This window comes from Enterobacter sp. P82, assembly GCF_037053385.1.
GTDB lineage: Bacteria > Pseudomonadota > Gammaproteobacteria > Enterobacterales > Enterobacteriaceae > Enterobacter.
Genome location: NZ_JBALHX010000001.1, coordinates 2,245,535 through 2,360,877, shown reverse-complemented (window position 1 = coordinate 2,360,877; position 115,343 = coordinate 2,245,535). Strand labels below are relative to the sequence as shown.

Genomic DNA, 115,343 nt, shown 5'->3' with positions numbered 1-115,343 from the left:
CGGTGAATTTATCGCTGTTGAACAGACCTTCAGTGCCCCCGGCCAACCCCTCGCCCAGACGCGAGTTACGGGTGTGCTCGTACTGCGCCCAGTTGCTGGTGGTGATGCCGTTATCCCAGCCGCCGTTCCAGGTCACGGCAAAGTTCTGGCGATAGATACGGTTGGTCTCTTTACCGTAGTTCTTCTTCACCAGCGCATTGTCGTTGTTGGTGTTCTGCGTGTCGCCCGCGTAGAGGTTGTTCTGGCGGCTGTAGCCCGCCTCAAACTCCAGAGACTGCATTGGCGCGAAGTCCCAGCGGACCACGCCGTTAATGTCTTTGTTTTCAACCCCTTCGCGGCCTGCTGGCAGGGTATTGGCATAGATGCCGGTACGGTCAGACTGATGGCCCTGGTTAATGTCCCACGCATCGGCCTGGGTTTTGTCAAGGTTACCGTACATGCGGAAGCTGAAGTCGCCGCCCAGCGGTCCGCTCAGGCTGAAGTTAGTTCGCTTGGTTGAACCTTCATCCTTGTGTTCAGGCGCATTCAGATAGGTGTTCCAGGAGCCATGCCACTGGTCGTCGAACTTTTTGGTGATGATGTTTACCACACCGCCCGCCGCACCGTTGCCGTAGCGCGCGGCGGCTGGTCCACGGATCACTTCGATGCGTTCGATCATCTCCGGTGGCACCCAGCCGGTATCCCCGCGTGTATCACGCTCGCCGCGCCAGCCCAGACGGATGGAGTTACGGCTGGTCACCGGTTTGCCGTCAATCAGGATCAGGGTGTTTTCCGGGCCCATGCCACGGATGTCGATCTGACGGTTATTACCGCGCTGGCCGCTGGTGGAGTTCCCGGTCAGGTTAACGCCCGGCATGGTACGGATGATTTCAGCCACGTCGCGTGCGGGCGGGTTTTTACGGATTTCATCGGCGGTAATGGTCGATACACCCGGTGCCTGCAAATTCTGCTCGGCGGCGGTGATCACCATCGTGTCTTCGTGCTGTGCAGAGGCGGTATTGTCGTCTGCCATGGCTGGCAGCGCGACGCCATAAATCCCTAAATTGACCAGCAAGGCCAGAGAGTGAATCTTCTTATTCATTGGGTGTCCCGCTTTTATGGTTACTTATGAACGCGCTTCCCACAGCGCGGGCATTACGCTATTGTAAATGCAAATAGTTATCAATAATATTATCAATAAAATTTGCTCTGAAACAAAAAAGACTGTGAAACATGGGGTTATAAGGGTGACGACGTTAACAACCGGAAGTGAAGCGTGGTGGCAGTCGAAAAAGGGACCTGAATGGGTACGTGAAAAGGGAAACTATCGCGTTACGTTCTGGTGGCGTGATCCGAAAGGTACGCAAAATACATCGACGGTAAAACGCGTCTGGCTCTACATCACCGGCATAACCGACCACCATCAAAATGCTCGCCCGCAATCCCTCGAACGCATTCCCGATACTGATGTCTGGCAGTGGCAGGGGGAGTTCAGCCCCGAGTGGCGGGGGAGCTACTGTTTTATCCCTTCTGATAACGAACACGATTTTGCCGATGCGGTGTTTGAAGATGCACATCCGGATCGTCTGGCGTTACGTGAAGGCTGGCGCAAGCTGCTGCCGCACGCGGTTTCCGACCCGCTGAATCCGCAGAGCTGGCGCGGCGGTCGCGGTCATGCCGTCTCGGCGCTGGAGATGCCGGACGCGCCCGTTCAGCCCGGCTGGGATCATCCCGATACGCCGTATCAGCCGCCAGTCTGCATTGAGTGGAACAGCACACGTCTGGACAACCGCCGCCGCGTGTGGATTTTTACCACCGGGGATGACAGCCCAGAGCGTCCGCTGGCGATATTGCTCGACGGTCAGTTCTGGGCCGAAAGCATGCCGGTGTGGTCTGCGCTGACGTCGCTCACCACCGGGCACAAACTGCCACCTGCGGTCTACGTATTGATCGACGTGATTGATATTGAGCACCGTAGCCGCGAACTGCCCTGCAACCCCGATTTCTGGCTGGCGGTGCAGGAAGAACTGTTCCCTCTTGTAAAAAAACACGCGCCATTTAGTGACCGCGCCGACCGTACTGTGGTGGCGGGACAGAGCTTTGGCGGACTCTCTTCACTTTATGCCGGACTCAACTGGCCGCAGCGCTTTGGCTGCATTCTCAGCCAGTCTGGATCTTACTGGTGGCCGCACCGCGGTGCGCAGCAGGATGGACTGCTCATCGAACAGCTCAGAACCGGCGAAAAAACCGCACATGGGCTGCGTATTGTCCTTGAGGCCGGGCGCAATGAACCGCTTATTTTCCGCGCGAATCAGGCGATCTATGCCGAACTACAGCACACACAGCAACCAGTTATCTGGCGTCAGGTTGATGGTGGCCACGATGCACTTTGCTGGCGCGGTGGGCTGACGCAGGGGCTGATGATCCTCTGGCAGCCGCTTATTCACTCACGGAGTCTGTATGGAATTCAGTAATCCTTTCGATAATCCGCAAGGACAGTTCGCCGTTTTGCTTAACGAGCAGGGGCAATACAGCCTGTGGCCGCAGCAGTGCGCACTGCCCGCTGGCTGGCGTGTGGTATGTGAAGCGCAGTCGCAGGAAGCGTGCCAGCAGTGGCTGGACGAACACTGGCAAACGTTAGAACCGTCTCATTATGCGGGGGAGAACGCATGAACCGTCTTCCTCTCGTCGCCGCCCAGCCGGGGATCTGGATGGCGGAACAGCTGTCCACGTTGCCCAACGCCTGGAGCGTAGCCCACTACACTGAACTGAAAGGCGATATTGACGCGCCGCTGCTTGCCAAAGCCATTCTTGAAGGCATGATGCAGGCCGATACCCTACGTATGCGTTTCGCAGAAGATAACGGTGAAGTGTGGCAGTGGGTGGATGAGTCCATGATGTTGCCGGAACCCACCGTCATTCGCGTCGGCTCACACGATGACGCTGTGGCGCTGATGACAGCCGATCTCAACCAGAACCTGCGTGTAGACAGCGGCCAGCCGCTGGCGTTTCACCAGCTGATTCAGGTTGCTGAAGGCCACTGGTACTGGTATCAGCGTTATCACCACCTGGTGGTGGATGGCTTCAGCTTCCCGGCCATTACCCGGCAGATCGTCGCAATTTATCGCGCATGGAAAAAGGGGGAGCCCACACCGGATTCTCCTTTCACGCCGTTCGCGGAGGTGGTGGAAGAGTATCAGCGCTATCGCGACAGCGAGGCGTATCAGCGTGATGGCGCTTTCTGGGCTGAACAGCGGAAAGCGCTTCCTTCCCCCATTTCGCTCTCTTCCACGCCGCTACCCGGGCGTGCAGCAACCACCGACATTCTGCGTCTGAACATGACCGCTGACAGACGTGCCTTTAGCCAACTGGCACAGGCGGCAGGGCAGGTGCAGCGTACCGATCTGGCGCTGGCACTGGTGGCACTGTGGCTTGGGCGTCTGACGGGACGGCTGGATTACGCCGCCGGGTTTATCTTTATGCGTCGCATGGGTTCCGCCGCGCTGACTGCCACCGGCCCGGTACTCAACGTCCTGCCGCTGGCGGTCAATATCCATCCGCAGGAGAGCCTGCCAGAGCTGGCATTGCGCCTGGCGAATCAGCTGAAAAAAATGCGCCGCCATCAGCGTTACGACGCCGAGCAAATTGTGCGCGACAGTGGTCGTGCCGCAGGCGACGAAGCGCTGTTTGGCCCGGTACTGAACGTCAAAGTTTTCGATTATCAGCTGGATATTGACGGTGTGGAAGCTATCACTCATACGCTGGCCACCGGGCCGGTGAACGATCTGGAGCTGGCACTCTTCCCGGACGAGCAGGGTGGGTTGAGCATTGAGATCCTCGCCAATAAACAGCGCTACGATGAAGCGACACTTACCCGTCACGCGGCGCGCCTGAACGCGATGCTGACGCAGTTTGCCGCCAACCCGGACCTGCGCTGTAGCGAAGTGGAAACCGTTTCGGAGCAGGAGTACGCCCAGCTGGCGCGCATCAATGATACCGGGCTGGCGCTACCGTCCACTACGCTGGCGGATCTGGTGGCGGAGCAGGCAAGCAAAACGCCGGATGCCCCTGCGCTGGCGGACGCGCATATTGAACTGAGCTATCGCCAGATGCGTGAGCAGGTTGTCGCGCTGGCAACGTTACTGCGCGAACGCGGCGTGAAGCCGGGCGACAGCGTGGCGGTGGCCTTACCACGTTCGGTATTTTTGACGCTGGCGCTGCACGGCATTGTGGAAGCGGGGGCTGCCTGGCTGCCACTGGATACCGGTTACCCGGACGATCGTCTGCGGATGATGCTGGAGGATGCGAAGCCATCGCTGCTTATCACCACCAACGAGCAGCTTCCGCGCTTTAGCGATCTGCCGATAACTGCGTTTAGTTACAACACACTATTACCGGCTGCGGAGATTGAACCGCTGCGCCTGGCGAAGCCGGAGCAGACGGCGTACATCATCTTTACCTCTGGCTCCACTGGCCGCCCGAAAGGGGTGATGGTTGGACATACTGCCATCGTAAACCGCCTGAAGTGGATGCAGGATCACTACTCGCTGGACGCCAGCGACGTGGTGGCACAGAAAACGCCGTGCAGCTTTGATGTCTCGGTATGGGAGTTCTGGTGGCCGTTTATTGCCGGGGCGAAACTGGTAATGGCCGAGCCGGAAGCACACCGTGATCCGCAGGCGATGCAGACCTTCTTCGCGCAACACGGTGTGACCACCACCCACTTTGTACCGTCGATGCTGGCGGCATTTGTCGCCTCGCTGACGCCGGAGAACGTCGACTGTTGTCAGTCGCTTAAGCAGGTATTCTGCAGCGGTGAAGCCCTGCCTGCGGCGCTGTGCCGGGAATGGGAACAACTGACCCATGCGCCGCTACATAACCTCTACGGCCCGACTGAAGCGGCTGTGGATGTCAGCTGGTATCCGGCGTATGGCCCTGAACTGGCGGCGGTGGACGGCAACAGCGTGCCAATTGGCTTCCCGGTGTGGAACACGGGGCTGCGCATTCTGGATGCGATGATGCGCCCGGTGCCGTTTGGGGTGGCAGGCGATCTCTATCTCACCGGTATTCAGCTGGCGCAGGGGTATCTGGGTCGTCCTGATCTGACCGCCAGCCGCTTTATCGCTGACCCGTTCGCGCCAGGTGAACGTATGTACCGCACCGGTGACGTCGCCCGCTGGCTGGATAACGGCGCGGTGGAGTATTTAGGCCGCAGCGATGATCAGCTGAAAATTCGCGGGCAGCGTATTGAACTGGGTGAAATTGACCGGGCAATGCTCTCGCTGCCGGACGTGGCTCAGGCTGTGGCGCACGCCTGTGTGTTCAACCAGGCGGCGGCAACGGGTGGGGATGCCCGTCAGCTGGTGGGGTACGTTGTCTCCGAATCCGGTTTGCCGCTGGATCGCGATGCCTTGCTGGAATCGCTTAAAACACAGCTTCCGCCGCATATGGTGCCGGTGGTGCTTCTGCAAATCAGTGCGCTGCCGTTAAGTGCGAACGGCAAGCTTGACCGCAAGGCGCTGCCGCTGCCAGAGCTCACCAGTAAAACTTCCGGCCGCGCGCCGGAGACGGGCACCGAAGTTGCCGTCGCGCAGGCGTTTTCTGCGCTACTGGGTTGCGAGGTGAATGATATCGAAGCCGATTTCTTCGCCCTCGGAGGACACTCGCTGCTGGCGATGCGCCTGGCGGCACAGTTAAGCCGCGCATTCAACCGCAAGGTGACGCCGGGACAGATTATGGTTGCGTCGACGGTGAGCAAGCTTAGCGTGCTGCTGGATTCACAGATGAGTGACGAGCAGGCGCAGCGTCTGGGGTATGAAACCCTTCTGCCGCTGCGTGAAAGCGATGGCCCGACGCTGTTCTGTTTCCACCCCGCGTCCGGCTTTGCCTGGCAGTTCAGCGTGCTGGCACGCTACCTTAGCCCGCGCTGGTCGATAACGGGCATTCAGTCCCCGCGCCCGGATGGGCCGATGCAGCAGTGCGCCGATCTGGATGGTGTGATCGAGCATCATCTGGCGACGCTGCGGGCCCAGCAGCCGCAGGGGCCGTATTACCTGTTCGGCTATTCCCTCGGCGGTACGCTGGCTCAGGGCATTGCCGCCCGACTGCGCGAGCAGGGTGAAGAGGTGGCATTCCTCGGCCTGCTGGATACCTGGCCGCCGGAAACCCAGAACTGGGCGGAGAAAGAGGCCAACGGCCTCGACCAGGAAGTGTTGGCGGAAATTGAGCGCGAGCGTCAGGCGTTTATCGCCGCGCAGCAGGGGCAGGGTTCAAGTGAGCTGTTTAATGCCATTGAAGGCAACTACGCCGATGCCGTGCGGCTGTTAACAACGGCGCACAGTTCACGCTTTGACGGCAAAGCGACGCTGTTTGTTGCCGAGCGCACCAGAACGATGGATCCGCAGGTGGCCTGGGCACCGTGGGTAGGTGAACTGGAGGTGCATAACCAGGATTGCGCCCACGTAGATATCATTTCACCGCAGGCATTTGAGAAGATAGGGCCGGTGTTGAAGGAAATCCTGGGGTAACGACCTGAAGGGGGGAGGGGTTGCTCCCTCTCCCTGTGGGAGAGGGCCGGGGTGAGGGCATCAGACCGCACGCTTACCTAACGGCACCACCAGCGGCGTTCCCGCTACCGGATCGTCAATAATCATGCAGCGCATGCCGTAGATCTGCTCGATCAGCTCCGGCGTCACAATCTCTCCCGGTGCGCCCTGCGCCACAATTTCGCCATCGCGCAGCGCAATCAGGTGCGTGGCGTAGCGGCAGGCCTGATTCAAATCGTGCAGTACCGCCGCCAGGGTGTACCCCCGCGTGCGGTTGAGATCGCTTAGCAATTCGAGCAAATCAATCTGATGGCTGATGTCCAGCCATGTCGTCGGCTCGTCCAGCAGCATGATGGACGTCTCCTGCGCCAGCACCATCGCGATCCACGCGCGCTGGCGCTGCCCGCCAGAGAGGGTATCCACGCTTTGCCGGGCGAGATCGGTAATGCCCGTCGCCTGCATCGCGCGGGTCACCGCCTCGTCATCCTCTTTACGCCAGCGGGTAAACAGCGGTTGATGCGGGTAGCGTCCGCGAGAGACCAGCTCCTGCACCGTGATATCGCCCGGCGTAGTGGCGTTTTGCGCCAGCAGCCCAATGCGCCTGGCCACTTCTTTGCTGGCGAAGTGCTGGATGTGCTCGCCGTCGAGGTACACGCACCCTTCAACTGGCGTCATCAAACGGCTGAGGGTGCGCAGCAGGGTCGATTTTCCGCAGCCGTTCGGGCCGATAATCGCCGTAAAGTGGCCGTCCGGAATGGCAACGGTTAAGTCACGGGCAATGATTTTTTTGCCGTAACCCAGGGTTAAGTTGTCGCCGCGCAAGCGGGAAGCTAAGTCAGTCATTTCTTGCGTGACTCCTGAACTAACAAGACGATGAGGTAAATCCCGCCGAGGCTGACGGTCACGACGCCCACCGGAAGTTGATAAGGCATAAACAGCTGTTGGGCGCAGAGATCGGCGGCCAGCAATAACAATGCGCCACACAGCGCCGCCTGGGTTAAGCCCCAGCGCGCAGTGCCGCTAAGACGCCGGGCAATATGCGGTGCCACCAGGGCGATAAACGAGATTGGCCCGGCAATCGCCGTCGCCGCTGCGGTCAGCAAGACGGCGACCAGCATCAGCATCAGGCGCGAACGTTCAACACTCACACCCAGGGCGCAGGCACTGTCATCGCCCATCTCCAGCAGACGCATGCGGCGCACCAGCAGCAGGGCACCGATAAACATCAGAACAATCAATGGTGCCGCGGGCCAGGTTTTGCCCCATGTCAGGCCATTCAGGGAGCCGGCGTACCACAGTCCCGCAGACAGCGCGGTTTCCAGTGACGCCTGCAACAACAGCCAGGTATTAAACGCCATCAGCATTGCACGCACGCCGATGCCGATGATGATCAGACGAAAGGTGTCGATACCGTTACGCCAGGCCAGCGCCCAGATAATCAGCGAGGTCAGAATACCCCCGGCCATTGCGGTAAAGGTAATGGCCGTCAGGTGCTGACCAAACAGCACCATTGCCACTAATACGCCGCTCCAGGCACCGGTATTGAGGCCCATCACGTCCGGGCTGCCGAGCGGGTTGCGCATCAGTGACTGGAAAATCGCGCCGCTAATGCCGAGTGCAGCACCCACCAGAATGGCCATCGCCACACGCGGCAGGCGCCATTCCGTTACTACCAGCGTGACATTGCGCGGTGCGCTGCCAGTTAGCGCATCAAAGACCTGGCTGAAATCAAGCAATATCGCACCGCTGCGCAGGCTCCAGACTGACAGTATCAGAGTGGTGATAACCAGCAGGGAGAGGCAGGTTAATAATCGACGGGATGGGGCCATCATGCGCCACCTCCGCGTTTACGCCGCACCAGGAAGATCAGCACTGGCGCGCCGATAAAGGCGCTGACTACTGAGACGCGCAGCTCGCCGGGTACCAGCAAACGTCCCAGGATATCGGCAAACAGCAGCAGGGCAGGCGTTGCAAGAAGCGTGACCGGCAGTGACCAGCGGTGATCTGCCCCCACCAGCCAGCGTGACATATGCGGCATCATCAGGCCGATAAAGGCGATCGGGCCGACTACCGCCGTTGCACTGCCGCACAGGACGGTAATGGCAAGAAGACCAATGAGTTGGGTACGTGCAACCCGGTTACCAAGCGCAGTGGCAGTATCGCTGCCCAGGCTCAGGCTATTCAGCGCCCGGCTTAAAAACAGCGCGACGGTGGCAGCGATAATCACCGGGATCACCACCACCTTTAAGGTTTCCAGCGTACGGATATCCAGCGAGCCGGCCTGCCAGAAGCGCAGCTGGTCGTAAACGTCCGGGTTGAGCAGGGCGATGCCGTTGGATAACCCTTCCAGCACTGCGGCGAGCGCGACACCCGCAAGGGTCAGACGTACCGGGCTAAGCTGGCCGCCGCCCTGGCTGCCGGTAAAGGCCACGACCAGCGAGGCCACCAGTGCGCCGCAAAAGGCCATCACCAGCTGTTCAGACGCTGACGTTAACCCGAACATGGCCGCGCCGAGCACAATGGCAAAACTGGCACCGCTGTTAACGCCCAGAATACCGGGGTCGGCCAGCGGGTTACGGGTGAGGGTTTGCATCAGAGCACCCGCAAGGCCCAGCGCGCCACCGGCCAGCAGTCCGGCAAGCGTGCGGGGCAGTCGGGCGTCGAGCACGATGATGCAGTCGGCGCTCTGGCAGGTGCCGGTGAGCGCATCAACGATAACGGACGCGGGCAGCGGCTTAGCGCCGACCAGCAGGCTGAGTGCAATCGCAAGGATCAACAGCAGCAATAAAACGGGCACGGCAATGGCACGTCCCGAAGAAGAGGAAAACGACATAGCAACATCCATGATTTGATAATGATAGTGATTATCGTTATCTATCTTATTTGGCTATGTTAGCATGTGCACCCATTGAATGGGTAGAATTACACTCAAGGCTTTGTCATGAATCAAAAATCCTGGCTGCTCAACCTCAGCCTGCTTAAAACACACCCGGCATACCGGGCAGTTTTTATCGCCCGCTTTATCTCCATTTTATCTCTCGGCCTGCTCGGCGTTGCCGTGCCGGTACAGATCCAGGCCATGACACACTCCAGCTGGCTGGTGGGGTTATCCGTTACCTTAACGGGCGGGGCGATGTTTATTGGCCTGATGGTGGGAGGTGTACTGGCAGACCGCTACGAGCGTAAGAAACTGATCCTGCTGGCGCGCGGTACCTGCGGTGTGGGGTTTATTGGCTTGTGTCTGAACGCCATGCTGCCGGATCCGTCGCTTGTGGCAATTTACGCCCTCGGGTTGTGGGACGGCTTTTTTGCCTCGCTAGGGGTAACGGCACTGCTGGCTGCTACCCCCGCGCTGGTGGGGCGCGAAAACCTGATGCAGGCGGGAGCCATTACCATGCTGACTGTGCGTCTGGGTTCGGTGATTTCGCCGATGGTTGGCGGTCTGCTGCTTGCGACCGGCAACGTGGTGTGGAACTATGGCCTGGCGGCGGCAGGAACTTTCATCACCACGCTGACGCTGTTGCGCCTGCCGCTGCTGCCACCTCCGCCGCAGCCGCGCGAACATCCACTGAAATCTCTGATGGCCGCTATTCGTTTCCTGTTCACCAACCCGCTGATTGGCGGGATTGCGCTGCTCGGCGGCCTGCTGACGATGGCCAGCGCCGCGCGCGTGCTGTACCCGGCACTGGCGGGAGAGTGGCAGATGAGCGCCTCGGAGATTGGCATTCTCTACGCCGCCATTCCGCTTGGTGCGGCGTGTGGCTCGCTGACCAGCGGTAATCTGGCGCAGAGTGTACGCCCGGGGCTGATTATGCTGCTTGCCACGCTGGCCTCGTTTATCGCCATTGGTTTCTTCAGCCTGATGCCGGTGTGGGCGTTGGGCGTGATTTGTCTGGTCATCTTCGGCTGGCTGAGTGCTATCAGTTCGCTGCTGCAATATACCCTGATTCAGACCCAGACACCGGAAGGAATGCTGGGGCGAATTAATGGCCTGTGGACGGCACAGAACGTAACGGGGGATGCAATTGGTGCGGCGATCCTTGGTGGGCTGGGGGCAATGATGACCCCGGTGGCGTCGGCGAGCAGCAGCGGGTTCGTGTTAGCGATTGTGGGTGTGATTCTGTTAATGGTGCTGGTGGAGTTGCGGCGGTTCAGGCAGGAGGTTGTTTTGAACGACGGTGCGGCGTGATGCCCTCACCCCAGCCCTCTCCCACAGGGAGAGGGAGGGGAAAATACTTACTTGAACAACGTATTCAATCTGTCTAATACCAACATCGCGCTGTAATAATCCAGGCGGAACGTCTCCGTTCCCAGCGACCAGACGCGTTTGTTCTCCACCGCAGGCAGATGCGCCAGTAGCGGATTGGCGTAAATCGCGTCGACATCTTTCTGGTCACCGGCAAACACAAACAACCCTTCACCGTTCAGCCCCGTTGCCAGGTTTTCGCCGCCCAACTGGATGATGTCGTGGCGTTTACCCTGGCTTTTTGATGTGTGTAATCCGGCGGGCAATTCAGACAGCGTAAAGCCTAGCTGGTGCAGCAGCTTGCCCTGCGCGGATTCAGCAGTCCACAGGTTGGCGCTGTGCGCGGCGGCGGTGTAGACGATGGCGTTTACCGGTTGCGGCGGCAGCTTCATCTGCTGTTTCACCTGGCTGAGCTGTTTATCGAACGCCGCGATGCGCTCTGCGGCCTGCTTTTCCTGCCCGGTGATGGTGCCCAACTGCGTCAGCAGTTCCTGCCAGCTTTTATCGTCGTAATTGATCACCAGCGTCGGGGCAATGGCGGAGAGCTGGTCGTAGAGCGCTAGCGCAGAATCCCCGCCGGTGGCACCGATCAAAATCAGATCCGGCATTTGCGCGGCGACCGCTTCGGCGCTGGGTTCCCCAATATAAAGACGCGCAACGTTGCGCTGTTTCGCGATATCCCCCCACTGACGTAAAAAGCCCTGTGCATCCGCCACGCGGTTGTTGGGCGTGGTGGCACCGCTGGCAACCACCGGTGCGTCAATCGCCAGCAGGGAACCCGTTAACGTCACGCTGGTGGAGACAATACGCGCCGGTTTGCTCTCCAGGGTATGCACGCCACGACTGTCGGTGACCTGGCGCGGCCAGTCTGCGGCGGTGGCTGAGGTTAGTCCTAAAACAAAAAGTCCTGTTAAAAAAAGGGCATTGCGGCAAACGGCAGGGAATTTCACTGAGCGGCATCCTGTTTTTTTGAAGATAATGCTTCTCATTTTCATGGTTGTAAGAATGGGATGCAAGCGTTTGTCGCACAAGTATTTACCCGATGGTTGACAGCGGAGCGCTGTGGGATTAGGTTAGTCGACGAAAACATAAATGATAATCATTATTGCTTCTTTTATCATTTCAGGAGGATGATATGGATACGTCCCTGGCTGAGGAAGTTCAGCACACCGCGACCACGCTGCAATCAGACAGCTTTTTCTTTATGTCGCCTTACCGCAGCTTTACCACGTCCGGCTGTTTTGCCCGTTTCTCTGAACCTGCCGTCGGTGGTGATGATCTGACTGGCCACTTCCAGCAAAAATTAGCGCAGGCCTTCCAGGATGCAAAAGCCAGCGGTATCGCGCATCCGGTGATGGTGGGGGCTATTCCGTTCGATACCCGCAAACGGTCGTCACTGTTTATTCCGCAACGCTGGCAGACATTTTCCCGTCCTGCACGTCAGCAATCCGCTCGCTATTTTTCCGGCTCGCAGGCGCTGAAGGTGGAGCAACGCACCGAAATTCCCCCGCAGCCTGTTTTTGAAGAGATGGTCGCCCGCGCCGCCGCACTTACTGCTACGCCTCAGGTGAACAAAGTGGTGCTCTCGCGCCTGATTGATATCGCGACCGATAACAACATTGATAGCGGTGCGCTGATGGAGCGTCTTATCGCCCAGAACCCGGCGAGCTTTAACTTCCATGTGCCGCTGGAAGAGGGGGGCGTGCTGCTGGGAGCAAGTCCGGAACTGCTGTTGCGAAAAGAGGGGGCGCATTTTAGCTCGCTCCCGCTGGCAGGCTCTGCGCGTCGTCAGCCCGATGATGTGCTTGACCGCGAGGCGGGCAATAAATTGCTGGCTTCTGAGAAGGATCGCCACGAGCACGACCTGGTCACTCAGGCGATGAAATCTACTCTGGCGCCGCGCAGCCACCATCTCAGCATGCCTGATTCTCCGCAGCTGATCACGACACCCGCGCTGTGGCATCTGGCAACGCCGGTGGAAGGTGACGCGCGAGAAAACGAAAACGCCCTGAGCCTGGCCTGCCTGTTGCACCCGACCCCAGCACTGAGCGGGTTCCCGCATCAGGCGGCAAAAGAACTGATTGCCGAACTGGAGCCGTTCGATCGTGAACTGTTCGGCGGCATCATCGGTTGGTGCGATAGCGAAGGTAACGGTGAGTGGGTGGTGACCATCCGCTGTGCGCGTCTGCATGAGAAGTCTGTTCGCCTGTTTGCCGGGGCGGGCATTGTGTCCGCCTCCTCCCCGGTGGGTGAGTGGCGCGAAACCGGTGTGAAGCTCTCTACCATGCTCAACGTTTTTGGTTTGCATTAAGGAATACTCATGATCATTCCCTTTACCCGATGGCCCGAGGAATTTGCCCGGCGCTACCGAGAAAAAGGCTACTGGCAGGATTTGCCCCTGACCCACATCCTGACGGATCGTGCGGATAGCGACGCGGTGGCGATAATCGACGGCGATCGTCGCATTACCTACCGAGCGTTTAATCAGGCAGTGAACAATCTGGCGTCGGCTTTACAGATGCAGGGACTGCATCGCGGCGAAACGGCACTGGTTCAACTCGGTAACGTGGCCGAATTCTACATCACCTTTTTCGCGCTGCTGCAAATCGGCGTGGCTCCGGTTAACGCGCTCTTTAGCCATCAGCGCAGTGAGCTAAATGCCTATGCCACGCAAATTAAACCCGTCGTATTGATCGCCGATCGCGACCATGCGCTTTTTACGGGCGATGCGTTCCTCAATACCTTTACTGATGAACACCGCTCAGTGCGCGTCGTACTGCTGCGTGGCGATAAAGGGGAACATGTGCTGGAAACGGCGATTGCACGTCCCGCGGACAATTTTATTGCGAACCCGACACCCGCTGATGAAGTGGCCTTCTTCCAGCTCTCCGGCGGCAGCACCGGCACGCCGAAGCTGATCCCGCGCACGCACAACGATTACGACTACAGCATCCGTCGTAGCAACGAGATCTGCGGCATTACCGCTGAAACCCGTTACCTGAACGCGCTGCCTGCGGCACATAACTACGCCATGAGTTCACCGGGATCGTTAGGCGTCTTCACGGCAGGTGGCTGTGTGGTGCTGGCGAATGATCCGAGCGCCACGCTGTGCTTCCCGCTGATTGAACAGCATCAGATTACTGTCACCTCGCTGGTGCCACCGGCGGTCAGTCTCTGGCTACAGGCGATTACCGAAGGAACCGGAAACACTCAACTGAAATCACTCACGCTGTTGCAGGTGGGGGGGGCACGGTTATCCGCTACGCTCGCTGCGCGTATTCCGGCTGAGATTGGTTGCCAGCTTCAGCAGGTGTTTGGCATGGCAGAAGGGCTGGTGAACTACACCGCCCTCGACGATTCCCCGGAACGCATCATCAACACGCAGGGCCGTCCAATGTGTCCGGACGACGAAGTGTGGGTGGCTGATGAGCACGGTCATCCGCTGCCGCGCGGCGAAGTTGGCCGTCTGATGACGCGCGGGCCCTATACCTTCCGCGGCTATTTCAACAGCCCGGAACACAACGCCAGCGCCTTCGACGCCGACGGCTTTTACTGCTCCGGCGATCTGATCGCCATTGACGAACAGGGCTACATCACCGTGCAGGGGCGTGAGAAAGATCAGATCAACCGCGGCGGTGAGAAGATCGCCGCCGAAGAGATCGAAAACCTGCTGCTGCGCCACGAGTCGGTGATCCACGCTGCGCTGGTGAGCATGGAGGACAGCCTGCTTGGCGAAAAGAGCTGTGCGTATCTGGTGGTGAAACAGCCGCTACGCGCGGTCGAAGTGCGCCGCTTCCTGCGCGAGCAGGGCGTCGCAGAATTCAAACTGCCGGACCGCGTGGAGAGCGTTGATGCGCTCCCGTTAACGCCTGTCGGTAAAGTCGATAAGAAACAGTTGCGCCTGTGGCTTGCTGAACGCGCCCGGGGCTGAGGAACAGAGTATGGCTATCCCAAAATTAACCGCCTATGTGCTACCAACCGCCGCAGAGCTGCCAACCAGTAAAGTGAACTGGGCGTTTGAGCCAGATCGTGCCGCGCTGTTGATCCACGATATGCAGGAGTACTTCCTGAACTTCTGGGGCGAAAACAGCGCGATGATGCAGCAGGTGGTAGCGAATATCGCGAAACTTCGCGCGTACTGCAAAGAACATAACATTCCTGTGTATTACACTGCTCAACCAAAAGAGCAGAGCGATGAAGACCGCGCTCTGTTGAACGACATGTGGGGACCCGGGCTGACCCGTTCGCCGGAGCAGCAGCGTATTGTGGCTGAGCTGGCGCCGGACGAAGCGGACACGGTGCTGGTGAAATGGCGTTACAGCGCCTTCCACCGTTCGCCGCTGGAGCAGATGTTGAAAGAAACGGGCCGCAACCAGCTGCTGATCACCGGCGTGTACGCCCACATCGGCTGCATGACCACCGCTACCGATGCCTTTATGCGCGACATCAAGCCGTTCTTTATCGCCGATGCGCTGGCCGATTTCACCCGTGACGAGCACCTGATGTCCCTCAACTACGTAGCAGGGCGTTCCGGCCGCGTGCTTATGACTGACGAATTGCTGCCATCCATTCCGGCCTCCAAAGAGGCACTGCGCGCAATCATTCTGCCGCTGCTGGACGAATCCGATGAACCGATGGATGACGAAAACCTGATCGACTATGGCCTGGATTCAGTGCGCATGATGGCGCTGGCAGCCCGCTGGCGTAAAGTGCACGGCGATATCGACTTCGTGATGCTGGCAAAAAATCCAACCATCGATGCCTGGTGGATGCTGCTTTCCCGCGAGGTGAAGTAATGGCGGGGTTCGATTTTAGCGGCAGAAGCGTCTGGGTGACGGGCGCAGGTAAGGGCATTGGTTATGCAACAGCACTGGCGTTTGTGGATGCCGGGGCTAAGGTCACGGGTTTCGACCTTGCCTTTCCACAAGGCGACTATCCGTTCGCCACTGAAACGCTGGATGTGGCGGATGCCGAACAGGTGGCAGATGTTTGCGGACGTATGCTCGCAACTCTCGACCGCCTTGACGTGCTGGTGAATGCCGCCGGTATTCTGCGCATGGGGGCAACGGATCAGCTCTCACAGGAGGAGTGGCAGCAGACCTTTGCGGTTAACGTCGGCGGGGCGTTTAACCTGTTTCAGCAGACGATGGGGCAGTTTCGTCGCCAGCAGGGCGGGGCAATTGTCACCGTTGCCTCTGATGCTGCGCACACGCCACGCATCGGGATGAGTGCCTATGGTGCCTCGAAAGCCGCACTGAAAAGCCTGGCTCTGACCGTCGGGCTGGAACTGGCGGGTAGCGGCGTGCGCTGTAACCTGGTGTCGCCCGGCTCAACGGATACAGATATGCAGCGCACGCTGTGGAAAAGCGACGATGCAGAGCAACAGCGCATTCGCGGCTTCGGCGAGCAATTTAAGCTTGGCATCCCGCTGGGTAAAATCGCCCGTCCGCAGGAGATTGCCAACACCATTCTGTTCCTGGCATCCGACTACGCCAGCCATATTACCTTGCAGGATATTGTGGTGGACGGCGGTTCCACGTTGGGGGCGTAATGATCTGGAAACGTCATTTATCGCTTGAGGCATTGAATGCCACCAGTCTGAACACCCTGGTGGCGCATCTGGGGATCGTTTATACCCGCCTCGGTGACGACACGCTGGAAGCCGAAATGCCGGTGGATGTGCGCACCCACCAGCCGTTTGGCCTGCTGCATGGGGGGGCCTCGGCCGCGCTGGCGGAAACACTGGGCTCCATGGCCGGTTATCTGATGACCTGTGACGGACAAAACGTGGTGGGAACCGAGTTGAATGCAACGCATCACCGCGCGGTGGCACAAGGTAAGGTACGCGGCGTGTGTCAGCCGCTGCACCTGGGGCGCTCCAGCCAGAGCTGGGAGATTGTGGTGTTCGACGAGCAGGGAAGGCGATGTTGTACCTGTCGGTTAAGTACGATGGTATTGGGCTAAGCCATTCAACTGATAGTGATCGGCTTAACACTGTGATGTAAATGTCTGGTTTGACCACACATAATTGCGTTTCAAAGTTGTTAAATTTTCGTCGTTGTTCTAGAAACAAAATGTAACATCTCACTGTTTCACAACAACGGACAACAACTATGAACAACTCAGGGAAATACCTTATATGGGCAGGGCTCTCCGTTGTGGGAGCTTTTGCCCTGGGCTATATCGCCCTCAATCGGGGGGAACAGATCAATGCGCTCTGGATAGTCGTCGCCTCCGTCTGCATTTATCTGATCGCGTATCGTTTTTATGGCCGCTATATCGCTAAGAATGTCTTAGGCGTTGACGCTACGCGCATGACACCTGCCGTCCGTCATAACGACGGGCTGGATTACGTGCCGACCGACAAAAAAGTGCTGTTCGGACACCATTTTGCGGCGATTGCCGGAGCGGGCCCGCTGGTAGGACCGGTGCTGGCGGCGCAGATGGGCTATCTGCCGGGGATGATCTGGATCCTCGCCGGCGTGGTGCTGGCAGGGGCGGTGCAGGACTTTATGGTGCTGTTCGTCTCCACCCGTCGCGACGGGCGTTCACTGGGTGAACTGGTGAAAGAGGAGATGGGTGCAACCGCTGGGGTGATTGCGCTGGTGGCGACCTTTATGATCATGGTGATCATTCTGGCGGTACTGGCGATGATCGTGGTGAAAGCGTTAACCCACAGCCCGTGGGGGACATATACCGTCGCCTTTACCATTCCACTGGCCATTTTCATGGGGATCTACATTCGTTACCTGCGTCCGGGACGTATTGGTGAAGTGTCGGTGATTGGCCTGGTGTTGCTGGTTTTCGCCATTATTTCCGGCGGCTGGGTGGCAGAAAGCCCAACCTGGGGGCCATTCTTCGACTTTACTGGCGTACAGCTGACCTGGATGTTGGTGGGATACGGCTTTGTGGCGGCAGTGCTGCCAGTCTGGTTGCTACTGGCCCCACGTGACTACCTCTCTACATTCCTGAAAATTGGCACCATCGTTGGGCTGGCTATCGGCATTCTGATTATGCGCCCGACGCTGACCATGCCTGCGCTGACCAAATTTATTGACGGTACTGGTCCGGTCTGGACCGGCAACCTGTTCCCGTTCCTGTTTATTACCATCGCCTGTGGTGCGGTGTCTGGCTTCCATGCGCTGATCGCATCGGGAACCACGCCGAAAATGCTTGCCAATGAAAATCAGGCCTGCCTGATTGGCTACGGTGGCATGTTGATGGAATCCTTTGTCGCCATCATGGCGCTGGTCTCCGCCTGTATTATCGATCCGGGCGTGTACTTCGCGATGAACAGCCCGATGGCGGTATTGGCACCAGCCGGAACCGTTGACGTGGTCGCCTCTGCGGCTCAGGTAGTGAGCGGATGGGGCTTTGCCATCACACCGGATACTCTCACCAGTATTGCTAATGAAGTCGGCGAACAGTCGATTATTTCGCGTGCGGGTGGTGCACCAACGCTGGCAGTGGGTATGGCCTACATTCTGCACGGCGCGCTTGGCGGGTTGATGGACGTGTCGTTCTGGTATCATTTCGCCATTCTGTTTGAAGCGCTGTTTATTCTTACCGCAGTAGATGCCGGTACCCGTGCAGCACGCTTTATGTTGCAGGACCTTCTGGGCGTTATCTCCCCGAACCTGAAACGGACTGATTCGTTACCGGCCAACCTGCTGGCGACGGCGCTGTGCGTGCTGGCGTGGGGCTATTTCCTGCATCAGGGCGTGGTAGATCCGCTGGGCGGGATTAACACCCTGTGGCCGCTGTTCGGCATCGCTAACCAGATGCTGGCAGGCATGGCGCTGATGCTCTGCGCGGTGGTACTGTTCAAGATGAAGCGTCAGCGTTATGCATGGGTGGCGTTGCTGCCAACGGCGTGGCTGCTGATTTGTACCCTGACGGCGGGCTGGCAGAAAGCCTTCAGCCCGGATAACAAAGTGGGCTTCCTGGCCATTGCCAACAAGTTCCAGGCGATGATCGACAGCGGTAAGATCCCGGCGCAGTATACGGAATCACAGCTGTCTCAACTGGTGTTTAACAACCGTCTGGATGCCGGGCTGACCATCTTCTTTATGGTGGTGGTCGTGGTGCTGGCGTTGTATTCTCTCAAAACCGCGCTGGCGGCGCTGAAAGAAGACAAGCCGACGGCGAAAGAGACACCGTATGAACCGATGCCTGAAAACCTGGACGCAATTGTAACCCAGGCGAAAGGGGCACATTAACCTGTAAGCCGGGTGGCGCTAGCGCTTACCCGGCCTACATAACCTGTGAGACCAGAAAGATGTTCGACACCCTCTCTAAAGCAGGTAAATACTTAGGCCAGGCCGCCAAAATGATGATTGGCGTGCCGGACTACGACAACTACGTCGAGCATATGCGCGTCACCCATCCTGACCAGACGCCGATGACCTACGAAGAGTTTTTCCGCGACCGCCAGGATGCCCGCTACGGCGGTAAGGGCGGCGCGAAGTGCTGTTAACCCTCTTTCGGTAAATAGAGGCTGATCTGCTCCTGCTTGCAGCCATAAATTGCCGCGAGTTTTTCGCGGGTGCGTTTTTGCGGACGGGAGTCCAGCGCTTCCAGCTGTGACACGGCAGACTGGCTGATACCGAGTTTCTCTGCCACTTCCTGCTGGGATAACCCGCGCAGGATGCGCCAGGCAGCCTGCAGGCTGACATTCTGCCAGGTCATGATGCTGCACACTTCTCCGGGCAATTCCACGTCATCCAGACTATCGTGTTCGACCTCAATATCCTCTAGATCGTCATCGGTTTCGTCGTCAATTTCTGACATCTGTAAGAGCATACGAAAATATTCGTGATAGGGAATAACGGCGTACTGCGTTTTCCCGTTATCGTCCTTGATTAGCTGTACAGCCATAGGTGGCACTCTCCTCATGCAGGTAAGTCGTTGAAGTTCTGCGCTTGACGGCCAAAACATAACAATGGTTATCGGGATCGTCCCGAAGCGTATAGATGATGCGGTAATCGCCAATACGTAGCCGGAAATGAGCTTCTGTCGCCGATATTTTTTTGATATCGGGCCGGGGAGTTGAACGGTCATCCAGCTCAGTAAGCTTTACCTCAATGCGTCGCTGATACCGCTCGTCAATCTTTGAAAACGCCTTCTTTGCACCATTGGACCAGACAATCTTCATCCGTACCTCCACTGTACGCCCACACAAAATATAAGGAAATAATAAGACTATTAGATAAATTCCGAATTTCTTATGGGGGTACTGTAGAGCGGAGAAATAACGGGAGAAAGCGGCAAAACGCGAATCGTCGACGCTGCTCGAAAAGGCCTCTGCCGGACGACAGAGGCTTGCATCATGTGTGCGATCAGGCGTTCAAACCGCCGTCAACATCCAGCCCTGTGCCGGAGATCTGTCCGGCTGCCGGGCTCGCCAGGAAGGTTACGGCGGCGGCAATGTCCTCCGGTTGACCGTAATGACCAATGGCAATCATCTGTCGCTGGGCTTCAGCCTGTTCACCGTCCTCGGGGTTCATATCGCTGTTTGTCGGGCCAGGATGGACAAGATTAACGGTAATCCCCCGTGGTCCCAGATCGCGGGCCAGTCCTCGGGTGAAAGAGTTGAGGGCGGATTTGGTCATGGCGTAAACGGCGATTCCGGGCATCGCCACGCGGTTAGCGAGACAGCTACCGATATTGATAATGCGCCCGCCGTCAGACATATGCACCAGCGCTTCCTGAGTCGTGAGCACCACGCCACGAATGTTGACGTTAATCATCGCGTCAATATCCGCAATCGTCAGGGCTTCCAGCGGGCCACCGCGCGCAATCCCGGCGTTGTTCACAAGGATATCCAGGCCTCCGAGGGTACGCGCCGCGTGAGTCACGGCCTCCTGAATGGCCTCGGCGCTGGCGCTGTCGGCCTGAACCGCCTCACAGCGCCGCCCAAGCGCTTGTATCTCACTGGCGACGGCATGGGCTTTGTCATAGGATTTTTCATACGTAATAACTACATCGGCACCGGCGCGTGCCAGTGACAGCGCAATCGCACGACCCAATCCACGGCTGGCGCCAGTAACCAGCGCCCTCTTACCTGTTAAATCGATCTGCATGATGACCTCGTTGCGAGAATGGTGAGAATCATCATTAGGTATAGACGGTTCGGGAGATTAACGGCTGAAGGATTCTACTTTCTCAAACGCGGAGCGCAGAACTTCAGGCGTGAGCGTAACCGGCAAATAGTGAATCGACTCCACCGGACGCAGGGTATGAGCAATCACCTTGTCCAGCTCCTCGCGGTTGTGGATATCCACTTCCAGTTCACGCAGCGTGGTTGGCAGATTAAAACGCTGATACGCCGCCACCAGTTGCGCCAGCACGTCATCCTGGCCGAGCAGGGCGCTTTGCACCAGAATCCCGTACGCCACTTTGGTGCCATGGAGATATTTTTCGGTTTGCGGTAACACGGTTAACCCGTTATGTACGGCATGCGCAGCCGCTACACGGGTATAGCGTTCTCCCAGACCACCGACCATCCCACCACCGGCGATAATCGCGTCCACTACGTCCCGAAACGCCTGCGTCTGTTCGCCGCGCTGCTGGTCAGCCAGTGCCTCTTCACTGCTTTCCAGCAGTACGTCACGAATAGCCAGTGCGCCGTTGATCCCAAGACGCACGGTCAGCGGCAGGTTTTCAGGCTGCGGTGCCAGTACGACCGCTTCATACCATTTCGCAAGCGTATCGCCGATGCCCGCCAGCAGGTATTCCGCCGGGGCATTCAGGATGATTTTCGGCTCCACCAGCACCAGAAAATTGGCGTCATCGAAGATTTCGAACTGCAGTGCCTGGCCCGCATCGTTATACCAGACGGAAAGCGGCGTCCATGCGGCACAGGTGGCGGCGATGGTTGGAATGGCAACAACCGGCACACCCAGACGGCGCGCCACGGCTTTGGCGGTATCGAGCAACGCCCCGCCGCCAACGCCAATCACTACGCTGCGGTCATCGCCTGATTCATTCACCAGATGGGTAACATCCCGCTCGCTACAGTGTCCCTTAAACAACAGATGTTTTGCGCCCGCGGCGTTAAAACTCTCTGGAAGGAAAGGGCGTGCCCCTTCTATCGCACGTTCGCCATAAATCCACACCGCGCGGGAAAGCTGCTCTGGGGTAAAGAAATCATTCAGATGCGCAAGGCTGCCGGGGTGTGAGAAGTAGTTCGCCGGGCCGGGCACGACGCGGATATCGGTGTTGCTCATGATGTTGTCCTTTTTAGGGAAGCGCTAACCCGATGTTATGTCTGGACATCCGGATGGCTAATAATATTTTGCTTTATCTTATGCCTTTTCCGTCGTTGTCAGTCAACCGGAGCTGTGAAAAATTCAATAAATCAAAATATTAATGAAGGATTTAACGCGGATGGTTTCCAGTCGCCTTGAGATGCGCGGTATCAGCCTGGCCTTTTCCGGCTTTCAGGCATTGTCGCGTGTGGATTTGACGTTGACCGGTGGATCCGTGCATGCACTGACCGGTGCTAATGGTGCAGGAAAATCGACGCTGATGGCGGTGTTGTGCGGGACGCACGACCACTATGAGGGTGAAATCTGCATTAATAACCAGCCGGTGACAATCCGCGAGCCGCTTGACGCCAAACGGCTGGGCATTCACCTGGTGCAGCAGGAAGTGGACGTGGCGCTGATTCCGGGATTGAGTATTGCCGAGAACATCATGCTCGACCAGCTTGCGCAGCCTGGACACCGATACAACTGGCGGGATATCCGTCAGCAGGCAAAACAGGCGTTGGCGCAGTTGGATGTGGTGCTGGATGTGCGCCGCTCTATCGACAGCTGCACCCTTGCCGAAAAACAGCAAATTTTGCTGGCGCGTGCGCTGTCGCACCACTGCCGTTTTTTGATCCTCGACGAGCCAACCGCCCCGCTGGATACGCACGAAAGTGAGCGTCTTTTTACCGTAGTGAGACGTTTGCAGCAGCAGGGCATTGGCGTGGTGTTTATCTCCCATCGCATTCATGAACTGAAAGCTATCTGCGACACCTTAACGGTGCTGCGGGACGGCAAGCTGATTGAGTCTGGCCCGATGGCGGAGCTCAGCGGCGAAGCGATCGTCGAGAAAATGCTCGGTCACGTGCTGAGCGATATCTACCCGCCTGCGCGGCCTCCACACAGTGAAGAAACCTTGCTGCGTGTTGAAGGACTGCACGATGAAGCGCTGCTGAAAGATATCTCCCTGCACCTGCGCAAAGGCGAAATTCTCGGTATTGCCGGGCTGGCGGGCGCAGGCAAGACCGAACTCTGCAAGGCACTGTTTGGTGCCAGCAAAAGCCGCGTGGCGCGCGGTGAGCTGAATCATGAAACCTGGCAGCCGCGTGACCCGGCAGATTCGGTACTGCGCGGTCTGGCGCTGGTGCCGGAAGAACGACGCAAAGAGGGCATCTTTATTGATGAGCCGGTAAGCATGAATCTGTCGGTGACAGCGGATAACTCTTTTTCGCGCTGGAGCCTGTTTGGCCATCGCCAGGCGTGGCGCTGGGCGGAAGAGGTGATTGCCCGCGTGGGCGTACGAGCGCGCGGGCCGGGGCAGATGTTGCGCCGCTTGTCCGGCGGGAACCAGCAGAAGGTCGCCATCGGCAAGTGGCTGCGCAATGACGCCAGCGTGCTGATATTCGACGAGCCGACCAAAGGCGTGGATGTGAAAGCCAAAACCGATCTGTTCCAGCTCATTGACGGCCTGGCGCGCGAGGGCAAAGGCGTCATTTATGCCTCCGGTGAATTTGCCGAGCTGGTGGGCTTGTGTGACCGCATCTGCGTGCTGTGGGACGGCCGAATTGTGGCGGAAATCACCGGGGCCGAGGCCCGCGAAGAGACACTACTTTATTATTCAACCGGAGGAACGGCGTCGTGAGCAAGGCCCTTTCAGTGAACGCGGCGGCGTCTGGCCGTCAGCAGATTTTCGATTTTCTCTACAAGTGGGGCATGTTGCTGACCGTTGTCGCGCTGGTGGCCGTCTTTGGCCTGGCGTCGGACAGCTTCCTTGATCCAAACAACATCATCAACATTCTGCGCTCGATTGCCATCGTGACGGTGATTGCCATTGGCGTGTCGATTTCGCTGACCGTCGGTGGGTTTGATCTCTCCGTTGGGTCAACTGCGTCGCTGGCGAACGCGCTGGTGATTTCGCTATTCGTCTGGCACGGCTTCGGCACCACCGAGTCGATTCTGATCACCCTTGCGCTCTGTACGCTGGTCGGGCTGTTCAATGCCTTTCTGATCGTCATCCTGCGAATTCCGGACATGCTGGCTACGCTTGCCAGCCTGTTTGTGATTCAGGGGGTAGCGATGACCTACAGCTATGGCGGGTCGATCACTGAGAACATGGTGCTGCCGAGCGGCGATATGGCGGAAGGAACCATTCCGGCGACGTTCAGCCTGCTGGGGCAGGTACCAACCATCGTGATCATTATGCTGGTGGTGACCATTGTGGCCCAGCTTGGCCTCTCGCTTACCACCCACGGACGCCGTATGTATGCCATCGGTGGCAACCCGGAAGCGGCGCGTCTCTCTGGTATTCGCACCACGCGCTACAAGGTGGCAGCCTATGTGATTGCCTCTTTGCTGGCTGGACTCGGCGGCATTTTGCTGGCGTCCCGCATTGGCTCGTCGCAGGTGAATGCGGGCGGCGGCTATCTGATGGATGCAGTGGCGGCCGCGTGGATTGGATTCTCGCTGGCAGGCTCAGGCAAACCGAACGCGCTCGGGACGCTGGTTGGGGCGGTGATCCTCGGCGTGCTGTCGAATGGCCTGGTGATGCTGTCGGTACCGTATTACGCCATGGACATTATAAAAGGGCTGGTGCTCGCCGTGGCGCTGGCGATTACCTACATACAAAAACGCTAACGATTTATAACAACACAACGGGATAACAGAATGAAAAAAATCGCACTCTCTTTGGTGGCATTGGGTTTATTGACTGCACTGCCCGGCTATGCGGCGACGCCGACGCCGGTTCCGGCAGCCATTGCGAACCATGATGGCCCGATCCGCATTGCCGTGATCCGCAACCTCGGCTCAGACGACAACACTACCCAGTTTGTCGCCGGTGCCATTCAGGAAGGGAAAAAACTTGGCTTTAAGGTCAGCACCTTTTTAAGTAACGGTGATGACGCCAAATTCCAGGACTTTGTGAACCAGGCGATTAGCCAGAAATATGACGGGATCATTCTCTCTCAGGGCCGTGACCCGTACGCGACGGCGCTGGTGAAGAAAGCGGTGGATGCCGGGATTAAGGTTTCGGTATTTGATACCGCCGTTAGCGGCGAGATCCCGGGCGTGACCGTCACCCAGCAGGATGATGCCTCCCTGACCAATCTCTCCTTCGGCCAACTGGCGAAAGATTTCAACGGCAAAGCCAACATCGTCAAGCTGTGGGTTGCCGGCTTCCCGCCGATGGAACGCCGTCAGGCCGCGTATAAAGAACTGCAAAAGCAGTACCCGGATATCAAAGAGCTGGAGTCCATCGGCGCAGTGTCTTCTGACGTGCAGGGCGACACGGCCAACAAAGTGGGTGCGATTCTGGCGAAATACCCGAAAGGCAAAATCGACGCCATCTGGGGAACCTGGGATGCGTTCAGCCAGGGCGCATATAAGGCCCTGAAAGAGAATGGCCGCACCGAAATCAAACTCTACAGCATCGACATTTCTAACCAGGATCTCCAGCTGATGCGTGAGCCGGGCAGTCCGTGGAAAGTGAGCGTGGCAGTCGATCCGAAGCTGATTGGTGCCACCAACGTGCGTCTGGTGGCGAACAAGATTGCCGGGGAAGCGACGCCAGCAACCTATGACTTCAAAGCTGCGGCGATCCCGCAGGCGCTGCTGACCGCCCAACCGGGTGCGGTGAACGTGGCGTCTCTGGGGAAAATTATTCCGGGCTGGGGCCAGACCGAAGATTTTATCGCACCGTGGTTTGCGACGCTGGAAGCGAAACATAAATGAGTGTGCTGCCCACGCCTGAATACAGCCGCAATATGCGGCTGATAGGCCATAGCGACCAGGGCGGTCGCCCGGACGGCGTGCAGCTGATGGTGCATCGCGGTTTTGCCTATATTGGCCATATGGTGTCGCAAGGGTTTTCGATTGTGGACGTGCGTGACCCGAAAAATCCAAAAGCCGCAGGCTACGTGCCTGCGCCGCCGGGCACCTGGAACGTTCATTTGCAGGCACATGATGACCTGCTGCTGGTGATTAACGCCCGCGATCTTTTTGCCGATGCCCGTTTCGCCGACGAAAAGGTCTACTACACCCGTCAGGTGGGGGAGACCGTCAGCGATGTTCGGGATAAAGGCTGGAGCGCCGGGCTGCGGATATTTGATATCTCCACGCCGGACACGCCGTGCGAAATCGGTTTTCTGTCACTGAACGGCATCGGCATTCACCGCATCTGGTACGTCGGCGGGCGCTGGGCTTACGTCTCGGCGCTGATCGATGGTTTTACCGATTATATTTTCCTGACCATCGATCTGACCGATCCGCGCAAGCCTGAGGTGGCGGGGCGCTGGTGGCTGCCGGGGATGAACCAGGCCGAAGGCGAGCAGCCGGAGTGGCCGGAAGGCAAACGCTACGCGCTGCACCACGCGATTATCGCCGGGGACACGGCCTACGGCAGCTGGCGTGATGGTGGGCTGACATTGTTGGACGTGAAAGACCGCACCCAGCCGAAGCTGATTAGCCACCGTAACTGGAGCCCACCGTTTGGGGGAGGCACCCACACCGCGCTACCGTTGCCGGACCGCGATCTGCTGGTGGTGCTCGACGAAGCGGTGCTGGATAACCAGGAAGATGGTGAGAAGCTGATCTGGTTGTTTGATATTCGCGAGCCAGCGAACCCTGTGAGTATTTCGACTTTCCCGCAGCCGGATGAGATTGATTATGTGGCGAAAGGGGCGCACTTCGGCCCGCATAATCTGCATGAAAACCGGCCGGGGAGCTTTGTCAGTTCAACGCTGATTTTTGCCACGTACCAGAATGCGGGCGTGCGCGCGTATGACATTTCCAATCCGTATCGCCCGGTGGAAACGGGCGCGCTGGTGCCCGCGGCACCGGAGAGGATGATGGATACGCGGCCAAATCGCCCGCAGGTGATCCAGTCCTGCGATGTGTTTGTGGACGCGCAGGGAATTATCTACAGCACGGATTATAACGGCGGGTTGTCGGTGATTGAGTATCTGGGGTAGGTTTTTGACCCTCTCCCTGTGGGGAGAGGGAGAAACTTAGCTGTACTGACGCACCCTTGCCACCAGTTCTTCCACGCTGTCGATGCGCTCGGCAAGCACAATCAACGCTCTGCCGAGCGTAATGGCGTGGCGCAGGCATTCGTGGCGCATGGCGTCGTCCTGAATGGTGTCGATATCTGCCACGTGGGAAAGCCCGACACTACGGCGAATCAACTCGGTGCCGCAGAACCCGATGGTGTCATGCCAGACCTTTTTGAGGAACGCGGAGGCGTAGCCCGGTGCGCTGAGCGCGGTGTCGCGGGTTTTCTCGTTTGCCAGCGCCTGGAAGCGTTCAGCGAAGGTCGTCCACAGCTCCTGAATATCCGTCAGACGCTGCTCGCGGGCGGCAGCGGCATCGCGAATACCCAGATGCCCAGGCAGGCCGCAGAAGTTCAGCAGCAGGTTGCCGATGGCGGTGCCGACATCAAAGCCAATCGGACCGAAGTAACCGAACTCGGCGTCGATGGCCTTCAGGCTACCGTCTGCCACGAAAATCGAGCCGCTGTGAATATCCCCGTGCAGCAGCGCTTCAGCGTGGGAGAAGAAACGGTGCTTGAGTGAGGCCACCGCGATTTTTAACTGAGCATCGTCACGCAGAGCAGCAACGTCGTTTTCCAGCTCGGCAGGGTAGTTGTTGCGCTCGTGGATCTGGTACGGATCGTTGAAGAACAGATCTTCAGTGATTTCGCACATCTCCGGGTTAATGAACTTCGCCACCTGCGCTTTTTTATCGTGCGGGTGCAGATAAAAATCGCTGGTATGGAACAGGGTGCGTGCCAGGTATTCCCCCAGCTGTTGCGCGGCCTGCGGGTAGTAGCGGTTATTAATCAACTCGCCGCGCCAGATGTTATGGCTGGAGAGATCTTCCATCACCATCACCGCCAGTGCCGGGTCAAAGTGGTGGATTTTCACGGTGTGCTGCGGGCTGTGCTGATAGTGCTCGACGAGGGTTTGCGCTTCAAGACGGGCGCGATCCAGCGTCAGTGGCCAGGATTCGCCAACACAGCGCACGTAAGGTAGTGCCTGCTTGACGATAATGCGGCTTACGCCTGCGGTATCAAATATTTTGAACACCAGATTGAGGTTACCGTCGCCCACTTCCTGCGCTTCCACCAGTGAGGAGGGATCGTCAAGGCCGCCAAACTGCTTTGCATACTCCAGGGCGTCCTGGGCGGTAAAGGTACGGTATTGCGACATTGCTGCTCCTCACGGGTTTGCTAATAAAGACATGTAGACGTCTATACTTCTGGATTTCATCCTGACACAATGTGCTACATCAACGCAACAGAGAATTAACGACATGCAGACATTACAGACGACCAGCCTGCGGGTGGCGGAAAATCAGCTATTTATTCTCGATCAGCAGGCGCTTCCGCAGGAGAAACGCTGGCTGGACGCCTCTACGGTAGAGTTGCTGGTGGGGCATATTCGCGCTCTGCGGGTGCGCGGCGCGCCGCTGATTGGCCTCTCTGCAAGCCTGCTGCTGGCGCTGCTGGCTGAAAACGGCAAAAGTCGAGACGAACTGGCACTGGCACTGGAGACACTGCGCGCCTCCCGCCCGACGGCGGTGAACCTGATGAACAACCTCGACCGCATGAAGCTGGCGCTATGGCAGGAAGATTTTGTTTCGGCGCTGGTGGCGGAAGCACTGCGTCTGATCGACGAAGACAAACAGCTTTGCGATGCTATTGCGAAAGCCGGTAGCGCGTTGGTTAAACCCGGCAGCCGCCTGCTGACCCACTGCAACACCGGCGGGCTGGCAACGGCAGGCGTTGGTACGGCGCTTGGGGTGATTGCCCGTGCCCATCAGGAAGGTAAGATCAGCAACGTCTGGGTGGATGAAACGCGTCCTCTGTTGCAAGGCGGAAGGTTGACCGCATGGGAGCTGGGGGAGCTGGGGGTACCGTATCAGCTGATTACCGATTCCATGGCCGCGAGTCTGATGGCAAAAGGGCTGGTAGACGCCGTATGGGTAGGTGCAGACCGCATTGCCGCTAACGGTGACGTGGCGAACAAAATCGGCACTTACTCGCTGGCGGTGCTGGCGAAATTCCACGGCATTCCGTTCTACGTGGCCGCTCCGCAAACCACGCTCGACTCGGATTGCCCAAACGGCGAAGCTATCCCAATAGAACAACGCGCCGCCAGCGAAGTGACGGGCGTGGCGGGAAGTTTTGGCGCGGTGCAGTGGGCACCGGAAAACGCACGGGTTTATAACCCGGCGTTTGACGTTACGCCTGCATCGCTTATTAGTGGATGGGTGCTGGATACCGGCGTAGTGATGCCAGAGGACGTGGCAAAGGGGAAATTTGCCTGAGCCTGGCTATCCTTTAAGGGTTTCCCCTTAGAGGACAGAATCGTGAAGCTTGATCCTAACACTGACCTAAAACTGGAACGCGTGGTGGATGCACCACGCGACCTGCTGTGGCTCTGCTGGAGCACACCGGAACACATCAAAAATTTCTTTATCCCTGCCCCCCATAAAGTGACCGAATGCGATCTCGACCTGCGCGTGGGCGGACGGTTTAACACCGTTTTTGAGGTAGATGGACAACGGATGGACAACAAGGGCGTCTTTCTGGAGATCGACCCTGGCAGGAAACTGGTCTTCACCGATGGCTACACCGAGGACTGGAAACCGGCCGAAAAACCGTTTATGACAGCAATCCTGCTGCTGGAAGATGCGGGAGAGGGCAAAACCCGTTACACCGCGATTGCCCGCCATCCCACGGCGGAAATCCGTGAACAGCACGAGCAGATGGGCTTCCACGAAGGGTGGGGGATTGTGCTGGATCAGCTGGTGGCGTATGTGAAGGGGCTGAAGGTGTAGTGCTCTTAGACCCCCTCTCCCACTGGGGGGAGGGATCCCCAGTAATTTTTTAACTAAAAGCGAAGAATATTGCTTCAGGAAAATTAATGGCTTACAGCGATGTCCTGGTCCGGCTGTAAATCGCTGAGGCGTTTCCTGCAGGCCGGGGCGAGGCGCAGGGATGCGCCGAGAGGGCGGGCTTTACATGGATGTTTCCTCCGCCCGTCCCCGATAAGCCGGAAGGAATAAGCCTAAGGTACCGCGAAGCGGCGATTGAGCCGCCATGGCACGTTCACGGGTATTGTCGTTACAGAGTAGCAAGGAACGTAAAGTGAACGGAATAACCTCCACTTCTGTATGTTCCCCCTCACCCCAGCCCTCTCCCAACGGGAGAGGGGGTCGTCCGTGCTGGTGTTATTTTGTGGGGATCCCTCAGCCCAACGGGAGAGGGAGAAATGATTACGCGAGTTTCGGATACGCATCCGCGATCGAATCACCGGTAAACTGTGCAATCCATCCCTCCGGGTTATCGAAAATACGGATCGCAGTAAAGTTCGGCTCTGAACCCATATCAAACCAGTGCGGCGTGCCTGCTGGCACGGAAATCAGGTCGTTTTTCTCGCACAGCACCTGATACACCTCATCGCCAATGTGCAGGCAGAACAACCCAGCGCCTTCCACAAAGAAACGCACTTCATCTTCGCCGTGAGTATGTTCATTCAGGAACTTCGCGCGCAGCGCCTCTTTCTGCGGGTTGTCGGCGCGCAGGCTGATCACGTCCCAGCTCTGATAGCCTTTCTCCGCCACCAGCTTGTCGATGGCATGCTGATACGCCTCGATCACGGCTTCCGGTGCAGGGTCGCGGCCTAAATCACGATCCGCAGCCCAGCGTTCAAACCGCACACCTTTAGCGTTGAGCTGTTGGGCGATCTCGGTTGCGTTGGTGCTGTGCCACTGGTGTTGGCTGGCGTCTTTATCAGAATAAATGGTCAATGCGCTCATGAAGGGATCTGCTCCGGATTAATCTCGTCGAACTGGTGAACCTGATGGTGATGGCTTGCGCCGTCATCATCACCACGAATCAGTTGCAGGGTGCGAAAGCCTGCCTGTTCAGCGGCGTCCAGCTCCTGATGAATATCCGACAGGAACAGGATCTGCGACGGGGCAATACCCGTTTGCGTCGCAATGTTCTGATAAGACTGCACGTCGCGCTTGGCACCAATGTGGGTATCAAAATAACCGCTGAACAGATGAGTAATATCACCTTCGTCGCTGTAGCCAAATAACAGTTTCTGCGCAGCAACGGAGCCAGAGGAATAAACATAGAGATCAATGCCTTGCGCTTTCCATTTTTCCAGCGAAGGCAGCACGTCCGGGTAGAGATGGCCGGTAAAGTCACCGTTCACATAGCCGTCGTGCCAGATGATGCCTTGCAGGGCCTTCAGCGCAGTTGATTTGCGGTCTTCATCCATAAAAGCAAACAGGGCGTCGATAAGCTCGCTGGTGCTGGCGTGCGGGCTGCTGATTTCATCACGCAGATTGTCCAGAATTGAGTTGACCGGCTCGGCGTACTGCTGGGCAGTCACGAAGGCCGCCAGCCGTTCACGCGCGTAGGGGAACAAAACATCGTGGACAAAACGGATATCGCTGGTGGTACCTTCAATATCCATCACAATTGCGCGAATCATACTCTCTCCAGTTGTCGTAAACGTATTTCGCATTCAAAAAGGAATTCTAATCCTTCCAGATGACGGCGGGCTTCGGCCACGTCACGTCCCCAGCAGGTTAAGCCATGGCCGCGCAGAAGAAAACCATAATTAAGCGGGTGTTCCTGAGCGTAATGGGCGATTCGCGAGGCGAGGGCGTCAATATCCTGGTCGTTATCAAACACCGGGATAGTGACCGTTTCCAGATGCGAGGTCTGTCCGGTAAGGGATTTTTGCATCTCGAAACCACTGATTTTCAGCTCGGCTTCTTTGACCAGACGGGATAACACCGTGGCGTTGACGGTGTGGACATGCAGCACCGCGTTGGCCTCCGGGAACAGGCGGTAAATCAGCGTATGGAGGCCGGTTTCTGCTGACGGCTTACGGCCCGACGGTGCGCGGTTGGTGGCGATCTCCACCTGCAAAAAATCGTCTGTGGTGAGGCTGCCTTTATCTTTGCCAGACTCACTGAGCCAGCAAAGCTGCGCATCCTGACGCACCGACATATTACCGCCGGTCGCGGGTGCCCAGCCTTTGGCGCCAATCCAGCGGCAGGCATCGACCAGGTGTGTGAGTTGCAGGTTGTCTGTCATTTTCCTTTTGCCCTCCCGGACAGGAATATGGATATGGTTTAGACGTCTAAGCGTCTTGATTGCCAAAGACTAACATCGTGTTATAGTGGCAGCAACATAAGTATTACAAGCAGGCACAATACAATGAGCAACAACGCATTGATTCCGCAGAGTAAACTTCCCAATCTTGGCACCACCATCTTCACGCAGATGAGTGCGCTGGCGCAGCAACATAACGCCATTAATCTTTCGCAAGGGTTCCCGGATTTTGACGGCCCGGCTTATCTGCAGGAACGTCTGGCGTACCATGTTGCACAGGGGGCGAATCAGTATGCGCCGATGACGGGCGTACAGGCGCTGCGGGACGCCATCGCGGACAAGACGGCCGAGCTATATGGCTATAAGCCCGATGCGGCCAGCGACATTACGGTAACCGCCGGGGCGACCGAAGCGCTGTATGCGGCCATTACTGCGCTGGTGCGTAGGGGCGATGAGGTTATCTGCTTTGACCCGAGCTACGACAGCTATGCGCCTGCGGTTGAACTTTCCGGCGGCGTGGTGAAACGTGTGGCGCTTCAGCCACCGTATTTCCGCCCTGACTGGCAGGCGTTCGCCGCGCTGCTGAGCGACAAAACCCGCCTGGTGATCCTGAATACACCGCATAACCCGTCTGCGACGGTGTGGCAGAAAGCTGATTTCGCGGCGCTGTGGCAGGCCATTGGTGACCGTGAAATTTACGTGCTGAGCGATGAAGTTTACGAGCACATCTGTTTTGCAGAAGAAGGTCACGCCAGCGTACTGGCCCATCCGCAGCTTCGCGAGCGGGCGATCGCTGTCTCGTCATTCGGTAAAACTTACCATATGACCGGCTGGAAAGTGGGCTACTGCGTGGCACCGGCAGCCATCAGTGCTGAATTGCGTAAAGTGCACCAGTACCTGACGTTTGCGGTGAACACGCCAGCTCAACTGGCACTGGCGGATATGCTGCGAGCAAAACCAGAGCATTATCGCGATCTGCCCGATTTCTATCGTGAACGTCGGGATCTGTTTGTGAATGCGCTGAGTAAAAGCCGTCTGGAAATTTTACCGTCTGAAGGTACGTACTTCCTGCTGGCAGATTACAGTGCTATTTCGGATCTGGATGATGTGAGTTTCTGCCAGTGGTTGACAAAAGAAGTGGGTGTGGCAGCCATTCCTCTGTCGGTTTTCTGCGCCGATCCCTTCCCGCATAAACTTATCCGCCTTTGCTTCGCAAAGCAGGAATCGACGCTACTGGCGGCTGCAGAGCGCCTGAACACACTCTGATTATTTTACCGTCCAGGCTTCTGAGTAACGGCGGTCTGCAAACAGTTCCAGCAGACCGTTGATTTGTTTGAGACGCAGGACCTCGTCGCTGTCCATACCGAGCTCTTTGCTAATTTTCTCATCATTCCAGCCAAGCTGTGCCAGTTCACGGACGATGTCTGACATGGCATTGATCTGGTGTCGACCACGCGCCCGGTTGTGACGAATGGTTGCGGCCATGCGGTTATTTTTATCCTGTCGGTCCTGGCGCAGGCAGGTGACGGGTAGGTATCCCTTGAGCTGATGCTTTAGCGCCGCCCGTTGGGTGCCGATTTCATGGCGATGAAAACCATCAACGATTTCGTAGTGCTGTGGTTCACTTTCTGTTACCACGATAGGTTGGGTGAATCCATCAAGTTCCAGCGATTGACTGAGCAGCCGCTTTTCAGGAGGTGCAACATTATTGGGGTTGTAATCGTTGGCGGTAATCGCGTCCTGCCTGATCCAGAGGACACAGTCTATAGGTTGCTCGCGAAAAGGGCTGTTTCGATGTATTGCTTCACGAAATGCATTTATCGCGTTAATTCGCTCCTCTTCGGGAAGTGACTGAAGATACGTTTCCATCTCGGTGATTATTCTTTGTCGCATAAAATGCCCCACTCCTTGCGTTTAGCCTTCATTCTGTCGCTGTAGCGTTGATAATATTTGGGCTTATTAGGGCTGAATGACAACGCCCTGCACCAGTAATCGTTATTGAGTAAAACCTTGCAAATACGGCGCCATGAAGGGATGTCTCTGGAGCCGATATCACCGTCCTGCGTATCGGGAATATCGGCCATACCCCTCTTCTGATACCAGTGCAGGTAAATGGCGATTTTATTGCGGTAATGTTCTGCTGTATTTTGCGGCATGCTGTCGAGGAGCAGCATGGCATATTCGCGCCAGCAAAGGTGTTCGGGTTTGAGGATTTTCCTGTGACCATAAAAATGGTTATCGTGACCGGCATAGATCCCTCCGCTGCGCACGCCGCTTACCCGTTCACACATGGCCGCCCAGCGTTCAGGCTCAACAACATGGTAGAGCCACAACCCCTGGCGTTGCTCCGGGCCAAAGGGTTCACAGATGCGCATATAGCGAGGCGGCACCCCAGCCTGGAACATCAGGTCATAGAGCGGGTTATAACAACATCCCGATTCGGCGAACCAGGTCCAGATATCGGCGGTTTTCCAGTCGTAGAGAGGGTAGATATACCAGGCGTGTCCACCCGGTGCGACGCTCGTCCAGGGTTTATCATCTGCAAACCGCTGCTTACGTGCCGAAGCGATAGCCAGAAAACGGTTGTAAGACTCATCGGCGCGAATACCAATCAGCACGGCTGCCGGGCGATTGCATGAATACCAGTCGGAGAAACAGCGGACAAAGGTCTCAAACGTCATTCCAGGCTGGTAGAAAGGAAAATAGTTGGGATCGGTTATCGCATCTTCTGGTGGCTGGCGAACCCAGTGAGTACCGGGTTCCCAGCATTGCCATTCCGGCTGGAATTGTGACAGAGAATTTTGCGTTGTCAGGGGAAGTGCCACCCACCAGAAATGGTCAATAACATCGCTGTACAGTTCCCGGATATGTTCAACATGGGTGATGGTATGGGAAAATTGTGCTTCCCAGTCGATAAAGAGCACATCTATTTTGGTTTTCATCAGACGTGCCTGCCGGGCAACAAGATGCAGCATGACGGTGGAGTCTTTACCCCCTGAAAAAGAGACGCAGGTCCTGGGTAAATGCTCGAGAGTCCATTTTATTCGCTCCCGTGCGGCAGTGAGAACATCCTGGTTCAGAGGGGTCTTATAAATTGACATGGTTATTCTCATCCTGAGTAATAAATACCAGACGTTAGTGTCAAGGCTGGAGAAAGGATTGTATCAGTCAAAAAAATAAATGAATGTAAAAAATAATGCGTTTATTTATATAACGACGGTGTATGTTTTTGAAAGCTTGTGGCTCCGTTTTTTTTGCCGGAGCCACGAAAAGACGTCATGGTAAGGTTATTTCCTCAATGAAACTTGCGAATGCTGAGCTGTTTAACGCAGAGCGATTATACATCATGTAAATATCAACGCCTGGGAATTGGATGTCAGTTTCGATTTTACGTAATTTTAGTGCGGAACCATATTGTTCAAAGGCCGCTGCGGGCGTTAATCCAATGAGGTCGGATGAACTGATCATCGTCAGAAGCGAAATAAAAGAGTCGCTACGAAAGACAATATTTCTTTCCGTTAAAAAGTGTTCGACCTGTTCCTGATAGGCTTTAACGCTGCTCGCATCGCTCAGGTAGGCGGTGAAGTTTTCATTGAGAATCTCTTCGCACGTCGGGTTTTCTCTGATGCGTGGATGATCCTCCCGACAAACCAGAACAAAAGGAAGTTGATAAAACCGACCGCAGGTGATGGAGCGGCTGTTTAAGGGCGTAAACGAAAAAACCAGGTCCGCTTTTCGGTAGGCCAGCAGATCTTCTGCTGAATCCGGAGAAAGAAAAACATCATGCAATTCAACTTCATAGTTATACTTATCCATGAGCAGTTTCATCGGGCCAAGCATGATTTTTGTGCTCAAAACCTGCGGACAGTAGATCACAAAACTCTTCTTTAGCCCACTGCTGTGCATCATGTTAATGGTCTGCTCGAGCTGGTTAAGATTTTGCTCCAGATGTTGATGCAGATTGACGCCGACGGTGGTCGGGGTGATCCCTTTACCGGAACGGATAAAGAGCGGGTCGTTAAGTTGACCTCGCAAACGTTGCAGCGACTGGCTTACCGCGGACGGCGTGATATAGAGCGTCTCGGCCGCTTTACTGATACTCAGATGTTGATAAATACACTCAAAAATAACTAACAGGTTAAGGTCGAATTTTTTAAGGTCGTAGAGGTTTGCCATGTTTCGTCCTGAGGATGCTGTGTTTGCTATGGTTATCACATCACTGATAACTATAGTTTGAAGTTAACCATTTACAATCCTTGTGGCTAACGCTCTTAATTTTAATTTAAACTCATCTTAATATATCACGGCGTCAGATTATTGAAATAGTACTTCAAAAGTGATTAAGGTAATTTTATCTTAAAAATTCAGGTGGCCGTTTTAAATAACAACTGTCATTTATAAATGACGATATTTTTATCACGAAAATAAATGTATAACGCGCCGGAATGATGTTAGGCGTAACCTATTGCAGCCATAGACAGGAATGTCGCTCTTATGGATTGCCCAATACCTGTACGGGTGGTGTAATCAAGCCGCTGTTACTGCCTTGATATAAAGGGTCGTAGAGCGCAACGCAACGCCAGTTTCGGCTGGCACTGAATGTACCCGCGGGGAATTCAGGTATCAGGGCCGCCCGTTGAGGCGGCCTTTTTACTTTTGGCGTTTCCTTTAAAAGGTTCACCTTATTGTCTTGTTTGTGTTGTTAGGTATCGCTGATTGATTTGATAACGCAAACGCATTAGCCCCGATGAGCAAAGTTGGTTACCTTACTTCTCAACGAAAACACGGAGGAAGTACAGATGTCTTTGATTAATACCAAAATTAAACCTTTCAAAAACCAGGCGTTCAAAAACGGCGAATTCATTGAAGTCACTGAGAAAGATACCGAAGGTCGCTGGAGCGTGTTCTTCTTCTATCCGGCTGACTTTACTTTTGTTTGCCCGACCGAACTGGGTGACGTTGCAGACCATTACGACGAACTGCAGAAGCTGGGCGTAGACGTTTACTCTGTGTCCACCGACACTCACTTCACTCATAAAGCATGGCACAGCAGCTCTGAAACCATCGCGAAAATCAAATACGCGATGATCGGCGACCCGACTGGCGCCCTGACCCGTAACTTCGACAACATGCGTGAAGATGAAGGCCTGGCTGACCGTGCGACCTTCGTCGTTGACCCACAGGGTATTATTCAGGCTATCGAAGTTACCGCTGAAGGTATCGGCCGTGATGCTTCTGACCTGCTGCGTAAAGTGAAAGCTGCTCAGTACGTAGCGTCTCACCCAGGTGAAGTGTGCCCGGCGAAATGGAAAGAAGGCGAAGCGACTCTGGCTCCATCCCTGGACCTGGTTGGTAAAATCTAAGTCTTGTCCACCCAATGGGCGCACCCGCGCCCATTTCATTCCAGCACCATGATGCAAGTTGCATTCAGGCCGCCTGTATAAGGCAGCTTGCATGATGACGTTTTAAGAGAGGGAAGAACAATGCTCGACACTAACATGAAAACCCAGCTCAAGGCGTACCTTGAGAAACTGACTAAACCTGTTGAGCTGATTGCCACGCTGGATGACAGCGCGAAATCGGCAGAGATCAAGGAACTGCTGACAGAGATCGCTGAACTGTCACCGAAAGTGATCTTCAAAGAAGATAATGCGCGTGCCGTCCGCAAACCGTCTTTCCTGATTACCAACCCGGGTTCTGACCAGGGGCCGCGCTTTGCCGGTTCTCCGCTGGGGCATGAATTTACGTCGCTGGTGCTGGCACTGCTGTGGACTGGCGGTCATCCGTCAAAAGAAGCGCAGGCGCTGCTGGAACAGATCCGTGATATCGACGGTGATTTTGAGTTTGAAACCTATTATTCACTCTCCTGCCACAACTGCCCTGATGTGGTGCAGGCGCTGAACCTGATGTCGGTTCTGAACCCACGCATCAAACACACGGCGATCGACGGTGGTACGTTCCAGAACGAAATCACCGATCGCAACGTGATGGGGGTTCCGGCTGTATACATGAACGGTAAAGAATTTGGCCAGGGCCGCATGACGCTCACCGAAATCGTTGCCAAAGTGGACACTGGCGCTGAAAAACGTGCGGCGGAAGAGCTGAACAAACGCGAGGCTTACGACGTGCTGATTGTCGGTTCCGGTCCGGCGGGCGCGGCAGCGGCGGTTTACTCTGCCCGTAAAGGGATTCGTACCGGTCTGATGGGCGAGCGCTTTGGTGGTCAGGTACTGGATACGGTGGACATCGAAAACTATATCTCGGTACCGAAAACCGAAGGTCAGAAACTGGCTGGCGCACTAAAGGCGCACGTCAGCGACTATGCCGTAGATGTGATTGACAGCCAGAGCGCCAGCAAACTGGTTCCGGCTGCAGTAGAAGGCGGTTTACACCAGATTGAAACGGCCTCCGGCGCAGTATTGAAAGCACGCAGCATCATCATTGCCACCGGTGCAAAATGGCGCAATATGAACGTCCCGGGAGAAGATCAGTACCGCACCAAAGGCGTGACCTATTGTCCTCACTGCGACGGCCCACTGTTCAAAGGTAAACGCGTGGCGGTGATTGGCGGCGGCAACTCTGGTGTGGAAGCGGCTATTGACCTGGCCGGTATTGTTGAACATGTGACTCTGCTTGAGTTCGCGCCAGAAATGAAAGCGGATCAGGTGCTGCAGGACAAAGTGCGCAGCCTGAAAAACGTCGACATCGTACTGAATGCACAGACCACGGAAGTGAAGGGTGACGGCAGCAAAGTGACCGGACTGGAATACCGTGACCGCGTGAGTGGCGATGTGCATAACGTTCAGCTTTCCGGGATCTTCGTCCAGATTGGTCTGCTGCCGAACACCACCTGGCTGGAAGGTGCGATTGAGCGCAACCGCATGGGTGAAATCATCATTGATGCGAAGTGTGAAACCAGCGTAAAAGGCGTGTTTGCGGCGGGTGACTGTACGACTGTGCCGTACAAACAGATCATCATCGCCACTGGCGAAGGGGCGAAGGCGTCGCTGAGTTCGTTTGACTATCTGATCCGCACCAAAACCGCATAACAAAAGAAAGTAAGACTACACCTGCAAAATCAAGAGGCCACCCAAAGGTGGCCTCTTTTTTTATCTCACCACCATAACCGGAATATGCGTGTGACGGATCACGCTGGAGGCGTTTGATCCCAGTAGATGTGTGGTGATGGAAGGGTTGCGCGAACCAATGACCACCACGTCTGCTTTTAGTTCGCTTGCCAGTTCGTTAACGGCATCGCGCACGCTACCGAACCTGACATGGGTTTTGATGCGTGAAGGATCGATACTGAAATGGCTGGCCATGGTTTGCAGGCGATTTTCAGCTTCGTGCTGAAGATGCTCTTCGAAGCGACGCACATCAGCAGCAAAGCGGTGCAGGCTCAGGCTGGCGGAACCGGGCAATACGTGCAAAAGATGGATAACACCGTCCTTCTGCGCCAGAAACTCCGCATGGCGTACCGCTTTGTCGCTCAGCTCCATCTCAAAAACATCAACCGGCATAATGATTCTCTGATACATACCCGTTTCTCCTTGTTTATAAACGCTAAAACCATTCAAGCACAAAATGATTCCGGTTTCTGATAGCTGTCTGGCACTTTTTCAAGCCATGGAATATTTTACGTTTGAGAAGCAGGAGAAAAACGCGTTACCAGTAGCGCTCAAGATAGAGCACTGCCGTGACGATGATCGCCACAAAAATCAGAAAAATAAGTGTGATAGCCAGTATCTCACTCATGACCGTCCCCACGGCACCAAAACAGATTAAGCGTGGATTAAGGCCTTTTCGCGCGATATAAGCATTTCGGGTGAATTTGCGGAAAGAGGATGCGGCTGCATCCTCTGTGCAAAGCGGTGGGCGCTTGTTCAGAAGGGGTTAACGCAGGTAATCGCCTGCGGCTTCTGGCTGGTAGATCAGTGCCAGCACTTCCAGGTGGGTAGAGGTACCTCCCGGTAACTCCCAGTGGATGGTATCCCCTGTGCGCAGCCCCAACAGTGCGGCCCCCACTGGTGCCAGAACGGAAAGCTGTGTGCTGCTGTCTGTCATCTGTGCAGGGTAAACCAGCGTGCGGGTCAACTCTTCACCGGTAGTCAGATTGCGGAATTTTACCTGGCTGTTCATGGTGACGACGTCATGCGGCATAGACTCTGGCGTGCACATTTGCGCCCGGTCCAGCTCCTCGTTCAGGGCGTCAGCCACCGGAAGTGAGGCGAATTCTGCTTTTTCCAGCAGTCTGTCGATACGTTCTGCGTCGAGTTCATTGATGATAATTGTAGGTCTGGACATTTTTTACTCCATGTCGTTAATACTGCGTGTAACGCAGAAACCAATCCAAAAGAAAACCCTCGCCGTCTGGCAGCGAGGGTTTAACTCTCCCGATGATACTGGCAGAGCGTGCAAGTTTGAAGTGATGAAAGTCACATTCATGGCCCATATGAATTTTCGGCGAAAAACGTGATCCTTCGCAAATTTGCATTATCCTTTTTAAGCGCCCCTTACAGGCGACTATCCGCATTCAGTGTTCCTTAGCAGGAGATCTCATGAGCGATTACGATAAAATTACCTTGAAAGACGGTAGCTATTTGCATTTTAAAGACTGGGGTAGCGGGCAGCCGGTGGTGTTCAGCCACGGCTGGCCACTGACGGCAGATGCCTTTGAAGATCAGATGTTATACCTGGGGTCAAAAGGATTTCGCGTAATTGCGCACGACCGCCGCGGACATGGCCGTTCCGCGCAGCCATGGGACGGCCATAATATGGATCAGTACGCTGATGACCTGGCACAACTGACGGCGCATCTTAACCTGAAAGATGCTGTTCACGTGGGGCATTCCACAGGGGGAGGCGAAGTGGCGCGCTACATTGGTCGTCACGGTACGCAGCGCGTGGCCAAAGCGGTGCTGATTGGCGCCGTAACGCCGATTATGATCAAAACCGATTTCAACCCGAACGGGGTGCCGAAAGAGGTGTTTGATGGTATTCGGGAAGGTGTCGTCAACGATCGGGCGGCATTCTTCTATGAGCTGACCGCCGCGTTTTATGGCTACAACCGCCCGGGCGCGAAAGAGTCCAAAGCGGTGCGTGAAAGTTTTGTTGAGCAGGGGCTTCAGGGGTCAATCAAGGCGCTTTACGACTGTGTGAAAGCGTTTTCGGAAACGGACCTGCGTGAAGATCTGAAAAGGATGACTATTCCGACGCTGGTGATCCACGGTGATGATGACCAGATTGTCCCCATCGAGACCTGTGGTCGGGTAGCGGCGGAGAGCCTGCCAAATGCAGAGCTGAAAGTCTATGCCGGTGGCTCTCACGGTATTTGCACCACGCATAAGCACCAGATCAATGAAGATTTGCTGAAATTTATTCAGTCTTAATTCCTGGCGGATTGCGTTACGCTGAGCGTCCTGAACCAGGGCATTGAGCGAAACGTAATTCGTGTCTGCCCTCCATTGAGAGAGAACTATGTACTTCTACCAACCGTCTCAGGGACACGGCCTGCCGCATGACCCGCTGAACGCCATTATTGGCCCACGTCCGATTGGCTGGATCTCCTCCTGCGACCATGCTGGTCAGTTGAACCTCGCACCCTATAGCTTCTTTAACTGTTTTAACTATCGCCCGCCGATCATCGGGTTTTCCAGCAATGGCTGGAAGGACAGCGTACGTAATATTACTGAAACAAAAGAGTTTGTCTGGAACCTGGCGACGCGCGATTTAGCCGAAGCAATGAATGAAACCTCCGCCACACTTCCTCACGGGGAGGATGAATTTACCTTTGCCGGGTTGACGCCTGCGACCAGCCAGTTGGTGCGCGCGCCACGTGTGGCAGAAAGCCCGGTGAACTTTGAGTGTCGCCTGTCGCAGTGCATTCAGTTGACCGGGGCCGATGGTACGCCGGTAGACACCTGGCTGGTATTGGGAGAGGTGGTCGGTATTCACATTGCCGAAACGCTGCTGGAAGAGGGGATATACCAGACGGCGAAAGCGCAGCCCATCCTGCGTGCGGGTGGGCCGACGGCGTATTATGGCATCAGTGATGAAAACCGGTTTGATATGGTACGACCGGTAGTAAGTCAGTAACCCGCCTTATCAATGACGAATTGTGTTCCGCAGTTACCAGGGTGTGGCTGCGGTGCAAATGATGTCGCAGAAAGTGGGTTATTAATGGTGTCAGCCTTCAGCGAAATCTGCATTTCGGTCAGATAAGCTGGATTACCATTGCAGGTGAGCTTGAATGCTTTGATGTTCTCCTTGCTCCAGCTTTTGGCAACCGCGTTGTCAAAGTCGCTGCGATTAACGGTTTTACCGTAGTTATCTGCCAGGAATTTACCGACTGCGCTGTTTTTTATTTCCTGGTTCATTCGCACCATCGTGCCGAAATAGGCATCGGGATCAAAACCAAAGCAGACGCCATGTTTGGCATATTCGTAACGTTCCAGGCAGGAGTTACCACCGGCACCGGGCATCACGCTATTCAGCCTGGCAGCACCGGAAAGCGACAGTCCGGTCTCGGCGGCAGCGCATTTTCGGCTGGCTTTCGCTTCTGGCATGTTTGGAATAGGGCGCGTGGCGCAGCCAAAACGCATCCAGCGACGTTCATCCACGCCACGCGCGGCAATAGATTTCGGCAAACCAGGCCATAAGCCGTGAACGGTCAGAAAATCGGTTTTATTTTCGCGCTCTTTTTGCAGTCGGCATTCGTCAGGTTCGTTGCGGTTACGCTCGACCATGCTCTGACAAAACCCGGTTTGCCAGGATAGCGCCAGCACGTAGCGATCGAAATCACCATACTGTGTTGCCTTTAGTGGATCGGCCTGTGTGGAGAAGACACAAAGTGCCAGCGCCATTGCGCCAGACGGGATAACGATATCCTTCCTGAACATGTGATTTCCTGATCGAATGAACATGATTAATTTCTGGAAATGATTAAAGCACAAAAAGCGCCCGCAGGCGCTTTCTGGAAATAAGTAATTTAACTTAGGCTGCGCCGGGGACCAGGACTTCCGTGGCGATAATCACGATAATCAGGCCAACAATAACCGGCACGGAGGTGCGTTTTACCACTTCGAATGGCGAGATTTTTGCCATCCCGGCAACGGCAACGACGACGCCGGATACCGGTGAAATGGTACGACCCAGGTTTGACGCCTGCAGCATCGGAATGGAGAGATACGCAGGGTTAATACCGGAAGAGTGTGCCAGTTTCGGGATCATCTCAACGAAGGCGTAGAAAGGCGCATTACCGGAACCCGTGGTCATAGCCGCCAGCATGGTGAGCACGACCAGAACCAGCATCAGGATAATACTGGCGGAGCCGAATGAGGTGGCGATGGAGATCAGGCTCTGGATAAAGCCGATAGTGCTCAGCCCCTGAGCAAAGACGCCTGCTGCAACCAACAGCATGACAACGCCAGCAAACGCATCTGCCATACCGCGATATGCCACTTCCAGGCCAGAGAAGACTTTTTGTGTGTTAAAGCCGCGTACAAATTCCAGCACGGCAGCCAGCAGCATGCAGATGACCAGAATGGTAATGATGTGCAACTGAGGGCCCCATTTACCGTCAAAAATCAATACACCTATAATCGGCGTAAACGGCAGAATGGCGTAAAACGCTGGCGCTGTCGTGGTGATTTCACTCACATCCATCATTTCATGGCTGATGTTTTCTTTCTTATCGAGATAGCGTTGCCAGAAGAAATGCGCGATACCCATTCCCACAATTGCAACTATCGAGATCGGTAGCGTGGTTTTAAAGGCGAAGTCGATAAGCGACATTTCCGCTGCCTTTGCCGCCAGCACGACGTCGCCAGAGGTAGGGGAGAGAATAATAGCTGCAGGAGACGCGCAAATTGCCGCTGCCGCACCACGGCTAATACCGACGTTAACCATCACCGGGAACAGCGTGGCCATTAACAGCACGCCAAGTCCGGTTGCTGACGAAACGGCCAGTGACATCAGGCAGGCGAGGAAATAGGCTGCGACCATCAGCAGATACGGTGAGTTGATATATTGCAGGGGTTTCGAGGCAAGCTTAACGACCATGTCGTTGGCGCCAATATGAGTCATGTAGGCCGCAAAGCCGCACAGCATCATGATCATCATGCCCAGGTCGCCACCACGGCTCATGAGCAATATTTTAATGTATTCAACAATGTCGGTGGCGGTGTAACCCGTGCTGGTTGCGCTGGCTGGTAACACCTGATGGCCCATTATGGCACTGATAATCAGCAGTGTTAAACCACCGACAAATAAAACGCCGGTTGCCGAGTATCCCTTAATGATGTAGCGAGCGACACCAACAATGACGACGACCCCAATAAGGAGTTCGATTAACGTAAGCATGATTTCCCCTGTATCTCTGCTGCCGTGGAGCACAAATAATCAATAAAAAAGAAGGATGAAAATGTGCCGAATTAATGGTCTGTTCTTGCTGATTAAAATCAATAAATAGATGACTAAAGGGCAGAATGACAGTGTTTTGCCACGGCTCATACATTTATATCATGAGGGGCTTGACCCGCTGTAACACCGCCATATGCCCTAACAATGATAATGGAATGTTAATGTTTTGTGTATCCTGATGGGTTTGTGATTCAGAAAATTAAACCCCCTAAAGCCACACGATTGGTAAGCTTATTTGTATTGGCTGGTGGGTTATTTTAAGAATATTCCCACAAGGGTTCGAATAATTAGGAATAATACTGGTGCCGTTAAGCATTGGTTAAACTAATTTATGGTAAACTCTGCTTCGAATACTAAGAATGGTAATTGCATTGTGATCGTACGTAATACATTTTTCTCTCTTTTTCTGTTTATTTTTGGGCAGTTAACGTTCTCCTCTGTTGCACAGGCAGGGGACAACGCAAAAGATAAAGGCTGGTTCTCAACCTTTACGGATAATGTTTCGCAGACCTGGACCACGCCTGAACATTATGATCTCTATGTTCCGGCAATTACCTGGCATGCGCGTTTTGCTTATGACAAAGAGAAGACAGATAAATACAACGAGCGCCCGTGGGGAGCTGGTTTTGGTCAGTCGCGCTGGGATGAAAAGGGTAACTGGCATGGCATCTATTTGATGGCATTTAAAGATTCCTTTAACAAATGGGAACCGATTGGTGGCTATGGCTGGGAGAAAACCTGGCGTCCATTAGCGGACGAGAACTTCCACGTTGGCTTAGGTTATACCGCTGGATTGACTGCCCGTGATAACTGGAACTACATTCCGATTCCGGTGCTTCTGCCCCTGGCCTCCATTGGCTATGGCCCTGCAACGTTCCAGATGACCTACATTCCGGGTACGTATAACAACGGTAACGTTTACTTTGCCTGGATGCGTTTTCAGTTTTAACTGAAAAAACTTTACATTATGGTGAAAAAATGCGCAGTTGTTGATTCGTAAGCGATAAAAATCTGTCTGCGAAAATTAACGCGACTTTAGTCACTTTTTATCAAAGATCCGCTGGACAAAAGGTCCCACAATTGATGTACTGGTAACCGACACAGCATTTGTGTCGTTTTTTAATGTAAAGGTAATTTTGATGTCTAAGATTAAAGGTAACGTTAAGTGGTTTAATGAGTCCAAAGGATTCGGTTTCATTACTCCTGAAGATGGCAGCAAAGACGTGTTCGTACACTTCTCTGCAATCCAGTCTAATGGTTTCAAAACTCTGGCTGAAGGTCAGCGTGTAGAGTTCGAAATCACTAACGGTGCCAAAGGCCCTTCTGCTGCTAACGTAATCGCTCTGTAATTCAGGCGCGTCAGCAAGAATTTCAAAACCCGCTCATTGAGCGGGTTTTTTTCGTTTTGAATCAGCCAAGCAGATACATTTTCAGGAAGCTGGCAACGATCAGCACGCTTAACAACACCATTCCTGCGCTCATCAGACTCTGTTTCATTCTGTCACCCTCGTTCAGCACTGGAGCCAGAGTGACAGAGAAAAATTAAGGCAACATTAATGTTCTGGCGGTTAATGTGCGCTTGCGGAGGAAAATAGCCAAAATGCGATCCCCGTCATCGCAAAGGAGCCGAGCATGTTAATCGCGATATTCACTAATGCCCAGCCGATACGACCTTCCTGAAAGAGAAAAACGACTTCTGCTGAGAATGTCGAAAAGGTGGTTAAACCTCCGCAGAAACCCGTAGTGATCAACACCTTCCACATTGGGTCGATGTGCGTCATTCGGTTAAACCAGGCCAGTCCCATACCAATAATGAAAGCACCAATCAGGTTTGCGGCAAGCGTTCCCATGGGTATAGCCTGATGCAGGGGGTTAAACCGCATACTCAGAAACCATCGCGCAACGCTACCCGTTCCCCCACCAATAAAAACGGCTAAAAGTAGTTGTAACACGCTAAATACCTGCTATTTGATGTGTAAGAGTAGCGAGTTTAACGCTGTTTATGAGTAGGGGACAAATATGTATGTTGCGGTTGGACAGTTTGCGGTCACGCCTGACTGGCATGAAAATGCGAGTCAATGCGTTAACCTGATGATACAGGCCCGGCAGAAAGGAGCGTCTCTGTTGGTTCTCCCGGAGGCACTGCTGGCAAGGGATGATAATGATCCTGATCTGTCGGTGAAATCGGCGCAGCCGCTAAACGGTGGATTTTTACAGCAATTGCTGGCCCAGAGCGCAGGCAACGAGATGACCACCATTTTTACGGTGCATGTTCCCTCAACGCCGGGTCGTGCGGTGAATACGCTCGTGGCTATCCGTAGGGGGGCAATTGTCGCAAGCTATGCCAAACTTCATCTCTATGATGCGTTCAGCATTCAGGAATCACGGCTTGTTGATCCCGGTGGCTGTGTCCCGCCGCTACTGGATATTGACGGGTTTAAGGTTGGGTTGATGACTTGCTACGATTTACGTTTTCCGGAGCTGGCGCTCAATTTGGCGCTACAAGGGGCGGACATTCTGGTATTGCCTGCGGCATGGGTGAAAGGGCCGTTAAAAGAGCATCACTGGGGAACATTGCTTGCGGCGCGCGCACTTGATACCACTTGTTATGTCGTTGCCGCAGGGGAGTGCGGTAATAAAAACATCGGGCAAAGCAGGGTGGTCGATCCGCTGGGGGTGACGATTGCTGCTGCAGCGGAAACCTCTGTGTTGCTGGTCGCGGAGATTAATTTAGAACGGATTGCGCTTGCACGTCAGCAATTACCTGTTCTTCATAACCGCCGGTTTGCGCCACCGCAATTATTGTGATGTTTTTTTCAACAATGCTTGATTCACCTTGTTACAGATTGCTATTGTGTGCACGCGTCAAATGACCGTTAATACAATCAGGTTTTGGCGCTGAATGCAGCCTGTTTTAAGTAAAGAAGGTATCTATGGGTGAGATTAGTATTACCAAACTGCTGGTGGTTGCCGCACTGGTCGTCCTGCTGTTTGGTACCAAGAAGTTACGCACGCTGGGTGGTGACCTGGGGGCTGCCATCAAAGGCTTTAAGAAAGCAATGAACGACGATGATGCGGCAGCTAAGAAAAGCGCTGAGGATGACGTCCCGGCAGACAAGCTTTCTCACAAAGAGTGATAGCAATGCCTGAGGGCTTGCGAAAAAAAACCGGCTCATGAGGCCGGTTTTTTCGTATTACTGTAAATGAATATTACAGAATTATTTAACTTCTTCGCCTTTCGCCTGCATATCGGCATGGTATGAGGAGCGAACAAATGGGCCGCATGCTGCGTGGGTAAAGCCCATCGCCATCGCTTCGGCTTTCATCTCATCAAACTCGTCCGGGCTTACGTAGCGCTGTACCGGAAGGTGGTGGCGGCTTGGCTGCAGATATTGTCCCAACGTCAGCATAGTGACGCCGTGGCGACGCAGATCGCGCATTACCTCAATGATTTCATCATTGGTTTCACCCAGGCCAACCATCAGGCCAGACTTGGTTGGAATATGCGGATGCGCCTCTTTGAAGCGCTCAAGCAGCTTCAGGGACCAGTTATAATCTGCACCTGGACGTACCTGGCGGTAGATACGTGGTACGTTCTCCAGATTGTGGTTAAACACATCTGGCGGCGTCGCGGTCAGGATGTCCAGCGCACGGTCCATACGGCCGCGGAAGTCAGGAACCAGCGTCTCGATTTTGATGTTCGGGCTTTTCTCACGAATGGCAGTAATACAGTCAGCAAAGTGCTGAGCACCCCCATCTCGCAGATCGTCACGGTCAACAGATGTGATGACGACATAACGCAACGCCATATCGGCAATGGTCTGCGCCAGTTTTTGGGGTTCGTTAGCATCGGGTGCGACTGGACGGCCATGAGCAACATCGCAGAACGGGCAGCGGCGGGTACAGATGGCACCCAGAATCATAAACGTCGCGGTGCCGTGATTGAAACATTCAGCAAGGTTCGGACAAGAGGCTTCTTCACAGACGGAGTGAAGACCATTCTTGCGCATTGCCGCTTTGATCCCCTGGATACGCGAAGAGTCGGCCGGAAGTTTGATTTTCATCCATTCCGGTTTTCTTAACAGCGCCTCGCGCTCTGTAGCCACGTTTTTAACCGGGATAAGGGCCATTTTATCGGCATCGCGGTATTTAACACCGCGTTCCATCACAATGGGTTTACTCATAGCGTGCGTGTTCCAGTTGCGAATATCGAAGGAAAGCGTTTCAATTCAAGGGAATGTTGTATTTATCAACTATTTTTGAACGAACGACAGGCAGTATATCATTGAAACGGTCGTTAAAGCAGCCTGCCAGGTCGCCAATTTGTAAAATAGTTGTTGTTTTGTGCCTTTTGCCCTGCCTGTAGCAGGGTCTTGTGCTGGCTAAATCTGTCAGAAGGCCTGACGGATAATGCGGATGACGTTTTCCAGTACCGGGTCGCGCAAACTCAGTTTGTTGTAATGCAGTGAAATCTCGATAGATTCCGCATTGAGTTGACTGAGGGGAATGCTTTCCAGCGGCCAGCATTTTCGCAGCAGGTTGTACAGGCGCGAAGGCATGATACAGAGCATGTCACTGCTGCCAATCAGGGATGCGGTGGTAAACATATTGTAGCTGCTGAAGCTAATCTGACGTTCCGGGAAGATTTCATCAATCCGCTGGCGCAGAGCGTGATTAGACTGCCCTTCGGTCATGAATGATGAATGATCATAGTTGCGCAAGTTTTCAATGGTTAAAGGCTCGCTGAGAGCAGGGTGCTGCTGGCGGCAAACCAGAACCAGGTTATCTGCATAAAGCACATTTTGCCCCAGGGCTCTGGCGTTGAAACTGCCGCTTTCAATAATCAGATCCGTCTGAAACTGGGCAAGCTGAATGTCAGGTTCGTTGAGAGGCACATTGCGTAGCAGGAGCTGCGGAGCATGCTCTTTGACGGTCTGAAAGATTGCAGGCATCACCAGTACACCCACAGAAGGGGAACAGCCGATGGTGATGGTTCTCTGCTTATCGTAGCTCCCGGTTAAATCCAGTGCGCCCAGGATAGACTCCAGCCCCTGGCTGATGTACTCGTGGAGATGTGTGGCGTAAGCCGTCGGTGTTACCCCCTGGCCCTTACGGATAAATAACGGGTCAGGAAATATAGCGCGTAGCTTTTGGATTGACTGACTTATTGCTGATGGCGTGAGATTAAGAATTTTCGCAGCATTAACGATACCCTTATGGACATATACTGCCTCAAAAATAGTCAGTAAATTGAGATCAATATTACGTAAAGTCCGAAAAATTTGCGGCTTGTCTTCGCCACCAGGGTCATTCAGGCGTTTAGCTGGTAAATTAGTAGACTCCACGCTTTTACTCCGTATGCATTCACATTATGAATGATAGTTGAATTTATTTATTATGCCTGTAGAGATTCGTAAAGTGTTGGTTTTGTTTCACTTGTATATCAAAAACAAACAGTTGTGTGATTATCACTCAAGTTACTTAGATCCTGCGTGTTGCGCTTACTGGAGGCTAAATAATATGTAACGGTAATATTCGGGCGCTTCGAAAATATAGAATCTGTAGATTATTGTAAAGCGTAAAAGCGGTAAATAAACACTGGCCCGTCAAATTATCGAGCCATGTTGTATAATATATTAAGCAGGGATATATTCGTGCGGGGGATTGTTAAGTAACGCTAACATGTGCTTCAAAAGCACAGGACGAATATTTTCTGGCGCAGCCGTGTCGACCCACTGGCGCATTTGTGTCATTTCCATACCAGCGTAGCCACAGGGGTTTATGCGCTGGAAAGGCGTAAGATCCATATTAATATTCAGCGCCAGACCGTGAAATGAACAACCTTTTCGAATACGCAGCCCCAGAGAGCAGATCTTCATTTCGCCGACATAGACACCAGGTGCATCGGCGCGCGGGTGAGCGTCAATGTCATATTCCGCCAGCGTGTTGACGACAGTTTGTTCCAGTAAGGTAACCAGTTCACGCACACCCAGTTTTCTGCGCTTCAGATTAAGCAGGACGTACATCACCTGTTGCCCGGGTCCGTGGTAAGTCACCTGCCCGCCGCGGTCGCTCTGAATAACCGGGATATCACCCGTCATTAATAAATGTTCCGCTTTTCCCACCTGGCCCTGTGTAAAGACTGGCAGGTGTTCGACCAGCCAGATCTCATCAGGGGTTGTATCATCACGTGAATCCGTGAAGTCATGCATAGCCTGGGAGACAGGCTCATAAGGTTGCAGCCCGAGGTGACGGACCAGAATTTTATCCTGATACAAAACGGCGTCTCCGAAGACGAAGGACATAAGATGAGGGGGAGTATATCACAGCGGGGAGAGGGGTTACCCGGCAAACCGGGTAACCGCAAAGGGACTACAGCACCATACGAACAATTTCGATATTGCCGAGTTCTTCGTACAGCGTCTCAACCTGCTCAATGTGAGTCGCAGTGATGGTAATAGAAACCGAGTGGTAGTTGCCCTTGCTGCTTGGTTTTACTGACGGAGAGTAGTCACCGGGCGCATGGCGCTGTACCACTTCAACCACCTGATCAACCAGCTCAGGTTTCGCCAGACCCATTACTTTGTAGGTAAACGGGGTAGGGAATTCAAGCAGTTCGTTAAGTTTGGTTTTCATGTCAGCTCCGGCGTAACGTCAAAAAGAATAACTCCCACGTCAGGTGGGAGTTATCAGGATACTTAGTATATGGGGATCAAAATCACACTTTCAAGTGTTCAATTTTTAACCAAACCAGTGATGGAACATCAATTTAATGTAATCAATGATTTTGCCGAAGAAATTGCCTTCAGGAATTTCTTGCAGAACAACCAGTGGACGCTGATCGATAGTCTTGCCATCCAGCTGGAAGTTGATCGTGCCCACCACCTGGTTTTTCTGCAGTGGGGCATGCAGTTCGGTGCTGTTCAGCACATAGCTGGCTTTCAGATCTTTCATTCGACCGCGTGGAATGGTCAGGTACAGGTCTTTATCAACGCCGAGGGAGGCACGGTCGTTATCGCCAAACCAGACAGGTTCAGAAGCAAACTCTTTACCTGCTTTCAGTGGGTTTACGGTTTCGAAGAAACGGAAGCCCCAGGTCAGCAGTTTTTTGCTTTCTGTTTCACGGCCTTTAAAGGTGCGACCGCCCATCACGGCGGAGATCAGGCGCATCTGGCCTTCTGTCGCAGAGGCCACCAGGTTGTAACCGGCTTTGTCGGTGTGACCGGTTTTGATGCCGTCAACGTTCAGGCTGTTATCCCACAGCAAACCGTTACGGTTGGTCTGACGAATACCGTTGAAGGTGAACTCTTTCTCTTTATAGATGGAGTACTCATTAGGTACGTCGCGGATCAGTGCCTGGCCAATCAGCGCCATATCACGTGCGGAGCTGTACTGGCCATCGGCATCCAGGCCATGCACGGTCTGGAAATGGCTGTTTTTCAGACCCAGCGCGGTAACATAGCTGTTCATCAGACCTACGAAGGCATCCTGACTACCGGCGGCGAAATCGGCCATGGCTACGCAGGCATCGTTACCAGACTGCAGGTTGATACCACGGATCAACTGAGAAACAGGAACCTGCATACCTGGTTTCAGGAACATCAGCGAGGAACCTTTGAAAACAGGGTTCCCGGTTGCCCACGCATCGTTACCGATGGTGACCAGGTCTGATTCTTTGAATTTACCTGCTTTCATCGCCTGGCCGATAACGTAGCTGGTCATCATTTTGGTCAGGCTAGCCGGGTCACGGCGAGCATCGGCGTTCTGTTCCGCCAGCACTTTGCCAGAGTTGTAGTCGATCAGGATGTAGGATTCAGCATCAATTTGCGGAACGCCAGGGATCATGGTCTTGATATTCAGGTCATCGGCGTGAGCTGCAGAGAGTGCAGTAGCGCAAAGGGCCGTGGTCAGCGCCATGCGCTGCACAAAACGAGCGGAAAAAGTGGTCTTCATGGTCAGAACTACGACATCCGTGATGGAATTAAAAAAAGTGCCCTACTATAGCAAATGCTATTCAGGCAGGCATCCGACTTTAAGCATGAGTTTGTGAATGTGTTTTACACTAACTGACAATTCGGATACCGCCGGTTCATTATTTCGCAACAGCGATAAATGACTGAAGTTGAGCTTCATTCTGCAGACGCTGCTGCAAGGACGCTGCCTGCGATTTGCTGGCAAACGGCCCCATTTGAATACGCCAGACCGCGCCATTCTGCTCAACGCGTCCTGGTACGCCAAACTGCTGGCTCAGACGCTGCTGATACTGTTTGGCTCGGGCCTGATCGCTCACTGCACCTACCTGAACCACATAACTGCCACTGGCCGCTGCTGGAGCAGCAACTGGCGCACTTTGCGTCACGGCTGGGGCTGTTACAGGAGCTGGCTGTGTAGCCGGAGCGGTAACAGGAGCGGGTGCTGGTGTAGGTTCACTGCCTTCCAGCACGCCTGCAGCTAAGGTCGTTGGTGCGCCAAGGAAGCCGCTACTCTTTACCGGTGCGCCGGTCGAGTCATCGCTTTGCAGGGTATCATTGCTGATGGCGCGGATCTCCCCACCTGGCTGAGCAGGCTCTGCCGGTGAAGATACGCTCCCCATTCCACCGTCCAGATTCGGGCGGTCAGGAAGGGCATAAGTCTGCTTTGCCACCGTGGTACATGCTGTACCTGGGCCGGACAGCGAACCATCCTGCGCCACAATAATCGGATCAATACGGACTTTGGTATTGTTTGAAGTGTTCAGGCGGTCAGCGGATGCGCGGGACAGAGAGATCACCCGGTCATTACCGTACGGGCCGCGATCGTTAATTTTCACGACGATCATTCGCCCATTCGCCAGGTTCGTTATACGCGCATAACTTGGGATCGGCAGCGTCGGGTGCGCAGCCGTAAGCTGCATTGGGTCGAAAGCTTCGCCCGATGCGGTCAGGTTACTACCGGGTTCAGCATCATAAATGGCGGCAAAACCTGCCTGGCTGAAACGAGAAGGATCCTGAACAATTTTGTAGCTTTTGCCGTCGCGCTCGTAATCCTGATTCGCGCTGGCATTTAGCGGTTCATAAACGGGATCGGCACCGCTGATTTCAACGATCGGGCCATTACAAACCGCAGGCTGCGGTGGCGCGACGGTTGCCTGTTGCTGACCATCATCACTTGTGCAGGCCGCAAGTAAACTTGCCGCGATGCAGATCCCCAGCCACTGCTTACGCATTCCGAACCCCTTATTTTTATACGCTTTTTGACAACATTTTTCTGTGGGTATGGATCGACATCACGATACCAAACCCGGCCATCAACACGATCAGTGCCGAGCCTCCGTAACTCACCAGCGGCAGCGGTACGCCTACTACTGGCAGAATACCACTCACCATACCAATATTTACGAAGACATAAACGAATAAAATCAACATTAACCCGCCAGCCATGACGCGACCAAAGGTGGTTTGCGCCCGAGCGGCAATCCACAATCCGCGCATGATTAGCAGCACGTAGAGTGCCAGCAATATTAAGATGCCTACCAGCCCCAGCTCTTCCGCCAGTACCGCAAAGATAAAGTCAGTGTGGCGTTCCGGTAAAAATTCTAGCTGAGACTGAGTACCGTGTAGCCAGCCTTTACCGCGCAGACCACCAGAGCCAATTGCAATCTTGGACTGAATAATATGATAGCCCGCACCCAGCGGATCGGTTTCTGGATCGAGCAACATCATTACGCGCTGGCGCTGGTAATCATGCATCAGGAAGAACCAGAGAATAGGAATGAAAGCCGCAACCAGTACCACTGCGATACCAATCAGACGCCAGCTTAAGCCAGACAGGAAGAGAACAAACAGGCCGGAGAGGGCGATTAAGATTGAGGTGCCAAGGTCAGGCTGCGCGGCAACCAGCAGTGTCGGCAGGAAAATCAGCACCAGCGCGATGGCGGTATTTTTTAGCGACGGTGGGCAGACGTCACGGTTGATAAAACGTGCCACCATCAATGGAACGGCAATTTTGGCAATTTCAGAAGGCTGGAAGCGAACCACACCAAGATCCAGCCAGCGCTGTGCCCCTTTAGAGATAGCGCCGAAGGCGTCAACCGCAACCAGCAACACAATACAGAATATATACAGATACGGCGCCCAGCCTTCATAGACGCGCGGCGGGATCTGCGCCATGACCACCATAATGACCAGACCCATCGCGATCTGGCCGATTTTGCGCTCCATCATGCCGATGTCCTGGCCACTGGCACTCCAGATAACCAGGGCGCTGTAAACCAGCAGAGCCAGCAGGATCAGCAGCATGGCTGGGTCGATGTGGATTTTATCCCACAGCGATTTCTTATTTGGATTATCCGTCATGATTATTGATCCTCCGCCGCAGCGGCGGCCGGGTTTTCAGCCGGCAGTTCGGTGTTGTTATCACCCAGCATAATGTGGTCAAGGATCTGGCGCATGATGGTCCCTACTGCAGGCCCGGCACCGCCGTTCTCCAGAATCATCGCCACCGCCACCTGCGGGTTATCATAAGGGGCAAATGCCGTCATCAGTTTATGGTCACGCAGTCGTTCGGCAATGCGGTGCGCGTTATAGGTTTCATTGGCTTTCAGACCAAACACCTGTGCAGTACCTGATTTCGCGGCCACTTTATACGGCGTACCAGCGAAATACTTATGCGCGGTACCGTTCGGGCGGTTTGCTACGCCGTACATACCGTCTTTAGCGATTTCCCAGAAGCCGGAATGAATATCCCCCACAGGCGCTTCATGCGGCTGGTTCCAGGGTACTTTTTTACCGTCTTCAACCGTACTCAGTAGCAGGTGTGGAACTTTCACGACACCGTCATTGATGAGGATCATCATGGCTTTGTTCATCTGAAGCGGTGTTGCTGTCCAGTAACCCTGTCCGATACCCACCGGAATGGTATCGCCCTGGTACCATGGTTTTTTAAAGCGTTTCAGCTTCCATTCACGCGTTGGCATATTACCGGAACGTTCTTCTGCAAGGTCAACACCGGTGTAGTGCCCGTAACCGAATTTGCTCATCCACTCTGAAAGGCGGTCGATCCCCATGTCATACGCCACCTGATAGAAGAAGGTATCCGCAGATTCCTCCAGCGATTTGGTGACGTTCAGATGACCATGGCCCCATTTTTTCCAGTCACGGTAACGTTTTTCAGAACCAGGCAACTGCCACCAGCCTGGGTCGAACAGGCTGGTATTACGATTGATAACACCGGCACTCAATGCAGAAACCGCCACGTACGGTTTAACCGTTGACGCTGGCGGGTAAACACCCTGTGTCGCGCGGTTCACCAGCGGCGTATTAGGGTCATTCAGCAGACCGGAATAGTCCTTACTGGAGATGCCGTCGACAAACAGGTTCGGGTCATAACTTGGCATTGAAACCATTGCCAGGATGCCACCGGTACGCGGATCGGTGACCACAACGGCTGCACGGCTGCCTGCCAGAAGGGTTTCAATATACTGCTGAAGTTTAAGATCGAGCGTCAGATAGACATCATGTCCTGCCTGAGGCGGCACTTCTTTAAGCTGGCGAATAACGCGGCCACGGTTATTAACCTCAACCTCTTCATAGCCAGTCTGTCCGTGCAGAACATCTTCGTAATAACGTTCAATCCCCAGCTTACCGATATCGTGCGTCGCGGCGTAGTTCGCCAGTTTGCCGTCTTTATCGAGACGATCGACGTCTTTATCGTTAATTTTGGAAACGTAGCCAATAACATGCGTCAGCGCAGAGCCATAAGGGTAGTAGCGACGCTTATAACCCTTCACTTCCACGCCGGGGAAACGGTACTGGTTTACCGCAAAGCGGGCAACCTGGACTTCCGTCAGATTGGTTTTTACCGGAATGGAGGTGAAACGGTGAGAGCGGGCACGTTCTTTTTTGAAAGCGGCGATATCGTCATCGTTAAGATCGACAACGCTTCTTAGCGCTTCCAGCGTATCCTGAACATTATCGACCTTTTCCGGCATCATCTCTATTTGATAGATGGTGCGGTTTAATGCCAGCGGGGTGCCATTACGGTCGTAAATGATGCCGCGGCTGGGTGCGATCGGCACCAGCTTAATGCGGTTTTCGTTTGAACGCGTCTGGTAATCGGTAAAGCGGACAATTTGCAGATTATAAAGGTTGGCGATCAGCACGCCGGTAAGCAGCAAAATCCCCGTAAAGGCGACCAGCGCCCGGCGCACAAACAGCGCGGACTCAGCCGTATAGTCGCGAAAAGAATTCTGTAGTTTCATCCGCTGCTTAATCTACCCTGGTCAAGTCACTATTCGCGGTGATAGGGGTGGTTGGTCGTAATGCTCCACGCGCGATACAGGCTTTCTGCCACCAGTACCCGAACGAGCGGATGGGGAAGCGTCAGCGCGGAGAGAGACCAACTTTGTTCTGCTGCCGCTTTGCAGGCAGGGGATAACCCTTCAGGCCCGCCAATCAACAGACTGACGTCACGGCCATCCTGCTTCCAGCGCTCCAGTTCGTGCGCCAGCTGCGGCGTATCCCAGGGTTTTCCTGGAATATCGAGGGTGACGATGCGGTTTTTGCCTGCGGCAGCCAGCATCAGTTCGCCCTCTTTATCAAGAATACGTTTGATATCGGCGTTCTTGCCGCGCTTTCCGGCGGGGATTTCCACCAGTTCGAACGGCATGTCTTTTGGGAAACGACGCAGATACTCAGTAAAACCGGTTTGTACCCAGTCCGGCATTTTGGTGCCGACGGCGACCAGTTGCAACTTCACGCATTAACCCCAGAGTTTTTCCAGCTCATACAGGCGACGGCTCTCTTCCTGCATGACATGGACAATCACATCGCCGAGGTCGACAACCACCCAGTCAGCTGTCGCTTCACCTTCAACACCAAGCGGCAACAGCCCTGCTGCACGTGATTCCTGAACCACGTGATCGGCAATCGAAACAACATGACGCGTAGAAGTACCGGTGCAGATAATCATGCAGTCAGTAATACTGGATTTACCCTTAACGTCGATAGCGATGATGTCCTGACCTTTCAGGTCATCAATTTTGTCAATAACAAAATCCTGGAGTGCTTTACCCTGCAAGTTTTCCCCCTGGGGTGAACGAGATTGTATAACTATGAATTCGTGGCCAGACAGTATACCTGAACTAGCGCCTGTGTCGGGACAAATGTCTCCGGCCGGGCTTTTGAAGGCGGGTATCATCCCACCCTCCGCCTGAGATTGCATCGCCATTTTTGTAAAACAATTTCTGTAAAGCAATGATCGGCGGGAAAGTCTGGCAGCGGAGGATAACAGTATGGCTTACTCTGTCAAGGCAGGATAATCAATAAGCCACTTTTTATGGCCCCGGGTCAGGCATCTGCACTTTTCTGATACAACCCATGTGCATGAATATACGCCAGCACCGATGCGGGCAGCAGATCGTCACACGCTAAACCGTGTTGCAAACGCTCGCGAATGAGAGTCGCAGAGATATCGAACCATGGTGTTTCTGCCAGATAAATTTTCCCGGCAGGCTGATTGTGGAGATCTTCAACATTATCGGTGAGATGGTCTTCCAGCCATTGCTGATACTGCTCTTCGCGCATCGTCAGCGGATAACCCGGACGGCGGCAGACAAGCAGGTGGCTGTTCTCCAGAATGGTTTCATACTGATGCCATGTGGGAAGATTTAGCAGTGAATCCTGGCCAATAATGAAGGCCAGCGGCTTGTCAGGGCCTTGTTCAGTCCGCCACTCCAGCAGCGTCTGTGACGTCCAGGAGGGAGTATCGCGACGTAGCTCCCGTTCATCAAGTTTGAAAAGCGGTTTATCCGCAATGGCCAGGGCCAGCATCTCTTTGCGTTGCTCGCTGGTCGCCTCAGGCTGGGGACGGTGTGGCGGAACATTATTGGGCATAATGGTGACGCGCTGAAGCCCGATCAGATTCGCCAGAATTTCGACTGGCTTCAGATGCCCGTAATGTACCGGGTCGAAGGTGCCACCATACAGGGCCTGTAAAGAATGCATGCTATCCATCAATAAATACGTCTGCGAGCGCCTTGTGGCAGAGCAGCAGAGAAAGGCTTTCCAGCTCTGCCCAGACCGACTGGCCGTAATCTTGTTTTAACGTAAGCTCTGCGCGCATCAACAACTGCACGGCCTGACGAAGCTGCTCATGGCTCAGGCGGTTGATTGCCTCAGTGGTCAAAGCCCTGCGATTTTGCCATACGCGATGTTTATCAAACAGCGATCTTAACGGAGTATTGGCCGACTGACGCTTGAGGGTAATCAACAGAAGCAATTCGCGCTGCAGCGTGCGCAGCAAAATGACGGGTTCGCTGCCTTCAAGCCGTAGTTGCTGTAAAATATGTAGGGCGCGTTTGCTCTTAGCCGACAGCAAGGCATCCACCCAATGGAATGGCGTAAAGTGCGCCGCATCGTTAACGGCCTGCTCTACGCGTGGCAAAGTCAGTTTGCCGTCTGGCCACAGCAAGGAGAGCCTGTCCAGTGCCTGTGCCAGAGCCAGCAGGTTCCCTTCATAGCAGTAGCAAAGCAATTGATTCGCTGCGTCATCCAACTGAAGGTTATGCTGTTTTGCGCGCGCGGCGACCCACTTTGGCAGATGTGCCTGTTCAGGCGTCTGGCAGCTGACCAGTACTGCGTGAGTCGCCAGTTGGGTAACCCATGCAGCGTTTTCTTGCGCTTTGGTAAGCTTGTTGCCACGTACAATTAGCAGCAGATCGCTATGCAACAGGCTAACCAGCGTAGCCAACTGTTCATTGATCGCCGCGTTTGGGCCATTTTCCGGAAGCAGGATCTGGATCGTCTGGCGCGACGCGAACAGGCTCATCGCCTGACATAGGGAGAAGATAGCATTCCAGTCGGTACTGTTATCCACCTGGAACGTGTGATGTTCATCAAAGCCCTGAGTCGCTGCCACATGGCGAACGGCATCAAGACTTTCCTGAAGTAAAAGCGGATCGTTTCCGAGCAGCAGATACGCCGCGCGCAGCCCTTCATTGAGCTGCGCGCGGAGTTGTTCAGGATACAACCTGATCATCAGTTACCCATCGACGTTGAAACTGTCGGCGCGTCTGCATCAGGTTTTTCGATGATGTCAGAGCCTTGTTTGTTCGACGCGGCAATACTTGGCAGTTTACGGATCAACTGTTCCGCTGCCTTGTCATACATTTCGTTGATGATAATCTGCTGTTCAGCATCTTTTGCCAGCGCCGTCTGCGGGTTATCAAAGAAAGAACGATAGACTTTCGTGCTGATCGGGTAGATGTCTTTACCCGGGATCAGAACTGCTGCGCTGACCGTCAGCACCATCTGATATTCAGCAGTACGACCATCCTGGAAGATAGAGGCTGTATCTTTCGACAATCCACTTCCTGTAACACGCAGAGACGGTACATCCTGGCGAAGTGTTCCTTTTTCAACAAGCTCAACGCCATTCAGACGTAGCTGATTACGGATCGCCCGGCTGAGTGGCCCATTCGGATCCGAGGAGTCGAAAATCATCGTTTTCATCTGAGCAGGCACCGCCGTGGTATTGCGCAGGTGCCAGCCACAGCCAGCGGTGACAAGCACCGCCAGAGATAAGAGTATTGTTGCCAGTTGTCGCACGTTTCCTCCCGCGCTTAGCCAACGACCAGATTCAGCAATTTACCCGGTACGTAGATCACTTTACGTACGGTAACGCCCTCAAGATATTTTGCGACCAGAGGTTCCTGGCCCGCGCGCTCGCGAACCTGTTCTTCGGTTGCATCGACCGCCACAGTAATTTTACCGCGGACTTTGCCGTTTACCTGGACGACGACCAGCGTGGTGTTTTCCACCATCGCGGCTTCGTCGGCCTGCGGCCACGGCGCATTGTCGATATCGCCTTCGCCTTTCAGTTCCTGCCACAGAGTAAAGCTGACATGCGGAGTGAACGGGTTCAGCATGCGAACGACGGCCAGCAATGCTTCACGCATTAAGGCACGATCCTGCTCGCCGTCCTGCGGGGCTTTCGCCAGCTTGTTCATCAGTTCCATAATAGCCGCGATTGCGGTATTGAAGGTCTGACGACGACCAATATCATCGGTCACTTTCGCAATCGTTTTATGAACATCACGACGCAGCGCCTGCTGATCTTCAGTCAGTGCAGCGGCGTTCAGTGCCGGAGCATCGCCCTGTGCGGTGTGTTCGTAAACCAGTTTCCAGACGCGTTTCAGGAAGCGGTTTGCACCTTCCACACCCGATTCCTGCCACTCCAGGGTCATGTCTGCCGGAGAAGCAAACATCATGAACAGACGCACGGTATCCGCGCCGTAACGTTCAACCATCACCTGTGGGTCGATGCCGTTGTTTTTGGATTTAGACATCTTGCTCATGCCGGTATAGACCAGTTCATGACCTTCGGCGTCTTTCGCCTTCACAATGCGGCCTTTCTCGTCACGCTCAACGATAGCATCAACCGGAGAAACCCAGTTACGCTCGCCGTTTGCACCCACGTAGTAGAAGGCATCAGCCAGTACCATACCCTGACACAGCAGCTGTTTTGCTGGTTCGTCAGAGTTCACCATGCCGGCATCACGCATCAGTTTGTGGAAGAAGCGGAAGTAGAGCAGGTGCATGATGGCATGTTCGATACCACCGATGTAAATGTCTACTGGCAGCCAGTAGTTAGCTGCATCAGAGTCCAGCATACCCTCTTTATACTGCGGGCAGGTGTAGCGCGCATAGTACCAGGAGGACTCCATAAAGGTGTCAAAGGTGTCGGTTTCACGCAGCGCAGGCTGGCCGTTGACGGTGGTTTTTGCCCACTCAGGATCGGCTTTGATCGGGCTGGTGATGCCGTCCATGACCACGTCTTCCGGCAGGATCACCGGGAGCTGATCTTCTGGCGTTGGCATCACGGTGCCATCTTCCAGCGTCACCATCGGGATTGGCGCACCCCAGTAACGCTGACGGGACACGCCCCAGTCGCGCAGACGGAAGTTAACTTTACGCTCGCCCACGCCCAGAGAGGCCAGTTTGTCTGCAATGGCATTAAAACCGTCTTCGAAGCTCAGACCGCTAAATTCACCGGAGTTGAACAGGGTGCCTTTTTCAGTCAGCGCTTGCGCGGACAGGTCTGGTTCAGAACCATCGGCGGCCAGGATAACGGCTTTAATCGGCAGGCTGTATTTGGTAGCAAACTCGTAGTCGCGCTGATCGTGGCCTGGAACAGCCATCACTGCACCGGTACCGTACTCCATCAGAACGAAGTTCGCGGCCCAAACAGGGATCGCTTCGCCTGTCAGTGGATGCTTAGCATAGAAGCCAGTCGCGACACCTTTTTTCTCCATCGTCGCCATGTCGGCTTCGGCCACTTTGGTGTTGCGGCACTCGTCGATGAAGGCGGCCAGTTCCGGATTGTTCTCCGCCGCTTTCTGCGCCAGAGGGTGACCCGCAGCCACGGCCAGGTAAGTCGCGCCCATGAAGGTGTCTGGACGGGTGGTGTAGACGGTCAGGGTCTGGTCGTAGTTCTCAACGTTGAAGGTGATCTCCACGCCTTCAGAACGGCCGATCCAGTTGCGCTGCATGGTTTTAACGGTATCTGGCCAGTGATCCAGCGTATCCAGATCGTTCAGCAATTCGTCGGCATAGGCCGTGATTTTGATAAACCACTGTGGGATCTCTTTACGCTCAACTTTGGTATCACAACGCCAGCAGCAGCCATCAATAACCTGTTCGTTCGCGAGGACAGTCTGGTCATTTGGACACCAGTTAACAGCAGAGGTCTTCTTATACACCAGGCCTTTTTTGTACAGCTCGGTGAAGAATTTCTGTTCCCAGCGATAGTATTCCGGGGTGCAGGTTGCCAGCTCGCGGCTCCAGTCATAACCAAAGCCCAGCATTTTAAGCTGGTTTTTCATGTACGCGATATTGTCATACGTCCACGGGGCAGGTGCGGTGTTGTTTTTTACCGCAGCGCCTTCAGCAGGCAGACCGAACGCATCCCAGCCGATTGGCTGCAGAACGTTTTTGCCCAGCATACGCTGGTAGCGGGCGATCACATCACCAATGGTGTAGTTACGCACGTGGCCCATGTGTAGTCGACCAGAAGGATAGGGAAGCATCGACAGGCAGTAATACTTCTCTTTGCTCTCGTCTTCGGTTACTTCAAAGGTGCGCTTCTCGTCCCAGTGTTGCTGGACTTTCGATTCTATCTCTTCCGGGCGGTATTGCTCTTGCATGGCAGCCAGTGGTCCTGTTTTCAATACAGCTACAAATGTAGCCAATGGATGTGATATTTCAGATCCGCATAGCATAGCCCAAACGTCCGCGTCAAAACAGCCTTTCGCACAAATGCACATTGCAGGAATTTACCGGGTCTGTGCTTTACCTGACAAAGCGGCGACGAAATAAGGTCTATTATTAGAAATAGTTACTTACCCGGGAGGCAAAATGATGAACAAGGTTGCTCAATTTTACCGCGAACTGGTGGCGACACTGACGGAACGGCTGCGTAACGGCGAGCGCGATATTGACGCGCTGGTGGAGCAGGCGCGTGCCCGCGTGACGCAAACGGGTGAGTTAACGCGTACCGAAGTGGAAGAGGTAACCCGCGCGGTACGCCGTGACCTGGAAGAATTCGCGCGCAGCTACCAGGAGAGCCAGGATGAGGTCACTGACAGCGTGTTCATGCGGGTAATTAAAGAGAGCCTGTGGCAGGAACTGGTGGATATCACCGATAAAACACAGCTGGAGTGGCGCGAGGTGTTTCAGGATTTGAACCATCATGGTGTGTATCACAGTGGTGAAGTGGTTGGTCTGGGGAATCTGGTCTGCGAGAAATGTCATCACCATATCGCGGTGTATACGCCGGAAGTGCTGCCGTTATGTCCGAAATGTGGGCACGATCAGTTTCAGCGTCGGCCGTTTGAGCCATAAATAAAAGCAAAACGGCAACTATGTTGCCGTTTTTAGTGTTTGCACCCTCTCCCTGTGGGAGAGGGCCGGGGTGAGGGCATCAGGCCGCAGAATAGTAAGCCAGCCTCTCCGCCAGCAAATCCACAAACGCCTGCCGATCGATATCCACCATCACCGTGGTATTCGGCGCATTTCCCGTCAGTGAGTAGTAATCCACTACCGTCATCCCCTGGGTATATTTCCCCTGCGTCTCCACGCCGACCCAGCGTTCCACTGTGGTAAACATCTCCGGCTTCAGTAGCCAGGCAATGGTGCATGGATCATGCAGGGGCGCACCGTGGAAGCCCCACTTCTCGGCTTTGTGATATTCCATAAAGAAGTCGAGCAGTTCGGCCACGGTTGTCGCGACCGTATTGCCCACCGAGCGAAAACGCTCAATATCGTCCGCCATAATCTGCGCGCGATGGGTAACGTCCAGTCCCGCCATCACAACCGGCAAGCCGGACTGGAAGACAATCTCAGCGGCTTCCGGGTCGACAAAGATGTTGAACTCCGCCGCAGGCGTCCAGTTACCCAGCCCCATTGCGCCACCCATTATCACGATACGGGAAATTTTACTGTGCAGCTCCGGATGACTGTTAAGCAGCAACGCAACGTTGGTTTGCGGTCCGGTTGCCACCAGCGTTACCGGCTCGGCACTTTCACGCAGCACCTTCGCCATCAGCTCCACGGCAGTGCAGTGTTGCGGTGCGAAACCCGGCTCCGGCAGTGTTGGACCGTCCAGCCCGCTTTCACCGTGAACGTTGTCGGCAATGATCAGCTCGCGCATCAGAGGCTTCACAGCCCCGCCGGCGACAGGAATATCGCTGCGTTTAAGCAGTGTCAACATGCGCAGGACGTTACGCAGGGTTTTATCGGGTGTCTGGTTTCCGGCAGAAGAGGTTACGGCTTTGACATCCAGCTCAGGGGAGGCAAGTGCAAGGACGAGAGCGATCGCGTCATCATGACCCGGATCGCAATCGAGAATGATGGGGTGTGCCATAGCGTTCTCCATTTATAGCGTTATTTTGTGACAAGGTTAACGCTGTAATGTGACGCCGGCGAGAAGATGTGGGCAAAAGCGTGAAGCAGTGCGCAATCCGTAGATTGCGCACTGAGAGTATTAGTGCAGGATTTTCGCGAGGAAATCTTTCGCACGTTCTGATTTCGGGTTAGCGAAGAACTCTTCTTTCGGTGAGTCTTCCACGATCTTCCCTTCGTCCATAAAGATCACGCGGTTTGCCACTTTGCGGGCAAAGCCCATTTCGTGAGTCACCACCATCATGGTCATCCCTTCGTGTGCCAGTTCGACCATGACGTCCAGCACTTCGTTGATCATCTCTGGATCGAGCGCCGACGTTGGCTCATCAAACAGCATTGCCACCGGATCCATGCACAGCGCGCGGGCGATCGCCACACGCTGCTGTTGGCCACCCGAAAGTTGTGCCGGGAATTTATCGGCATGCGCAGAGAGCCCAACGCGTTCCAGGAGTTTCAGCCCTTTCTCGCGCGACGCTTTTTTATCGCGCTTAAGCACTTTTACCTGCGCCAGCGTCAGGTTCTCAATAATGGAGAGGTGAGGGAACAGCTCAAAATGCTGGAACACCATGCCAACGTGAGAGCGGAGCTGGGCGAGATTGGTTTTTTTGTCATTGACTTTAGTGCCGTTGACGACGATCTCACCCTGCTGCACCGGCTCCAGTCCGTTGACGGTTTTGATCAGCGTGGATTTACCGGAACCTGACGGTCCGCACACTACCACCACATCGCCTTTTTTCACTTCGGTGGAGCAGTCGGTCAGCACCTGAAAGTGCCCATACCATTTAGAAACATTTTTCAGGGAAATCATTATACCGTCCTTTTCTTCAGCCAACTGACCAACAGCGACGCACTTAAACTAATCACAAAATAGACCGCACCCGCGAAGAGCACCATTTCTACCTGCGTACCATCACGCTCACCGATGGTGGAGGCGGTACGGAAGAAGTCTGCCAGGCTGAGTACATATACCAGAGAGGTATCCTGGAACAGCACGATGCCCTGAGTCAGCAGGAGTGGAACCATGGCGCGAAACGCCTGCGGCAGAATGATGAGTTGCATGGACTGCCAGTGTGTCATCCCCAGCGCAAGTGCGGCACTGGATTGCCCACGAGAAATACTCTGGATACCCGCACGGATAATCTCTGAATAGTAAGCGGCCTCAAACATGGAGAACGCCACCATCGCGGAGATCAGGCGGATATCGGTTTTCGGTGACAGTCCCAGTACGTTTTGCAGGAAGCCGGGAACAATCAGGTAAAACCACAGCAGCACCATCACTAGCGGAATGGAACGGAAAACGTTAACGTAGGCCGTTGCGAACCAGGCGAGCGGCTTAAAGCTCGACAAGCGCATGACCGCCAGCAGGGTACCCCAGACAATACCGATGATGATGGCGATAACGGTGATTTTTAAGGTAATCACCAGGCCATCAAGCAGGTATGGCATGGATGGAACAATGGAACTCCAGTCAAATTCGTACATTATTTGCCCCCCAGATTACCCGGCAGGCGGATTTTGCGTTCAACCAGGTTCATCACCAGCATGATGAAAGCGTTAATCAGAACATAGGCGAGTGTGATCGCGGTGAAGGATTCCCACGCATGAGCGGAGTAATCCAGCAACTTACCCGCCTGCGCAGCCATATCCACCAGGCCGATGGTCGAGGCGATGGCCGAGTTTTTCACCAGGTTCATCATCTCAGAGGTCATCGGTGGAACGATAACGCGGTAGGCGTTGGGCAGCAGCACATAACGGTAAGTTTGTGGCAGTGTTAATCCCATCGCCAGGCCTGCATTTTTTTGTCCACGCGGCAATGACTGAATGGCGGCTCGCACCTGCTCGCACACGCGGGCAGCGGTAAACAGCCCCAGACAGAGCATTGAGGAGACAAAGAACTGAACGTTAGGATCCAGTTCCGACTTGAACCACGTACCAATATTTTCCGGCAGCAGTTCCGGAATCACCAGATACCAGGTAAAGAACTGCACAATCAGCGGAACGTTACGGAACAGTTCCACATACAAAGTGCCGAGGGTTGAAAGAAAACGGTTAGGGACGGTACGCAAAATACCGAACAGTGAGCCAACAAGAAACGCGATAATCCATGCCGTTATGGATAAAGCCACAGTGACCTGAAAGCCGCTCCATAACCAGCCAAGATAGGTGGTGTTGCCGAACGGGGCTTGTTGCAGAAATATGCCCCAGTTCCAGTCTATTGACATAATAAACTCCAGAAAAAAAAGGGTAGCAGCGCTACCCTCGAAGATTGGTGAGAAGCTTATTTTTCGCGCTGAGTGGGGAACGACCACTCAACGTATAGTCTGTCCATGCTTCCCGACAATCGAGAGGGCAGGATATCCCGCCCCTGTTGTTCTAATTAGTTAAGAGCCTTGTCATTTGGTGATTTGAACAGCGCTTTCATGTCGTCAGACAGTTCAAAGTTCATGTTCAGGTTTTTTGGTGGAATTGGGTTCTTGAACCACTTATCGAACCATTTTTCCGCTTCGCCGGAGGTTTGTGCCTGGGCGATGGTGTCGTCGATCAGTTTTTTGAACTCAGCATCGTCTTTACGCAGCATGCAGCCATAAGCTTCTTTTGACTGTGCAGTACCGACGATTTCCCAGTTGTCCGGTTTCTTCGCTTTCGCGCGTTCGCCCGCCAGCAGGGCGTCATCCATCATAAACGCGACAGCACGGCCACTTTCCAGGGTACGGAAGGAGTCGCCATGGTCTTTCGCGCTGATGATGCGCATATCCATTTTCTTCTCATCATTCAGTTTGTGCAGCAGCACTTCTGAGGTGGTACCGGAGGTGACAACGACCGCTTTGCCTTTCAGATCAGCAAAATCTTTAATCTCGCCGCCTTTTTTGGTCAGCAGACGGGTACCTACCACGAAGATGGTGTCAGAGAAAGCAGCCTGTTTCTGACGCTCAAGGTTGTTGGTGGTGGAGCCACACTCAAAATCGAAGGTGCCGTTTTGCAGCAGTGGAATACGGTTTTGTGAAGTGATTGGGATCAGCTTCACCTGCAGGTCAGGTTTGTTCAACTTTTTCTTCACGGCTTCAACGATGGCGTTGGAGTAATCCTGTGAATAACCCACGACTTTTTGCGTGTTGTCGTAGTAAGAGAACGGAACAGAAGATTCACGGTGGCCGACCACGATCACGCCGTTTTTGGCAATCTTGTCGAGAGTGCTTCCGGCAGCCGGAGCGTCTTCAGCGTGAACCACGCCTGCAGACATCCCCATAACCAGCATTGCTGTGGCCAGTTTACGTAATTGCATACCCAACTCCTTTTTTATCAGCGCCAGTGACGCATTGATACCCATTGTGATGTTGTTATATCTCGCGCTATGCGAGTGCAGTGTTATGCAAGCTTGTTAACATTTAGTCTGGCTTAATGTAAAGATTTTGCTGCGTTATTGTTTATTTTTGCGAAGCGCGCCGCACCATTCAGAGGCAAAAATCTCTCGTTGCACCGTTTCGGTGCTACCGATGATCTACGCTGGTGCGACCAGGTTGCACGTTAAGCCAAACTGCGTTTACTTGAATAAACAAAGCAATAGGCGTGCCAGAATTGGAGTCTGGAGGGAAGTGTCGGGTGGTGGCTAGAGCATGGAAAAGTAGGCCGGGTAAGCGTCAGCGCCACCCGGCAACAGAAGGTAAGGTTATTTACGACGCTGACGGAGACTCATCAGCACTGCGCCAAAACCAAACAGCGCGGTCAGGATCCACAGTGACCAGTTGCCGGTACGAGCGTACGGCGTCAGGCCCGTAGTTGGCGTGACTTTGGTGGTCAGTACTTCACGGGTAAACTGCGGGATCATGGCCTGAATTTCACCCTGTGGGCCAATTACGGCGGTGATGCCGTTGTTGGTGCTACGCAGCAGTGGACGCGCCAGCTCCAGGGAACGCATCCGCGCCATCTGGAAGTGTTGCCATGGGCCAATAGACTTACCAAACCACGCATCATTGGAGATGGTCAGAAGGAAGTCCGTGTCCGGGCGGAAGTTATCGCGTACCTGCTCGCCGAGGATAATTTCGTAGCAAATGGCTGCGGTCAGGGCAAAACCGTGCGCATGCAGCTGTGGCTGAACGTATGGACCACGGCTGAAAGAGGACATCGGCAGGTCAAAGAACGGTGCCAGCGGGCGCAGAATGGACTCCAGCGGGACAAATTCACCAAACGGAACCAGGTGATTCTTGTTGTACCGGTCAGTGGAGTTGTAGCTGTATTCGCTATCTTTGCCGAGGGTAATGATGGTGTTATAGGTGTCATAACGGTTCTGCTGATTCAGACGCGCATCAACAATACCGGTAATCAGCGTGCTGCCGCGCGCGAGCAGCAGGTCGTTCATCATGTTCAGGAACGGCTGCTGGTTTATTTCCAGGTCCGGGATCGCAGATTCCGGCCAGATAATCAGCTGTGATTTGCCCATGACCTCTTCGGTCGCGTTGGCGTAGATCTTCAGCGTATTCAGAAGCTGCTTTTCATCCCACTTCATGGCCTGTGGGATATCACCCTGCACCATGGAAACTTGCGTAGCGCGTTCTGGCTCCAGGGTATACCACTGGATATAGCGCAGCGGGAAGGGCAGTGCGAACAGTACCAGCGCCACAACCAGCGGCTTCCAGCAGCGCTTGACCAGCGCCAGTACCAGCAGGCCGCTGACAACCATCAGCAGGAAGTTAATCGCCTCAACGCCCATCACCGGTGCCAGGCCTTTCAGCGGTCCGTCAATCTGGCTGTAGCCGAACTGCAACCATGGGAAACCGGTCAATACCCAGCCACGCAGGAACTCGGTAATTTGCCAGACAACCGGCGCCGCAATAGCGACGCGCAGCCAGGTTGTTTGTGGCCACAGACGAGAAAGAATGCCGGCGAACAGACCGGTATAGAGCGAGAGATAGGCCGCGAGCAGGACGACCAGGAAGACGTTCACCGGCCCTGGCATACCGCCAAACTGAGCAATGCTGACGTAGACCCAGTTGATACCGGAACCAAACAGCCCCAGTCCCCAGAAGTAGCCAATCGCAGCGGCCTGCACCGGACGACGGTTCAGGGTCAGCCCCTGTAGCCCCATCAGGGAGAGTATGGCGGCGGGCCAGATATCGTAAGGAGAAAAAGCCAGCGTACCGCTGGCTCCGAGTAACAGCGCCAGCAGCAAACGGACGCGCTGGCGTTCAAGCAGTGGGGCAAATGCCATTTACATTAATCTTCCAGTTTTGGCACCGGTGAGTCATCCGGCGTTCTGACATGAACCTGTATAATACGTCGGCTGTCGGCCATCGCTACCTTGAACTGGTAACCGTCGATGTCAACGGTCTCACCGCGCGCCGGGAGGTGGCCAAAGGCCTGCATCACCAGACCGCCAATGGTATCGACCTCTTCATCGCTGAAGTGGGTGCCGAAGGCGTCGTTAAAGTCTTCAATCGAGGCCAGCGCACGCACAGTCCAGGTGTGGCGGCTCAGTTGACGGAAGTCGATATCTTCTTCTTCGTCATACTCATCTTCGATTTCTCCCACGATCAGCTCAAGAATATCTTCGATCGTGACAAGACCCGACACACCGCCAAATTCATCAATAACAATCGCCATGTGGTAACGCTGAGAGCGAAACTCTTTCAGCATCCGATCCACACGTTTACTTTCCGGCACAACCACGGCCTGACGTAACACTTTTTCCATGCTGAAAGCGTCAGAATCGCTGCGCATAAACGGCAGCAGATCTTTCGCCATCAAAATCCCTTCGATGTGATCTTTGTCTTCGCTGATGACCGGGAAACGTGAGTGAGCGGATTCGATAATCACATCGAGGCACTCGTCCAGTGTCTGGTTACGTTTCAGGGTGATCATTTGCGAACGGGGGATCATGATATCGCGGACGCGCTGGTCTGCGATGTCCATGACCCCTTCGAGCATTTCGCGCGTATCTTCATCGATAAGGTCGTTTTGCCCGGAATCACGAATCAGCTCCAGCAGTTCATCACGGTTTTTCGGTTCGCCGTGGAAAAGCTGGTTCAGAATGAGGGAGAAAAATCCCTTTTTACCGTTTGTCGTGTCGCTACTGTGTGAATTGTCGTCGCTCATGGCGTTTGTTAAGGGTTCTCTTGTTAGTTCAACGTTTACCGCCACGCGATTTCCTTTCGTGGCGGCATGTTAGTCAGTGGGGTGACTGACTATTCTTTCTCGGCAATGTACGGATCCTCATAGCCCAGAGCAAGCATTATCTCTGTCTCGAGGGACTCCATCTCTTCTGCTTCGTCATCTTCTATATGATCGTAGCCGAGCAGATGCAGGCTGCCATGTACCACCATATGCGCCCAGTGGGCTTCAAGGGGTTTTTGCTGCTCTTTGGCTTCCTGCTCAACCACCTGGCGGCAGATGATCAGATCGCCCAGCAGCGGCATCTCAATGCCCGGTGGGGCTTCGAACGGGAAAGAGAGCACGTTGGTCGGCTTATCTTTCCCACGATAGGTCAGGTTAAGCTCATGGCTTTCGGCTTCATCCACCAGGCGAATCGTGACTTCTGATTCTTCCTGAAACTGGGGGATAACGGCATCCAGCCATTTCTGAAACTGCGCCTCTTCTGGCATGCCGGAGTTATCTTCACAGGCCAGCTGTAAATCGAGGATCACCTGACTCATTTCTGTTCTTGCTCCTGCGCTTCGCGCTTACGTTCTGCTGCCAGTTCGGCCTTACGCTTCTGATCGGCTTCTTCCCAGGTCTCGTAGGCGTTAACAATACGCGCGACAACTGGGTGGCGTACGACGTCTTCGCTGTGGAAGAAGTTAAAGCTGATTTCTTCGACCTCAGCCAGCACCTCAATGGCGTGACGCAGGCCAGATTTGGTACTGCGCGGCAGGTCGATCTGCGTGACGTCACCGGTAATGACCGCTTTCGAGTTAAAGCCGATACGCGTCAGGAACATCTTCATCTGTTCGATGGTGGTGTTCTGACTTTCATCGAGAATGATAAACGCATCGTTCAGTGTACGGCCGCGCATATAAGCGAGCGGAGCAACTTCGATAACGTTACGCTCAATAAGTTTCTCAACTTTTTCAAAACCGAGCATTTCGAACAGCGCATCGTATAAAGGGCGCAGGTATGGGTCGACTTTCTGGCTCAGATCGCCTGGCAGGAAGCCCAGTTTCTCGCCCGCTTCAACCGCAGGGCGGGTCAGCAGAATACGGCGGATCTCCTGACGCTCCAGCGCATCCACTGCCGCGGCGACCGCCAGATAAGTTTTACCGGTACCGGCCGGTCCTACACCGAAGGTGATGTCATGGTCGAGGATATTCGCGATGTACTGCGCCTGATTTGGCGTACGCGGCTTAATCACGCCACGTTTGGTTTTGATGTTAATTGCCTTGCCGTAGTCAGGCACACTTTCCGCGCTCTGCTCAAGCACTCGCGCTTCTTTAATGGCGAGGTGGATCTGTTCTGGTTCGATATCCTGAATTTCGCCGCGCATTGGGGAGGTATCCACATACAGGCTACGCAGAATATCTGCTGCGGCGTTGACGCAGATAGGGCGTCCGGTCAGTTTGAAATGATTATCGCGACGATTGATTTCGATACCCAGACGTCGCTCCAGTTGTTTGATGTTGTCATCAAACGGCCCGCACAGGCTCAGCAGGCGAGCGTTGTCTGCTGGCTCAAGGCTAATTTCACGCGTGTCTATATTCAAACCGTTCCTCTTTGAGTGTTTAGTAGGGCTGGCATCATAAAACTGTCATTACCGAAATTATTCACGCCACAGAATAAAGGCGCAAGCATTGCGATGGATATTGGGGGCGAAGAGGGGAATTACAAGGCCTGCCAGAAAGGCAGGCCTGGACGCATTACGGCTGATAGATACCCACGCCAGAATCGTTTTCTTTTCGGGTTCGGGAAATGACGGATTCCGGAGATTCTGCAATGCGCAGACCCATTTCATCCTCGGTACGTACCACCTTCGCTCGCAGCGAGTTGGTCAGCACTTCCACAATCTCGACGTCCACGAACTTACCGATCATATCCGGGGTGCCTTCGAAGTTCACCACGCGGTTATTTTCGGTACGACCGGAGAGTTCCATAATGCTCTTGCGGGAGGTGCCTTCAACCAGAATACGCTGGACAGTACCAAGCATACGACGACTCCAGGCATTGGCCTGCTGGTTGATACGCTCCTGCAGAATATACAGACGCTGCTTTTTCTCTTCTTCCGGCACATCGTCAACCATATCTGCCGCAGGGGTTCCTGGACGTGCAGAGAAGATGAAGCTGTAGCTAACGTCAAAATTCACGTCGCCGATGAGCTTCATGGTGCGCTCAAAGTCATCGGCAGTTTCGCCAGGGAAACCGACGATAAAGTCCGAGCTAATCTGGATATCAGGACGGGCTTCACGCAGTTTACGGATGGTGGATTTGTACTCCAGTACCGTATGTGGGCGCCCCATCAGGTTCAGCACGCGGTCAGAACCACACTGAATCGGCAGGTGCAGGAAGCTCACCAGTTCCGGCGTGTCGCGATAAACATCAATGATGTCATCGGTAAATTCCATCGGATGGCTGGTGGTGAAGCGAATGCGGTCGATACCGTCAATCGCGGCCACCAGACGCAGCAGCTCGGCAAAGCTGCCGGTGCTGCCGTCATAGTTCTCACCGCGCCAGGCGTTAACGTTTTGACCCAGCAGGTTCACTTCGCGTACGCCCTGCGCGGCAAGCTGCGCGATTTCAAACAGAATGTCATCCGCCGGACGGCTGACCTCTTCACCGCGCGTGTAAGGCACCACGCAGTAAGTACAGTATTTGTTGCAGCCTTCCATGATAGAGACAAAAGCGGTCGGGCCATCAGCGCGCGGCTCTGGCAGACGGTCAAATTTTTCAATCTCCGGGAAGCTGACGTCAACAACCGGGCTACGATTGCCGCGAACCTGATTGATCATCTCAGGCAGGCGGTGCAGGGTCTGAGGGCCAAAGACAATATCCACATACGGGGCTCTCTGGCGGATCAGTTTCCCTTCCTGCGACGCAACACAACCGCCAACACCTATGATCAGGTCCGGATTTTTTCGTTTGAGAAGTTTCCAGCGACCTAACACATGAAAGACTTTTTCCTGCGCTTTTTCACGAATAGAACAGGTGTTTAGCAGCAGCACATCGGCTTCTTTCGCATTTTCAGTCAGCTGGTATCCGTGGGTTGTATCCAGCAGATCGGCCATCTTGGATGAATCGTATTCGTTCATCTGACAGCCCCAGGTTTTTATATGGAGTTTTTTAGTCATCGACTTGCTCAGCTCAGGATTGCAAGCCGCGTATTGTAATGCTTTGGTGCGGTTGTGACCAGTATGAAGGTTGTCAACCTCCTGACCCCAAAAATCCGGTAAACTTAAGGGATTCTGCAATAAGGAAAATTGACCATGACACTCCAACAAACCGAAATCGCCGTAGTCGGCGGCGGTATGGTCGGCGGCGCACTGGCGCTGGGGCTGGCGCAGCAGGGATTTGAGGTGACGGTTATCGAGCAGGCTGCTCCTGCTACGTTTGACCCGACGGCAAAGCCGGATGTGCGTATTTCCGCGATCAGTGCCGCCTCAGTTGATCTACTGCGCGGGCTGGGCGTTTGGGACGCGGTGCTGACGATGCGTGCTCACCCTTACAGCCGCCTCGAAACGTGGGAGTGGGAAAATGCCCACGTCGCGTTTGATGCCGCTGAACTCAAACTGCCCCGTCTGGGCTATATGGTGGAAAACAACGTCCTCCAGCGGGCGCTCTGGCAGGCGCTGGAGACACACCCGAAGGTGACGTTGCGTGTCCCATCGTCACTCAAAGCCCTGCATCGTTATGACAACGGATATCGCCTGACGCTGGATAATGATAATGAATTAGCCGTGAAGCTGGTGGTGGGCGCTGATGGCGCCAATTCTCAGGTCAGAGAGATGGCGGGGATTGGGGTTCATGCCTGGCAGTATCAACAGTCTTGTATGTTGATTACTGTTCAGTGTGAGAATGCGCCAGGAGAGAGCACCTGGCAGCACTTTACACCGAATGGTCCACACGCGTTTTTGCCATTGTTCGATAACTGGGCATCGCTGGTGTGGTACGACAAACCGGCGCGTATTCGTCAGTTGCAGGGGCTTTCGATGGCGCAACTGCAAGACGAAATTATGCGCCACTTCCCGAGCCGGCTGGGATATGTGACGCCGGTTGCGGCAGGAGCATTCCCGCTGACTCGTCGACACGCGTTGCAATACGCCCGCGAAGGGCTGGCTCTGGTAGGAGATGCGGCACATACCATTCACCCGCTGGCAGGGCAGGGGGTAAACCTGGGGTATCGTGATGTTGATGCATTACTGGATGTGCTGGGTAGTGCTCGCGGGCATGCGGAGGACTGGTCAAGCCATCAGGTACTTAAGCGTTACCAGACGCGGCGTATGGCGGATAACTTCATCATGCAGTCAGGGATGGATCTGTTCTATGCCGGGTTCAGCAATGACGTAGGGCCGGTGCGTATTCTGCGTAATATTGGATTGATGGCGGCTGAACGTGCCGGAGGTCTGAAGCGTCAGGCGTTGAAATACGCCCTCGGACTCTAAACTTTATTCCCTCTCCCCATGGGAGAGGGTCAGGGTGAGGGCATCAGGCCGCACAATAGCAACAAAAACAAAAAAGCCCGCAGAGCGGGCTTTTTTGTTACTAAGTGGCTGGGGTGCAGGGATTCGAACCCCGGAATGCTGGTATCAGAAACCAGAGCCTTACCGCTTGGCGACACCCCAATTGCGTTAAACAGTGTTTAACGACTTTTTAAATTGGCTGGGGTACGAGGATTCGAACCTCGGAATGCCGGAATCAGAATCCGGTGCCTTACCGCTTGGCGATACCCCAACAATTTGTCTTGATTACCGAAAAATCGACAATCTAAATTTGGTGGCTACGACGGGATTCGAACCTGTGACCCCATCATTATGAGTGATGTGCTCTAACCAACTGAGCTACGTAGCCAGTACTGCAATCTTCGATGGCTGGGGTACCTGGATTCGAACCAGGGAATGCCGGTATCAAAAACCGGTGCCTTACCGCTTGGCGATACCCCAATAACCGCGGAGAACCGCAAAATCGAAGAAATATGGCTGGGGTACCTGGATTCGAACCAGGGAATGCCGGTATCAAAAACCGGTGCCTTACCGCTTGGCGATACCCCATCCGTGCAACGCTTACCTGGGAATGGTGCGGGAGGCGAGACTTGAACTCGCACACCTTGCGGCGCCAGAACCTAAATCTGGTGCGTCTACCAATTTCGCCACTCCCGCAAAAAAGATGGTGGCTACGACGGGATTCGAACCTGTGACCCCATCATTATGAGTGATGTGCTCTAACCAACTGAGCTACGTAGCCATCTTTTTTCGCGTTACCTTATCGGCGTTGCGGGGCGCATTATGCGTATAGACCCTTGCAGCGTCAACACCTTTTTCAACGAAAATGGCCGGAATGTGACTGTTTGGTTAGGTTGCGAACAGCGTGACCGAATATTCGGCAATTATTGGTTATTAATCGTTTTTGTCCAGTTTAATACAATGCAAAAAAAACAGGCCCCGGAGGGCCTGTTAGTCATTCAGACGATCATTTATATGCTGACTGGTGAACGCCTACAGCACGTCCTGATGGATCGTTCATTGCCTTGAAAGATTCATCCCATTCAATTGCTTTTGCTGAAGAGCAGGCGACGGACGGGCCACCCGGCACACACTCGGCCGCGCTTGGAACCGGGAAGAGTTCTTCAAAGATCTCACGGTACAGGTACGCCTCTTTAGACCCCGGCGTGTTGTACGGGAAGCGGAAGCTCGCTGTTTCCAGTTGTTGGTCGGAAATCTGTTTTGCCGCCACCTCTTTCAGGGTGTCAATCCAACTGTAACCTACACCGTCAGAGAACTGCTCTTTCTGACGCCATGCCACGCTTGCCGGCAGGTAGGATTCAAAACATTCGCGCAGGATATGTTTTTCCATTTTGCCGTTGCCGCACATCTTGTCCTGCGGGTTGATACGCATCGCGACGTCGAGGAATTTCTTATCCAGGAACGGAACACGCGCTTCAACACCCCAGGCCGACATCGCTTTGTTGGCACGCGCACAGTCAAACATATGCAGCGCCTGAAGTTTGCGCACTGTCTCTTCATGCAACTCTTTGGCATTCGGCGCTTTGTGGAAATACAGGTAGCCACCGAATACTTCGTCAGAACCTTCGCCAGACAGCACCATCTTAATGCCCATCGCTTTGATCTTACGGGACATCAGATACATAGGCGTAGAGGCGCGGATAGTCGTCACATCATAAGTTTCGATGTGGTAGATAACATCGCGGATCGCATCCAGACCTTCCTGCACGGTGAAATGAATTTCGTGGTGCACGGTACCAAGATGGTTTGCCACTTCCTGTGCGGCTTTCAGATCCGGCGCGCCTTCCAGGCCCACGGCAAAGGAGTGCAGCTGTGGCCACCAGGCTTCAGAGCGTTCCTGATCTTCCACGCGACGGGCGGCAAATTTCTTGGTGATCGCGGAGATCACGGAGGAATCCAGACCGCCGGAGAGCAGCACGCCGTACGGCACGTCTGACATCAGGTGGCTTTTAACGGAGTCTTCCAGCGCCTGACGCAGCTCGGCTTTGTCCGTGACGTTGTCTTTTACCGCATCATAGTCGAACCAATCGCGCTGATAATACTGACGGATCTCGCCGTCTTTGCTCCACAGGTAGCTACCTGCAGGGAACTCTTTAATGGTGCGGCAAACCGGTACCAGGGCTTTCATTTCAGAGGCAACATAGAAGTTGCCGTGTTCATCGTGACCCATATACAGCGGGATAATGCCGATGTGGTCACGGCCGATCAGGTAGGCGTCTTTTTCGCTGTCGTACAGTGCGAAGGCAAACATGCCCTGCAGGTCGTCCAGGAACTCCGGGCCTTTCTCCTGATACAGCGCGAGGATCACTTCACAGTCAGAACCGGTCTGGAACGCGTAGCGGTCGCCGTACTCGGCACGCAGTGCCTGATGGTTGTAGATTTCACCGTTGACAGCTAGCGCGTGCGTTTTTTTCTCGTTATACAGCGGCTGAGCACCAGCGTTGACGTCTACGATCGACAGACGTTCGTGAGCCAGAATAGCTTTATCGCTGGCGTAAACGCCGGACCAGTCCGGGCCGCGATGGCGCATCAGGCGGGACAATTCGAGTGCTTTTTTACGCAGTTCGCCCGCGTCAGTTTTAATATCCAGTACGCCAAAAATAGAACACATAACCTTCTCCGTTAACCCTGTTGCATTGTGATGTTGCTTGCTTATGAAAATGCCGCAAAGGGACAGGGTGCGCAAGCGTTTTACGGGCGAAAACGGAAATAGTGCAATGGTAATTGCTGAATAGTGAAAAACGAGTATGTCACGCATGCTTTTATTGATGATTATCCAATAAAACATGGTTTTTGTTAGATGGGTTTTTATTTGGCTGGGCTGAAAATGAAAAAACCACGCCCTGAGGCGTGGTCTGGCATCAGATAATGTCAATTTCATCAACGGAGGGGTAAATCCAGCTCGGCCGGAACGGCATTGAATCAATGTCATCAAGCTGAGAGACGCCAGAGAGTACCAGAATAGTTTCAAGACCTGCCTGGAAACCGGCCAGAATATCGGTGCGGAGGTTGTCGCCGACAATGACGGTTTCTTCAGAGTGAGCCTGCATTTTGTTCAGTGCGGCACGGATGATCCACGGGCTAGGTTTCCCGACTACAAACGGCTGACGACCAGAGATTTTCTCGATACCGGCGCAGAGCGCACCACATGCCGGATAAAAGCCACGGCCGTGCGTATCCGGGTTGGTGGCGATAAAGCGCGCGCCGCTGGCGACAAAGTATGCCGCTTTATGCATCATCTCCCAGTTAAAGGAGCGCGTTTCACCCACGATCACAAAGTCCGGGTTCACATCGGTGATGGTAAAACCGGCTTTGTACAGTTCATGGATCAGCGCACCTTCACCCACCACGTAGGCTTTTTTCCCTTCCTGACGTTTCAGAAAATCAGCCGTTGCCATCGCCGAGGTATAAAACACGCTGTCCGGCACGTCGACACCGGCTGTGGCAAAACGGTTCGCCAGATCCTGACCGGTCTGAGAAGGGTAGTTCGTGAGAAGAACCAGAGGCATTCCTTTGTCGATGATGCGGTGAAGAAACTCCGCAGCACCCGGCACAGCAACGTTGTCGTGCATCAGCACGCCGTCGATATCACAAATTACATTCTTAATGGTCATGGACAGTCCGACATCAAAAAAAGAAGGCGTTACTATAAGGTTCGATCAACTTTCCAGCAAATGCTGCAACAGAATGCCGTTGAGCATCGCACGTTTTACCAGTGCGAATGCACCAATCGCTGAACGATGGTCAAGCTTTGAACGAACAACCGGGAGATTCTGGCGGAATGCTTTCAGCGCCTGGGTATTAATACAGCCTTCAATGGCGGGCAGCAGTACCTTTTCCGCTTCAACAATTTCACCGGCGATCACCACTTTTTGCGGGTTAAACAGGTTAATCGCGATAGCAATGGTTTTGCCCAGGTGGCGTCCAACTTGCTCGATCACCTCACAGGCCAGCGCGTCGCCTTTATTGGCTGCTTTACAGATGGTTCCTATCTTGCAATCGCCCAGTGTGACGCGGCTTTGATAACCCTGTTCAAGCAAATGGCGAACACGCTGCTCAATGGCCGTATTGGCGGCAATGGTCTCAAGACAACCAAAGTTTCCGCAGTGGCAACGTTCGCCAAGCGGCTCGACCTGAATATGGCCGATCTCGCCGACGTTACCGTTGCGACCAATAAAAATACGCCCGTTAGAGATAATGCCTGCACCTGTACCGCGGTGAACGCGCACCAGAATAGAGTCTTCGCAGTCCTGACTGGCACCAAAATAGTGCTCTGCCAGCGCCAGAGAGCGAATGTCATGGCCTACAAAACAGGTCACTTTAAAGCGCTTTTCCAGCGCATCGACCAGCCCCCAGTTTTCAACCTGGATGTGCGGCATATAGCGGATCACGCCGCTTTCAGGGTCGACCAGACCAGGCAGAATCACGGAGATGGCGATGAGTTCACGGATTTTACGCTGACAGCTTTCAATAAACTGCGCGATGGTATTCAGCAGCGCGTGTTCCAGGGTCTCCTGAGTGCGTTCAGGAAGGGGGTAGTGCTCTTCCGCAATGGCTTTGCTACTCAGATCGTAGAGCGTTAGCGTGGTGTCATGACGGCCAAGGCGGACGCCAATGGCCTGAAAATTACGGGTTTCGGTAATAATAGAGATAGCGCGGCGGCCTCCGGTGGAGGCCTGTTGATCGACTTCTTTGATCAAACCGCGCTCGATGAGTTGGCGGGTAATTTTTGTCACGCTGGCGGGAGCAAGCTGGCTTTGTTCGGCTATTTGAATTCGCGAGATTGGCCCGTGCTGGTCAATCAGACGATAAACCGCCGCACTGTTAAGTTGTTTAACGAGATCGACATTACCTATTTGAGCTTGTCCGCCTGGTGTCATACTTTTACTTACTCAGTGACGACCTCGTTACCATTAACGATGGTCTTAATAATTTTATAATCGTGTGTGAATGCCGTCAGGTTTGCAACCATACCTGGTGCAATTCCGCCAAGCTGTTTATCAACGCCCATTGCGCGCGCCGGATAAAGCGTTGCCATACGCAGCACTTCATCGAGGGCAATACCGCAATACTCAACCAGGTTGCGTACCCCTTCAATCATGGTCAGGGCAGAACCACTCAGCGTGCCGTTCTCATCCACACACAGTCCATTGCGGTAGTATATTGTTTTACCGGCAAAAATGAACTGCTCAATATTTGCACCTGCTGGCGCGGTGGCATCGGTGACCAGACAAAGCTTGTCACCTTTCAGCCGCTTGGCATTACGAATGTTGGTGTAATCGACATGTAAGCCGTCAGCAATAATACCGCAGTAGACGTCTGGCTCATCCAGAATCGCTCCGACCAGACCCGGTTCACGACCGGTTATATACGGCATTGCGTTGTAGAGGTGCGTGGCGAAGGTAATGCCCGCGCGGAAACCGGCTTTCGCTTCTTTCAGCGTCGCGTTTGAGTGACCCGCTGAAACGATAATCCCGGCGGCAGCCAGTTTGCTGATGACATTCGTACCTGTCATTTCAGGCGCCAGCGTCACTTTGGTGATCACATCGGCGTTAGCACACATGTAATCAACCAGCTCCGCATCAGGTTTGCGCACGTAATTCGGGTTATGCGTCCCTTTTTTGACCATATTCAGCCATGGCCCTTCAAGGTGCAGACCCAGCGCCTGATTCGGGTGTTTTGCCAGGTATTCACGCATCACGCGGATGCCCTGTTTCATAAGGTCATCACTGCTGGTGATGAGCGTTGGCAGATAGCTGGTGCAGCCCGATTTCTCGTTGGCCTTTTGCATGATCTCCAGCGTTTCTACCGTCACCGCATCCGCGGTGTCATTGAATTGCACACCGCCGCAGCCGTTGAGCTGTACGTCGATGAAACCGGGGGAGATTACTGCTCCATTGAGTGAGCGCTGTTCAATCTCCGGCGGCAGTTCTGCCAGCGGGCAAACACGTTCAATCAGGCCATTAGCGATAACAATCGCATGGTCATCCAGAATATCATGGCCGGTATAAATCCGACCGTGGGTTAAAGCGTACATAACGACCCCCGGTTAAAAAAAGCGGCCGCCTCTTGATGAAGAGGCGGTTATTCAATTACAGACCTTTGATGTTCTCTGCTTCTAATTCGTTGAAGTATTTCAGCGTTTTCACTTTCAGCTCCATCGTGGACGGTTCGTCACAAACGATGACTGATTTCGGATGCAGCTGCAGGCAGCTGATGGTCCACATGTGGTTAACGTTGCCTTCAACGGCAGCCTGGAGCGCCTGCGCTTTCACGCTGCCCAGGACCAGAATCATCACTTCTTCGGCATCCAGCAGGGTACCTACACCTACGGTAAGGGCGTATTTTGGAACCTGGTTAACGTCACCGTCAAAGAAGCGGGAGTTTGCCACGCGCGTGTCATGGGTCAGCGTTTTAATACGGGTACGGGAAGCCAGAGAAGACGCCGGTTCGTTAAACGCGATATGACCATCGTTACCTACACCACCCATAAACAGGTGGATTTTACCGTAGGAACGGATTTTTTCTTCATACTGACGACATTCTGCGTCAATATCAGGCGCGTTTCCATTCAGCAGGTTAATATTTTCAGATGGAATATCAACGTGATCAAAGAAATTGCGGTGCATAAAGCTATGGTAGCTTTCCGGGTGATCCTTCGGTAAGCCAACATATTCGTCCATATTGAAGGTCACAACATGTTTAAAGCTAACCTGGCCTGCTTTATGCATCTCAACCAGTGCCTTATACGCGGTCAGCGGTGTGCCACCTGTTGGAAGACCAAGAACGAAAGGACGATCAGCAGTAGGTTTAAATGCGTTAATACGGTTAACGATATGGCGAGCGGCCCATTTACCAACTTGTTCAGCAGTAGCCAGGGGAATCAGTCTCATTGTTCACCTCAAGAGTTAAAGTAGAAGAGTGGGCGGATGGCTATCGGAACCTGAATTAAGCGTAACCTGGAATCTTTCAGGCCGGATCAATCCGTCTTGATTTTTTGAATGATAAAATAAGTTTTCGCAGTTAGCCAGCATAAGGGAGGGTTGATAACGATATTTGGTGACAAAAATCACAAAAAATACGTGTTTAATTTGCGATACGAATTAATTTTTCACACACTCACAATGCCAGTGAATCATCAACTGTATTTATAGTTCGTGACACAATAAAAAACAGAGCTGAGAACATGCCTTAAACGGGGTCTCATAGGGGGAAGAAAGTGAGTATTCTAGGTTATTTACAAAAGGTTGGTCGCGCACTTATGGTGCCGGTCGCCACGCTGCCTGCCGCAGCCATCCTGATGGGTGTCGGCTACTGGATCGACCCCAACGGCTGGGGTAATACCAGCGCGCTGGCGGCGTTCTTTATCAAGTCAGGTTCCGCCATTATCGACAACATGTCCGTGTTGTTCGCGATTGGTGTGGCTTACGGTATGTCCAAAGACAAAGACGGTGCTGCTGCGCTGACCGGTTTTGTCGGTTTCCTCGTGTTAACCACTCTCTGCTCACCAGCAGCGGTGGCCATGATCCAAAAAATTCCGGCGGACCAGGTTCCGGCGGCATTCGGTAAGATCAGCAACCAGTTTGTCGGTATCCTTGTGGGTATCATCTCCGCTGAACTGTATAACCGCTTCAGCAGCGTAGAGCTGCCAAAAGCACTCTCCTTCTTTAGCGGTCGCCGTTTGGTTCCCATCCTGACCTCGTTTGTGATGATCGTTGTTGCGTTCATCATGATGTACGTCTGGCCGATGATCTTCGACGGTCTGGTGAACTTCGGTGAGCACATTCAGAAGCTGGGTTCCGTCGGTGCGGGCGTATACGCGTTCTTCAACCGTCTGCTGATCCCGGTCGGTCTGCACCACGCGCTGAACTCCGTATTCTGGTTCGATGTTGCCGGTATTAACGATATTCCTAACTTCCTGGGTGGCGCACAGTCCATCGAAGCAGGTAAAGCGGTTGTCGGTATCACCGGTCGTTACCAGGCGGGCTTCTTCCCAATCATGATGTTCGGCCTGCCAGGTGCAGCGCTGGCTATCTACCACTGCGCACGTCCAGAGAACAAAGCGAAAGTTCTGGGTATCATGATGGCGGGTGCATTTGCAGCTTTCTTCACCGGTATCACTGAACCGCTGGAATTCTCCTTCATGTTCGTGGCACCTGTGCTGTATGTGATCCACGCCGTGCTGACGGGTATCTCTGTGTTCATTGCTGCCAGCATGCACTGGATTGCGGGCTTCGGCTTCAGCGCTGGTCTGGTGGATATGGTGCTGTCGTCCCGTAACCCACTGGCGACCCACTGGTGGATGCTGATCCCGCAAGGTCTGGTGTTCTTCGCGATCTACTACATGGTGTTCCGTTTCACTATCACCAAATTCAACCTGATGACCCCGGGTCGTGAGCTGGCTGTTGCCGGTAGCGAAGCGGATGGTCAGGACGTGAATGTGAGTGCGGACAAAGACCAGGATGTTGCAGGTCTGGCGCGTCAGTACATCGCCGCTGTCGGTGGTTCTGACAACCTGACCGGTATCGACGCATGTATCACCCGTCTGCGTCTGAACGTAAAAGACTCTTCTCTGGTGAACGACGCGCTGGCTAAACGCCTGGGGGCATCCGGTGTTATCCGTCTGAACAAAACCAGCGTGCAGATTATCGTTGGGTTCGTAGCGGAAAAAATTGCCAATGCCATGAAAACGACAGGTCCGGTAGCCGCAGTGGAAGCGTCTGCAGCTCCAGCCGCTGCTCCAGCTGCCGCAAAACCGCAGGCAGTACCAAATGCTAAAACGGTTGCCGCACTGGTTTCTCCAGTGACGGGTGACGTGGTTGCCATTGAGCAGGTACCTGACGAAGCCTTCGCCAGCAAAGCGGTCGGTGACGGTGTCGCGGTAAAACCAACGGAAAAGACCGTGGTGTCACCAGCAGCCGGTACCATCGTAAAAATCTTCAATACCAACCATGCGTTCTGCCTCGAAACCGAGAATGGTGCTGAGATCGTTGTCCACATGGGTATTGATACCGTTGCGCTGAACGGCCAGGGCTTTACTCGCCTGGTGGAAGAGGGTGCTGAAGTGGTCGCAGGGCAGCCAATCCTGGAAATGGATCTGGACTTCCTGAACGCCAACGCGCGCTCAATGATTAGTCCGGTCGTTTGCAGCAACATTGATGACTTTAGTGGCCTGGTCATTCAGGCGAAAGGTCAGGTGGTTGCGGGTCAAACGCCACTGTATGAGATTAAAGGCAAGTAATCGCTCCTGAGTAGAGTCATGCCTTAAGCGGCGGGGGATATCCCTCGCTGCTTTTTTTTGCAGCAAATGCCCCCATTATTTTCTTCAGAGCCGTTTTAAGGGTTGTCACTACGTCCGGCTTATAAGATCATATGCCGTTATACGTTGTTTACGCTTTGAGGAATCCACGATGAGTGAGGCAGAAGCCCGCCCGAGTAACTTTATTCGTCAGATCATCGATGAAGATCTGGCCAGTGGTAAGCACACCACAATTCATACGCGTTTCCCGCCGGAGCCAAACGGTTACCTGCATATTGGTCACGCGAAATCTATCTGCCTGAACTTTGGCATTGCCCAGGACTACCAGGGGCAGTGCAACCTGCGTTTCGATGACACCAACCCAGTAAAAGAAGACATCGAATACGTTGAGTCCATCAAGAACGACGTGCAATGGCTGGGCTTTAACTGGTCTGGCGACATCTGCTACTCCTCTGACTATTTTGATCAGCTGTATGCCTATGCGGTAGAGCTGATTAACAAAGGTCTGGCGTACGTCGACGAGCTGTCTGCCGATGAGATCCGTGAATACCGCGGCTCGCTGACTGCGCCGGGCAAAAACAGCCCGTACCGCGATCGCGGCGTGGAAGAGAACCTGGCGCTGTTTGAAAAAATGCGTGCCGGTGGTTTCGAAGAAGGCAAAGCCTGTCTGCGTGCCAAAATTGACATGGCATCTCCGTTCATCGTGATGCGTGACCCGGTGCTGTACCGTATTAAATTTGCGGAACACCACCAGACCGGTAACAAGTGGTGCATCTACCCGATGTACGACTTCACCCACTGCATCAGCGATGCGCTGGAAGGCATTACTCACTCTCTGTGTACGCTGGAGTTCCAGGACAACCGTCGTCTGTACGACTGGGTACTGGATAACATCACTATCCCTGTGCATCCACGTCAGTACGAGTTCTCTCGTCTGAATCTGGAATACACCGTGATGTCCAAGCGTAAGCTGAACCTGCTGGTGACCGACAAGCACGTTGAAGGCTGGGACGATCCGCGTATGCCGACCATCTCTGGTCTGCGTCGTCGTGGTTACACCGCCGCTTCTATTCGTGAGTTCTGCAAACGCATCGGTGTGACTAAGCAGGATAACACCATTGAAATGGCGTCTCTGGAATCCTGCATTCGTGAAGATCTCAACGAAAACGCGCCGCGCGCAATGGCAGTAATCGACCCAGTGAAACTGGTTATCGAAAACTACCCGCAGGGTGAAAGCGAGCTGGTGTCCATGCCTAACCATCCGAATAAACCGGAAATGGGTAGCCGTGACGTACCGTTCAGCGCTGAAATCTGGATCGATCGTGCTGACTTCCGCGAAGAAGCGAACAAGCAGTACAAGCGTCTGGTATTGGGTAAAGAGGTGCGTCTGCGTAATGCTTACGTCATCAAGGCTGAGCGCGTAGAGAAAGATGCTGAAGGCAATATCACCACCATCTTCTGTTCTTATGATGCTGAAACCTTGAGCAAAGATCCGGCTGATGGCCGCAAAGTGAAAGGCGTTATCCATTGGGTAAGCGCTGCACACGCGCTGCCTGTTGAAATTCGCCTGTACGATCGTCTGTTCAGTGTCCCTAACCCTGGTGCTGCCGAAGACTTCCTGGCGACGATCAACCCGGAATCTCTGGTGATTAAACAGGGTTATGCCGAGCCGTCTTTAAAAACGGCCGAAGCGGGTAAAGCGTTCCAGTTCGAACGCGAAGGTTACTTCTGCCTGGATAGCCGTTACAGCACGGCGGAAAAACCGGTATTTAACCGTACCGTTGGTCTGCGTGACACCTGGGCTAAGATCGGCGAATAATATCGTTGTTCTGGTCAATGAGAAACAAGCGCCGCGATAAGCGGCGTTTTTTTATTTAACGATCAGGCCATTAACGCGCAGCTCAAATAAGGTATGTGCGAAATTCAGGTCAATGAGGTGCTACTTATTTTACTCAAAAAAAGTTTCAATATTTACGAAGAGCCTTAAGGACAAAAAATACACAGAATAAACGGGCAGCGCACCCTCAAAATACGCGTTATTCCCTGTAAATCCTCGCATTGGCACAGATGTTACAAATCACTACCAATTATGTGCACTTCGTCATAATCCTGACTTTTGCTCGCTGAAAAGCATTGATAATTCGCGTCGCGAAAAATAACCTAAAGGCGGTAGTTAATTCGAGGGTATTTCTAACTACCCCTGACCATTAGGTCTTTTATATTTTTCGCCGTTTAAGGCGTTTTAATTCGTCAAAGAGGAATAATCTATGCGTACGTTCAGTGGCAAACGTAGTGCGCTGGCGCTGGCTATTGCCGGTGTGACAGCAATGTCGGGCCTGGTGATTGCACCAGAGGCGAAGGCAGCAGGTTTTATTGATGATTCAACCCTCACGGGGGGGATTTACTACTGGCAGCGTGAACGTGACCGTAAAGACGTCACTGAAGACAAATACAAAACCAACCTTTCTCACTCCACCTGGAACGCCAATCTGGATTTCCAGTCTGGTTATGCTGCCGATATGTTCGGTCTGGATATTGCTGCATTCACGGCAATTGAAATGGCAGAAAACGGCGACAGCGCCCATCCGAACGAAATCGCATTCTCCTCCAGTAATAAAGCCTATAAAGAAGACTGGTCCGGAGATAAAAGCGGTATCAGCCTGTATAAGGCAGCAGCGAAATTCAAATACGGCCCGGTATGGGCGCGCGGTGGTTATATTCAGCCAACCGGTCAGACATTGTTAGCACCACACTGGAGCTTTATGCCGGGTACTTACCAGGGAGCGGAAGCGGGTGCCAACTTTGATTACGGTGATGCCGGTGCGTTGAGCTTCTCCTATATGTGGACCAACGAGTACAAAGCACCATGGCACATTGAAATGGACAAGTTCTACCAGAACGATAAGAAAACCAAAGTAGATTATCTCCATTCACTGGGTGCTAAATACGACTTTAAAAACGACCTGGTACTTGAGGCGGCATTTGGCCAGGCTCAAGGTTACATCGATCAGTACTTTGCCAAGGCCAGCTATAAATTTGATATCGCGGGTAGCCCGCTGAGCACCAGCTACCAGTTCTACGGTACGCGTGACAAAGTCAGTAATGGTGGCGTCAATGATATCTATGACGGTACCGCGTGGTTGCAGGCTCTCACCTTCGGCTACAAAGTCGGACAGGTTGATTTGCGTCTGGAAGGGACATGGGTGAAAGCGGAAGGGCAGCAGGGGTACTTCCTGCAGCGTATGACCCCAACCTATGCATCGTCTAACGGTCGTCTTGATATCTGGTGGGATAACCGCTCTGACTTCAACGCCGACGGCGAAAAAGCGGTGTTCTTCGGTGCGATGTATGATCTGAAAAACTGGAACCTGCCAGGCTGGGCGGTGGGTGCATCTTACGCTTATGCCTGGGATGCAAAACCTGCAGATATGGCTACACCTGACGCTTACTACGATCCAAACTATCGCCTGAAAGAGTCTTCTTACAGCCTGGATGCTATCTACACCCTGCAGGATGGCCGCGCGAAAGGCACGATGTTCAAACTGCACTTCACCCAGTACGACAACCACTCTGACATTCCGAGCTACGCAGGCGGTTACGGCAACATCTTCCAGGATGAGCGTGACGTGAAATTCATGGTTGTCGCTCCATTCACCATCTTCTAATGGAGACTGAACATGATGAAAAATATCTTAATCGTCGCGTTTCTGGCTGCTGGGCTGGTGGGGTGTGCGCAGGAGCAGGCACCGAAAGAGGACTCGCGTCTTAAAGAGGCGTATAGCGCCTGCATCAACACGGCGGAAGGTTCACCAGAGAAGATCGAAGCCTGTCAGAGCGTGCTGAATGTGCTGAAGAAAGAGAAGGCACATGAGCAGTTCGCCACACAGGAAAACGTTCGCGTGATGGATTACCAGGCCTGTATTCAGGCACGTAAAACCGGAAACGATCAGGAAGTGGCGAAGCGTTGCGACCAGATCTGGAAAGAGATTCGCAGTAACAACAGCAAATAATTCTCTGTCATCATGCCCGGTAGCACAACGCTACCGGGCTTTTTTGCGTCAAATAACAGGCAAAAAAAAAGCCAACCTCGCGGCTGGCTCAGAGTATGAAAGCTTGAGTTATTTAGCGTCGTGCGCGTGATCGTCTTCGCGGCAATCACCTTCAGCGCAGTGACCATACAGGTACAGGCTGTGGTTGGTCAGGCGGATGCCATGACGAGCCGCGATTTCACGCTGGCGCGCTTCGATGGAGTCATCGCTAAATTCAATGACCTTGCCACAGTCGAGGCAGATCAGGTGATCGTGGTGCTGTTGCTGGGTCAGTTCGAATACAGATTTACCGCCTTCGAAATTATGACGGGTAACAATGCCCGCGTCATCAAACTGGTTCAGCACGCGATAAACGGTAGCGAGCCCAATTTCTTCACCCATGTCAATAAGACGTTTATAAAGGTCTTCCGCACTGACATGGTGATTGTCTGGACCCTGAAGCACTTCAAGGATTTTTAACCGAGGAAGCGTAACTTTCAGGCCAGCCTTCTTTAATGCGGTATTGTTGTCAGTCATGCGGAATCTGTCCTGTTGCTAAACGATTCACTTCTGTAGGAAGTGACAGAAAATGCACCTTGGATAATGCGTCTCATTATAGAACTGCCATGTCTAAATGAAAACAGCAAGTCTCAGGCAAAATATGCTTATAAAAATGGGGTATCACCAACAAACTTGCTCAATGGAAACCACATTTTTCAGGGAGACATTGTACAGGTCTGGGCGAAAAAGTTAAAAGATTGTAGCAATTAATTTAATCGGTTTGACCTGGGGCGTGGCGCAACCGCAGTTGCGCCACGATAAAAATCAGGCGTTCAGAATATCATCCAGGTGCAGTTCTTCACGGATCTGCTTAACCCACTTCTCAACACGCTCTGCGGTCAGTTCAGGCTGGCGGTCTTCGTCGATGGCCAGACCCACGAAATGATCGTCATCAGCCAGGCCTTTAGAGGCTTCGAAGTGGTAACCTGCCGTTGGCCAGTGGCCGACGATAACCGCGCCATTTGGCTCAATGATGTCGCGGATGGTACCCAGCGCATCACAGAAATATTCTGCGTAGTCTTCCTGATCGCCACAGCCAAAAAGGGCAACCAGCTTGCCGTTGAAATCAACTTCTTCCAGCGTCGGGAAGAAGTCATCCCAGTCACACTGGGCTTCACCGTAGTACCAGGTTGGAATACCCAGCAGCAGAATGTCATAGCCTTCGAGATCTTCTTTGCTGCTCTTGGCGATGTCATGCACATCAGCAACGTCTTTACCGAGCTGTTTTTGAATGTTTTTTGCGATATTTTCGGTATTGCCGGTATCACTGCCGAAGAAAATGCCGATGATTGCCATGAGTAAAATAACCTCTTGAAACTTAATAGTATGGTGGCGCAATTCGGCCACGGATAAGGGCAATAATAGCAGAACTGGCAACCCTGCGGAAACAGCTATCGCGCAGGACTGCACTCTGTGCTACATGAAAAGGGCGATAAAGGGGATTTTCAGACTTATGCCTGGCTGCGTAACGTCTCAAGTTGAGCGATCAACATCTCTTCAATGAGTTCGCTGCGGCTGATATTTCGCGCGTCAGCCAGCTCGTTAAGCGCATCGACGGCGTCGGCGTTGAGCTTCAGTTCGACACGCTTAAGCCCACGATTTTTATCGCGTTTAAGCTGATTGCGTTTATTGATACGCAGCTGTTCATCGCGCGAAAGCGGATTCGTTTTCGGTCGTCCCGGGCGACGCTCATTCGCGAACAGATCTAGTGTCGTACGGTCCGTTTGTTCTTTGGCCATGATTCTGAGACTTCGGGGGAAACAAGCCGCCCTGCTAATGCCCGGGCGATAAGCGCGCCATCATACATCACCAAAAACTGCACGCCAACGACTGGAAGCCTGCAGCCTTCCAGTCGCTCTCTTTTTAATCAATTTGCAGTATCAGCAAGATAGCGGCGAATGGCGCGCAATACGGCGTCAGGTTTTTCCGCGTGAACCCAGTGTCCGGCCCCGGCGATAACATGAGCACGAGCCTGCGGGAATTGCGCCAGCAATGCGTCGCGGTAAGCGTCGGTGACGTAAGGCGAGTCGCCGCCACGAATAAAGAGGGTAGGGTGTGGCCAGGCAGGTACCGTTTCCCAGCCTACGATATTGTTGTACTGCTCCCAGAGCACTGGCACGTTAAAACGCCATTGTCCGTCAACAAATGACTTCAGCAGGAACTGCACGACACCTTCTTCATCAAGATGCTCACGCATGACGGCAGCCGCTTGTTGACGCGTCGTGGCACCAGCCTCTGTTACCGCGTTGATCGCCGCGAAAATTTCGTCATGGCGGCGAACGTCGTAATCCACCGGAGCAACATCGATCACCATCAGACCCTGAATTCTCTCAGGTGCCAGCGCCGTCAGGGCCATCACCGCTTTACCGCCCATTGAATGCCCGATGAGGGTGACCTTTTGCAGGTTGTTGGCATCCAGCGTATCCAGCAGGTCCTGCGCCATTGCTGCGTAGGTCATCTCTTCTGAGCGCCCTGAAAGACCGTGATTGCGCATGTCGACTTGCAAAATGTCGTGATCGCTAACCAGATCGCGCGCCAGCACGCCCAGGTTATCCAGGCTGCCAAAAAGTCCGTGAACCAGTACGATGGGAGAATTATTGTTCGGCGATTGTGCAGTTTGCGCTCGGGTATTCAATTTCATGGCAAAGTTCTTTTTTTACGTATGTCAGGTTAGGGTATCATGTTGACCATTCTGCCGCCCGGCTGCAAGGTTCCAGTTTAATCTGACTTTTGCCGCCAACCTGGTTTGACGCTATCCGCTGTTGGGATTTGACCTTATAATCCCAATGACTTGTATTCAGATAAGATATCGCACTGGATTAAGATGAAAACAATCGAAGTTGATGACGAACTCTATCAGTATATTGCCAGCCAGACGCGGCATATCGGGGAGAGTGCGTCCGACATTTTACGGCGCATGCTTAAAATTTCCGCCGTTTCACAGCCTGTCACCCCAGTAACCAAAGATGTCGTGTCTCAGCCGAGCGTTGTTGCACAAGCAAAACCTGCCGTGACACCGGCAAAAGATAAAGTGCGGGCGATGCGCGAGCTGCTGCTGTCCGATGAATATGCGGAGCAAAAAAAGGCGGTTAACCGCTTTATGCTGGTGCTGTCTACACTCTACTCACTGGATAACAAAGCGTTTGCTGAAGCGACCGAGTCGCTGCACGGTCGTACTCGCGTCTATTTCGCGGGTGACGAGCAGACGCTGCTGCAAAATGGCAATCAAACCAAACCCAAACATGTCCCTGGCACTCCGTACTGGGTGATCACCAATACCAATACGGGCCGCAAGTGCAGCATGATTGAACACATCATGCAGTCTATGCAGTTCCCGGCGGAATTGATTGAAAAGGTTTGCGGTACAATTTAACCCTTGCATCAGAAGGACCCGGTAATGGCAAATCACAGCCGTGCAGGCCAACCTGCACAACAAAGCGATTTGATTAATGTCGCTCAGCTGACCGCGCAGTATTACGTTCTGAAGCCGGTTGTGGGCAATGCAGAACACGCCGTGAAGTTTGGTACATCTGGTCACCGCGGTAGCGCGGCGCGCCATAGCTTTAATGAACCGCACATTCTGGTCATTGCTCAGGCCATTGCGGAAGAGCGCGCCAAAAATGGCGTTACCGGTCCATGCTATGTGGGAAAAGATACCCATGCTTTGTCTGAGCCGGCATTCATTTCTGTTCTGGAAGTGCTGGCCGCAAACGGCGTTGATGTGATTATTCAGGAGAATAACGGATTCACGCCAACGCCTGCGGTGTCTAATGCCATTCTTGTGCACAACAAGAAAGGGGGCGCGCTGGCTGACGGGATCGTTATCACGCCATCCCATAACCCGCCGGAAGACGGTGGTATCAAATACAACCCGCCTAATGGCGGCCCGGCTGATACTAACGTCACCAAAGTGGTGGAAGATCGTGCTAACGCCCTGTTAGCCGATGGCCTGAAAGGTGTGAAGCGTATTTCTCTGGATGCTGCGATGGCATCTGGTCATGTGAAAGAGCAGGATCTGGTTCAGCCGTTTATTGAAGGGCTGGCGGATATCGTCGACATGGCGGCGATTCAGAAAGCCGGTCTGAAGCTGGGTGTGGATCCGCTCGGTGGCTCCGGTATTGAATACTGGAAACGCATTGCTGAGCATTACAAGCTGGATCTGACCATCGTGAACGATCACGTCGATCAGACCTTCCGCTTCATGCACCTGGATAAAGACGGCGCAATCCGTATGGACTGCTCCTCTGAATGTGCGATGGCGGGCCTGCTGGCGCTGCGCGACAAATTCGATCTGGCATTTGCCAACGACCCGGATTACGACCGTCATGGTATCGTCACCCCGGCAGGGCTGATGAACCCGAACCATTACCTGGCGGTGGCGATTAACTACCTGTTCCAGCACCGTCCGCAGTGGGGCAAAGAGGTTGCTGTGGGTAAAACGCTGGTCTCCTCTGCGATGATCGACCGCGTGGTCGACGCGCTGGGCCGCAAGCTGGTGGAAGTGCCTGTTGGTTTCAAATGGTTTGTTGACGGTCTGCATGACGGCAGCTTCGGCTTTGGCGGTGAAGAGAGCGCCGGGGCATCTTTCCTGCGTTTCGACGGCACGCCATGGTCAACCGATAAAGACGGCATCATTATGTGCCTGCTGGCGGCGGAAATTACCGCTGTCACCGGTAAAAACCCGCAGGAACACTACAATGAGCTGGCTGCACGCTTTGGTGCACCAAGCTATAACCGTATTCAGGCATCGGCGACTTCAGCTCAGAAAGCCGCCCTGTCCAAACTCTCTCCGGAGATGGTCAGTGCGAGCACGCTGGCTGGCGACCCGATCACTGCACGCCTGACGGCTGCACCGGGTAATGGAGCCTCTATTGGCGGCCTGAAAGTGATGACTGAAAACGGCTGGTTCGCCGCGCGTCCATCCGGCACCGAAGATGCGTACAAGATCTATTGCGAAAGCTTCCTCGGCGCTGAACATCGTCAGCAGATTGAGAAAGAAGCGGTAGAGATTGTCAGTGAAGTGTTGAAAAACGCGTAAGAATGAAAAAGGGAGCCGAATGGCTCCCTTTTTTTTAGCTGTGCTTATTCTTTAACTCGAACCGTGGTGACACCAGACCGTACAGCGTCCAGCCCATAAAGGTGACCATTGCGCCGTAAAGCATCGCTTCCTGGCCGGATGAGTAGAGCGCATAGAAGCTGTAGATTGCCCCAATCAGCGCCACGATATTGGCCGCCCGCGCTTTGCGTGGGTCCACCTTCGCCACCTTCTGAATAATCACCAGCGCCGCCATCGACAGAATATACGGAATGATGTTCGTCACGACCGCCAGGTTAACCAGCACGTTGAACTGGCTGTTCAGCGACGGACTGATGGTCATCAGCGATAATCCACTCTGGAAGATCACAATCGCCAGCATGCCCTGCACTGGTGCATCCGCTTTGGTGACGCGGGAGAAGATTTTCGGGAAATACCCTTCGTCAGCCGAGGATTTAAAGACCTGAGCGATGGTGAACTGCCAGCCGAGGAGTGAACCGCAGCAGGACATCACCATCAGGCCCATGATCACTTTCCCGACTTCCGGGGTGAACATCTGCGCAAAGGCCAGACCAAACGGCGCCGTAGAGTTAGCCAGATCCATGTTTGGCACAATCCCGGCAATCACGTTAGTCGAGACGATATAGATCACCGCCGCGCCCAGCGTTCCGCCGAGGACCGCAATCGGGACGTTCTTCTCAGGGTTCTCAACCACTTCCGCATTCGCACAGGCAGATTCCAGACCGAGGAAGGCCCAAAGTGTCATGGCAATGGAAGACCCCACTGCGGTAAAGAACGGTACATGGTGAGGGTTCCAGGAATTAGCATACAGCGTTGGGCTAAACCAGAACCAGCCAATGATGCACAGGCCAACAACCGGGATAATCACGCCCCAGACGGTGATGCTGCTGAGTTGTCCGGTGATACGCGCGCCGCCAAAGTTAGCCACGGTGCAGATCCACAGCACACCGATGGTCGCCAGCCCAATTTGTACCGGGCTCAGCGTGGCACCAAACAGCTCCGTACCGTAACCCACGGCGGAAATGGCAATCGCCACGTTAGCGATCAGCAATGACACACCATAGGTATAGTTGGCCATAAAGTTGCCTGACTTACCAAAGGCGTATTCTGCATAGCCCCCCATCCCGCCTGACTTGCGGCTGAACATCCCGCATTTGGCAAAGGCCCATGCCAGTGCCATTGACCCTACAGCGGTCACCAGCCAGGAGATAATCGAAATGGTTCCCACTTCTGCAAGCTTGGTCGGCAGCATGATGATCCCTGACCCCATCATGTTCACCATGGTGAGGATGGTCAGCTGCACCACGCCCATTTTGTTGGATTTACTCATAATTTCTCTCCTTTCAGCAGTGCAGGCTGAGCGGTGGGTTGTTTGATGACGTTGCAACGAACCTCTTTGCGACCTTCACACTCCTCGACATACACGCCCTGCAGTTCCGGTGCGAAGCCCGGCAGAAGGTTGATGCCTTCTTCCAGTGCGGCAAAGTAGCGCAGTACGGAGCCGCCCCAGACTTCCCCTGGGACAACACACAACACTCCTGGTGGATAAGGGAGTGCGCCTTCGGCGGCGATGCGACCTTCCGCGTCGCGCAGGGACACCAGTTCAACTTCACCGCGCAGATAGGCGTAGTTCGCGTCTTGTGGGTTCATCATCACGCGTGGGAAGTGAGATTTGCGGAACATCTCTTTTTGCAGCTGTTTCACGTTGTGACGGGCATACAGGTCATGCATCTCCTGGCAAATCTGGCGCAGGGTGTAATCTGCGTAACGCTCAGGATGTTGTTTGTAAAGAGAAGGCAGGACGTCTTTCAGCGGAACATCGCTCTCGAGCAGTTTTTCGAAGCGCACCAGCTGTGCCACCAGTTGCTGTAGCTTGCCCATATCCTCTGCTGGGGTGAGCAGGAACAGGATCGAGTTGAGGTCGCATTTCTCCGGCACAATGCCGTTTTCACGCAGGAAGTTGGCAAGGATTGTGGCAGGTACCCCGAAATCCTCATACTCGCCGGTACGCGCGTTAATGCCTGGCGTGGTCAGCAGCAGTTTGCACGGGTCGATAAAATATTGATGTTCGGCGTAACCCTCAAAAGCATGCCAGTTCTCACCGGGAACAAAATGGAAGAAGCGCAGATCGGTAGCGATTTCCGCCGTCTCCCAGCTTTCCCACGGACGACCATCCACCATATCTGGCACGAATGGACGCAGATACTGGCAATTCTGCAGGATCAGCTTGCGCGCTTCGATACCGGTGACCACGCAGTCCATCCACATGTTGCGGCCACTCTGACCTTCATGCATGCGGGCGTTGATATCCAGTGCGGCAAACAGCGGATAGAACGGGCTGGTGGAGGCGTGCATCATAAAGGCATTATTCAGACGCTTGTGGGGCACATAGCGCTGTTGACCTTTGATGTGGCTGTCTTTCTTGTGGATCTGCGAGGTTTGCGAGAAACCAGCCTGTTGTTTATGCACGGACTGGGTCACCAGAATGCCCGGGTCGTTTTCGTTCAGTTCCAGCAGCAGTGGAGAGCAGTCGGCCATCATCGGAATAAACTGCTCGTAACCTACCCAGGCCGAGTCAAACAGGATGTAGTCACACAGAGGCCCAATCTTATCCACCACCTGGCGAGCGTTATAAATGGTGCCATCGTAAGTACCTAGCTGGATCACCGCCAGGCGGAACGGACGTGCATCACGCGCTCTGCCTGGTGCGACTTCTGATACCAGCTCGCGCAGATAACTCTCTTCAAAGCAGTGGGCGTCAATACCCCCGATAAAGCCGTACGGGTTACGCGCGGTTTCCAGATAGACCGGTGTTGCACCTGCCTGGAGGAGCGCACCGTGATGGTTCGACTTATGGTTATTACGGTCGAACAGGACCAGGTCGCCAGGGGTGAGCAGGGCGTTAAGCACCACTTTGTTGGATGATGACGTTCCATTCAGCACGAAGTAGGTCTTATCGGCATTAAAGACTTTCGCCGCATGTTGCTGCGCAATGCACGGCGCACCTTCATGAATCAGCAGATCGCCCATCGCCACGTCGGCGTTGCACAGATCGGAACGGAAGAGCGTCTCGCCAAAGAAATCGACAAACTGATTACCGGCAGGATGGCGGCGGAAGAACTGCCCACCCTGATGCCCCGGGCAGTCAAATGCACTGTTGCCCTGTTTCACGTAGTCGACCAGGGCGCGGAAAAACGGTGGGCGCAACTGGGTTTCATACTTTTGGGCCGCCGCTTCCAGTTGACGTCCATAATAGTCGTTGCTGGTGTCTGAATGTTCGAAAACGCCGTGAATGCGCGATAAATAGTCTGCCGGGATGATCTCTTCTTTGTGCGTTGCGACAAAAACAGGAATGCCAAACCCGGTGGCTTCTATTTCTTCCAGGATGCCGCTGGAAATATCACTGACCGCCAGAACAATAGCGGCAACATCAATATAATCAGAGGCTCTGACATCCACGAGTTCACGCTGGGTGGTAAAGCAATCCGGGCATGCACGGCTGGCTGCGATTTTTAAACTTTTCATTTTTCTCTCTTTATTTTAGGTAATAGAAGTCCCTCGATTCCCTGTAAAAAAGAAATCGATAATTTTCCGGAAAAAAAGCAAAGAGTGACCGCTGATTAAAATCAGTGAATTGCTTTTTGATGATTGAAATTCAGTCCGCCCGGTTGCAGATGAGTCTGAATTAAGATGAATAAGCGCACGGGTTCACAGACAATTGCCTGTAAATAAACGATTTTCAGGATAACCTGTAAGCGGGTGCGCCAGAAGTCGAAGGACTACCGGGCATTAAAGAGATGAAAGTCAAAGCAGTTTCGGTGGGCAAACATCATGATATGTGTTGTCCGCCTTATATGGGGCATTAAGCGATTATTGTTTTCCATGTTTCATTTTCCTTTCAGTAATTGAAAGCATGGTCATTTTATCCAGGAAAGGGCTATGAACTGTGAAGAAGATCACCATTAACCGATCAAATCAGAAATAAATATTCGTTTTTGATGAATATCGCAGATCAAAATGCTGATTTGTTGGTTATGCGTTAATGGGTTGTGTTATTAATGTTTTGAATGAGCAAAAATAAGACAGAAAAATAACCATTGGGTTATTTTTCGAATATTTAATAAGTGAGCTTAGTTTTATTTATAAATAAAATGAATAGTTATTCAAAGCATAAACCGATAACCGATACCGGTTTCAGTTAATAAATGACGAGGGCGAGCGGGGTCGACTTCGAGTTTCTGACGAAGGTGTCCCATATATATGCGTAAATAGTGACTATGCTCCACGGCATTTGGCCCCCATACCTGGCTCAGTAGCTGGCGTTGGGTGAGCACCTTCCCGTGGTTATTGAGCAACACGGCAAGCAGTCGAAATTCTATTGGGGTGAGATGGATCTCCTCCTCACCACGCACAATGCGCCGGGCGGCAAGGTCAACCTGGATATCACCAAACGTGTACGTGGGATCGGCGGGCGTGGTGGCGCTGTGACGACGCAGCGCCACGCGAAGGCGAGCCTGTAGCTCGCCAATGCCGAAAGGTTTAATAAGGTAGTCATCTGCTCCGGCGTCCAGCGCCGCGATTTTATCCGTCTCTTCAGTACGTGCTGAAAGCACGAGAATCGGCATCTGGCTCCACTGGCGGACTTCACGGATAAAATCAATACCGTCACCATCCGGCAGACCAAGGTCGAGGATCACCAGGTCCGGCTTGCGGGTGGCGGCTTCAATTAAACCCCGTTGGAGCGTACCCGCATCATGAACGCGCAAGCCATCTCCTTCCAGCGCAGCACGCAGAAACCGGCTAATGGCGATCTCATCTTCAACAATCAGAACGTTGATCACAAATCCTCTGGTAATTCATTAAGTTCTGGTGGGGTTTCAAGAGGAAGTGTAACACAAAAACGCGCCCCCCCATCCGGACGGTTTTCTGCGGAAATGGTCCCGCCATGGACATCAATAATCGCCTGGCAAATGGCCAGACCCAGCCCAACGCCCGGAATGGCCGACTCCTTATTGCCACGCGCGAATTTTTCGAAAATGGCCAGTTCTTGTCCGGCAGGAATACCTGGCCCGGTATCCCAGACTTCAAGGCGAAGCATCTGATCTTCCACCGTCGCATCGACCCCAATCTGGGCGTTGGATCCCGCATACTTACCGGCATTTTCCAGCAGGTTGATCAGCACCCGTTCAAACAGCGGACCATCAACGTGAATTAAGGTAAGCGGTTCGGGCATGTTCAATGCAATATGGCGCCCGCCAAGGCCTGGCTCCAGCATTTTCAGCGCACTGCCAACTACCTCTTCGAGCGTGAGCCACTCTTTTTTGAGGTTAAATCCGCCTGACTGAATACGCGCCATATCAAGCAGATTATTCACCAGACGCGTGGTATTCAGTACATGCTGACGGATCTCACTGGCCTGAAGGGCATGTTTAGACCCTTCTGCCGCCAAATCCAGAGTCAGGATTTCTGACTGACCAAACAGGACGGTGAGTGGGGTCCGGAGATCGTGAGAGAGCGCCGCAAGCAATGAGTTACGAATACTCTCACGCTCGCTTGCCAGACGAGCCTGTTCTTCGCTGGCAGTCAGCGCCAGCCGTTCCAGTGCGCTGGCAACCAGCAGCGTAAAGGTTTCCAGCAGTCGTTGCTGCTCTGGGATCATCAGTTGACGCAGATTTGACGGCTCAACGATAACCAGCCCCTGGTTTTTATCGGCACTGCGCAGCGGCAAAATTTGATAAGGCACGCCGGGGAGGGTGTCTGTCCCCGCGCCTGCAGGTAACCCCTTGTCAAAGCTCCAGCGCGCGATGGCTTCATCCCAGGGGGTCATGCCTGAGGCCGACGTCAGTGGGCGCAGCTTGCCGTGCTCGTCCGGGAGTAAAATCAGGTTGCTGGCATGAAACGTCGAGCGAATAAACTGCTCGCTGGTCTGCACGATATCCAGCGGCGTGCGGCCCACCGCCAGCGATTTCGACATCTCATAGAGATGACGCGTGCGTTGTTCGCGATAACGGGCAATACGCGCCTGATAGCGTACACCCGCCGTCAGATTACCGATCACCAGCCCGACAGTAAGCATCACGGCAAAGGTCAGGATGTACTGCACATCCGACACAGCAAGCGTTCCCTTGGGGGCAATAAAGAACAGATCAAAGCTGATGACATTAATCACTGTCGCCAGTACTGACGGCCAGCGTCCGTAGAAGAGCGCAACCACCACCACGCCGAGCAGATAAATCATCACCAGGTTAGCGGCGTCGAAGGCAATCAGCCACTGGCTGGCAATCACGGTAATCAGGGCGCAAAGCATCACGGCGACAAAGCAACCGCGAAGCTGAATTCGCCATTTATCAGTAAAGGTTCGGCTGTCAGGCGCGCGGTTGGGTAACGGTGTAGGTTTGTCATCCAGCGCCACGACCACCAGATCAAGATCGGGTGCACGGCGGGCCAGTTTGTCGGCAAAAGATTCGCGGCTAAACCAGCGACGATGCTGGCGACGGCCAATCACGATTTTCCCCAGGTTGTGCTCACGCGCGTAGCGCAGAATAGCTTTATCTTCCTGAGGATCGGATAGGGTCGCTGTTTCCGCGCCCAGCTCCTGGGCCAGGCGCAGCGAACTCAGAATTGCCCGGCGCTGGTTTTCAGGTAGCGCGTGAAGCTGTGGCGTTTCGACATACACGGCATGCCAGACACTGCCAAATTTAGCCGCAAGGCGAGCGGCGGTGCGGACAAGTTTTTCATTGCCGCTGCCGTGACCAATACACAGGAGGATGGCATCCCGCGTATGCCAGACGCGTTCCTGGCCTTGCAGATCACGCCAGGCACGCATCTGATCGTCAACACGGTCAGCGGTTCGGCGTAAAGCCAGTTCGCGCAGGGCAATCAGGTTGCCTTTGCGGAAGAAATGTTCGATAGCGCGCTCGGCCTGGCCGGCGATATAGACTTTGCCTTCGTGCAGGCGCTGGCGCAAATCATCAGGCGGAAGGTCGACCAGCACCACCTCGTCCGCGGAATCGAAGAAAGGATCAGGCACGGTCTCACGTACCTGAATACCGGTCACGCCACTGACCACGTCGTTCAGACTTTCGAGGTGCTGAACATTTACCGTCGTGAACACATCGATACCGGCTTCAAGTAACTCTTCAACATCCTGCCAGCGTTTCGGATGGCGTGAGCCTGGCGCATTGCTGTGCGCCAGCTCGTCCATCAGGATAAGCGCGGGACGACGGGCGAGGGCGGCATCGAGATCGAATTCGGTGACTAACCGACCACGGTGGCTAATGCGTCGGGGCGGCTGGGTAGCCAGCCCCTTCAGCAGTGAGGCTGTCTCCTTGCGTCCGTGGGTTTCCACCACGCCGATCAGAATATCGAGCCCCTGCGCCCGAAGCCGCTGGGCTTCCGTCAGCATGGCGAAAGTTTTCCCGACGCCCGCACAGGCGCCGAAGAAGATTTTCAATTTGCCACGATGGGCTTCAGCCGTTTGTTCTAGCAGCCTGTCCGGATCCGGGCGCATGGGCTCGTCGGTCATTTAGTTTTTCCTTAGCGCGTCCAGCGCCAGATTCAGCTCAACAATATTTACCACAGGCATGCCGATGAAACTGACCAGTGGTTTCTGCGTGTGCTCAGCAACCAGCTGGCTGACCTGCTCGACGGTCAACTGACGGGCAGCGGCGACGCGCGGGATCTGCCATGCCACCGCTGCTGGCGTCAGGCTGTAGTCCAGCCCGCTGGCAGAGGCCGTCACCAGTTCCACGGGCACCTCGCGGTTGGCCTGCGGATTAGCGCTGCGCAGGGCTGCCACGCGTTCAGCGACGGCTTTGTCCAGCTCCGGGTTGCTGCCTGCCAGGTTGCTGCCGCCGGAAGCCATCGGATTATACGGGCTTTCAGCAGTGGCGGAAGGGCGTCCCTGGAAGTAACGGGCATCCGTAAAGTTCTGTCCAATCAGGCGCGAACCGCGGTTTTCACCGTTTTGCATAATCAGTGAGCCATTGGCCTGATCCTTAAACCACCACTGGCCCAGCGCGGTGGTCACCAGCGGATACAGCCCGCCAGTAATCAGAGACAGCAGAATAAACAGAAGTATAGCGGGGCGTAACATCGTCATTTGATTCACCTTTTAAACCAGGCCGAACAGCGTCAACAGCAAGTCGATAACCTTGATGCCGATGAAGGGCACCACCAGTCCGCCCAGGCCGTAAATCCACAGGTTGCGGCGCAGCATGGCGGCCGCAGTGAGCGGCTTATAACTCACGCCTTTCAGCGCCAGCGGGATCAGGAAGACAATAATCAAGGCGTTAAAGATCACTGCGCTCAGAATGGCCGAAGCCGGAGAGTGCAGGTGCATCACATTCAGCGCATTCAGTTGTGGATAGGTCGCAGCAAATGCAGCCGGAATAATGGCGAAATACTTTGCCACGTCATTGGCGATACTAAACGTGGTCAGCGAACCGCGCGTCATTAGCATCTGTTTGCCGATGTGCACCACTTCAATCAGCTTGGTCGGGTTAGAGTCGAGATCGACCATGTTGCCCGCCTCTTTTGCCGCCTGGGTACCGGAGTTCATCGCCACTGCCACGTCGGCCTGCGCCAGGGCAGGGGCATCGTTGGTACCGTCCCCGGTCATCGCCACCAGACGACCTTCCGCCTGGTACTGGCGGATTAATGCCAGTTTGGCTTCCGGTGTAGCTTCGGAAAGAAAATCATCGACGCCCGCTTCGGCGGCAATCGCCGCGGCAGTAAGACGGTTGTCCCCGGTGATCATTACCGTTTTGATCCCCATTTTACGCAACTGGGCAAAACGCTCTTTGATGCCGCCTTTGACGATGTCCTTCAGGGCAATCACCCCCAGAACATGTGATCCCTCAGCCACCACCAGCGGTGTGGCACCCTGACGGGCAACGCTCTCAACCAGGTTGTCTACTTCCGGTGGGAAATGACCGTTGTTGGCTTCAATGTGGCGACGAATCGCATCAACGGAGCCTTTACGGATCATGCGATCCTGAATGTTAATCCCACTCATGCGGGTTTGCGCCGTGAAGGGCACGAAAGTGGCATGCAGGCTCTGAACGTCGCGCTGGCGCAGGTTAAAGCGCTGCTTGGCGAGAATCACGATACTGCGGCCTTCCGGCGTTTCATCGGCAAGGGAAGAGAGTTGCGCGGCATCTGCCAGCGTTTTTTCATCCACGCCTGGGGCGGGTAAAAACTCTGATGCCTGGCGGTTGCCGAGGGTAATGGTCCCGGTTTTATCCAGCAGCAACACATCCACGTCACCAGCGGCTTCAACGGCACGTCCACTGGTAGCGATGACGTTGGCACCAAGCATACGGCTCATACCTGCCACACCAATAGCCGACAACAGGCCGCCAATCGTGGTTGGGATCAAGCAGACCAGCAGCGCCACCAGAACGGTAATGGTCACCGCAGTGCCACCGTAGGCGGAGAACGGCCACAGCGTCGCGGTTGCCAACAGGAAGACGATCGTCAAGGCCACGAGCAGAATGGTCAGTGCGATTTCGTTAGGTGTTTTACGACGCTGCGCGCCTTCCACCATGGCGATCATCCGGTCGAGGAATGTTTCCCCTGGGTTAACGCTACACTGGATCACCAGCCAGTCGGAGAGAATGCGCGTCCCGCCCGTCACTGAGGCGAAATCACCGCCGGACTCACGGATAACCGGCGCGGATTCACCGGTGATGGCGCTTTCATCCACCGATGCGCCGCCTTCAATCACTTCACCGTCACAAGGGATAATGTCGCCGGCTTCCACCAGTACCACATCACCCTTGCGCAGTTCATCCGCCGGAACGTGATCCATCTGCGCACCGTATTTCGGTTCACGCAACTTGCGCGCGAAGGCGGTCTTTTTTACCCCTTTCAGGCTGTTGGCCTGAGCTTTACTCCGGCCTTCCGCCAGTGCTTCTGCAAAGTTGGCAAACAGCACGGTAAACCACAGCCACAGGCTGATGGCGCCGGTAAACATCGCATTTCCCTGCATGTGGCCCGTTCCCATGGCAATCGCCAGGGCGGTGGTCAGAACACTGCCTGCCCAGACAATAAACATCACCGGGTTGTGCCACTGGACGCGCGGACTCAACTTTTTCACCGCATCCATAAGCGCCTGGCGAACTAATGACGGTTCGAGCAGGGCCAGTTGTTTACGACTCATGACAATTTCTCCGCAAAATCAGCGTAAAGAGAGGAATTCCGCGACCGGGCCTAACGCGAGGGCGGGGATAAAGGTCAGGGCGCCGACCAGCAACACGGTGCCTGTCAACAGGCCGATAAACAGCGCGCCGTGGGTCGGTAATGTGCCAGTGGTGGTCGGTTGAATTTTTTTACTCACCAGCGATCCGGCAATGGCCATGACCGGCACAATGACGCCAAAGCGACCAAAGAACATGCAGAACGCCAGCAGGCAGTTCCAGAAAGGCGAGTTGGCGCTCAAGCCGGCAAAGGCGCTACCGTTGTTGTTAGCTGCAGAGGAGACGGCATACAGCACTTCGCTAAAACCGTGAATACCTGGATTAAAGATGCCGCTGCGTCCGGCTTCGGTCATCAGCGCCAGCGCCGCGCTGAGCAGCACGAGAGCAGGGGTGACCAGAATCGCCAGCGCAGTTAATTTCATCTCGCGAACGTCGATTTTTTTACCGAGATATTCCGGGGTTCGTCCAATCATCAGACCGGCAATAAACACCGCCAGCAGCACAAACAGCAGCATGCCGTAAAGACCTGAGCCCACGCCACCAAACACCACTTCGCCAATCTGCATCAGCCACATTGGGATCATGCCACCCAGTGCTGTAAAGGAGTCATGCATAGCATTTACCGCCCCGCAGGATGCCGCCGTGGTGACGACGGCATACAAGCTACTGGCGAGAATGCCAAAGCGGCTCTCTTTACCTTCCATGTTGATCGCGCTATCAGCACCCAGTGAGAGGAAATGCGGATTACCCTGCCATTCTGCCCACATGACCAGCGCAACACAGACCACGAAGATCAGCGACATGGTCCACAGCAGCGTACGTCCCTGACGGCGATCATTGACCACATCACCAAAGGCAAAGCAGAGTGCGGCAGGGATCAGGAAAATCGCCAGTATCTGCACAAAATTGGTCAGGGCGGTTGGGTTTTCAAACGGATGAGACGAGTTGGCGTTAAAGAAGCCGCCACCGTTAGTGCCGAGCATCTTGATGGCTTCCTGCGATGCTACCGGCCCCATCGGCAGGAGCTGTTTTGCACCTTCCAGTGAGGTATAAGGCGCGTAAGGCAGCACGTTTTGCAGGGTGCCTTGCTGAATAAAGAACAGCGCGATCAGCAGAGCAATCGGCAGCAGGATCCACAGCGTGATGCGCGTCAGGTCTACCCAGGCGTTACCCAGCGTACTGATTTTTTGACGTGCAAAGGCACGCGTCAGCGCGAAGATAACGGCGATACCTGTGGCCGCCGAGAGGAAGTTCTGCACGGTTAAACCGACCATCTGGCTGAAATAGCTGAGCGTGGTTTCACCGGCGTAGGATTGCCAGTTGGTATTGGTGACAAAGCTGACTGCCGTGTTCAGCGCAAGATGCCAGGACAGGCCCGGTAATTGTTGCGGATTGAACGGCAGGATACCCTGCAACATCAGCATGGCAAAAAGGGCAATAAGGCCAACGATATTCAGCAGCAGAATGGCTGTCAGATATTGACGCCAGTTCATTTCCTGATCACGTACTCCCAGTACACGCCAGATCCCTTTTTCAACGCTTCCCGTGCCCGGTAAAGGTACGTTGTTGATCAGCCGTGCCAGTCCTGTTCCCAGTGGCCTTGCCAGAACGAACAATACCACTAAGAAGCTGGCAATAAGCAAAAACGCCTGAGCAGCCATCAGAATGCCTCCGCATTAATCAGGGCATAAACCAGATAACCCAATAACAGGAACACCAGCACGATGCCGGCAATAAGACCTGCACTCACAATCCACCTCCGGGTGACTTTTGTTGTTGTGTTAACGGTAGGATGTCTGGCGCAAAGATTTCGCAAAAATGGGGAGGGCGGGTGTAAAAAAAGTATAAAAATGGCAAAGCCCACAATTTAACCATTGATAAGTAAACTGTTAACTTTTTTGTAACTCAATTACGGCGTGAGTGTAAATTTTCACTAAACGGACAAAAATAAGTGGTCGGATGAGTAGTAAAATTACAAACAAAGCGATATTATTTTATACAGGTCACAGATTTTGAATTTTCCGGATGACGTTTCCGGCCAACTATAGGGGAGAAAAATATGGATCTTTATAAAGAGTTTCCGGCTCATATCGTTTTCATGCGTCGCACTTTCGCCGTAGTGGCTGGTGTGCTGGCTCTGCCGGTGATGCTGTTCTGGAAAGATCGCGCACGTTTTTACAGCTATCTGCACCGCGTCTGGGCGAAAACCAGCGAGAAGCCGGTGTGGATGGACCAGGCCGAGAAAGCGACCTGCGATTTCTACTGATACAAAGATTACACACAGCAATAAAAAAACCGCCAACAGAAATGTGGCGGTTTTTTTGTCCCTCGGGATTCGCGGTCCGTTGGGTGGTTTTCAAGCTCTCGTCAGAGGCTTACAAGAATATCTCAGGTCCTTATGTAATCAAACTGCAACTCCCTAAATATATTCTTAGAAATCACTTCCATGGGTTACGTTTTACGCCACGGCCAACTAGTATGCAGCGTCCCTTTCCGCCATCTCGCACATGGGCACCGGTCCCGGGAAAGGCGTCACCACAACCGTAAGTCAGGCTTTCGTCAGAGCTTGTGTCCACCGACTTATCACCGGTGGTGAACGGTGGAGCGGTTAGCTGCAGGGACCGCATAATGAAACGCTATATATGCATCGCGTTCATTGTCGCCAGCGTACTCGTTGTAAAAAGTGATGAACCGGATGCGTTTGTTGCTTTAACCACGATAGCGCAGGACAAGTAGCGTTAAGGCCGCCCCGGGCGGCCTTTTTTATTTCATCGCGTCTACACTTCATGGCAAAGTACACAAAAGCCTGCACCATTTTCTCTTTGGTGGCATGGCCTTACGGACATAATGGATATTTGCCTGGAGTTTTATGCCCACCCATCTGATTTGGTTCCGTGCAGATCTGCGCGTACATGACAACACCGCGCTCGCTGCGGCTTGTCGTTCTCAGGATGCCAGCGTGTTGGCGCTGTTTATCGCTACGCCTGAACAGTGGCAGCTGCACGATATGGCACCGCGACACGCAGCTTATCTCAAATCGCATCTGAACGATCTGCAATGTTCGCTTGCCGAAAAAGGCATTCCCCTGATTTATAGAGAGGTGAGTGACTTTGCCGCACAACTTCAGACGGTACAGGAGATCTGTCAGCAGAACGAAGTCACACATCTTTTTTATAACTATCAGTACGAACTGAACGAACGCCAGCGAGATCGCCAGCTGGAGTCAATCCTGAAGGATGTTCAGTGCCAGGGATTTGATGACAGCGTGATGCTGGCACCGGGCAGCGTCATGACCGGTGGTCATGAAATGTATAAAGTGTTTACGCCCTTTAAAAATGCCTTTATTAAACGTCTTAAAGAGGCACTGCCGGAGTGTGTGGCCGCTCCTGCAGTCCGGGGCGACGTAATAGCGGATCTGCCTGAGCTGACATTTAACTATCCCCAGCAGGCGTTCAATGCACTTCTGTTCCCCGAAAACGAGAAATTTGCTATCGCGAAACTGCGTCAGTTTTGCAAACAGGGCGCGGGCGAATATGACACGCGCAGGGATTTTCCCGCTATTGAAGGAACCAGCCGTTTATCGGCCTGTTTAGCGCTGGGTGTCCTTTCTCCGCGCCAGTGTTTGCACCGCCTTCTGGCCGAACAACCTCAGGCGCTGGACGGAGGCGCGGGCTCAGTCTGGCTTAACGAACTTATCTGGCGCGAATTCTATCGCCATTTGATGACGTATCACCCTGATTTATGTAAGCATCGGCCATTCATTCCCTGGACCGATAACGTAAAATGGCAGCATAGCGAGACGCTTTTACAGGCCTGGCAGAAGGGAGAAACGGGCTACCCAATTGTTGATGCCGCGATGCGCCAACTGAATGAAACCGGGTGGATGCACAACCGTCTGCGGATGATCACCGCCAGCTTCCTGGTGAAAGATCTGCTTATCGACTGGCGTATCGGGGAGCGCTATTTTATCTCTCAGTTGATCGATGGCGATCTGGCGGCGAACAACGGTGGCTGGCAGTGGGCGGCCTCGACCGGCACCGATGCGGCTCCCTATTTCCGGATTTTTAATCCGACCACCCAGGGGCAAAAATTTGATGCTGAAGGTGCGTTTATTCGCGCCTGGGTACCTGAACTGAAGGATGTTCCCGCCAAAGCGATTCACGAACCGTGGGTCTGGGCGGATAAACAGCGCGTTACGCTGGATTATCCTCGTCCGATTGTTGACCATAAACAGGCGCGCGTCGCCACGCTGGCGGCGTACGAAGCCGCCCGTAAAGCTTAAGAGAGTCATGATGAAAAATAGCGAACTGGAAAGCCTGATTAACGAAAAACTGAACAGTGCCTCCTTCAGCGATTATGGTCCGAATGGGCTTCAGGTTGAAGGACGTGAAACGGTACAGAAAATTATCACCGGTGTGACGGCAAGCCAGGCGCTGCTGGATGAAGCTGTCCGTCAGAACGCAGACGCGGTGATTGTCCATCACGGTTATTTCTGGAAAAACGAATCGCCGATTATTCGCGGAATGAAGCGCAACCGCCTGAAAACGCTGCTGGCAAATGACATCAACCTGTATGGCTATCACCTGCCACTGGATGCACACCCGGAACTGGGAAACAACGTCCAGCTCGCACAGCTTCTGGGAATTACCGTTATGGGTGAGATTGAACCTCTGGTGCCGTGGGGCGAACTGGCGATGCCGGTTCCGGGTCTGGAGCTGGCCTCCTGGATTGAAGCGCGTCTGGGGCGTAGCCCATTGTGGTGCGGTGATACCGGACCGGATCTGGTTAAACGTGTTGCCTGGTGTACCGGTGGCGGACAGGGCTTTATCGACAGCGCTGCCCGCTTCGGCGTCGATGCGTTCATCACCGGCGAAGTCTCAGAGCAGACGGTTCACTCTGCTCGTGAGCAGGGTCTGCACTTTTACGCGGCAGGCCACCATGCCACTGAGCGCGGTGGCATTCGTGCCCTCAGTGAATGGTTGACGGAAAATACCGAGCTGGATGTGACCTTTATTGATATCCCCAACCCGGCCTGATGAGAGGTGATTAAGTGCAGCGAGCGCGTTGTTATCTTCTGGGGGAAACCGCAGTCGTACTGGAGCTTGAACCCCCGATCACGCTAGCCACACAAAAGCGTATCTGGCGGCTGACGCAGCGTCTGGCCGAGATCCCTGAAGTGGTGGAAACCATTCCAGGTATGAATAACATCACCGTGGTACTGCGTAATCCGCATACGCTGGCCCTCGATGCCATCGAACGTTTGCAGCGCTGGTGGGAAGAGAGTGAGGCGCTGGAGCCTGACTCCAGAACGATTGAGATCCCGGTCGTTTATGGTGGTTCGCAGGGGCCCGATCTCTCTGTGGTGGCTGAGCACTGCGGCTTAACGGAAAAGCAGGTCGTTGAGCTGCACGCCTCCGTTGATTACGTTGTCTGGTTTTTAGGATTCCAACCGGGTTTTCCGTATCTGGGAGGACTTTCTTCCAGGCTGTATACGCCGCGTCGCGCCGAGCCTCGCCTGAGTGTGCCAGCAGGTACTGTTGCGATTGGCGGTGAGCAGACCGGCATTTATCCACTGGCATCACCGGGTGGCTGGCAGCTTATTGGACACACGTCCACGCCGTTATTTGAACCCGGGCAGGAATCGCCGGTTCTCTTGCGTCCAGGCGATACCCTTCGCTTTATCCCGCAGAAGGAGGGGGTATGTTAACGCTTATTCGCGCCGGGCTTTACACCTTCGTTCAGGATGCAGGCCGCTTTGGTTTGCGCCAGTCTGGCGTGAGCTATTGTGGTGCGCTGGACAAGCCTGCACTGGAGATTGCTAACGTGCTGGTGGGCAACCCCGGCAATACGGCTGCACTTGAAATTACGCTCGGTCAATGTGTCATTGAGTTTGCTCAGGAGACATGGTTTGCCTTAACCGGAGCGGGGTGTGACGCCACTCTGGATGGCAAAGCCGTCTGGACGGGCTGGAGACTGCGGGCGAAAGCCGGGCAGCGTTTGACGCTTAAACGACCTCTGCACGGCGTCCGGAGCTATCTTGCGGTCGCGGGCGGCATTGATGTACCGGAGGTCATGGGGTCTTCCAGTACCGATCAGAAAGCGGGTATCGGTGGGCACGAAGGACGTTTGTTGCGCGACGGAGATCGTCTTGCGATTAAACCTTCAGCCCGCCATTTCTCCACGGCGCTTGGCGTAAAACAGCTGTTGTGGGGAAATCAAATCCGCGCGTTGCCCGGACCGGAATATCAGGAGTTTGATGAGGTTTCTCAGGAGTCTTTCTGGCGTTCACCGTGGAAAATAAGTCCGCAAAGTAACCGCATGGGTTATCGTCTTCAGGGGCAGCCACTGACCCGTACCACCGACCGGGAATTGCTTTCCCACGGTTTATTGCCTGGTGTCATTCAGGTACCGGGTAACGGTCAACCTATCGTACTGATGAACGATGCGCAGACAACGGGCGGATACCCGCGAATTGCCTGCATTATTGAAGCCGATCGCTACCATCTGGCACAAATCCCTCTCGGGCAGCCGATTCATTTTGTGCAATGTTCGCTGGAGGAAGCGCTAAAAGCGCGACAGGATCAGCAGCGTTATCTGGAACAACTGGCGTGGAGGCTTGATGGCAAAGATTGATTTAAACGCCGATCTGGGCGAGGGCGGGAGTGCCGACGCAGAGCTGATGACACTGGTCTCTTCGGTCAATATTGCCTGCGGTTTTCACGCGGGCGATGCGCAAACCATGCTGGTGAGCGTGCGTCGTGCCATTAAAAATGGCGTGGCGATTGGCGCTCACCCGAGCTTCCCTGACCGGGAGAACTTTGGTCGCACCGCGATGAGCCTGCCGCCTGAGACGGTGTACGCTCAGGTGCTCTACCAGATTGGCGCGCTGGAGGCGATGGTTCGCGCCGAGAAGGGCGCGCTGCGCCACGTAAAACCGCACGGCATGCTCTATAACCAGGCGGCAAAAGATCCGGCTCTGGCAGATGCTATTGCCCGTGCGGTAAGAGACTGCAATCCACAGCTTATTCTGGTGGGACTGGCGGGTAGTGAGCTTATTCGTGCCGGGCAGCGGCTGGGGTTAACCACTCGCCAGGAAGTGTTTGCTGACCGGGGTTATCAGCCTGATGGTAGCCTGGTTCCCCGCTCGCAATCGGGAGCGCTTATCACCGACGAAGCGCAGGCGTTAGCGCAGACGCTGGATATGGTGCGTCTGGGACAGGTCACAGCGGTTGATGGCACCTTAGCAAAGGTGCAGGCAGAAACGGTTTGTTTACACGGTGATGGTGAGCATGCGCTGCAGTTTGCGCGCTGTTTGCGTGCAGCATTTGCAGAGCAGGGGATTCTCGTCAGCGCCTGACAAACACGATAAGGACAGAAAAATTGCAAAAGGCCCGGTAAGCGCTAGCGCCACCGGGCTTGTCTTTTAGCGCTTCAGATCAGACTTAAAATCACGCTGCTCGTAGCCGGTATACAGCTGACGAGGACGGGCGATTTTCATGCCTTCGCTGTGCATTTCGTTCCAGTGCGCAATCCAGCCTACGGTACGTGCCATAGCGAAGATTACGGTGAACATGGAAGACGGAATGCCCATCGCTTTCAGAATAATGCCAGAGTAGAAATCGACGTTCGGGTAGAGTTTCTTCTCGATGAAGTACGGGTCGTTCAGCGCGATGTGTTCCAGCTCCATCGCCACTTCCAGCAGATCATCTTTGGTGCCCAGCTCTTTCAGCACTTCGTGGCAGGTCTCACGCATCACGGTGGCGCGTGGGTCGTAGTTTTTGTAAACACGGTGACCAAAGCCCATCAGGCGGAAGGAGTCATTCTTGTCTTTCGCGCGACGCACGAATTCAGGAATGTGTTCAACAGAGCTGATTTCTTCCAGCATCTTCAGTGCCGCTTCGTTCGCGCCGCCGTGTGCCGGTCCCCACAGGGAGGCAATGCCCGCAGCGATACAGGCGAACGGATTCGCGCCTGAAGAGCCTGCGGTACGTACGGTGGAGGTAGAGGCGTTCTGTTCGTGGTCAGCGTGCAGGATCAGAATACGGTCCATTGCGCGTTCCAGAACCGGGTTCACTTCGTACTCTTCGCACGGCGTGGAGAACATCATGCGCAGGAAGTTGCCGGCATAGGAGAGGTCGTTACGTGGATACACAAACGGCTGACCGATGGAGTATTTGTAGCACATCGCTGCCATGGTTGGCATTTTGGACAGCAGACGGAACGCCGCGATATCACGGTGGCGTGGGTTATTCACGTCCAGAGAATCGTGGTAAAACGCCGCCAGCGCACCGGTAATCCCGCACATCACCGCCATCGGGTGAGAGTCACGACGGAAAGCATGGAACAGACGAGTAATCTGCTCATGGATCATGGTGTGACGGGTCACGGTGGTTTTGAATTCATCGTATTGTGCCTGCGTCGGTTTTTCGCCGTTGAGCAGGATGTAGCACACTTCCAGGTAGTTGGATTCAGTGGCTAATTGATCGATGGGGAAGCCGCGATGGAGCAGGATACCTTCGTCACCGTCAATGTAGGTGATTTTGGATTCGCAAGATGCGGTAGAGGTGAATCCAGGGTCAAAGGTGAAAACTCCTTTAGAACCCAGCGTACGGATATCAATAACATCCTGACCGAGCGTGCCTTTTAGCACATCCAGTTCAATAGCAGTGTCACCATTTAGGGTGAGCGTTGCCTTCGTATCAGCCATTTACGGTCTCCTTAGCGCCTTATGCTTAAGACTGCGCTTTACCGGATTTGCTTTCAGCTGTTAATCACCGTTACCAGATTGTTATTTGGCTTACCGCTCAGCTCACGAGGACAAACCAGGGTACAGAGCTATGGCGCCTTGCAGGTAAACGAATGAAATATCAGTGAAACAACAGCAAATCAGCGTTTTTGCAGTCCGAATTATTCAAACCTGTATATCACTAATAACTGTCCTGATAACTTCGGTCAATACCATCACACTGTTACATAACTATTTGTCAGGTGAAAGAGAGACCTCATAACTTTTGCGCATTATATGCCTTTTCTGCTGACGTTTGTAACAATATTGTTTAACATTTGTCAAATCAGATGATTAAAATTTAAAAAGATGTTGTTATCGTGACCCTGATCACTGTTCCAGAGAAAACCCGACAAACTGTATGTAGGTTAATTGTAATGATTTTGTGAACGGCCTATACTGCCGCCAGGTCTCCGGAACACCCTGCAATCCCGAGCCACCCAGCGTTGTAACGTGTCGTTTAAGCATCTGGAAGCAATGTTTTGCATGACGCGCAGTTATAGAAAAGGAACGCTGCTTGACCCGCATCGCAGTCCGGAGGAAGGAAACAATAAGAACAGCATGTGGGCGTTATTCATGATAAGAAATGTGAAAAAACAAAGACCTGTCAATCTGGATCTCAAAACGATCCGGTTCCCTGTAACAGCAATAGCGTCCATTTTGCACCGTGTTTCTGGTGTGATTACGTTTGTGGCGGTCGGTATTCTGCTGTGGCTACTGGGCACCAGCCTCTCTTCCCCTGAAGGATTCCTCCAGGCCTCTGCCATCATGAACAGTTTCTTCGTGAAATTTATCATGTGGGGCATTCTGACCGCGCTGGCGTACCACGTTGTGGTGGGTGTTCGCCATATGCTGATGGACTTTGGCTATCTGGAAGAAACGTTCGAAGCCGGGAAACGCTCCGCTAACATTTCATTTGTGATTACAGTCGTGCTTTCACTTCTCGCAGGAGTTCTCGTATGGTAAGCAACGCCTCCGCATTAGGACGCAACGGCGTACATGACTTCATTCTGGTCCGTGCTACCGCCATCGTTCTCACCCTTTACATCATCTATATGATCGGTTTCTTCGCGACCAGCGGCACGCTGACGTGGGAAATCTGGAGTGGGTTCTTCGGATCTGCCTTCACCAAAGTGTTCACCCTGCTGGCGCTGTTCTCCATCCTTATTCATGCCTGGATTGGCATGTGGCAGGTGTTGACCGATTACGTTAAACCACTGGCTATTCGCCTTCCTCTGCAGCTGGCAATCGTCGTTGCTCTGGTGGTTTACGTTATTTATGGATTCGTTGTGGTGTGGGGTGTGTAATGAAACTGCCAGTCAGAGAATTTGATGCTGTCGTGATTGGTGCGGGTGGCGCAGGTATGCGTGCCGCACTGCAAATTTCCCAGAGCGGCCAGACCTGTGCGCTGCTCTCAAAAGTATTCCCAACCCGTTCCCACACTGTGTCTGCACAGGGCGGTATCACCGTTGCGCTGGGTAATTCCCATGAAGATAACTGGGAATGGCACATGTACGACACGGTCAAAGGTTCCGACTACATCGGCGACCAGGATGCCATCGAATATATGTGTAAGACTGGCCCGGAAGCGATTCTGGAGCTGGACCATATGGGTCTGCCGTTCTCCCGTCTGGAAAATGGCACCATCTATCAGCGTCCGTTTGGCGGCCAGTCGAAAAACTTCGGCGGCGAGCAGGCGGCACGTACTGCGGCGGCGGCTGACCGTACCGGCCATGCGCTGCTGCACACCCTGTACCAGCAGAACCTGAAAAACCACACCACCATCTTCTCCGAGTGGTACGCGCTGGATCTGGTGAAAAACGCCGATGGCGCAATTGTGGGTTGTACCGCGCTGTGCATCGAAACCGGTGAAGTGGTCTACTTCAAAGCACGTGCAACCGTGCTGGCAACCGGCGGTGCAGGCCGTATCTATCAGTCCACCACTAACGCCCACATCAACACCGGTGACGGCGTCGGTATGGCTATCCGCGCGGGCGTGCCGGTGCAGGATATGGAAATGTGGCAGTTCCACCCAACCGGTATCGCCGGTGCGGGCGTTCTGGTAACAGAAGGCTGCCGTGGTGAAGGTGGTTATCTGCTGAACAAACACGGCGAGCGCTTCATGGAACGTTATGCCCCGAATGCGAAAGACCTGGCGGGTCGTGACGTGGTGGCGCGCTCCATCATGATCGAAATCCGTGAAGGCCGCGGCTGTGACGGCCCATGGGGTCCACACGCCAAGCTGAAACTCGACCATCTGGGTAAAGAAGTACTGGAGTCCCGTCTGCCAGGCATCCTGGAACTGTCCCGTACCTTCGCTCACGTTGACCCTGTAAAAGAGCCAATTCCGGTAATCCCAACCTGCCACTATATGATGGGCGGTATTCCGACCAAAGTGACCGGTCAGGCGCTGACCGTGAACGAGCAGGGCGAAGACGTGGTCATCCCTGGCCTGTTCGCGGTAGGCGAAATCGCCTGCGTATCCGTACACGGTGCCAACCGTCTGGGCGGCAACTCCCTGCTGGACCTGGTGGTGTTTGGTCGTGCGGTGGGTCTGCATCTGCAGGAATCCATTGCCGAGCAGGGCGCGCTGCGTGACGCGACCGATGACGAAATTGATGCCTCTCTTGAGCGCCTCAACCGCTGGAACGGCAACCGTAACGGCGAAGATCCGGTGGAAATCCGTAAAGCGCTTCAGGAATGTATGCAGCACAACTTCTCGGTATTCCGTGAAGGTGACGCGATGGCCAAAGGTCTTGAGCAGCTGAAAGCGATCCGCGAGCGTCTGAA

At 54.0% G+C, this 115,343-nt stretch carries 108 protein-coding genes and 7 tRNA genes (2 of these 115 running past the window's edge); 43 read left to right on the top strand and 72 right to left on the bottom strand.

Features of this window, described 5'->3' with window-relative positions; genetic code table 11:
* Window positions 1-1,081: the 5' portion of a TonB-dependent siderophore receptor gene (locus tag WB237_RS11310; protein WP_336213023.1), read on the bottom strand. The gene continues 1,160 nt to the left of window position 1, outside the view; only the first 1,081 of its 2,241 coding nucleotides appear in the window; its start codon is at window positions 1,079-1,081; the stop codon falls past the left edge of the window.
* 145 nt (window positions 1,082-1,226) lie between these two features.
* Between WB237_RS11310 and fes the strand changes: the two genes are divergently transcribed.
* The 3 genes from fes to entF are packed head-to-tail and all read left to right on the top strand — an operon-like array spanning window position 1,227 to window position 6,506.
* Window positions 1,227-2,453 (top strand): enterochelin esterase, encoded by a 1,227-nt coding sequence (gene fes / locus WB237_RS11305; RefSeq protein WP_336213021.1) that lies wholly within the window; start codon window positions 1,227-1,229, stop codon window positions 2,451-2,453.
* Window positions 2,440-2,652 carry an MbtH family protein gene (locus WB237_RS11300; protein WP_129996492.1) on the top strand — a complete coding sequence of 71 codons (213 nt, stop codon included), beginning with the start codon at window positions 2,440-2,442 and terminating at the stop codon, window positions 2,650-2,652. Before fes ends, WB237_RS11300 begins: the two co-directional genes overlap by 14 nt.
* Window positions 2,649-6,506, top strand: coding sequence for an enterobactin non-ribosomal peptide synthetase EntF (gene entF / locus WB237_RS11295; RefSeq protein ID WP_336213018.1), 3,858 nt, complete (start codon window positions 2,649-2,651; stop codon window positions 6,504-6,506). Before WB237_RS11300 ends, entF begins: the two co-directional genes overlap by 4 nt.
* A 60-nt stretch (window positions 6,507-6,566) precedes the next feature.
* On the opposite strand, the gene fepC is transcribed toward entF, so the two are convergent.
* From fepC to fepD, 3 genes are read right to left on the bottom strand one after another with little or no spacing between them, the layout of a single operon-like run.
* Window positions 6,567-7,367, bottom strand: a complete 801-nt coding sequence (fepC, locus tag WB237_RS11290) for an iron-enterobactin ABC transporter ATP-binding protein (RefSeq protein WP_336213016.1) — start codon at window positions 7,365-7,367, stop codon at window positions 6,567-6,569.
* Window positions 7,364-8,356, bottom strand: coding sequence for an iron-enterobactin ABC transporter permease (gene fepG / locus WB237_RS11285; RefSeq protein ID WP_336213014.1), 993 nt, complete (start codon window positions 8,354-8,356; stop codon window positions 7,364-7,366). Before fepG ends, fepC begins: the two co-directional genes overlap by 4 nt.
* Window positions 8,353-9,357, bottom strand: a complete 1,005-nt coding sequence (gene fepD, locus WB237_RS11280; RefSeq protein ID WP_336213012.1) for a Fe(3+)-siderophore ABC transporter permease — start codon at window positions 9,355-9,357, stop codon at window positions 8,353-8,355. The genes fepG and fepD overlap by 4 nt, the downstream gene beginning before the upstream one ends.
* Window positions 9,358-9,465: 108 nt before the next feature.
* Between fepD and entS the strand changes: the two genes are divergently transcribed.
* On the top strand, window positions 9,466-10,713 hold the full coding sequence (gene entS / locus WB237_RS11275) for an enterobactin transporter EntS (RefSeq protein WP_336213009.1): 1,248 nt from the start codon (window positions 9,466-9,468) through the stop codon (window positions 10,711-10,713).
* A 47-nt stretch (window positions 10,714-10,760) separates the two neighbouring features.
* Here entS and fepB read toward each other — a convergent pair whose 3' ends face one another.
* Window positions 10,761-11,720 (bottom strand): Fe2+-enterobactin ABC transporter substrate-binding protein, encoded by a 960-nt coding sequence (gene fepB / locus WB237_RS11270; protein ID WP_336213008.1) that lies wholly within the window; start codon window positions 11,718-11,720, stop codon window positions 10,761-10,763.
* A gap of 185 nt (window positions 11,721-11,905) precedes the next feature.
* Here fepB and entC point away from each other — a divergent pair, with 185 nt between their 5' ends.
* From entC to WB237_RS11235, 7 genes are all read left to right on the top strand, one after another.
* On the top strand, window positions 11,906-13,081 hold the full coding sequence (gene entC / locus WB237_RS11265; RefSeq protein WP_336213006.1) for an isochorismate synthase EntC: 1,176 nt from the start codon (window positions 11,906-11,908) through the stop codon (window positions 13,079-13,081).
* Between the two features lie 12 nt (window positions 13,082-13,093).
* Window positions 13,094-14,701, top strand: a complete 1,608-nt coding sequence (gene entE, locus WB237_RS11260) for a (2,3-dihydroxybenzoyl)adenylate synthase EntE (protein WP_336213565.1) — start codon at window positions 13,094-13,096, stop codon at window positions 14,699-14,701.
* A gap of 10 nt (window positions 14,702-14,711) precedes the next feature.
* Window positions 14,712-15,566, top strand: coding sequence for an isochorismatase (locus WB237_RS11255; protein WP_336213004.1), 855 nt, complete (start codon window positions 14,712-14,714; stop codon window positions 15,564-15,566).
* Entirely contained in the window at window positions 15,566-16,321 is a 756-nt protein-coding gene (gene entA, locus WB237_RS11250) for a 2,3-dihydro-2,3-dihydroxybenzoate dehydrogenase EntA (protein WP_336213002.1), read from the top strand. Before WB237_RS11255 ends, entA begins: the two co-directional genes overlap by 1 nt.
* Window positions 16,321-16,734: a proofreading thioesterase EntH gene (gene entH, locus WB237_RS11245; protein WP_336213000.1), complete on the top strand. Its 414-nt coding sequence runs from the start codon at window positions 16,321-16,323 to the stop codon at window positions 16,732-16,734. The genes entA and entH overlap by 1 nt, the downstream gene beginning before the upstream one ends.
* 149 nt (window positions 16,735-16,883) lie before the next feature.
* Window positions 16,884-18,989 (top strand): pyruvate/proton symporter CstA, encoded by a 2,106-nt coding sequence (cstA, locus tag WB237_RS11240; RefSeq protein ID WP_336212998.1) that lies wholly within the window; start codon window positions 16,884-16,886, stop codon window positions 18,987-18,989.
* A gap of 59 nt (window positions 18,990-19,048) precedes the next feature.
* Window positions 19,049-19,246: a YbdD/YjiX family protein gene (locus WB237_RS11235; RefSeq protein ID WP_006177086.1), complete on the top strand. Its 198-nt coding sequence runs from the start codon at window positions 19,049-19,051 to the stop codon at window positions 19,244-19,246.
* Here WB237_RS11235 and WB237_RS11230 read toward each other — a convergent pair.
* The 4 genes from WB237_RS11230 to WB237_RS11215 all read right to left on the bottom strand — a co-directional run bounded on the left by WB237_RS11230 (window position 19,243) and on the right by WB237_RS11215 (window position 21,998).
* On the bottom strand, window positions 19,243-19,647 hold the full coding sequence (locus WB237_RS11230) for a helix-turn-helix domain-containing protein (RefSeq protein ID WP_045909615.1): 405 nt from the start codon (window positions 19,645-19,647) through the stop codon (window positions 19,243-19,245). The genes WB237_RS11235 and WB237_RS11230 overlap by 4 nt on opposite strands.
* On the bottom strand, window positions 19,619-19,924 hold the full coding sequence (locus WB237_RS11225; RefSeq protein ID WP_336212992.1) for a type II toxin-antitoxin system RelE family toxin: 306 nt from the start codon (window positions 19,922-19,924) through the stop codon (window positions 19,619-19,621). Before WB237_RS11225 ends, WB237_RS11230 begins: the two co-directional genes overlap by 29 nt.
* A 184-nt stretch (window positions 19,925-20,108) precedes the next feature.
* Entirely contained in the window at window positions 20,109-20,852 is a 744-nt protein-coding gene (locus WB237_RS11220) for an SDR family NAD(P)-dependent oxidoreductase (protein WP_049008033.1), read from the bottom strand.
* 57 nt (window positions 20,853-20,909) lie between these two features.
* Window positions 20,910-21,998 carry an oxidoreductase gene (locus WB237_RS11215; protein WP_336212989.1) on the bottom strand — a complete coding sequence of 363 codons (1,089 nt, stop codon included), beginning with the start codon at window positions 21,996-21,998 and terminating at the stop codon, window positions 20,910-20,912.
* Window positions 21,999-22,158: 160 nt separating this feature from the next.
* On the opposite strand from WB237_RS11215, the gene WB237_RS11210 reads away from it, so the two are divergent.
* From WB237_RS11210 to WB237_RS11195, 4 genes are read left to right on the top strand one after another with little or no spacing between them, the layout of a single operon-like run.
* Complete coding sequence (locus tag WB237_RS11210) at window positions 22,159-23,661, top strand: sugar ABC transporter ATP-binding protein (protein WP_336212988.1); 1,503 nt, start codon at window positions 22,159-22,161, stop codon at window positions 23,659-23,661.
* Entirely contained in the window at window positions 23,658-24,653 is a 996-nt protein-coding gene (locus tag WB237_RS11205; RefSeq protein ID WP_129996477.1) for an ABC transporter permease, read from the top strand. The genes WB237_RS11210 and WB237_RS11205 overlap by 4 nt, the downstream gene beginning before the upstream one ends.
* Before the next feature lie 30 nt (window positions 24,654-24,683).
* Window positions 24,684-25,748 (top strand): sugar ABC transporter substrate-binding protein, encoded by a 1,065-nt coding sequence (locus WB237_RS11200; protein ID WP_336212985.1) that lies wholly within the window; start codon window positions 24,684-24,686, stop codon window positions 25,746-25,748.
* Window positions 25,745-26,986, top strand: a complete 1,242-nt coding sequence (locus WB237_RS11195; protein WP_336212983.1) for an LVIVD repeat-containing protein — start codon at window positions 25,745-25,747, stop codon at window positions 26,984-26,986. The genes WB237_RS11200 and WB237_RS11195 overlap by 4 nt, the downstream gene beginning before the upstream one ends.
* A 36-nt stretch (window positions 26,987-27,022) precedes the next feature.
* Here WB237_RS11195 and mtnK read toward each other — a convergent pair whose 3' ends face one another.
* Entirely contained in the window at window positions 27,023-28,222 is a 1,200-nt protein-coding gene (gene mtnK, locus WB237_RS11190) for an S-methyl-5-thioribose kinase (protein ID WP_336212980.1), read from the bottom strand.
* Window positions 28,223-28,325: 103 nt separating this feature from the next.
* Between mtnK and mtnA the strand changes: the two genes are divergently transcribed.
* Together mtnA and WB237_RS11180 are read left to right on the top strand one after the other, a co-directional pair.
* Window positions 28,326-29,342 (top strand): S-methyl-5-thioribose-1-phosphate isomerase, encoded by a 1,017-nt coding sequence (gene mtnA, locus WB237_RS11185; protein ID WP_336212978.1) that lies wholly within the window; start codon window positions 28,326-28,328, stop codon window positions 29,340-29,342.
* A 42-nt stretch (window positions 29,343-29,384) separates the two neighbouring features.
* A complete protein-coding gene (locus WB237_RS11180) occupies window positions 29,385-29,855 on the top strand; it encodes an SRPBCC family protein (RefSeq protein WP_336212976.1) in 471 nt (156 codons plus the stop codon).
* A 438-nt stretch (window positions 29,856-30,293) separates the two neighbouring features.
* Here WB237_RS11180 and WB237_RS11175 read toward each other — a convergent pair whose 3' ends face one another.
* Genes WB237_RS11175 through WB237_RS11165 form a run of 3 tightly spaced genes read right to left on the bottom strand, consistent with a single transcriptional unit; the run spans window position 30,294 to window position 32,133 of the window.
* A complete protein-coding gene (locus WB237_RS11175; protein ID WP_336212974.1) occupies window positions 30,294-30,836 on the bottom strand; it encodes a 1,2-dihydroxy-3-keto-5-methylthiopentene dioxygenase in 543 nt (180 codons plus the stop codon).
* Window positions 30,833-31,522: an acireductone synthase gene (mtnC, locus tag WB237_RS11170; protein WP_336212971.1), complete on the bottom strand. Its 690-nt coding sequence runs from the start codon at window positions 31,520-31,522 to the stop codon at window positions 30,833-30,835. Before mtnC ends, WB237_RS11175 begins: the two co-directional genes overlap by 4 nt.
* Window positions 31,519-32,133, bottom strand: coding sequence for a methylthioribulose 1-phosphate dehydratase (locus tag WB237_RS11165; protein ID WP_336212968.1), 615 nt, complete (start codon window positions 32,131-32,133; stop codon window positions 31,519-31,521). The genes mtnC and WB237_RS11165 overlap by 4 nt, the downstream gene beginning before the upstream one ends.
* A 123-nt stretch (window positions 32,134-32,256) precedes the next feature.
* On the opposite strand from WB237_RS11165, the gene WB237_RS11160 reads away from it, so the two are divergent.
* Window positions 32,257-33,417, top strand: a complete 1,161-nt coding sequence (locus tag WB237_RS11160; protein ID WP_336212966.1) for a pyridoxal phosphate-dependent aminotransferase — start codon at window positions 32,257-32,259, stop codon at window positions 33,415-33,417.
* Here the strand turns inward: WB237_RS11160 and WB237_RS11155 are convergent, their stop codons facing one another.
* The 3 genes from WB237_RS11155 to citR form a co-directional block, all read right to left on the bottom strand.
* The gene (locus WB237_RS11155; protein ID WP_336212963.1) at window positions 33,418-34,044 is read right to left on the bottom strand and encodes an IbrB-like domain-containing protein; all 627 of its coding nucleotides are present in this window, start codon (window positions 34,042-34,044) and stop codon (window positions 33,418-33,420) included.
* Window positions 34,029-35,252 carry a phosphoadenosine phosphosulfate reductase gene (locus tag WB237_RS11150; protein WP_336212961.1) on the bottom strand — a complete coding sequence of 408 codons (1,224 nt, stop codon included), beginning with the start codon at window positions 35,250-35,252 and terminating at the stop codon, window positions 34,029-34,031. Before WB237_RS11150 ends, WB237_RS11155 begins: the two co-directional genes overlap by 16 nt.
* Window positions 35,253-35,427: 175 nt before the next feature.
* Window positions 35,428-36,327, bottom strand: coding sequence for a DNA-binding transcriptional repressor CitR (citR, locus tag WB237_RS11145; RefSeq protein WP_336212959.1), 900 nt, complete (start codon window positions 36,325-36,327; stop codon window positions 35,428-35,430).
* Window positions 36,328-36,950: 623 nt separating this feature from the next.
* Here citR and ahpC point away from each other — a divergent pair.
* Window positions 36,951-37,514, top strand: coding sequence for an alkyl hydroperoxide reductase subunit C (gene ahpC / locus WB237_RS11140; RefSeq protein WP_008501015.1), 564 nt, complete (start codon window positions 36,951-36,953; stop codon window positions 37,512-37,514).
* A 120-nt stretch (window positions 37,515-37,634) separates the two neighbouring features.
* Window positions 37,635-39,200, top strand: a complete 1,566-nt coding sequence (ahpF, locus tag WB237_RS11135; protein WP_336212956.1) for an alkyl hydroperoxide reductase subunit F — start codon at window positions 37,635-37,637, stop codon at window positions 39,198-39,200.
* Between the two features lie 60 nt (window positions 39,201-39,260).
* Here the strand turns inward: ahpF and uspG are convergent, their stop codons facing one another.
* The 3 genes from uspG to rnk all read right to left on the bottom strand — a co-directional run bounded on the left by uspG (window position 39,261) and on the right by rnk (window position 40,455).
* A complete protein-coding gene (gene uspG / locus WB237_RS11130) occupies window positions 39,261-39,689 on the bottom strand; it encodes a universal stress protein UspG (protein WP_028019488.1) in 429 nt (142 codons plus the stop codon).
* A 127-nt stretch (window positions 39,690-39,816) separates the two neighbouring features.
* Window positions 39,817-39,906 (bottom strand): small membrane protein YldA, encoded by a 90-nt coding sequence (gene yldA / locus WB237_RS11125; RefSeq protein WP_272910382.1) that lies wholly within the window; start codon window positions 39,904-39,906, stop codon window positions 39,817-39,819.
* 138 nt (window positions 39,907-40,044) lie between these two features.
* Complete coding sequence (gene rnk, locus WB237_RS11120) at window positions 40,045-40,455, bottom strand: nucleoside diphosphate kinase regulator (protein WP_028019487.1); 411 nt, start codon at window positions 40,453-40,455, stop codon at window positions 40,045-40,047.
* Between the two features lie 254 nt (window positions 40,456-40,709).
* On the opposite strand from rnk, the gene WB237_RS11115 reads away from it, so the two are divergent.
* Both WB237_RS11115 and WB237_RS11110 read left to right on the top strand, forming a co-directional pair.
* On the top strand, window positions 40,710-41,540 hold the full coding sequence (locus WB237_RS11115; RefSeq protein WP_336212951.1) for an alpha/beta fold hydrolase: 831 nt from the start codon (window positions 40,710-40,712) through the stop codon (window positions 41,538-41,540).
* A gap of 88 nt (window positions 41,541-41,628) precedes the next feature.
* A complete protein-coding gene (locus WB237_RS11110; protein WP_336212950.1) occupies window positions 41,629-42,246 on the top strand; it encodes a flavin reductase family protein in 618 nt (205 codons plus the stop codon).
* Here the strand turns inward: WB237_RS11110 and rna are convergent.
* Together rna and dcuC are read right to left on the bottom strand one after the other, a co-directional pair.
* Entirely contained in the window at window positions 42,240-43,049 is an 810-nt protein-coding gene (gene rna / locus WB237_RS11105) for a ribonuclease I (protein WP_336212948.1), read from the bottom strand. The genes WB237_RS11110 and rna overlap by 7 nt on opposite strands.
* A 94-nt stretch (window positions 43,050-43,143) precedes the next feature.
* A complete protein-coding gene (dcuC, locus tag WB237_RS11100; protein ID WP_129996460.1) occupies window positions 43,144-44,511 on the bottom strand; it encodes an anaerobic C4-dicarboxylate transporter DcuC in 1,368 nt (455 codons plus the stop codon).
* A gap of 391 nt (window positions 44,512-44,902) precedes the next feature.
* Between dcuC and pagP the strand changes: the two genes are divergently transcribed.
* Both pagP and cspE read left to right on the top strand, forming a co-directional pair.
* On the top strand, window positions 44,903-45,520 hold the full coding sequence (pagP, locus tag WB237_RS11095) for a lipid IV(A) palmitoyltransferase PagP (protein WP_442892497.1): 618 nt from the start codon (window positions 44,903-44,905) through the stop codon (window positions 45,518-45,520).
* A gap of 190 nt (window positions 45,521-45,710) precedes the next feature.
* A complete protein-coding gene (cspE, locus tag WB237_RS11090; protein WP_002439184.1) occupies window positions 45,711-45,920 on the top strand; it encodes a transcription antiterminator/RNA stability regulator CspE in 210 nt (69 codons plus the stop codon).
* A 219-nt stretch (window positions 45,921-46,139) separates the two neighbouring features.
* Here cspE and crcB read toward each other — a convergent pair whose 3' ends face one another.
* The gene (gene crcB / locus WB237_RS11085) at window positions 46,140-46,523 is read right to left on the bottom strand and encodes a fluoride efflux transporter CrcB (RefSeq protein WP_114980134.1); all 384 of its coding nucleotides are present in this window, start codon (window positions 46,521-46,523) and stop codon (window positions 46,140-46,142) included.
* Window positions 46,524-46,590: 67 nt separating this feature from the next.
* On the opposite strand from crcB, the gene WB237_RS11080 reads away from it, so the two are divergent.
* Both WB237_RS11080 and tatE read left to right on the top strand, forming a co-directional pair.
* Entirely contained in the window at window positions 46,591-47,379 is a 789-nt protein-coding gene (locus WB237_RS11080; RefSeq protein ID WP_336212944.1) for a deaminated glutathione amidase, read from the top strand.
* A gap of 125 nt (window positions 47,380-47,504) precedes the next feature.
* Window positions 47,505-47,708, top strand: coding sequence for a twin-arginine translocase subunit TatE (gene tatE, locus WB237_RS11075; RefSeq protein ID WP_023310742.1), 204 nt, complete (start codon window positions 47,505-47,507; stop codon window positions 47,706-47,708).
* Window positions 47,709-47,789: 81 nt separating this feature from the next.
* On the opposite strand, the gene lipA is transcribed toward tatE, so the two are convergent.
* The 14 genes from lipA to leuS form a co-directional block, all read right to left on the bottom strand.
* Complete coding sequence (gene lipA / locus WB237_RS11070; protein WP_028019480.1) at window positions 47,790-48,755, bottom strand: lipoyl synthase; 966 nt, start codon at window positions 48,753-48,755, stop codon at window positions 47,790-47,792.
* Window positions 48,756-48,962: 207 nt separating this feature from the next.
* Window positions 48,963-49,916 carry a YbeF family transcriptional regulator gene (locus WB237_RS11065; protein WP_236920001.1) on the bottom strand — a complete coding sequence of 318 codons (954 nt, stop codon included), beginning with the start codon at window positions 49,914-49,916 and terminating at the stop codon, window positions 48,963-48,965.
* A 291-nt stretch (window positions 49,917-50,207) separates the two neighbouring features.
* Window positions 50,208-50,849 (bottom strand): lipoyl(octanoyl) transferase LipB, encoded by a 642-nt coding sequence (lipB, locus tag WB237_RS11060; RefSeq protein WP_336212940.1) that lies wholly within the window; start codon window positions 50,847-50,849, stop codon window positions 50,208-50,210.
* Window positions 50,850-50,943: 94 nt separating this feature from the next.
* Window positions 50,944-51,207 (bottom strand): DUF493 family protein YbeD, encoded by a 264-nt coding sequence (ybeD, locus tag WB237_RS11055; protein WP_003858718.1) that lies wholly within the window; start codon window positions 51,205-51,207, stop codon window positions 50,944-50,946.
* A 105-nt stretch (window positions 51,208-51,312) separates the two neighbouring features.
* Window positions 51,313-52,524 (bottom strand): D-alanyl-D-alanine carboxypeptidase DacA, encoded by a 1,212-nt coding sequence (dacA, locus tag WB237_RS11050; RefSeq protein ID WP_028019477.1) that lies wholly within the window; start codon window positions 52,522-52,524, stop codon window positions 51,313-51,315.
* Between the two features lie 139 nt (window positions 52,525-52,663).
* A complete protein-coding gene (gene rlpA, locus WB237_RS11045; RefSeq protein ID WP_336212938.1) occupies window positions 52,664-53,776 on the bottom strand; it encodes an endolytic peptidoglycan transglycosylase RlpA in 1,113 nt (370 codons plus the stop codon).
* Window positions 53,777-53,792: 16 nt separating this feature from the next.
* Window positions 53,793-54,905 (bottom strand): peptidoglycan glycosyltransferase MrdB, encoded by a 1,113-nt coding sequence (gene mrdB, locus WB237_RS11040; RefSeq protein ID WP_014169118.1) that lies wholly within the window; start codon window positions 54,903-54,905, stop codon window positions 53,793-53,795.
* Between the two features lie 2 nt (window positions 54,906-54,907).
* A complete protein-coding gene (mrdA, locus tag WB237_RS11035; RefSeq protein ID WP_049007948.1) occupies window positions 54,908-56,809 on the bottom strand; it encodes a peptidoglycan DD-transpeptidase MrdA in 1,902 nt (633 codons plus the stop codon).
* A 29-nt stretch (window positions 56,810-56,838) separates the two neighbouring features.
* Window positions 56,839-57,306, bottom strand: a complete 468-nt coding sequence (gene rlmH, locus WB237_RS11030) for a 23S rRNA (pseudouridine(1915)-N(3))-methyltransferase RlmH (protein WP_003858701.1) — start codon at window positions 57,304-57,306, stop codon at window positions 56,839-56,841.
* A gap of 3 nt (window positions 57,307-57,309) precedes the next feature.
* Window positions 57,310-57,627, bottom strand: a complete 318-nt coding sequence (rsfS, locus tag WB237_RS11025) for a ribosome silencing factor (RefSeq protein ID WP_003858696.1) — start codon at window positions 57,625-57,627, stop codon at window positions 57,310-57,312.
* A gap of 269 nt (window positions 57,628-57,896) precedes the next feature.
* Window positions 57,897-58,562, bottom strand: a complete 666-nt coding sequence (gene nadD, locus WB237_RS11020; RefSeq protein WP_336212933.1) for a nicotinate-nucleotide adenylyltransferase — start codon at window positions 58,560-58,562, stop codon at window positions 57,897-57,899.
* On the bottom strand, window positions 58,555-59,586 hold the full coding sequence (gene holA / locus WB237_RS11015; protein WP_114980141.1) for a DNA polymerase III subunit delta: 1,032 nt from the start codon (window positions 59,584-59,586) through the stop codon (window positions 58,555-58,557). The genes nadD and holA overlap by 8 nt, the downstream gene beginning before the upstream one ends.
* Window positions 59,586-60,155 (bottom strand): LPS assembly lipoprotein LptE, encoded by a 570-nt coding sequence (gene lptE / locus WB237_RS11010; protein WP_336212930.1) that lies wholly within the window; start codon window positions 60,153-60,155, stop codon window positions 59,586-59,588. Before lptE ends, holA begins: the two co-directional genes overlap by 1 nt.
* A gap of 14 nt (window positions 60,156-60,169) precedes the next feature.
* On the bottom strand, window positions 60,170-62,752 hold the full coding sequence (gene leuS / locus WB237_RS11005) for a leucine--tRNA ligase (RefSeq protein WP_336212928.1): 2,583 nt from the start codon (window positions 62,750-62,752) through the stop codon (window positions 60,170-60,172).
* Window positions 62,753-62,966: 214 nt separating this feature from the next.
* Between leuS and WB237_RS11000 the strand changes: the two genes are divergently transcribed.
* Window positions 62,967-63,449 carry a zinc ribbon-containing protein gene (locus WB237_RS11000; RefSeq protein WP_028019469.1) on the top strand — a complete coding sequence of 161 codons (483 nt, stop codon included), beginning with the start codon at window positions 62,967-62,969 and terminating at the stop codon, window positions 63,447-63,449.
* 79 nt (window positions 63,450-63,528) lie between these two features.
* On the opposite strand, the gene rihA is transcribed toward WB237_RS11000, so the two are convergent.
* The 10 genes from rihA to miaB form a co-directional block, all read right to left on the bottom strand.
* Window positions 63,529-64,470 carry a pyrimidine-specific ribonucleoside hydrolase RihA gene (gene rihA, locus WB237_RS10995; RefSeq protein WP_336212926.1) on the bottom strand — a complete coding sequence of 314 codons (942 nt, stop codon included), beginning with the start codon at window positions 64,468-64,470 and terminating at the stop codon, window positions 63,529-63,531.
* 120 nt (window positions 64,471-64,590) lie between these two features.
* A complete protein-coding gene (locus tag WB237_RS10990) occupies window positions 64,591-65,316 on the bottom strand; it encodes an amino acid ABC transporter ATP-binding protein (RefSeq protein ID WP_014883001.1) in 726 nt (241 codons plus the stop codon).
* On the bottom strand, window positions 65,316-65,990 hold the full coding sequence (gene gltK / locus WB237_RS10985) for a glutamate/aspartate ABC transporter permease GltK (protein WP_014883002.1): 675 nt from the start codon (window positions 65,988-65,990) through the stop codon (window positions 65,316-65,318). Before gltK ends, WB237_RS10990 begins: the two co-directional genes overlap by 1 nt.
* Entirely contained in the window at window positions 65,990-66,730 is a 741-nt protein-coding gene (locus WB237_RS10980) for an amino acid ABC transporter permease (protein ID WP_316943542.1), read from the bottom strand. Before WB237_RS10980 ends, gltK begins: the two co-directional genes overlap by 1 nt.
* Before the next feature lie 155 nt (window positions 66,731-66,885).
* Window positions 66,886-67,791, bottom strand: coding sequence for an amino acid ABC transporter substrate-binding protein (locus WB237_RS10975; protein ID WP_014069338.1), 906 nt, complete (start codon window positions 67,789-67,791; stop codon window positions 66,886-66,888).
* A gap of 384 nt (window positions 67,792-68,175) precedes the next feature.
* Window positions 68,176-69,714 carry an apolipoprotein N-acyltransferase gene (gene lnt / locus WB237_RS10970; RefSeq protein WP_336212924.1) on the bottom strand — a complete coding sequence of 513 codons (1,539 nt, stop codon included), beginning with the start codon at window positions 69,712-69,714 and terminating at the stop codon, window positions 68,176-68,178.
* A gap of 5 nt (window positions 69,715-69,719) precedes the next feature.
* Window positions 69,720-70,598 (bottom strand): CNNM family magnesium/cobalt transport protein CorC, encoded by an 879-nt coding sequence (gene corC / locus WB237_RS10965; protein ID WP_028019465.1) that lies wholly within the window; start codon window positions 70,596-70,598, stop codon window positions 69,720-69,722.
* A gap of 89 nt (window positions 70,599-70,687) precedes the next feature.
* Entirely contained in the window at window positions 70,688-71,155 is a 468-nt protein-coding gene (ybeY, locus tag WB237_RS10960; protein ID WP_003858677.1) for an rRNA maturation RNase YbeY, read from the bottom strand.
* Complete coding sequence (locus tag WB237_RS10955; RefSeq protein WP_336212923.1) at window positions 71,152-72,198, bottom strand: PhoH family protein; 1,047 nt, start codon at window positions 72,196-72,198, stop codon at window positions 71,152-71,154. Before WB237_RS10955 ends, ybeY begins: the two co-directional genes overlap by 4 nt.
* A gap of 154 nt (window positions 72,199-72,352) precedes the next feature.
* Window positions 72,353-73,777: a tRNA (N6-isopentenyl adenosine(37)-C2)-methylthiotransferase MiaB gene (miaB, locus tag WB237_RS10950; RefSeq protein WP_049007961.1), complete on the bottom strand. Its 1,425-nt coding sequence runs from the start codon at window positions 73,775-73,777 to the stop codon at window positions 72,353-72,355.
* 135 nt (window positions 73,778-73,912) lie between these two features.
* Between miaB and ubiF the strand changes: the two genes are divergently transcribed.
* Entirely contained in the window at window positions 73,913-75,088 is a 1,176-nt protein-coding gene (gene ubiF, locus WB237_RS10945) for a 3-demethoxyubiquinol 3-hydroxylase (RefSeq protein ID WP_336212921.1), read from the top strand.
* A 105-nt stretch (window positions 75,089-75,193) separates the two neighbouring features.
* Here the strand turns inward: ubiF and WB237_RS10940 are convergent.
* From WB237_RS10940 to nagB, 12 genes are all read right to left on the bottom strand, one after another.
* Window positions 75,194-75,268, bottom strand: a tRNA-Gln gene (locus tag WB237_RS10940).
* 34 nt (window positions 75,269-75,302) lie between these two features.
* Window positions 75,303-75,377 (bottom strand) — tRNA-Gln (locus WB237_RS10935).
* Between the two features lie 40 nt (window positions 75,378-75,417).
* Window positions 75,418-75,494 (bottom strand) — tRNA-Met (locus tag WB237_RS10930).
* 17 nt (window positions 75,495-75,511) lie between these two features.
* Window positions 75,512-75,586 (bottom strand) — tRNA-Gln (locus WB237_RS10925).
* 33 nt (window positions 75,587-75,619) lie between these two features.
* Window positions 75,620-75,694 (bottom strand) — tRNA-Gln (locus tag WB237_RS10920).
* A 23-nt stretch (window positions 75,695-75,717) separates the two neighbouring features.
* Window positions 75,718-75,802, bottom strand: a tRNA-Leu gene (locus WB237_RS10915).
* Window positions 75,803-75,810: 8 nt separating this feature from the next.
* A tRNA-Met gene (locus WB237_RS10910) sits at window positions 75,811-75,887 on the bottom strand.
* A gap of 225 nt (window positions 75,888-76,112) precedes the next feature.
* The gene (asnB, locus tag WB237_RS10905; RefSeq protein ID WP_336212919.1) at window positions 76,113-77,777 is read right to left on the bottom strand and encodes an asparagine synthase B; all 1,665 of its coding nucleotides are present in this window, start codon (window positions 77,775-77,777) and stop codon (window positions 76,113-76,115) included.
* Between the two features lie 250 nt (window positions 77,778-78,027).
* Window positions 78,028-78,780, bottom strand: coding sequence for a ribonucleotide monophosphatase NagD (gene nagD / locus WB237_RS10900; RefSeq protein ID WP_023310763.1), 753 nt, complete (start codon window positions 78,778-78,780; stop codon window positions 78,028-78,030).
* Between the two features lie 45 nt (window positions 78,781-78,825).
* Window positions 78,826-80,046: a DNA-binding transcriptional regulator NagC gene (gene nagC, locus WB237_RS10895; RefSeq protein ID WP_336212917.1), complete on the bottom strand. Its 1,221-nt coding sequence runs from the start codon at window positions 80,044-80,046 to the stop codon at window positions 78,826-78,828.
* An 8-nt stretch (window positions 80,047-80,054) separates the two neighbouring features.
* Window positions 80,055-81,203 (bottom strand): N-acetylglucosamine-6-phosphate deacetylase, encoded by a 1,149-nt coding sequence (gene nagA / locus WB237_RS10890; RefSeq protein ID WP_336212915.1) that lies wholly within the window; start codon window positions 81,201-81,203, stop codon window positions 80,055-80,057.
* Window positions 81,204-81,258: 55 nt separating this feature from the next.
* Window positions 81,259-82,059, bottom strand: coding sequence for a glucosamine-6-phosphate deaminase (gene nagB, locus WB237_RS10885; RefSeq protein WP_336212914.1), 801 nt, complete (start codon window positions 82,057-82,059; stop codon window positions 81,259-81,261).
* 326 nt (window positions 82,060-82,385) lie between these two features.
* Here nagB and nagE point away from each other — a divergent pair, with 326 nt between their 5' ends.
* The 4 genes from nagE (at window position 82,386) to chiQ (ending at window position 88,435) form a co-directional block, all read left to right on the top strand.
* Window positions 82,386-84,407: an N-acetylglucosamine-specific PTS transporter subunit IIBC gene (gene nagE / locus WB237_RS10880; RefSeq protein WP_336212913.1), complete on the top strand. Its 2,022-nt coding sequence runs from the start codon at window positions 82,386-82,388 to the stop codon at window positions 84,405-84,407.
* Between the two features lie 169 nt (window positions 84,408-84,576).
* Window positions 84,577-86,244 carry a glutamine--tRNA ligase gene (gene glnS / locus WB237_RS10875; protein WP_336212912.1) on the top strand — a complete coding sequence of 556 codons (1,668 nt, stop codon included), beginning with the start codon at window positions 84,577-84,579 and terminating at the stop codon, window positions 86,242-86,244.
* Between the two features lie 448 nt (window positions 86,245-86,692).
* Window positions 86,693-88,090 (top strand): chitoporin ChiP, encoded by a 1,398-nt coding sequence (gene chiP, locus WB237_RS10865; RefSeq protein ID WP_336212911.1) that lies wholly within the window; start codon window positions 86,693-86,695, stop codon window positions 88,088-88,090.
* A 15-nt stretch (window positions 88,091-88,105) separates the two neighbouring features.
* The gene (gene chiQ / locus WB237_RS10860; RefSeq protein ID WP_336213560.1) at window positions 88,106-88,435 is read left to right on the top strand and encodes a ChiQ/YbfN family lipoprotein; all 330 of its coding nucleotides are present in this window, start codon (window positions 88,106-88,108) and stop codon (window positions 88,433-88,435) included.
* A gap of 108 nt (window positions 88,436-88,543) precedes the next feature.
* On the opposite strand, the gene fur is transcribed toward chiQ, so the two are convergent.
* From fur to ybfF, 4 genes are all read right to left on the bottom strand, one after another.
* A complete protein-coding gene (gene fur, locus WB237_RS10855; RefSeq protein WP_014169146.1) occupies window positions 88,544-88,990 on the bottom strand; it encodes a ferric iron uptake transcriptional regulator in 447 nt (148 codons plus the stop codon).
* Window positions 88,991-89,278: 288 nt separating this feature from the next.
* A complete protein-coding gene (gene fldA / locus WB237_RS10850; RefSeq protein ID WP_008501067.1) occupies window positions 89,279-89,809 on the bottom strand; it encodes a flavodoxin FldA in 531 nt (176 codons plus the stop codon).
* A 155-nt stretch (window positions 89,810-89,964) separates the two neighbouring features.
* Window positions 89,965-90,252: a LexA regulated protein gene (ybfE, locus tag WB237_RS10845; protein ID WP_023334913.1), complete on the bottom strand. Its 288-nt coding sequence runs from the start codon at window positions 90,250-90,252 to the stop codon at window positions 89,965-89,967.
* A 128-nt stretch (window positions 90,253-90,380) separates the two neighbouring features.
* Window positions 90,381-91,154, bottom strand: a complete 774-nt coding sequence (gene ybfF, locus WB237_RS10840; protein ID WP_336212909.1) for an esterase — start codon at window positions 91,152-91,154, stop codon at window positions 90,381-90,383.
* Window positions 91,155-91,337: 183 nt separating this feature from the next.
* On the opposite strand from ybfF, the gene seqA reads away from it, so the two are divergent.
* Complete coding sequence (seqA, locus tag WB237_RS10835) at window positions 91,338-91,886, top strand: replication initiation negative regulator SeqA (RefSeq protein WP_129996441.1); 549 nt, start codon at window positions 91,338-91,340, stop codon at window positions 91,884-91,886.
* Window positions 91,887-91,910: 24 nt separating this feature from the next.
* Window positions 91,911-93,551, top strand: coding sequence for a phosphoglucomutase (alpha-D-glucose-1,6-bisphosphate-dependent) (gene pgm, locus WB237_RS10830; RefSeq protein ID WP_336212908.1), 1,641 nt, complete (start codon window positions 91,911-91,913; stop codon window positions 93,549-93,551).
* A 34-nt stretch (window positions 93,552-93,585) separates the two neighbouring features.
* Here the strand turns inward: pgm and potE are convergent, their stop codons facing one another.
* The 9 genes from potE to kdpF form a co-directional block, all read right to left on the bottom strand.
* Window positions 93,586-94,899 (bottom strand): putrescine-ornithine antiporter, encoded by a 1,314-nt coding sequence (gene potE, locus WB237_RS10825; protein WP_014831099.1) that lies wholly within the window; start codon window positions 94,897-94,899, stop codon window positions 93,586-93,588.
* Entirely contained in the window at window positions 94,896-97,094 is a 2,199-nt protein-coding gene (speF, locus tag WB237_RS10820) for an ornithine decarboxylase SpeF (protein WP_336212907.1), read from the bottom strand. Before speF ends, potE begins: the two co-directional genes overlap by 4 nt.
* Window positions 97,095-97,348: 254 nt before the next feature.
* The gene (speFL, locus tag WB237_RS10815; protein WP_003858645.1) at window positions 97,349-97,453 is read right to left on the bottom strand and encodes a leader peptide SpeFL; all 105 of its coding nucleotides are present in this window, start codon (window positions 97,451-97,453) and stop codon (window positions 97,349-97,351) included.
* 279 nt (window positions 97,454-97,732) lie between these two features.
* Complete coding sequence (kdpE, locus tag WB237_RS10810; protein WP_028019450.1) at window positions 97,733-98,410, bottom strand: two-component system response regulator KdpE; 678 nt, start codon at window positions 98,408-98,410, stop codon at window positions 97,733-97,735.
* A complete protein-coding gene (gene kdpD / locus WB237_RS10805) occupies window positions 98,407-101,094 on the bottom strand; it encodes a two-component system sensor histidine kinase KdpD (protein ID WP_336212906.1) in 2,688 nt (895 codons plus the stop codon). The genes kdpE and kdpD overlap by 4 nt, the downstream gene beginning before the upstream one ends.
* On the bottom strand, window positions 101,095-101,670 hold the full coding sequence (gene kdpC, locus WB237_RS10800) for a potassium-transporting ATPase subunit KdpC (RefSeq protein ID WP_336212905.1): 576 nt from the start codon (window positions 101,668-101,670) through the stop codon (window positions 101,095-101,097). It abuts the gene before it with no gap.
* A gap of 12 nt (window positions 101,671-101,682) precedes the next feature.
* Window positions 101,683-103,731, bottom strand: a complete 2,049-nt coding sequence (kdpB, locus tag WB237_RS10795) for a potassium-transporting ATPase subunit KdpB (protein WP_336212904.1) — start codon at window positions 103,729-103,731, stop codon at window positions 101,683-101,685.
* Between the two features lie 18 nt (window positions 103,732-103,749).
* Entirely contained in the window at window positions 103,750-105,429 is a 1,680-nt protein-coding gene (kdpA, locus tag WB237_RS10790; RefSeq protein ID WP_316943526.1) for a potassium-transporting ATPase subunit KdpA, read from the bottom strand.
* Window positions 105,429-105,518, bottom strand: a complete 90-nt coding sequence (gene kdpF, locus WB237_RS10785; protein WP_014069365.1) for a K(+)-transporting ATPase subunit F — start codon at window positions 105,516-105,518, stop codon at window positions 105,429-105,431. The genes kdpA and kdpF overlap by 1 nt, the downstream gene beginning before the upstream one ends.
* A gap of 309 nt (window positions 105,519-105,827) precedes the next feature.
* On the opposite strand from kdpF, the gene WB237_RS10780 reads away from it, so the two are divergent.
* From WB237_RS10780 to pxpA, 6 genes are all read left to right on the top strand, one after another.
* Entirely contained in the window at window positions 105,828-106,034 is a 207-nt protein-coding gene (locus tag WB237_RS10780; protein WP_028019445.1) for a YbfA family protein, read from the top strand.
* 603 nt (window positions 106,035-106,637) lie between these two features.
* Entirely contained in the window at window positions 106,638-108,050 is a 1,413-nt protein-coding gene (phrB, locus tag WB237_RS10775) for a deoxyribodipyrimidine photo-lyase (RefSeq protein ID WP_336212903.1), read from the top strand.
* A 10-nt stretch (window positions 108,051-108,060) separates the two neighbouring features.
* Window positions 108,061-108,804, top strand: coding sequence for a type 2 GTP cyclohydrolase I (locus WB237_RS10770; RefSeq protein WP_336213558.1), 744 nt, complete (start codon window positions 108,061-108,063; stop codon window positions 108,802-108,804).
* Between the two features lie 14 nt (window positions 108,805-108,818).
* Window positions 108,819-109,475, top strand: a complete 657-nt coding sequence (pxpB, locus tag WB237_RS10765) for a 5-oxoprolinase subunit PxpB (protein WP_336212901.1) — start codon at window positions 108,819-108,821, stop codon at window positions 109,473-109,475.
* Window positions 109,469-110,401, top strand: a complete 933-nt coding sequence (pxpC, locus tag WB237_RS10760) for a 5-oxoprolinase subunit PxpC (protein ID WP_336212899.1) — start codon at window positions 109,469-109,471, stop codon at window positions 110,399-110,401. The genes pxpB and pxpC overlap by 7 nt, the downstream gene beginning before the upstream one ends.
* The gene (gene pxpA / locus WB237_RS10755; protein ID WP_336212897.1) at window positions 110,388-111,125 is read left to right on the top strand and encodes a 5-oxoprolinase subunit PxpA; all 738 of its coding nucleotides are present in this window, start codon (window positions 110,388-110,390) and stop codon (window positions 111,123-111,125) included. The genes pxpC and pxpA overlap by 14 nt, the downstream gene beginning before the upstream one ends.
* A gap of 66 nt (window positions 111,126-111,191) precedes the next feature.
* Here the strand turns inward: pxpA and WB237_RS10750 are convergent, their stop codons facing one another.
* Window positions 111,192-112,475: a citrate synthase gene (locus WB237_RS10750; RefSeq protein ID WP_028019438.1), complete on the bottom strand. Its 1,284-nt coding sequence runs from the start codon at window positions 112,473-112,475 to the stop codon at window positions 111,192-111,194.
* Window positions 112,476-113,114: 639 nt separating this feature from the next.
* Here WB237_RS10750 and sdhC point away from each other — a divergent pair.
* The 3 genes in view from sdhC to sdhA are tightly spaced (each overlapping or abutting the next) and all read left to right on the top strand, a layout consistent with a single transcriptional unit that may run on beyond the window.
* Window positions 113,115-113,519, top strand: a complete 405-nt coding sequence (sdhC, locus tag WB237_RS10745) for a succinate dehydrogenase cytochrome b556 subunit (protein WP_020684965.1) — start codon at window positions 113,115-113,117, stop codon at window positions 113,517-113,519.
* The gene (sdhD, locus tag WB237_RS10740) at window positions 113,513-113,860 is read left to right on the top strand and encodes a succinate dehydrogenase membrane anchor subunit (RefSeq protein ID WP_008501088.1); all 348 of its coding nucleotides are present in this window, start codon (window positions 113,513-113,515) and stop codon (window positions 113,858-113,860) included. Before sdhC ends, sdhD begins: the two co-directional genes overlap by 7 nt.
* Window positions 113,860-115,343, top strand: the 5' portion of a protein-coding gene (gene sdhA, locus WB237_RS10735) for a succinate dehydrogenase flavoprotein subunit (protein WP_336212894.1). Its footprint extends 283 nt past the window's final position; the window shows 1,484 of its 1,767 coding nt (coding positions 1-1,484); the start codon lies at window positions 113,860-113,862; its stop codon lies off the right edge, out of view. The genes sdhD and sdhA overlap by 1 nt, the downstream gene beginning before the upstream one ends.

Bases quoted from the DNA above. Each gene is read 5' to 3' on its own strand.
- rlpA (WP_336212938.1), bottom strand. From the start codon at position 53,776: ATGCGTAAGCAGTGGCTGGGGATCTGCATCGCGGCAAGTTTACTTGCG.
- WB237_RS10990 (WP_014883001.1), bottom strand. From the start codon at position 65,316: ATGATTTCCCTGAAAAATGTTTCTAAATGGTATGGGCACTTTCAGGTG.
- ahpF (WP_336212956.1), top strand. From the start codon at position 37,635: ATGCTCGACACTAACATGAAAACCCAGCTCAAGGCGTACCTTGAGAAA.
- seqA (WP_129996441.1), top strand. From the start codon at position 91,338: ATGAAAACAATCGAAGTTGATGACGAACTCTATCAGTATATTGCCAGC.
- fldA (WP_008501067.1), bottom strand. From the start codon at position 89,809: ATGGCAATCATCGGCATTTTCTTCGGCAGTGATACCGGCAATACCGAA.
- WB237_RS11220 (WP_049008033.1), bottom strand. From the start codon at position 20,852: ATGCAGATCGATTTAACAGGTAAGAGGGCGCTGGTTACTGGCGCCAGC.
- fur (WP_014169146.1), bottom strand. From the start codon at position 88,990: ATGACTGACAACAATACCGCATTAAAGAAGGCTGGCCTGAAAGTTACG.
- kdpC (WP_336212905.1), bottom strand. From the start codon at position 101,670: ATGACGATGTTACGCCCCGCTATACTTCTGTTTATTCTGCTGTCTCTG.
- dcuC (WP_129996460.1), bottom strand. From the start codon at position 44,511: ATGCTTACGTTAATCGAACTCCTTATTGGGGTCGTCGTCATTGTTGGT.
- mtnA (WP_336212978.1), top strand. From the start codon at position 28,326: ATGCAGACATTACAGACGACCAGCCTGCGGGTGGCGGAAAATCAGCTA.
- chiP (WP_336212911.1), top strand. From the start codon at position 86,693: ATGCGTACGTTCAGTGGCAAACGTAGTGCGCTGGCGCTGGCTATTGCC.
- mrdA (WP_049007948.1), bottom strand. From the start codon at position 56,809: ATGAAACTACAGAATTCTTTTCGCGACTATACGGCTGAGTCCGCGCTG.
- ybeD (WP_003858718.1), bottom strand. From the start codon at position 51,207: ATGAAAACCAAACTTAACGAACTGCTTGAATTCCCTACCCCGTTTACC.
- mtnK (WP_336212980.1), bottom strand. From the start codon at position 28,222: ATGTCGCAATACCGTACCTTTACCGCCCAGGACGCCCTGGAGTATGCA.
- ybfE (WP_023334913.1), bottom strand. From the start codon at position 90,252: ATGGCCAAAGAACAAACGGACCGTACGACACTAGATCTGTTCGCGAAT.
- WB237_RS11215 (WP_336212989.1), bottom strand. From the start codon at position 21,998: ATGAGCAACACCGATATCCGCGTCGTGCCCGGCCCGGCGAACTACTTC.
- holA (WP_114980141.1), bottom strand. From the start codon at position 59,586: ATGATCAGGTTGTATCCTGAACAACTCCGCGCGCAGCTCAATGAAGGG.
- phrB (WP_336212903.1), top strand. From the start codon at position 106,638: ATGCCCACCCATCTGATTTGGTTCCGTGCAGATCTGCGCGTACATGAC.
- WB237_RS11195 (WP_336212983.1), top strand. From the start codon at position 25,745: ATGAGTGTGCTGCCCACGCCTGAATACAGCCGCAATATGCGGCTGATA.
- entF (WP_336213018.1), top strand. From the start codon at position 2,649: ATGAACCGTCTTCCTCTCGTCGCCGCCCAGCCGGGGATCTGGATGGCG.
- rna (WP_336212948.1), bottom strand. From the start codon at position 43,049: ATGTTCAGGAAGGATATCGTTATCCCGTCTGGCGCAATGGCGCTGGCA.
- WB237_RS10770 (WP_336213558.1), top strand. From the start codon at position 108,061: ATGAAAAATAGCGAACTGGAAAGCCTGATTAACGAAAAACTGAACAGT.
- fepG (WP_336213014.1), bottom strand. From the start codon at position 8,356: ATGATGGCCCCATCCCGTCGATTATTAACCTGCCTCTCCCTGCTGGTT.
- leuS (WP_336212928.1), bottom strand. From the start codon at position 62,752: ATGCAAGAGCAATACCGCCCGGAAGAGATAGAATCGAAAGTCCAGCAA.
- speF (WP_336212907.1), bottom strand. From the start codon at position 97,094: ATGAAAAGTTTAAAAATCGCAGCCAGCCGTGCATGCCCGGATTGCTTT.
- WB237_RS10975 (WP_014069338.1), bottom strand. From the start codon at position 67,791: ATGCAATTACGTAAACTGGCCACAGCAATGCTGGTTATGGGGATGTCT.
- pxpA (WP_336212897.1), top strand. From the start codon at position 110,388: ATGGCAAAGATTGATTTAAACGCCGATCTGGGCGAGGGCGGGAGTGCC.
- WB237_RS11225 (WP_336212992.1), bottom strand. From the start codon at position 19,924: ATGAAGATTGTCTGGTCCAATGGTGCAAAGAAGGCGTTTTCAAAGATT.
- WB237_RS11200 (WP_336212985.1), top strand. From the start codon at position 24,684: ATGAAAAAAATCGCACTCTCTTTGGTGGCATTGGGTTTATTGACTGCA.
- WB237_RS11255 (WP_336213004.1), top strand. From the start codon at position 14,712: ATGGCTATCCCAAAATTAACCGCCTATGTGCTACCAACCGCCGCAGAG.
- rnk (WP_028019487.1), bottom strand. From the start codon at position 40,455: ATGTCCAGACCTACAATTATCATCAATGAACTCGACGCAGAACGTATC.
- speFL (WP_003858645.1), bottom strand. From the start codon at position 97,453: ATGGAAAACAATAATCGCTTAATGCCCCATATAAGGCGGACAACACAT.
- entA (WP_336213002.1), top strand. From the start codon at position 15,566: ATGGCGGGGTTCGATTTTAGCGGCAGAAGCGTCTGGGTGACGGGCGCA.
- nagD (WP_023310763.1), bottom strand. From the start codon at position 78,780: ATGACCATTAAGAATGTAATTTGTGATATCGACGGCGTGCTGATGCAC.
- citR (WP_336212959.1), bottom strand. From the start codon at position 36,327: ATGGCAAACCTCTACGACCTTAAAAAATTCGACCTTAACCTGTTAGTT.
- nagB (WP_336212914.1), bottom strand. From the start codon at position 82,059: ATGAGACTGATTCCCCTGGCTACTGCTGAACAAGTTGGTAAATGGGCC.
- asnB (WP_336212919.1), bottom strand. From the start codon at position 77,777: ATGTGTTCTATTTTTGGCGTACTGGATATTAAAACTGACGCGGGCGAA.
- ybeY (WP_003858677.1), bottom strand. From the start codon at position 71,155: ATGAGTCAGGTGATCCTCGATTTACAGCTGGCCTGTGAAGATAACTCC.
- kdpB (WP_336212904.1), bottom strand. From the start codon at position 103,731: ATGAGTCGTAAACAACTGGCCCTGCTCGAACCGTCATTAGTTCGCCAG.
- fepD (WP_336213012.1), bottom strand. From the start codon at position 9,357: ATGTCGTTTTCCTCTTCTTCGGGACGTGCCATTGCCGTGCCCGTTTTA.
- uspG (WP_028019488.1), bottom strand. From the start codon at position 39,689: ATGTATCAGAGAATCATTATGCCGGTTGATGTTTTTGAGATGGAGCTG.
- sdhC (WP_020684965.1), top strand. From the start codon at position 113,115: ATGTGGGCGTTATTCATGATAAGAAATGTGAAAAAACAAAGACCTGTC.
- WB237_RS11110 (WP_336212950.1), top strand. From the start codon at position 41,629: ATGTACTTCTACCAACCGTCTCAGGGACACGGCCTGCCGCATGACCCG.
- pagP (WP_442892497.1), top strand. From the start codon at position 44,903: ATGGTAAACTCTGCTTCGAATACTAAGAATGGTAATTGCATTGTGATC.
- WB237_RS11165 (WP_336212968.1), bottom strand. From the start codon at position 32,133: ATGACAGACAACCTGCAACTCACACACCTGGTCGATGCCTGCCGCTGG.
- WB237_RS11300 (WP_129996492.1), top strand. From the start codon at position 2,440: ATGGAATTCAGTAATCCTTTCGATAATCCGCAAGGACAGTTCGCCGTT.
- ybfF (WP_336212909.1), bottom strand. From the start codon at position 91,154: ATGAAATTGAATACCCGAGCGCAAACTGCACAATCGCCGAACAATAAT.
- WB237_RS10980 (WP_316943542.1), bottom strand. From the start codon at position 66,730: ATGTCAATAGACTGGAACTGGGGCATATTTCTGCAACAAGCCCCGTTC.
- WB237_RS11175 (WP_336212974.1), bottom strand. From the start codon at position 30,836: ATGAGCGCATTGACCATTTATTCTGATAAAGACGCCAGCCAACACCAG.
- gltK (WP_014883002.1), bottom strand. From the start codon at position 65,990: ATGTACGAATTTGACTGGAGTTCCATTGTTCCATCCATGCCATACCTG.
- rihA (WP_336212926.1), bottom strand. From the start codon at position 64,470: ATGGCACACCCCATCATTCTCGATTGCGATCCGGGTCATGATGACGCG.
- WB237_RS11230 (WP_045909615.1), bottom strand. From the start codon at position 19,647: ATGGCTGTACAGCTAATCAAGGACGATAACGGGAAAACGCAGTACGCC.
- entC (WP_336213006.1), top strand. From the start codon at position 11,906: ATGGATACGTCCCTGGCTGAGGAAGTTCAGCACACCGCGACCACGCTG.
- lipA (WP_028019480.1), bottom strand. From the start codon at position 48,755: ATGAGTAAACCCATTGTGATGGAACGCGGTGTTAAATACCGCGATGCC.
- WB237_RS11080 (WP_336212944.1), top strand. From the start codon at position 46,591: ATGTATGTTGCGGTTGGACAGTTTGCGGTCACGCCTGACTGGCATGAA.
- nagC (WP_336212917.1), bottom strand. From the start codon at position 80,046: ATGACACCAGGCGGACAAGCTCAAATAGGTAATGTCGATCTCGTTAAA.
- WB237_RS11210 (WP_336212988.1), top strand. From the start codon at position 22,159: ATGGTTTCCAGTCGCCTTGAGATGCGCGGTATCAGCCTGGCCTTTTCC.
- sdhD (WP_008501088.1), top strand. From the start codon at position 113,513: ATGGTAAGCAACGCCTCCGCATTAGGACGCAACGGCGTACATGACTTC.
- kdpA (WP_316943526.1), bottom strand. From the start codon at position 105,429: ATGGCTGCTCAGGCGTTTTTGCTTATTGCCAGCTTCTTAGTGGTATTG.
- pxpC (WP_336212899.1), top strand. From the start codon at position 109,469: ATGTTAACGCTTATTCGCGCCGGGCTTTACACCTTCGTTCAGGATGCA.
- chiQ (WP_336213560.1), top strand. From the start codon at position 88,106: ATGAAAAATATCTTAATCGTCGCGTTTCTGGCTGCTGGGCTGGTGGGG.
- dacA (WP_028019477.1), bottom strand. From the start codon at position 52,524: ATGAAGACCACTTTTTCCGCTCGTTTTGTGCAGCGCATGGCGCTGACC.
- mrdB (WP_014169118.1), bottom strand. From the start codon at position 54,905: ATGACGGATAATCCAAATAAGAAATCGCTGTGGGATAAAATCCACATC.
- entH (WP_336213000.1), top strand. From the start codon at position 16,321: ATGATCTGGAAACGTCATTTATCGCTTGAGGCATTGAATGCCACCAGT.
- nadD (WP_336212933.1), bottom strand. From the start codon at position 58,562: ATGGATAGCATGCATTCTTTACAGGCCCTGTATGGTGGCACCTTCGAC.
- fepC (WP_336213016.1), bottom strand. From the start codon at position 7,367: ATGACTGACTTAGCTTCCCGCTTGCGCGGCGACAACTTAACCCTGGGT.
- WB237_RS11000 (WP_028019469.1), top strand. From the start codon at position 62,967: ATGAACAAGGTTGCTCAATTTTACCGCGAACTGGTGGCGACACTGACG.
- WB237_RS11150 (WP_336212961.1), bottom strand. From the start codon at position 35,252: ATGTCAATTTATAAGACCCCTCTGAACCAGGATGTTCTCACTGCCGCA.
- miaB (WP_049007961.1), bottom strand. From the start codon at position 73,777: ATGACTAAAAAACTCCATATAAAAACCTGGGGCTGTCAGATGAACGAA.
- lnt (WP_336212924.1), bottom strand. From the start codon at position 69,714: ATGGCATTTGCCCCACTGCTTGAACGCCAGCGCGTCCGTTTGCTGCTG.
- WB237_RS11155 (WP_336212963.1), bottom strand. From the start codon at position 34,044: ATGCGACAAAGAATAATCACCGAGATGGAAACGTATCTTCAGTCACTT.
- nagA (WP_336212915.1), bottom strand. From the start codon at position 81,203: ATGTACGCTTTAACCCACGGTCGGATTTATACCGGCCATGATATTCTG.
- glnS (WP_336212912.1), top strand. From the start codon at position 84,577: ATGAGTGAGGCAGAAGCCCGCCCGAGTAACTTTATTCGTCAGATCATC.
- yldA (WP_272910382.1), bottom strand. From the start codon at position 39,906: ATGAGTGAGATACTGGCTATCACACTTATTTTTCTGATTTTTGTGGCG.
- ubiF (WP_336212921.1), top strand. From the start codon at position 73,913: ATGACACTCCAACAAACCGAAATCGCCGTAGTCGGCGGCGGTATGGTC.
- corC (WP_028019465.1), bottom strand. From the start codon at position 70,598: ATGAGCGACGACAATTCACACAGTAGCGACACGACAAACGGTAAAAAG.
- kdpD (WP_336212906.1), bottom strand. From the start codon at position 101,094: ATGACCGACGAGCCCATGCGCCCGGATCCGGACAGGCTGCTAGAACAA.
- potE (WP_014831099.1), bottom strand. From the start codon at position 94,899: ATGAGTAAATCCAACAAAATGGGCGTGGTGCAGCTGACCATCCTCACC.
- WB237_RS10780 (WP_028019445.1), top strand. From the start codon at position 105,828: ATGGATCTTTATAAAGAGTTTCCGGCTCATATCGTTTTCATGCGTCGC.
- WB237_RS10750 (WP_028019438.1), bottom strand. From the start codon at position 112,475: ATGGCTGATACGAAGGCAACGCTCACCCTAAATGGTGACACTGCTATT.
- tatE (WP_023310742.1), top strand. From the start codon at position 47,505: ATGGGTGAGATTAGTATTACCAAACTGCTGGTGGTTGCCGCACTGGTC.
- WB237_RS11235 (WP_006177086.1), top strand. From the start codon at position 19,049: ATGTTCGACACCCTCTCTAAAGCAGGTAAATACTTAGGCCAGGCCGCC.
- cspE (WP_002439184.1), top strand. From the start codon at position 45,711: ATGTCTAAGATTAAAGGTAACGTTAAGTGGTTTAATGAGTCCAAAGGA.
- WB237_RS11160 (WP_336212966.1), top strand. From the start codon at position 32,257: ATGAGCAACAACGCATTGATTCCGCAGAGTAAACTTCCCAATCTTGGC.
- ahpC (WP_008501015.1), top strand. From the start codon at position 36,951: ATGTCTTTGATTAATACCAAAATTAAACCTTTCAAAAACCAGGCGTTC.
- pgm (WP_336212908.1), top strand. From the start codon at position 91,911: ATGGCAAATCACAGCCGTGCAGGCCAACCTGCACAACAAAGCGATTTG.
- cstA (WP_336212998.1), top strand. From the start codon at position 16,884: ATGAACAACTCAGGGAAATACCTTATATGGGCAGGGCTCTCCGTTGTG.
- entS (WP_336213009.1), top strand. From the start codon at position 9,466: ATGAATCAAAAATCCTGGCTGCTCAACCTCAGCCTGCTTAAAACACAC.
- WB237_RS11115 (WP_336212951.1), top strand. From the start codon at position 40,710: ATGAGCGATTACGATAAAATTACCTTGAAAGACGGTAGCTATTTGCAT.
- mtnC (WP_336212971.1), bottom strand. From the start codon at position 31,522: ATGATTCGCGCAATTGTGATGGATATTGAAGGTACCACCAGCGATATC.